This is a genomic window from Streptomyces sp. S063 (assembly GCF_002832675.1).
Taxonomy (GTDB): Bacteria; Actinomycetota; Actinomycetes; order Streptomycetales; family Streptomycetaceae; genus Streptomyces; species Streptomyces sindenensis.
Map to the genome: position 1 here is coordinate 455,684 of NZ_CP021707.1, position 115,343 is coordinate 571,026.

The 115,343-nt window shown below is 72.7% G+C and carries 67 protein-coding genes and 24 pseudogenes (1 of these 91 cut by a window edge); 40 read left to right on the forward strand and 51 right to left on the reverse strand.

What is annotated here, in order from left to right; translation table 11 throughout:
- The 6 genes and pseudogenes from CCZ36_RS02145 to CCZ36_RS02170 all read left to right on the forward strand — a co-directional run.
- On the forward strand, positions 1-486 hold the 3' portion of the coding sequence (locus tag CCZ36_RS02145; protein WP_069739617.1) for a hypothetical protein. 408 nt of this gene lie to the left of the window's left edge; the window shows 486 of its 894 coding nt (coding positions 409-894); its start codon lies off the left edge, out of view; its stop codon occupies positions 484-486.
- Positions 487-537: 51 nt separating this feature from the next.
- Positions 538-756 (forward strand): Trm112 family protein, encoded by a 219-nt coding sequence (locus CCZ36_RS02150; protein WP_069739618.1) that lies wholly within the window; start codon positions 538-540, stop codon positions 754-756.
- Positions 753-1,523 (forward strand): FkbM family methyltransferase, encoded by a 771-nt coding sequence (locus CCZ36_RS02155; RefSeq protein ID WP_128816927.1) that lies wholly within the window; start codon positions 753-755, stop codon positions 1,521-1,523. Before CCZ36_RS02150 ends, CCZ36_RS02155 begins: the two co-directional genes overlap by 4 nt.
- Positions 1,524-1,570: 47 nt before the next feature.
- A complete protein-coding gene (locus CCZ36_RS02160) occupies positions 1,571-2,335 on the forward strand; it encodes a GntR family transcriptional regulator (protein WP_069739620.1) in 765 nt (254 codons plus the stop codon).
- A gap of 172 nt (positions 2,336-2,507) precedes the next feature.
- Positions 2,508-3,803 (forward strand): amidohydrolase family protein, encoded by a 1,296-nt coding sequence (locus CCZ36_RS02165; RefSeq protein WP_069739621.1) that lies wholly within the window; start codon positions 2,508-2,510, stop codon positions 3,801-3,803.
- 229 nt (positions 3,804-4,032) lie between these two features.
- Positions 4,033-5,434, forward strand: a pseudogene (locus CCZ36_RS02170) (amidohydrolase family protein).
- Positions 5,435-5,563: 129 nt separating this feature from the next.
- Here CCZ36_RS02170 and CCZ36_RS36860 read toward each other — a convergent pair.
- Both CCZ36_RS36860 and CCZ36_RS02175 read right to left on the reverse strand, forming a co-directional pair.
- Positions 5,564-5,989: a hypothetical protein gene (locus CCZ36_RS36860; protein ID WP_443069784.1), complete on the reverse strand. Its 426-nt coding sequence runs from the start codon at positions 5,987-5,989 to the stop codon at positions 5,564-5,566.
- A complete protein-coding gene (locus tag CCZ36_RS02175) occupies positions 5,950-7,461 on the reverse strand; it encodes a protein kinase domain-containing protein (RefSeq protein ID WP_443069785.1) in 1,512 nt (503 codons plus the stop codon). The genes CCZ36_RS36860 and CCZ36_RS02175 overlap by 40 nt, the downstream gene beginning before the upstream one ends.
- A 157-nt stretch (positions 7,462-7,618) precedes the next feature.
- Here CCZ36_RS02175 and CCZ36_RS02180 point away from each other — a divergent pair, with 157 nt between their 5' ends.
- Positions 7,619-8,377: an IclR family transcriptional regulator gene (locus CCZ36_RS02180; protein WP_128816928.1), complete on the forward strand. Its 759-nt coding sequence runs from the start codon at positions 7,619-7,621 to the stop codon at positions 8,375-8,377.
- Between the two features lie 13 nt (positions 8,378-8,390).
- On the opposite strand, the gene CCZ36_RS02185 is transcribed toward CCZ36_RS02180, so the two are convergent.
- Positions 8,391-9,035 carry a DUF1345 domain-containing protein gene (locus tag CCZ36_RS02185; protein ID WP_069739655.1) on the reverse strand — a complete coding sequence of 215 codons (645 nt, stop codon included), beginning with the start codon at positions 9,033-9,035 and terminating at the stop codon, positions 8,391-8,393.
- Positions 9,036-9,352: 317 nt separating this feature from the next.
- Here CCZ36_RS02185 and CCZ36_RS02190 point away from each other — a divergent pair, with 317 nt between their 5' ends.
- A complete protein-coding gene (locus CCZ36_RS02190; protein ID WP_237302576.1) occupies positions 9,353-11,683 on the forward strand; it encodes an FdhF/YdeP family oxidoreductase in 2,331 nt (776 codons plus the stop codon).
- Between the two features lie 115 nt (positions 11,684-11,798).
- Here the strand turns inward: CCZ36_RS02190 and CCZ36_RS34675 are convergent, their stop codons facing one another.
- Together CCZ36_RS34675 and CCZ36_RS02195 are read right to left on the reverse strand one after the other, a co-directional pair.
- A complete protein-coding gene (locus CCZ36_RS34675) occupies positions 11,799-11,975 on the reverse strand; it encodes a hypothetical protein (protein WP_164873475.1) in 177 nt (58 codons plus the stop codon).
- Positions 11,976-11,978: 3 nt separating this feature from the next.
- A pseudogene (locus tag CCZ36_RS02195) lies at positions 11,979-14,505 on the reverse strand (ATP-dependent Clp protease ATP-binding subunit).
- A gap of 163 nt (positions 14,506-14,668) precedes the next feature.
- On the opposite strand from CCZ36_RS02195, the gene CCZ36_RS02200 reads away from it, so the two are divergent.
- Entirely contained in the window at positions 14,669-14,833 is a 165-nt protein-coding gene (locus CCZ36_RS02200) for a hypothetical protein (RefSeq protein ID WP_164873476.1), read from the forward strand.
- 74 nt (positions 14,834-14,907) lie between these two features.
- Here the strand turns inward: CCZ36_RS02200 and CCZ36_RS02205 are convergent, their stop codons facing one another.
- Positions 14,908-16,632 (reverse strand): acyl-CoA dehydrogenase family protein, encoded by a 1,725-nt coding sequence (locus CCZ36_RS02205; RefSeq protein WP_128816929.1) that lies wholly within the window; start codon positions 16,630-16,632, stop codon positions 14,908-14,910.
- Between the two features lie 65 nt (positions 16,633-16,697).
- Positions 16,698-17,264, reverse strand: coding sequence for a PadR family transcriptional regulator (locus CCZ36_RS02210; protein ID WP_069739627.1), 567 nt, complete (start codon positions 17,262-17,264; stop codon positions 16,698-16,700).
- A gap of 152 nt (positions 17,265-17,416) precedes the next feature.
- Here CCZ36_RS02210 and CCZ36_RS02215 point away from each other — a divergent pair, with 152 nt between their 5' ends.
- From CCZ36_RS02215 to CCZ36_RS02225, 3 genes are read left to right on the forward strand one after another with little or no spacing between them, the layout of a single operon-like run.
- Positions 17,417-18,304 carry an SDR family oxidoreductase gene (locus CCZ36_RS02215; protein WP_069739657.1) on the forward strand — a complete coding sequence of 296 codons (888 nt, stop codon included), beginning with the start codon at positions 17,417-17,419 and terminating at the stop codon, positions 18,302-18,304.
- A gap of 50 nt (positions 18,305-18,354) precedes the next feature.
- Positions 18,355-19,836, forward strand: a complete 1,482-nt coding sequence (locus CCZ36_RS02220) for an aminotransferase class I/II-fold pyridoxal phosphate-dependent enzyme (protein ID WP_069739628.1) — start codon at positions 18,355-18,357, stop codon at positions 19,834-19,836.
- 60 nt (positions 19,837-19,896) lie between these two features.
- Entirely contained in the window at positions 19,897-20,496 is a 600-nt protein-coding gene (locus CCZ36_RS02225) for a flavodoxin family protein (RefSeq protein ID WP_128816930.1), read from the forward strand.
- A 21-nt stretch (positions 20,497-20,517) separates the two neighbouring features.
- Here CCZ36_RS02225 and CCZ36_RS02230 read toward each other — a convergent pair whose 3' ends face one another.
- Positions 20,518-21,246 (reverse strand): GAF and ANTAR domain-containing protein, encoded by a 729-nt coding sequence (locus CCZ36_RS02230; protein WP_443069786.1) that lies wholly within the window; start codon positions 21,244-21,246, stop codon positions 20,518-20,520.
- A gap of 376 nt (positions 21,247-21,622) precedes the next feature.
- Positions 21,623-22,288 (reverse strand): STAS domain-containing protein, encoded by a 666-nt coding sequence (locus tag CCZ36_RS02235; protein ID WP_237302577.1) that lies wholly within the window; start codon positions 22,286-22,288, stop codon positions 21,623-21,625.
- Positions 22,289-22,507: 219 nt separating this feature from the next.
- On the opposite strand from CCZ36_RS02235, the gene CCZ36_RS02240 reads away from it, so the two are divergent.
- From CCZ36_RS02240 to CCZ36_RS02260, 5 genes and pseudogenes are all read left to right on the forward strand, one after another.
- Positions 22,508-23,245, forward strand: a complete 738-nt coding sequence (locus tag CCZ36_RS02240; protein WP_069739631.1) for a GAF and ANTAR domain-containing protein — start codon at positions 22,508-22,510, stop codon at positions 23,243-23,245.
- Positions 23,246-23,515: 270 nt separating this feature from the next.
- Positions 23,516-23,842, forward strand: a complete 327-nt coding sequence (locus tag CCZ36_RS02245) for a plasmid stabilization protein (RefSeq protein ID WP_069739632.1) — start codon at positions 23,516-23,518, stop codon at positions 23,840-23,842.
- Positions 23,843-23,896: 54 nt separating this feature from the next.
- Positions 23,897-24,373 carry a DUF5709 domain-containing protein gene (locus CCZ36_RS02250; RefSeq protein WP_069739633.1) on the forward strand — a complete coding sequence of 159 codons (477 nt, stop codon included), beginning with the start codon at positions 23,897-23,899 and terminating at the stop codon, positions 24,371-24,373.
- 41 nt (positions 24,374-24,414) lie between these two features.
- Positions 24,415-25,082 (forward strand): annotated as a pseudogene (locus CCZ36_RS02255) (HAD family hydrolase).
- Positions 25,083-25,268: 186 nt separating this feature from the next.
- A pseudogene (locus CCZ36_RS02260) lies at positions 25,269-26,061 on the forward strand (SigB/SigF/SigG family RNA polymerase sigma factor).
- Positions 26,062-26,107: 46 nt separating this feature from the next.
- Here CCZ36_RS02260 and CCZ36_RS02265 read toward each other — a convergent pair.
- Positions 26,108-27,292, reverse strand: a complete 1,185-nt coding sequence (locus tag CCZ36_RS02265; RefSeq protein ID WP_069739636.1) for a zinc-dependent alcohol dehydrogenase — start codon at positions 27,290-27,292, stop codon at positions 26,108-26,110.
- Between the two features lie 153 nt (positions 27,293-27,445).
- On the opposite strand from CCZ36_RS02265, the pseudogene CCZ36_RS02270 reads away from it, so the two are divergent.
- Positions 27,446-27,981 (forward strand): annotated as a pseudogene (locus CCZ36_RS02270) (cysteine hydrolase family protein).
- Positions 27,982-28,003: 22 nt separating this feature from the next.
- Here CCZ36_RS02270 and CCZ36_RS02275 read toward each other — a convergent pair.
- The 8 genes and pseudogenes from CCZ36_RS02275 to CCZ36_RS02315 form a co-directional block, all read right to left on the reverse strand.
- Positions 28,004-29,035 (reverse strand): iron-containing redox enzyme family protein, encoded by a 1,032-nt coding sequence (locus tag CCZ36_RS02275; RefSeq protein WP_128816932.1) that lies wholly within the window; start codon positions 29,033-29,035, stop codon positions 28,004-28,006.
- On the reverse strand, positions 29,032-29,289 hold the full coding sequence (locus tag CCZ36_RS02280; RefSeq protein WP_069739639.1) for a CDGSH iron-sulfur domain-containing protein: 258 nt from the start codon (positions 29,287-29,289) through the stop codon (positions 29,032-29,034). Before CCZ36_RS02280 ends, CCZ36_RS02275 begins: the two co-directional genes overlap by 4 nt.
- 13 nt (positions 29,290-29,302) lie before the next feature.
- Positions 29,303-30,070 carry a HemK2/MTQ2 family protein methyltransferase gene (locus CCZ36_RS02285; protein WP_443069787.1) on the reverse strand — a complete coding sequence of 256 codons (768 nt, stop codon included), beginning with the start codon at positions 30,068-30,070 and terminating at the stop codon, positions 29,303-29,305.
- The gene (locus CCZ36_RS02290) at positions 30,067-30,291 is read right to left on the reverse strand and encodes a hypothetical protein (protein WP_128816933.1); all 225 of its coding nucleotides are present in this window, start codon (positions 30,289-30,291) and stop codon (positions 30,067-30,069) included. The genes CCZ36_RS02285 and CCZ36_RS02290 overlap by 4 nt, the downstream gene beginning before the upstream one ends.
- Positions 30,292-30,776: 485 nt before the next feature.
- A complete protein-coding gene (locus CCZ36_RS02300; RefSeq protein WP_069739642.1) occupies positions 30,777-31,922 on the reverse strand; it encodes an XdhC family protein in 1,146 nt (381 codons plus the stop codon).
- Positions 31,915-34,067: pseudogene (locus CCZ36_RS02305) on the reverse strand (xanthine dehydrogenase family protein molybdopterin-binding subunit). The gene CCZ36_RS02300 and the pseudogene CCZ36_RS02305 overlap by 8 nt, the downstream one beginning before the upstream one ends.
- Positions 34,064-35,055 (reverse strand): annotated as a pseudogene (locus tag CCZ36_RS02310) (FAD binding domain-containing protein). Before CCZ36_RS02310 ends, CCZ36_RS02305 begins: the two co-directional pseudogenes overlap by 4 nt.
- Positions 35,052-35,642 (reverse strand): (2Fe-2S)-binding protein, encoded by a 591-nt coding sequence (locus CCZ36_RS02315; protein ID WP_069744019.1) that lies wholly within the window; start codon positions 35,640-35,642, stop codon positions 35,052-35,054. The pseudogene CCZ36_RS02310 and the gene CCZ36_RS02315 overlap by 4 nt, the downstream one beginning before the upstream one ends.
- 196 nt (positions 35,643-35,838) lie before the next feature.
- Between CCZ36_RS02315 and CCZ36_RS02320 the strand changes: the two genes are divergently transcribed.
- A complete protein-coding gene (locus tag CCZ36_RS02320) occupies positions 35,839-36,423 on the forward strand; it encodes a TetR/AcrR family transcriptional regulator (RefSeq protein ID WP_128816934.1) in 585 nt (194 codons plus the stop codon).
- 104 nt (positions 36,424-36,527) lie between these two features.
- Positions 36,528-37,628: a hypothetical protein gene (locus CCZ36_RS02325; RefSeq protein WP_128816935.1), complete on the forward strand. Its 1,101-nt coding sequence runs from the start codon at positions 36,528-36,530 to the stop codon at positions 37,626-37,628.
- A gap of 46 nt (positions 37,629-37,674) precedes the next feature.
- Here CCZ36_RS02325 and CCZ36_RS02330 read toward each other — a convergent pair whose 3' ends face one another.
- The 3 genes from CCZ36_RS02330 to CCZ36_RS02340 form a co-directional block, all read right to left on the reverse strand.
- Positions 37,675-38,661 (reverse strand): alpha/beta fold hydrolase, encoded by a 987-nt coding sequence (locus CCZ36_RS02330; protein WP_128816936.1) that lies wholly within the window; start codon positions 38,659-38,661, stop codon positions 37,675-37,677.
- Positions 38,662-38,871: 210 nt separating this feature from the next.
- Complete coding sequence (locus CCZ36_RS02335) at positions 38,872-39,795, reverse strand: AEC family transporter (protein ID WP_069739649.1); 924 nt, start codon at positions 39,793-39,795, stop codon at positions 38,872-38,874.
- A gap of 179 nt (positions 39,796-39,974) precedes the next feature.
- Entirely contained in the window at positions 39,975-40,673 is a 699-nt protein-coding gene (locus tag CCZ36_RS02340; protein ID WP_128816937.1) for a hypothetical protein, read from the reverse strand.
- Between the two features lie 293 nt (positions 40,674-40,966).
- Between CCZ36_RS02340 and CCZ36_RS02345 the strand changes: the two genes are divergently transcribed.
- The 3 genes from CCZ36_RS02345 to CCZ36_RS02355 are packed head-to-tail and all read left to right on the forward strand — an operon-like array spanning position 40,967 to position 43,940.
- A complete protein-coding gene (locus CCZ36_RS02345) occupies positions 40,967-41,812 on the forward strand; it encodes an MIP/aquaporin family protein (RefSeq protein WP_069739651.1) in 846 nt (281 codons plus the stop codon).
- 28 nt (positions 41,813-41,840) lie between these two features.
- A complete protein-coding gene (gene glpK, locus CCZ36_RS02350; protein WP_069739652.1) occupies positions 41,841-43,358 on the forward strand; it encodes a glycerol kinase GlpK in 1,518 nt (505 codons plus the stop codon).
- Positions 43,359-43,412: 54 nt separating this feature from the next.
- Entirely contained in the window at positions 43,413-43,940 is a 528-nt protein-coding gene (locus CCZ36_RS02355) for a GNAT family N-acetyltransferase (RefSeq protein WP_069739653.1), read from the forward strand.
- Between the two features lie 49 nt (positions 43,941-43,989).
- Here CCZ36_RS02355 and CCZ36_RS02360 read toward each other — a convergent pair.
- The 3 genes and pseudogenes from CCZ36_RS02360 to CCZ36_RS02370 all read right to left on the reverse strand — a co-directional run bounded on the left by CCZ36_RS02360 (position 43,990) and on the right by CCZ36_RS02370 (position 46,951).
- A pseudogene (locus tag CCZ36_RS02360) lies at positions 43,990-45,023 on the reverse strand (FecCD family ABC transporter permease).
- Positions 45,020-46,078, reverse strand: a complete 1,059-nt coding sequence (locus CCZ36_RS02365; RefSeq protein ID WP_128816938.1) for an iron chelate uptake ABC transporter family permease subunit — start codon at positions 46,076-46,078, stop codon at positions 45,020-45,022. Before CCZ36_RS02365 ends, CCZ36_RS02360 begins: the two are co-directional and overlap by 4 nt.
- A gap of 129 nt (positions 46,079-46,207) precedes the next feature.
- Positions 46,208-46,951 (reverse strand): helix-turn-helix domain-containing protein, encoded by a 744-nt coding sequence (locus CCZ36_RS02370; RefSeq protein ID WP_128816939.1) that lies wholly within the window; start codon positions 46,949-46,951, stop codon positions 46,208-46,210.
- Between the two features lie 137 nt (positions 46,952-47,088).
- Between CCZ36_RS02370 and CCZ36_RS02375 the strand changes: the two genes are divergently transcribed.
- Both CCZ36_RS02375 and CCZ36_RS02380 read left to right on the forward strand, forming a co-directional pair.
- Positions 47,089-48,075 (forward strand): ABC transporter substrate-binding protein, encoded by a 987-nt coding sequence (locus CCZ36_RS02375; protein ID WP_128816940.1) that lies wholly within the window; start codon positions 47,089-47,091, stop codon positions 48,073-48,075.
- A pseudogene (locus CCZ36_RS02380) lies at positions 48,075-49,843 on the forward strand (siderophore-interacting protein). Before CCZ36_RS02375 ends, CCZ36_RS02380 begins: the two are co-directional and overlap by 1 nt.
- 42 nt (positions 49,844-49,885) lie before the next feature.
- Here the strand turns inward: CCZ36_RS02380 and CCZ36_RS02385 are convergent.
- A pseudogene (locus CCZ36_RS02385) lies at positions 49,886-52,157 on the reverse strand (protein kinase domain-containing protein).
- A 156-nt stretch (positions 52,158-52,313) separates the two neighbouring features.
- Positions 52,314-53,301: pseudogene (locus CCZ36_RS02390) on the reverse strand (oxygenase MpaB family protein).
- A gap of 143 nt (positions 53,302-53,444) precedes the next feature.
- Between CCZ36_RS02390 and CCZ36_RS02395 the strand changes: the two are divergent.
- The 3 genes and pseudogenes from CCZ36_RS02395 to CCZ36_RS34680 all read left to right on the forward strand — a co-directional run bounded on the left by CCZ36_RS02395 (position 53,445) and on the right by CCZ36_RS34680 (position 55,627).
- Positions 53,445-54,110 carry a TetR/AcrR family transcriptional regulator gene (locus CCZ36_RS02395; protein WP_128816941.1) on the forward strand — a complete coding sequence of 222 codons (666 nt, stop codon included), beginning with the start codon at positions 53,445-53,447 and terminating at the stop codon, positions 54,108-54,110.
- 75 nt (positions 54,111-54,185) lie between these two features.
- Positions 54,186-55,506: pseudogene (locus CCZ36_RS02400) on the forward strand (OFA family MFS transporter).
- Positions 55,475-55,627, forward strand: a complete 153-nt coding sequence (locus CCZ36_RS34680; protein WP_164873477.1) for an MFS transporter small subunit — start codon at positions 55,475-55,477, stop codon at positions 55,625-55,627. The pseudogene CCZ36_RS02400 and the gene CCZ36_RS34680 overlap by 32 nt, the downstream one beginning before the upstream one ends.
- 100 nt (positions 55,628-55,727) lie before the next feature.
- Here the strand turns inward: CCZ36_RS34680 and CCZ36_RS02405 are convergent.
- A pseudogene (locus tag CCZ36_RS02405) lies at positions 55,728-57,694 on the reverse strand (acyl-CoA dehydrogenase family protein).
- Positions 57,695-57,970: 276 nt separating this feature from the next.
- Between CCZ36_RS02405 and CCZ36_RS02410 the strand changes: the two are divergent.
- The 7 genes and pseudogenes from CCZ36_RS02410 to CCZ36_RS02440 all read left to right on the forward strand — a co-directional run bounded on the left by CCZ36_RS02410 (position 57,971) and on the right by CCZ36_RS02440 (position 64,809).
- A pseudogene (locus CCZ36_RS02410) lies at positions 57,971-58,724 on the forward strand ((5-formylfuran-3-yl)methyl phosphate synthase).
- 8 nt (positions 58,725-58,732) lie between these two features.
- Positions 58,733-60,141: pseudogene (locus tag CCZ36_RS02415) on the forward strand (aldehyde dehydrogenase family protein).
- Positions 60,138-61,225 (forward strand): annotated as a pseudogene (locus CCZ36_RS02420) (NAD(P)-dependent alcohol dehydrogenase). Before CCZ36_RS02415 ends, CCZ36_RS02420 begins: the two co-directional pseudogenes overlap by 4 nt.
- Positions 61,226-61,294: 69 nt before the next feature.
- On the forward strand, positions 61,295-62,233 hold the full coding sequence (locus CCZ36_RS02425) for an SAM-dependent methyltransferase (protein WP_069738641.1): 939 nt from the start codon (positions 61,295-61,297) through the stop codon (positions 62,231-62,233).
- A 157-nt stretch (positions 62,234-62,390) separates the two neighbouring features.
- Positions 62,391-62,690, forward strand: coding sequence for a BatC protein (locus CCZ36_RS02430; protein WP_107403818.1), 300 nt, complete (start codon positions 62,391-62,393; stop codon positions 62,688-62,690).
- On the forward strand, positions 62,687-63,916 hold the full coding sequence (locus CCZ36_RS02435; RefSeq protein ID WP_128816942.1) for a cupin domain-containing protein: 1,230 nt from the start codon (positions 62,687-62,689) through the stop codon (positions 63,914-63,916). Before CCZ36_RS02430 ends, CCZ36_RS02435 begins: the two co-directional genes overlap by 4 nt.
- A complete protein-coding gene (locus tag CCZ36_RS02440; RefSeq protein ID WP_069738638.1) occupies positions 63,913-64,809 on the forward strand; it encodes a sucrase ferredoxin in 897 nt (298 codons plus the stop codon). The genes CCZ36_RS02435 and CCZ36_RS02440 overlap by 4 nt, the downstream gene beginning before the upstream one ends.
- 37 nt (positions 64,810-64,846) lie before the next feature.
- Here the strand turns inward: CCZ36_RS02440 and CCZ36_RS02445 are convergent, their stop codons facing one another.
- A complete protein-coding gene (locus tag CCZ36_RS02445) occupies positions 64,847-65,257 on the reverse strand; it encodes a Fur family transcriptional regulator (protein ID WP_069738637.1) in 411 nt (136 codons plus the stop codon).
- A 390-nt stretch (positions 65,258-65,647) separates the two neighbouring features.
- On the opposite strand from CCZ36_RS02445, the gene katG reads away from it, so the two are divergent.
- Positions 65,648-67,903 carry a catalase/peroxidase HPI gene (katG, locus tag CCZ36_RS02450; protein WP_128816943.1) on the forward strand — a complete coding sequence of 752 codons (2,256 nt, stop codon included), beginning with the start codon at positions 65,648-65,650 and terminating at the stop codon, positions 67,901-67,903.
- Positions 67,904-68,392: 489 nt separating this feature from the next.
- A pseudogene (locus tag CCZ36_RS02455) lies at positions 68,393-69,102 on the forward strand (oxygenase MpaB family protein).
- Positions 69,103-69,146: 44 nt separating this feature from the next.
- Here CCZ36_RS02455 and CCZ36_RS02460 read toward each other — a convergent pair.
- From CCZ36_RS02460 to CCZ36_RS35450, 6 genes and pseudogenes are all read right to left on the reverse strand, one after another.
- Positions 69,147-69,980 (reverse strand): PIG-L family deacetylase, encoded by an 834-nt coding sequence (locus CCZ36_RS02460; RefSeq protein WP_069738634.1) that lies wholly within the window; start codon positions 69,978-69,980, stop codon positions 69,147-69,149.
- Between the two features lie 359 nt (positions 69,981-70,339).
- Positions 70,340-71,314, reverse strand: coding sequence for an alpha/beta hydrolase (locus tag CCZ36_RS02470; protein ID WP_069738633.1), 975 nt, complete (start codon positions 71,312-71,314; stop codon positions 70,340-70,342).
- Positions 71,315-71,668: 354 nt separating this feature from the next.
- A pseudogene (locus CCZ36_RS02475) lies at positions 71,669-72,687 on the reverse strand (DUF3533 domain-containing protein); the annotation flags it as partial.
- Between the two features lie 186 nt (positions 72,688-72,873).
- Positions 72,874-73,263 carry an FKBP-type peptidyl-prolyl cis-trans isomerase gene (locus tag CCZ36_RS02480; protein ID WP_128816944.1) on the reverse strand — a complete coding sequence of 130 codons (390 nt, stop codon included), beginning with the start codon at positions 73,261-73,263 and terminating at the stop codon, positions 72,874-72,876.
- 74 nt (positions 73,264-73,337) lie between these two features.
- Positions 73,338-85,732, reverse strand: a pseudogene (locus CCZ36_RS02485) (hypothetical protein).
- 4,669 nt (positions 85,733-90,401) lie between these two features.
- Positions 90,402-90,728 carry a hypothetical protein gene (locus CCZ36_RS35450; RefSeq protein ID WP_237302578.1) on the reverse strand — a complete coding sequence of 109 codons (327 nt, stop codon included), beginning with the start codon at positions 90,726-90,728 and terminating at the stop codon, positions 90,402-90,404.
- A gap of 246 nt (positions 90,729-90,974) precedes the next feature.
- Here CCZ36_RS35450 and CCZ36_RS35455 point away from each other — a divergent pair, with 246 nt between their 5' ends.
- Positions 90,975-91,130 (forward strand): hypothetical protein, encoded by a 156-nt coding sequence (locus CCZ36_RS35455; protein ID WP_237302579.1) that lies wholly within the window; start codon positions 90,975-90,977, stop codon positions 91,128-91,130.
- Here the strand turns inward: CCZ36_RS35455 and CCZ36_RS35460 are convergent.
- The 12 genes and pseudogenes from CCZ36_RS35460 to CCZ36_RS36865 form a co-directional block, all read right to left on the reverse strand.
- Positions 91,120-91,707, reverse strand: coding sequence for a hypothetical protein (locus CCZ36_RS35460; protein WP_237302580.1), 588 nt, complete (start codon positions 91,705-91,707; stop codon positions 91,120-91,122). The genes CCZ36_RS35455 and CCZ36_RS35460 overlap by 11 nt on opposite strands.
- Positions 91,704-92,132 carry a WXG100-like domain-containing protein gene (locus CCZ36_RS35465; protein WP_237302581.1) on the reverse strand — a complete coding sequence of 143 codons (429 nt, stop codon included), beginning with the start codon at positions 92,130-92,132 and terminating at the stop codon, positions 91,704-91,706. Before CCZ36_RS35465 ends, CCZ36_RS35460 begins: the two co-directional genes overlap by 4 nt.
- A gap of 81 nt (positions 92,133-92,213) precedes the next feature.
- The gene (locus CCZ36_RS02500; protein WP_128816945.1) at positions 92,214-92,582 is read right to left on the reverse strand and encodes a hypothetical protein; all 369 of its coding nucleotides are present in this window, start codon (positions 92,580-92,582) and stop codon (positions 92,214-92,216) included.
- Between the two features lie 5 nt (positions 92,583-92,587).
- Entirely contained in the window at positions 92,588-93,043 is a 456-nt protein-coding gene (locus CCZ36_RS02505; protein ID WP_069738628.1) for a YbaB/EbfC family nucleoid-associated protein, read from the reverse strand.
- Between the two features lie 2,367 nt (positions 93,044-95,410).
- On the reverse strand, positions 95,411-95,950 hold the full coding sequence (locus CCZ36_RS35470; RefSeq protein WP_237302582.1) for a hypothetical protein: 540 nt from the start codon (positions 95,948-95,950) through the stop codon (positions 95,411-95,413).
- A gap of 163 nt (positions 95,951-96,113) precedes the next feature.
- A pseudogene (locus CCZ36_RS35475) lies at positions 96,114-96,299 on the reverse strand (AAWKG family protein); the annotation flags it as partial.
- 595 nt (positions 96,300-96,894) lie between these two features.
- Positions 96,895-97,367, reverse strand: a pseudogene (locus CCZ36_RS02515) (type VII secretion system-associated protein).
- Positions 97,368-97,473: 106 nt separating this feature from the next.
- Entirely contained in the window at positions 97,474-97,782 is a 309-nt protein-coding gene (locus CCZ36_RS02520) for a WXG100 family type VII secretion target (RefSeq protein ID WP_006122784.1), read from the reverse strand.
- A 93-nt stretch (positions 97,783-97,875) separates the two neighbouring features.
- A complete protein-coding gene (locus CCZ36_RS02525) occupies positions 97,876-98,211 on the reverse strand; it encodes a hypothetical protein (RefSeq protein WP_069738625.1) in 336 nt (111 codons plus the stop codon).
- 443 nt (positions 98,212-98,654) lie between these two features.
- Positions 98,655-100,198 (reverse strand): annotated as a pseudogene (gene eccB, locus CCZ36_RS02530) (type VII secretion protein EccB).
- 46 nt (positions 100,199-100,244) lie between these two features.
- Complete coding sequence (locus CCZ36_RS02535; protein WP_443069788.1) at positions 100,245-101,264, reverse strand: type VII secretion integral membrane protein EccD; 1,020 nt, start codon at positions 101,262-101,264, stop codon at positions 100,245-100,247.
- Positions 101,249-101,647 (reverse strand): EsaB/YukD family protein, encoded by a 399-nt coding sequence (locus CCZ36_RS36865; RefSeq protein ID WP_443069789.1) that lies wholly within the window; start codon positions 101,645-101,647, stop codon positions 101,249-101,251. Before CCZ36_RS36865 ends, CCZ36_RS02535 begins: the two co-directional genes overlap by 16 nt.
- Before the next feature lie 405 nt (positions 101,648-102,052).
- On the opposite strand from CCZ36_RS36865, the pseudogene eccCa reads away from it, so the two are divergent.
- A pseudogene (gene eccCa / locus CCZ36_RS02540) lies at positions 102,053-106,065 on the forward strand (type VII secretion protein EccCa).
- Positions 106,066-106,117: 52 nt separating this feature from the next.
- Here the strand turns inward: eccCa and CCZ36_RS02545 are convergent.
- The 4 genes and pseudogenes from CCZ36_RS02545 to CCZ36_RS02560 all read right to left on the reverse strand — a co-directional run bounded on the left by CCZ36_RS02545 (position 106,118) and on the right by CCZ36_RS02560 (position 112,613).
- Positions 106,118-107,407, reverse strand: coding sequence for a S8 family serine peptidase (locus CCZ36_RS02545; RefSeq protein WP_128816946.1), 1,290 nt, complete (start codon positions 107,405-107,407; stop codon positions 106,118-106,120).
- Positions 107,404-110,714, reverse strand: a pseudogene (locus CCZ36_RS02550) (right-handed parallel beta-helix repeat-containing protein). The gene CCZ36_RS02545 and the pseudogene CCZ36_RS02550 overlap by 4 nt, the downstream one beginning before the upstream one ends.
- 106 nt (positions 110,715-110,820) lie before the next feature.
- Positions 110,821-111,993 carry an RICIN domain-containing protein gene (locus CCZ36_RS02555; RefSeq protein ID WP_128816947.1) on the reverse strand — a complete coding sequence of 391 codons (1,173 nt, stop codon included), beginning with the start codon at positions 111,991-111,993 and terminating at the stop codon, positions 110,821-110,823.
- Entirely contained in the window at positions 111,990-112,613 is a 624-nt protein-coding gene (locus tag CCZ36_RS02560) for a type VII secretion system-associated protein (protein WP_069738618.1), read from the reverse strand. The genes CCZ36_RS02555 and CCZ36_RS02560 overlap by 4 nt, the downstream gene beginning before the upstream one ends.
- A gap of 351 nt (positions 112,614-112,964) precedes the next feature.
- Here CCZ36_RS02560 and CCZ36_RS02565 point away from each other — a divergent pair, with 351 nt between their 5' ends.
- A complete protein-coding gene (locus CCZ36_RS02565; protein ID WP_237302584.1) occupies positions 112,965-113,918 on the forward strand; it encodes a mannose-binding protein in 954 nt (317 codons plus the stop codon).
- A gap of 85 nt (positions 113,919-114,003) precedes the next feature.
- On the opposite strand, the gene CCZ36_RS02570 is transcribed toward CCZ36_RS02565, so the two are convergent.
- On the reverse strand, positions 114,004-115,263 hold the full coding sequence (locus CCZ36_RS02570) for a serine hydrolase domain-containing protein (RefSeq protein WP_128816949.1): 1,260 nt from the start codon (positions 115,261-115,263) through the stop codon (positions 114,004-114,006).
- Positions 115,264-115,343: the final 80 nt, after the last annotated feature.

A 115,343-nucleotide genomic window follows, 5' to 3' on the forward strand; every position in this document is an offset into this window, starting at 1 on the left:
GTGCTGCTGGTCTGCGTACCGGCGCTGGCGGCGGGCGTCTGGCTGTACGTACGTGTCGAGAGCCGGGCGGCCAAACGGCACCGGGTCCCCACGAGCGGCATCGGCTACGGCGTGGCGGTGGGCCTGCTCTACGGGGTCAGCTCACTGGCGATCAAGGGCACGTCCAGCCGCCTGACCAGCACCGACCTGGGCGAGGCCGCGCTGTCGCTGTTCGGGTCCCCGTATCCGTATCTGCTGCTGTTCACCGCGGTCGCCGGTCTCGTGATGTCGCAGGCGGCGCTCCAGCGCTGCCGGGCGTCCCTCATCGTGCCGGTCTGCACCACGGTGACCTGCCTGTTCACCGCCGTCCTCGGGACCCTCGCGTTCGGCGAGAGCCTGCCCGAGGATCCGCTGCTGCTGACCCTGCGGGTGGGCGGCACGGCGCTCGCCCTGTCCGTCCTGCTGGCCATGCCGCGGCACGATCCGCAGCCCGCCGCGGCGCCCTGACCCCCTGACGTACCTTCCGCTGTTGTGCCGATGACTCCCGAGGAGCCCCTGATGCGTCCTGACGACCCGCTGCTGACCATCCTCGCCTGCCCGCTCGACAAGGGCCCGCTGTCCCTGCTTCCCGAGGAGGAGGCGCTGTACAACCCGCGACTGCGCCTGAGTTACCCGATCGTGGACGGCATCCCGCAGCTGCTGCCCTCGTCCGGCCGGAAGGTCGAGGCGGGCGACCACGAGGACCTGCTCACCCGGCTCAAGGCCTCGGCCACGTGACCACGTTCGCCGCGGCGGTGGCGTCCCGGCTGCCCGACGGTCTCGTCGCCTCCGCCGCCGTCGCCCTGTACCCGCGCTTCGAACCCGAGCTGCGGCGGCTCGCCGACTTCTGCCCGGCGGACGGGGTCGCCCTCGACATCGGAGGGTGGTACGGGCCCTGGTCGCGGCGGCTGGCCGCCCGCTGCGCCGAGGTCGTCACCATCGAGCCCGTACCGCATCTGGCGGAGCATCTGCGCCGGACGCTGCCGTCGAACGCCCGGGTGGTCCAGGGCGCGGCGACCGACCGGGCGGGCACGGCCCGGCTGTGGTTCCCGGAGGGCGACCGGGGCGACCGGGGGGTGTCCTCGCTGGCCCGTCGTGACATCCACGCGCACTGCCTGGAGGTCCCGTCGATCACTGTCGACGGCCTCGGGCTGCGCGGGGTCCGCTTCGTGAAGATGGACGTCGACGGCGCCGAGCGGGCAGCACTGCTCGGCGCGGTGGAGCTGCTGCGCCGGGACCGCCCGGCGCTGCTCATCGAGCTGGAGAGCCGGCTCGGCCCGATCGCACCGGCCGTCGAGCTGCTGACCGGCCAGGGGTACGCGGGCTGGCTGCTGGCGGGAAGGCGCTGGATTCCGCTGGAGGGGTTCGACCTGATGGCCCATCAGGCACGGACCGAGCACCTGGTGCACCAGGGCCTGCTGCGCCGGGCCTTCGTCCCGCACCGGGACCGGTACATCAACTCGGTTCTGTTCCTGCCGGACGGGCGGACACCGGGCACGGCCTGACGGCCGCGGGCCCGCGTATCCTCGGCCGGAGGCATGCCGAGCGGAGGATGGCGTACGTGGCGGGCAGCAGCGCAGGGCGGAACGGAACGCGGCCGGGCGGTCCCGGGGGCGAGCGGGCGACGGCTCCGGGCCGCCCGGCGCCCGATGCGGACGCCCGGCCGGAGCGTACGTCGCTCAGCGTCAGGGCCCGGGACGCGGTCCGGCAGCGGATCGTCGACCGCCGCTATCCGCAGGGCGCCCGGCTCGTGGAGCGCGAGGTCGCCGAGGAGCTGCGGATGTCCCGCGTCCCGGTCCGCGAGGCGCTGCGCGCCCTGGTGGGCGAAGGGCTCCTGGAGCTGCTGCCGCACAGCGGAGTCCGGGTACGGCGGCTGGAGCGGGCCGATGTGGAGCATCTGTACGAGGTGTGGGAGCCGCTCGCGGTCCAGGCCTCCCGGCTCGCGGCGCGGCGGGTGGCGGGGGCGGCGCCGGCGGAGCTGCCGGGCGTCACCGCGCTGCGGGCCTCCCTCGACCGGGCGGAGGAGGCGGCGTCGGACGACGAGGGCACGCGGGAGGTCGCGGCTCACACCGCCTTCCACGAGGACATCGTGGCCCTGAGCGGCAACCCGATGCTGGCCCGCACCCTGGAGCAGCTGAGCGGACAGCTCCAGCTGCTGTTCGGGATGCGGGAGGAGCCGCAGCACATGCGGGCCCAGCACGCGGTCATGTTCCGGTGCATAGCGGCGGGCGACGAGGAGTCGGCCGCGGCCAGCACGCTGCTGCACGTGCGGGACAGCCGGGCCGTGGCCCTGCGGTCCCTGTTCGATGACGTCTGACTATTTGTATACCAATCACCCCCACCCCTCGGGGCCCTAACGACTCCAGAGCGCCTTTCCTGCACGTTCTCTGCATGCGCCGGGAGCGGAATCACTCCTTCCCGAGATCAGGACGGTTCTGGTATACAAAATGCTCCCGCCCGTTCGCTTCCGCGACCCAAGGAGCCCTCCCATGTGCGTCGAGAACATCCCGCCCCCTTCCGGCCGGCTGACCAGGCGGGGTGTGCTCGCCGGTGCCGCGGCCCTCGCCGGAACCTCGGCCGTGCCGGCCACGGCGGCCCCCGCCGCGTCCGCGTCGTCCGACGCCCGGCACGGGTCGCCGGGCCGGGGCGGCGATCTCGTCGTCGAGGGCGGCAGGCTGCTCGACCCGGCGACGGGCGAGGTCACGGAGGACGCGGTCGTGGTGATCGCCGGGGGCGTCGTCCGGGCGGCCGGGGCCAGGGGGCGGGTCGGCCGGGTCCCCGTCGGCGTACCGGTGCTGCGGGCCAACGGGCAGTGGATCCTGCCCGGCCTGGTGGACGCGCACATCCACCTCAACACGGCGGCCGAGGCGCGCGACGCGGTCCTCAAGGGCGCGACCAGCGCGCGCAGTGGTTCGACCAGCTTCTACCAGGACATCGCCGTACGGGAGTTGGCCCGGCAGGCGCCGGAGCAGGCACCCCGCCTCCGGGCCGCGGGCGTATTCGTCACCCCGGATCTCGGCGACACGATCCTCGCCGACCCGGACCTCGCGCCCCTCGCCCGGCTGCGGGACGGGGTGCGCTCGGCCGAGGCGCTGCGCCGGGTGGTCGAGGTCAACCTCGCGCGCGGGGCCGACACCGTCAAGACCCGGGTGAACGAACGGGCCGGGCTGCCCGAGCAGGACCCGCTGGTCCAGGTGTACGACCATGAGCAGCTGTCCACGATCGTGACGGCGGCCCGGCGACGGGGCAAGGGGGTCCTCTGCCACAGCTACAGCGAGAAGGGCTGCCACGACGCGGTCACGGCCGGCATCCGCTCCCTGGAGCACGGGGCGTTCGTCGGCGAGCGCACGCTGCGCGAAATGCGCCGCAGGGGTACGTACTTCACGCCGACGCTCACCGCGATCGCCGGGCTCGCCGAGTCCTCGGACCCGGTCCTGGCCGAGCGCGGCCGCACCTATCTCCCGGTCCTGAAGCGGGCGGTCCTGGCCGCGCACGAGTTGGGCGTCCCGCTCGCGGCGGGGACGGACTCCTCGGGCGGTACGGTCGATCCGATCGGCCGCGAGGTGGAACTGATGCACGCGGCCGGACTCTCCGCCCTCGACGCGATCCGCACGGCGACCACGGGCGCCGCGAAGCTCCTCGGCCTCGACTCCACGGCCGGCCGGCTGGCGCGCGGCTTCGCGGGCGACGTCCTCGTCGTGGACGGCGATCCGCTGGCGGACCTCGGCGTGCTGAGCCGCCCGGCGCGCGTGGTCCGGGCAGGGTTCGCGGTACCGGCCGCCTGACCAGGCGTTCCTTCGCCCACCCCTTCGCCCCGCCTTGTTCTTCGCTCCCCCTCTCCTTCCCCTCTCCCCCTGGCCTCCCAGCTCTCTCCGTTCCCCTGCTTCTCTCCGTTCCCCTGCTTCTCTCCGTTCCCCTGCTTCTCTCCGTTCCCCTGCTTCTCTCCGTTCCCCTGCTTCTCTCCGTTCCCCTGCTTCTCCCCCTGCGCCCTTCCCTCTCCTCGAAGGAGTCCCGATGCACGCCGATTCCACCGCATCCGCCACCGCCGGTCTCTCCCGCCGCTCGATGCTGGCCAAGGCCGCCGCCGTCGCGGGCACCGCGGCGACGCTGAGCGCGTCAGCGGCCTCAGGGGCCCAGGCCGCCGAGGCCGGACCCGGCGCGACGGCCGCGACGGCCACCGGGCCTTCCGCCGCCGACCGGATCACCGAGCAGCCCGATCGCACGGGCGGCCACGCCCGCGCCATCGTGTTCACGAACGTCCGGCCCTACGGCGCGCAGCACCCCGTCGACCTCACGGTCGTCGACGGCCTCGTCACCGCCGGCCCCGCCCCGCGGCGCGAAGGTCGTGGACTGCGGGGGCCGGATCGCGCTGCCGACCCTGGTCGACGCGCACATCCACCCCGACAAGACGGCGTGGGGCGAGCCCTGGGTGACCCGGAACCCGGCGAGCACCATCGCCGAGTACACCGCGGAGGACGTGAAGCTGTACCACGCGCTGCGCACCCCGCTGAAGAAGCGCGCGGAACGCCTGATGGGCCATGCCGTCGCCCAGGGCACCCGGGCCATGCGGGCCCATGTCGACGTCGCCCCCGCCTACGACCTGGTGGGCGTCGAGGGCGTCGGATCCGCCCGCCGGGCGCTGCGGCACGCGCTCGACGTGGAGATCGTCGCGTTCCCCCAGCACGGGGTGGTCCGGACGCCGGGGACGAAGGAGCTGCTGGAGGAGGCGGCACGCACCGGGGCGATCGACCGGGTCGGCGGCATCGACCCGATCGGGTTCGACGAGGCGCTCGACGAGCAGCTCGACATCGTCTTCGGTATCGCGGACCGGCACGGCGTGGGCGTGGACATCCATCTGCACGAGCGGGCCGCGACGGGGGTGGAGTCCCTGCGCGCGATCATCGCTCGCACCAAGGCGCTGTCGCTCCAGGGAAAGGTGACGGTCAGTCACGTGTTCTGCGTGCCCGGCCTGCCCGAGCGGGAACTGGACCGCCTTGCGGCCGAGCTGGCGGACGCCGGGATCTCGCTGACCACGGTCGCGCCCTCCTCGGACCTGGTGCTGCCGATCGACCGGCTGCGGGAGCACGGGGTCGAGGTGGGCCTCGGCTCCGACGGCGTACGGGACTCCTGGAGCCCCTTCGGCAACGCGGACATGCTGCACCGCTCGCACCTGCTGGCCTGGGTGCGGGACGCCCGCCTCGACGAGGAGCTGGAGGCGGCGTTCCGGGCGGGGGCCGATGGCGGGGCACGGCTGCTGGGGCTGCCGGAGGCGGACCTGAAGCCGGGTTCGCCGGCCGACTTCCTGCTGGTGCGCGGGGAGTGCCTGCCGCAGGTCGTGGTGGACCTGCCGCAGCGCGAGATGGTCGTGCGCGGCGGGCGGATCGTGGCCCGGGACGGGGAGCTGGCCGGCCACTGACTCGGCGTACGGCCGGGCCCTGACCCGCGTACCGTCGGCCACTGACCTGCGTAGTCGCCGTCACCCGGCCGGGTTGGGGTGACGGCGTGAGAGTGCTGCCGGTCGAGGACGAGGTGCACCGACTGCCCGTCAGTCCATCTGCGCTTCTTCGGCGTTGCGCCAGACCGTCAGATCGACGGTGATGTAGCGGCTCGGGTCGTCGGCGCCCGACTTGCCGCGGTAGGTCACCACGGCGATGTGCCCGGCCTTGCTGAGGACGCAGATCTGCGAGCCGGTCGTGAGCTGGTTGAGCTTCAGCTTCTCCGTGAACCGGGTCTCCTGGCGGCAGACCTCCAGCGAGCCCTTCTGCGAGTTCTTCAGCACGACCAGCTTGCCGTTGGCACTGCCGACCTGCTCGTCGCCGAAGAGGGAGTCCCGGTAGTAGTAGAAGTCCGCGTCGCCGTAGATGACGTTGCTGCCCTCGTTCTCCTTCGGGCGCGGCGGGTTGTCGGCGAGCATCAGCTCGTAGCTCGCCGTCACGTCGATGCCCTGGTAGGAGACGGGCTCGGGGTCCACCGGCTTGTCCCGGCCTTGTCGGCGGAACCGCCTCCGGAGCTTCCGCCCGCGCCGCCCGTCGAGCTGCCGCCGGCGGCCGAGGACCCGGCCCGGCCCTCCTTGCCGGACTTCTCGTCGTCCGGCAGCAGGGCCCCGATCACGCCGAGCACGACCAGCGCGCCGACGACGGACGCGGCGACGACCAGGCCCGTCCGCTTGGGGCGCGGCGCCTGGGGCTGGAAGCCGGACTGCTGGAAACCGGGCTGTTGAAAGCCTGGCTGCTGGAGGCCGGGCTGTTGGAACCCCGACTGCGGAAACCCGGGCTGCTGGAAGCCGGAGGGCTGGGGCGGCGGGGTGGGGTGCCCCTGCGGGTACGCGTGTCGCTGCCACGGACCGGGCGGCACGCTCCCCGGGGCTCCGGGAGCACCCGGCGTTCCGGGCCCGGTCTGCGTCGGCGCGGAGGCCACCGCGTAACCGGTCGGAGTGTGGTGGGGGCTTCCCGGCGGCGGGGTCGGCGGGTTCCCCGGGGCGAATTCGGTGGGCGTCGGCGCGGCGCTCGGCTGCGGGGGCGGCGTCGGCGCGGGGGCGGGCATCCGCAGCCGCTCGGTGATCGACCCGGCGACCGCCTGCGGGAGCCAGTCCTCGCCCTGGCGCAGGGGCTCGGGCGAGATCTCGTGGCACATGCGGATGACGTCGGCCAGGGCGGGGCGGTCGGCGGGGTCGCGGCTGAGGCAGCGGGTGACCAGGGGGCGCAGTTCGTCGGGCAGCCGGCTGAGGTCGGGGTCCTCGTGGACGATCCGGTAGAGCACCGCGTGCGAGGGGCCCTCTCCGAACGCGGGCGCGCCGATCGCGGCGTAGGCGGCGATCTGACCCAGGGCGAAGACGTCGGTGGCAGGGGTGACGGTGCCGGCCGCCGCCTGCTCCGGCGCCATGAACGCCGGGGTGCCGACGCTGACGCCCGTACCGGTCAGGGCGGTCGTGTCGGCGGCCCGGGCGATGCCGAAGTCGATGACCCGCGGGCCGTCGGAGGCGAGCAGGACGTTGGCGGGCTTCAGGTCGCGGTGCACGATTCCCGCGCCGTGGATGACCCCGAGCGCCTCGGCGACCCCGACGGTCAGCAGCAGCACACTGCGCAACGGCAGCCCGCCGTGCCGGGCCACCGCGTGCGCGAGCGACGGGCCCGGCACATAGGCCGTGGCCAGCCAGGGCTGCGCGCCCTCCGTGTCCGAGTCGATGACCGGCGCGGTGTACAGCCCCTGCACCCGCTGCGCGGACCGCACCTCCTGCTGGAAACGCCGCCGGAACTCCGGGTCCTCGCTGAACTCGGCCCGGATCACCTTGAGCGCCAGGGGCCGGCCGCCGGGCGTGTACGAGAGGTACACCTTGCCCATGCCGCCCGCGCCCAGCACGGCGGCCAGCCGGTATCCCCCGACCACCGCCGGGTCGTCGGCCTTGAGCGGCTGGAACGGATCGGTCGAAGACGCGCTGCTCATTGAAGAAACCATCCCCCTGGTCACGGCAGTCCGGAGCCCGCACGTGCCCCGAAGATCAGACGAGAGCGTAACCGAATGCCGGGCGGGCATCCGCCGTGCGTGCGTCGGCCGGAGGACCGGCCTTGCCGCACCCCGGCGCCGGGTCCATCCTGGTGCCATGGGTGACCAGGCCGGCCCCGAGCCGACGGTGTCCGTCCGGCAGGACCTCCGGTTGCTGGAGGCCGCCGGGGCGCACCCGGGCGGCGCCTCCGTACAGCAGTTGGCCCGGGCGGCCGGGATGCCGGAGCTCACCGCCCGGCGGCTCCTCCACGAACTCGCCCGGGACGGCTATCTGGACGAGTTCGACGACGGTGCGTTCGCCCTCCACGAGCGAGGCCCCGGGCTGCGGCCCGCCGGCGACGGCCTGGCGTCGCCGGAGCACATCCGCCCCCTGCTGTCCTCGTTGCGCGACAAGCTGTCCGCCGCCGTCTATCTGACGCTCTACGACGAGGGCGAGATCCGGGTCCTGGAGATCGTCGACAGCCCGCGGACCCCCCGGGTGAACGTCTGGGTGAGTTTTCAGGAGGCCGGGCACGCGACCGCGCTCGGCAAGAGCGTGCTGCGCGAGCTGGACCCGGAGGCGCGCGCCAACTACCTCGCCCGGCACTCCCTGGCCGACCTCACCCCTCGCACGATCACGCGCCGGGAGGAGCTGCTGCGGGAGCTCGACGCCCCCGCCGGCCCGCTCTCGATGGACCGGGGGGAGTACTCCCGGGGTACGACGTGCGTGGCGGTGCCGGTGTACAGCGCGGACCAGGTCGGTTCGATCGGCATATCGTTCCGGTCGGACCGGATGTACCGGACCACCGAGGTCAGGAAGCGGTTGCTGGAGTCGGCGGTACGCGTGACCCGGCGGCTGACGCTCCCGGAGTGCTGATCACCCCGGCCCCTCAGCCGGTGACGATGCCGGCGACCAGGTTGATCGTGGTGGCCAGGATGCTCGCGCCGAAGATGTAGGACAGCAGGCAGTGGCGGAGGGCGACCGCGCGGATCCTGGAGGTGGAGACGTTGTTGTCGGAGACCTGGTACGTCATGCCCAGGTTGTAGCTGAAGTAGAGGAAGTCGATGTAGCGCGGCGGTTCCTTCATGTTGAAGTCGATCCCGCCGCCGGGCGTCTGGTGGTAGATGTACGCGTAGCGGGCCGTGTACATCAGATGGAGCGCCGCCCAGGACATGAACACGCCGCCGAGCGCCAGGGCGGCCGCCGTGTGGCTCAGGTCCGAATCGCCGATCAGCAACAACAGCACGATGCCGACCAGACCGGACAGGGCGGCCGTGACGACGACGAGTTCCTCGGCGACGGGCCGGAACTCCTCGCGCCGGGCGTTGTCGTGCGTCGCGGCGGCGTCCATCGGCCACAGGACGAGCCACCCCGTGACGACGAAGACGGTCTGGGCGAGGGCTATGCCGACGAGGAAGCCCAGCGGCACGTTGGTGAGGAGGACTCCGACCAGTACGCCGACGGCGGCTCCGACCAGCGCGGAGCCCGCGAGCCGGGGGACGGCGGGGAGCAGCATCCGACGGTACGTGTTCATGTGATTCAGATGGTTCATGTGGGGCCTCACGTGGCTGCCCGGGGAGTCTGAGCCCTGTGCCGCGAGGCGTTCCCCGCCCTCGGGCCCGGACCATGCCAGCGTAGGCGCGGGTGATCCGCCCCGCAGCTCCGCAGCGGCGTCGGAGCAGTCCCGGAGGGGGTGCCGGAGCAGTCCCGGGCGGTGCCGGAGCCGACCGGCAACGGCCCCCGGAGCCGACTGGCAGCCGGGAAACCCCGGCATAGCCTGCCGGAAGGACCCGTTACGCCCCACCATGTCCATCGACCCGCCGTATTCGCAGGTGAAAGGGTGGAAGCGCCGTGAGCATCGACAAGGACGTGAGCGCCGGCCAGGAAGGGCAGGAGTCCCCGGAGCCCCGGGTCGGTCCCGTCCCGGAGGGCGATCCGCAGTTCCGGCCCTACCACCACCCCGCCGCCGGGTGGGGAGCGGCGAAGAGCGTGACCCGCTTCCTGGTGGAGGAACGCGCGCTGGTGGACGGCCCGCGCGCGATCATGCGGATGAACCACGAGAACGGCGGCTTCGACTGCCCCGGATGCGCGTGGCCGGACGACACCAAGGGCCTGCACCTGGACATCTGCGAGAACGGCATCAAGCACGTCACCTGGGAGATGACGCCCAAGCGCGTCGGGCGGGAGTTCTTCGCCGCGCACTCGGTGACCGAGCTGTACGGGTGGAGCGACTACGAGCTGGAGAACCAGGGCCGGCTGACCGAGCCGATGGTGTACGACGCCGAGTCCGACCACTACGTCCCCATCAGCTGGAGGGACGCGTTCGAGCTGGTCGGATCCGTTCTGCGCGGGCTCGACAGCCCGAACCGGGCGGCGTTCTACACCTCCGGCCGACTCGGCAACGAGGCCACCTTCCTCTACCAGCTGATGGCCCGCGAGCTGGGCACGAACAACCTGCCGGACTGCTCCAACATGTGCCACGAGGCCAGCGGGCGGGCCCTCCAGGCTTCCCTGGGCACCGGAAAGGGCACGGTCGACCTCAAGGACTGGGAGTCCGCGGACGCCCTGTTCATCCTGGGTGTCAACGCCGCGTCGAACGCGCCCCGCATGCTCACCGCCCTCGCCGAGGCCGACCGTCGCGGCGCGCAGATCGTGCACGTCAACCCGCTGGTCGAGGCGGCGGCCACCCGCACCATCGTGCCGCACGACTTCACGGACATGGCGCTGTACAGGACCACGAAGACCAGCACGCTCAACCTCCAGCCGCGCATCGGCGGTGACATGGCGCTGCTGCGTGGCATGGCCAAGGCGGTCCTGGAGAAGTCGGCGAGCGACCCCAAGGCCCTGGACCGTGCCTTCATCGACCGTCACACCACCGGATTCGAGGAGTACCGGGAGCTGTGCGAGGCCACGCCCTGGGAGGAGTTGGAGCGCCAGTCCGGGCTGGGCCGCGCCGAGATCCTGAAGGCGGCGCAGGTGTACGGGGAGGCCGACCGCTCCATCATCAGCTGGTGCCTGGGCCTCACCCAGCACGAACACGGCGTCGACACCGTCCGCGAGATCGTCAACCTCCTGCTGCTGCGCGGCAACCTCGGCAGGGAGGGCGCGGGCCCCTCCCCCGTACGCGGACACAGCAACGTCCAGGGCAATCGCACCTGCGGCATCGACCACCGCCCCACCGAGGCCTTCCTGGACCGGCTCGCCGAGGCCTGCGGGATCGACCCGCCCCGCGAACACGGCCTGGACACCGTGCGGACGATCCGGGCGATGCGGGACGGCGAGGTGAAGGTGTTCGTCGGGATGGGCGGCAACTTCGCGCTCGCCGCACCCGACACCGCGGCGACGTACGCGGCGCTGCGCTCCTGCGACCTCACCGTCCAGGTGAGCACCAAGCTCAACCGCAGCCATGTCGTCCACGGCCGCGCGGCCCTGATCCTGCCGTGCCTCGGGCGCACCGAGAAGGACCACCAGCGGGGCGGCGTCCAGAGCACCTCGGTCGAGGACTCGATGAGCATGGTCCACATGTCCGTCGGGATGAAGCGCCCCGCCTCCCCGCACCTGCTGTCCGAGCCGGCCATCATCGCGGGGATGGCGCGCGCCGCTCTGCCGGACAGCGAGACCCCCTGGGGCTGGTACATCGAGGACTACGACCGGATCCGGGACACGATGGCCGAGGTGCTGGACGGCTTCGAGGACTTCAACCGCCGGGTCCGGCTGCCTCTCGGCTTCCGGATCAAGCAGCCCGCCCGTGAGCTGGTCTTCCTGACCCCGTCGGGGCGCGCCGAGTTCTCCGCGGCCCCGCTGCCCGACGTGGTGCCCGAACCCGGCACCCTGGCGCTGGGCACGATGCGGTCGCACGACCAGTGGAACACCACCATCTACTCCGACAACGACCGTTACCGGGGCATCAAGAACCTGCGCACGCTGCTCTTCATGAACCGGGCCGACATGCGCGAGCGCGGGATCGCCGACATGGGGCCGGTCGACATCACGAGCACGGCGAAGGACGGCAGCCGGCGGTTCCTGAACGGCTACACGGCGATCCCGTACGACATCCCGCGCGGCTGTGCGGCCGGCTACATGCCGGAGATGAACGTGCTCTGCGCGCTGGGCGACTACAGCACCCAGAGCGACCAGCCGATCATGAAGCACGTCAAGATCACGGTGGTGCCGGGCGTCTGAGGATCGGAGATCGCGGCCGGACGGATGTGGCGGCCGCCCTGGAGCGGCCGCCGGAAGGCTGAGGGCCTTGTCGGCCCCGGCCCTTGAGGGCTTTCGCCGGGACAGGGCGACGGCCCTAGTCGGTCTTCTTCTTCCGGTTCCTCCCGTCCGGGGCGAGGCCCATTTCCTCGCGGTCCTCCTCCAGGCGCTCGTCGAGTCGCTTCTCGTCCGGGCGGCGGGGCATCCCGCGGCTGTGTCCGGTGTCGGGGTCGCCCTCGACCTCTTCGTTCGACTTGTGGTGGTGACGGGACATCGCTCACTCCTCGCCGTCGGGGGCGTCGGCGGCGGGGGGCTCCCCGGCGCCGTCGCCCTTGCGGATGGTGCAGTGCAGGGAGTCGTCGACCACGTCGGCGACGATCGTGTCCCCGGGGTCGGCTTCGCCGCCGAGCAGCAGAGAGGCGACGCGGTTGTCCAGTTCCGTCTGGATGGTGCGGCGCAGCGGGCGGGCGCCGAACTCCGGCTGGTAGCCGTGGGCGACCAGGAGCTTCTTCGCCGCCTCGGTGACCTCCAGGGTCATGCCCTGGGCGTGGACGCGGTGCTTGCTGCGGTCCAGAAGGTGGTCGACGATCTCCGAGAGGTCGTCCTCGGTGAGGCTGTGGAAGACGATGATGTCGTCGATGCGGTTGAGGAACTCGGGGAGGAACCGGCCGCGCAGGTCCTCCATCAGCTCGTCCTTGAGCTCGGCGGCGTCGCCCTCGTGGGCGAGGATGCGGTGGGCGCCGATGTTGGACGTCATGATGACGACGCAGTGGCGGAAGTCGACGGTACGGCCCTGTCCGTCGGTGAGGCGGCCGTCGTCGAGGATCTGGAGCAGCGTGTTGAAGACGTCGGGGTGCGCCTTCTCGACCTCGTCGAACAGGACGACGCTGTAGGGGTTGCGCCGCACCTTCTCGGTGAGCTGGCCCGCCTCGTCGTAACCGACGTATCCGGGAGGCGCTCCGACGAGCCGGGCGACCGTGTGCTTCTCCTGGAACTCGCTCATGTCGAAGCGGATCATGCGGTCGTCCTGGCCGAACAGCAGCTCGGCCAGGGTCTTGGCCAGCTCCGTCTTGCCGACGCCGGTGGGGCCGAGGAAGAGGAACGAGCCGACGGGCCGGTTCGGGTCGCCCATGCCGGCGCGGTTGCGGCGTACGGCTTCGGAGACCGCGGTGACGGCCTCGTCCTGGCCGACGATCCGGGCGTGCATCTCCTCCTCCAGCTTGAGGAGCTTCTCCTTCTCGCCGGCGGTGAGCTGGGAGACCGGGATGCCGGTGCGGCGGGAGACGATGTCGGCGATGTCGGACGAGGTGACCGAGACGACGCCCTCGCGGCGCTCCTCGATCCCGGCCAGCTCGCCCTCGACCTCGGAGATCTGCCGCTTCAGGTCGGATGCCTTCTCGAACTCCTCGCCCGCGACGGCTTCGTCCTTCTCGCGCCGCAGTTTGGCGAGGCGGTCCTCGCGGCTGACGACCTCGGTGGACCGGTTCGCGCTGCGCAGCCGTACGCGGGCTCCGGCCTGGTCCATCAGGTCGATGGCCTTGTCGGGCAGGAAGCGGTCGCTGATGTAGCGGTCGGACAGCTCGGCCGCCGCCGTGAGGGCCCCGTCGGCGAAGCGGACCTGGTGGTGGGCCTCGTAGGCGTCGCGCAGCCCTTCGAGGATCTGTACGGTCTCCTCGACGGTGGGCTCCGGCACCAGGACGGGCTGGAAGCGGCGCTCCAGGGCGGCGTCCTTCTCGATGTGCTTGCGGTACTCGTCGATCGTCGTCGCGCCGACGACGTGCAGTTCGCCGCGGGCCAGGGCGGGCTTGAGCATGTTGCCCGCGTCCATGGAGCCCTCGCCGGTGGCGCCCGCGCCGACGACCGTGTGGAGTTCGTCGATGAAGAGGATGATCTCCCCCTCGGCCTTCTGCACGTCCTCGATGACCTTCTTCAACCGCTCCTCGAACTGGCCCCGGTACTGGGCTCCGGCGACCATGCCGGACAGGTCCAGGGAGACGACGCGCTTGTCCTTGAGGGTGTCGGGGACCTCGCCCGCGACGATGCTCTGGGCCAGGCCCTCCACGATGGCGGTCTTGCCGACGCCGGGCTCGCCGATGAGGACGGGATTGTTCTTGGAGCGCCGCGAGAGGATCTCGATGGTCTGCTCGATCTCCTCGGCCCTCCCGACCACGGGGTCGAGTTTCCCCGCCTTCGCTTCCTCGGTGAGGTCCCGGCCGAACTCGTCCAGGGTCGTGGCCGGCTGCTTGGCCCCGCCGGAGGCCCCGTCCGACCCCGCGGCCCGGTCGGCCGCACCGCGCAGCTTGCCCACGTCGAGGTCGTCGGACCCCAGGAACCGCCCGGCGCCGGAGTCCGCGTCGTCGATGAGCGCGCCGAGGATGTGCTCGGGTCCGATGTAGGACACCCCGGCGGCCTGCGAGCGGGCGTAGGCGGCGGTGAGGGTCCGCTTCGCCGCCGGGGTGAGGCCCGGCTCGGCGGACGGCTCGGCGGACTCCCGGGCAGCACCTCGTCGAGCCGCGCGGCGAGCGCGTCGGGGTCGACCCCGGCCCGGGACAGCAGCCCGCGCGAGGGTTCGACCTGGGTCGCCGCCCACAGCAGATGCTCGGTGTCGAGGTCCGCGGTGCCGTCCTCGGCGGCCTTGCTCGTGGCCCGGCCCAGCAGCTCGTGGGAGGACTCCGTCAGCAGCCGCCCGATCGGGACGCGCTGCATCGCGGGGGCGAGGAGGCGGGCGACATACCGAAGAACCGGTTCAGCAGATCGCTGAACGGATCGGAGGGACCGAGGGGTGAACCGAACGCCATCGACATGTCAGCTCCAGCGGAGACGGGAGGGTCTCCCCCACTGAAACGCGATGCCCACCACCCCGCAAACGGAGCGGCCCCGCCCCTGCGGATCCGCGAGCTGGAAAGCACGATCGACCGGCTCCGGTCGACGCACCGCGCGACGGATCCGGTCTTGCTCGATGCGCGGATGCGACTCGCCGAGATCACCGGGGAGTCCGGCGACACGCGCGGGGCGATCACCCTGTACCGGACGCCGGCCGGAGAGTGCCGGGAGGATCTCGGCCCGTATGACACCCGCACCCTGGACGCGTTCGAGGCGATGGCCCGATGGATCTCCGGCTCCGGCCGGTAGCGCCCTGACGCCGGCATGGGTCCGGAGGAGCGCTCCTCCGGACCCATCACGCGCCTGCGGCGGCTCTAAGAGGGCTACTGCCCCATCTCGTAGGCCCCCGACAGCGCCTCGACCTGCTCCCAGATCCGCGCCGAACGGGCCGCGTCGACGACCGGCCGCCGGACCGCACCCAGCGCCCACTCCTGCTGGGCCTCGGTGGCGGAGTCCTTGCCGTGCAGTTCGACGGCGTGCGCGGAGAAATCGCGGACGAGCACGGCGAACAGCTCGTCCAGCAGGTCCTCGTCCAGGCCGGTCAGCCGGGCCTGCTCCAGGATCAGCTGGCCGTGGACGACGAGAGCGAAGAGCTGGCCGACGGCGAGGAGGAGGTCGAGATCTCGGCTCTGCTCCTCGTCGGGGGCGGCCGTCTCGACGAACGTGCACAGGGCGTCCGCCTGCTCGCGGAAGCGGGCGACGTTCGGCACCTCGGCGTACGCGTCGAACGCGGTGCGCCAGTCGTGGAAGCGTACGGAGCCGAGGCCGCGCGCCGGCCCCTGCCGGAAGAGGAACGCGTCGTCGGCGGCGTCGAGGCGGGTCGGGACGGCCGGGTAGTCGACCGGGTTGAGCAGGTGGTTGTGCATGAACTTCAGGATCAGCGCGAGGTTCACGTGGACCGTGCCCTCCAGCTTCGGCAGGCCCCGGATCTCGATGGCGGCCTGGGCGAAGTAGTTGTCCTTCTCGAAGCCCTTGGCGGCGATGACGTCCCACATGAGGTCGACGACCTTCTCGCCCTCCGTGGTCACCTTCATCTTCGTCATCGGGTTGAAGAGCAGGTAGCGGCGGTCGTCGGGCCCGGCGGAGCGGAAGTAGTCGACGGCGCGGTCGCTGAACAGCTTCATCCCGACGAGCCGGACGTAGGCGTCGGTCAGCTCGCGGCGCACGTGCGGGAAGGCGGTGACGGGGCGGCCGTAGAGGATGCGGTTGCTCGCGTGGGTGACGCCCTCGTACATCGCGTGCTCGCAGATGCCGATGGAGGCGGTGCAGAGGTTGAACTTGCCGACGTTGACGGTGTTGAGCGCGGCGTCGAAGGCGGCGCGGCCGGTGTGCAGGATGTCGGCGGAAGCGACCGGATAGTTCTCCAGGCGGAACTCGCTGACGTACTTGGAGGAGTCGACGACGTTCTTCACGAGCTGGTACGCCTCGTGGCGGCTGTCGGCGGCGAAGAAGACGTAACCGTCGGGGCCCTCGACGTCGGTGCGGCGGCCGAAGACGGAGACGAGACCGGCGGCGTTGCCGTTGCCGATGTAGTACTTGGAACCGGAGGCCCGGAAGCCGCCGTCGCCGTCCGGCGTCAGCAGCATGTCGGTGGAGTAGATGTCGGCACCGTGGGTCTTCTCGGAGAGACCGAAGGCGAACACCTCGCCCTGGGAAAGGAGTTCGGCCGCCCGAGCGCGGGCCTCGGCGTTGTCGCTCTGCCAGACCGGACCGAGCCCGAGGATGGTCACCTGCCAGGCGTACCAGTAGTCGAGGCCGTAGAAGCCGAAGATCTCGTTGAGGGCGGCGATCCGGGCCGTGTCCCAGCGCTGGTCGTCCTTCCCCGCGGCGGAGGCGGGGGTGAGGAAGGTGGCGAACAGGCCCTCCCGCGCGGCGAAGTCGAGGAAGTCGCCGAGCCAGGCGCGGGAGCGGTAGTCCTCGATCAGCCGGCGCTTGCCGCGCGCCTCGAACCAGTCGACGGTGGCACGGAGCAGCCTGCGGGTCTCCGGGTCGAAGTGCTCGGGGTCGTAGGTGCGCGGGTTGAACAGGAGCGACGCGGAGTCGGCCATGGCGGATGCCTTCCGGGAGGGTGAGGGTTTCGTCGGTGGTACGGCGGTGGCGGGCGGTGCGCCGTTCAGGCGCCGGGGCCCGCGGCGTCGAGCCGGTGGAGCGTGGCGAGTACGTCGTCGAGCCAGGCGATCGTCATGCGCTCGTACGCGATACCGCCCCGCAGCACGACATGCTGGAGTTCCTGGCCGGCGTCCTGCGGCGCGGGGGCTTCGGGCCCGGTGAAGTCGCGCACTTCCCCGGCGAGGTAGTGCGCGAGCCGGTCGCGGTGCACCTGGCGGTGGCGCTCGACCTCGTCGATCAGGGCCGCCGGGTCGTCGAAGGCCGCGCCCCGGATCTTCACGGCGAGGTCGTGCCGCAGGCTCTCCGGCTCGATCGGCTTGTGCAGCCACGCGGCGAGGGCGGTGCGGCCGGACCCGGTGACGGAGTACTCCTTCTTGTCCGGCCGGCCCTGCTGCTCCACCTCGCGGACCAGGAGGAGGCCGTCGGCCACCATGCGGCCCAGGACGCGGTAGATCTGCTGGTGGGTGGCGGTCCAGAAGTACCCGATGGACCGCTCGAACCGCCGGGCCAGCTCATAGCCGGAGCCGGGCCGCTCCAGCAGGGAGACGAGGATCGCGTGGTCGAGGGCCATACGGCGATCCTTCTATGCAACTCGTTGCATAGACAAGTCGTGGGGCCCGGGTGAGACACGGCTCACCCGGGGCCCCACCGCCGGAGGGTGTTTCGGCCGGACATGGAGGGGCACCCAGTGCCGTGGCCACCGTCGAGCAGAGAGGCAGCACCATGACGAGGGACGGACAGCCGCAGGACCCGAACCAGCTCCACCCCCGCCCGGACTTCCCTCAGCAGGACCAGGAGCATCCGGGCTGGACCGGCCCCATGGACCCTCCGCCCGACCACGGAGAGGACTCCTACCGGGGCAGTGACCTGCTCGTCGACCGCAAGGCCCTGATCACCGGCGGCGATTCGGGCATCGGCCGTGCGGTGGCCCTGGCCTTCGCGCGGGAGGGCGCGGACGTGGTGCTGACCTACCTTCCCGAGGAGGAGAAGGAGGCCGCCGAGACGGTCCGGCTGGTGGAGGAGGCCGGGCGGAAGGGCGTGGCGGTCGCCTGCGACATCCAGGACGAGAAGCAGTGCCGCTCGCTCGTGGAGCGGGCCGTGTCCGAGAGCGGCCGCATCGACATCCTGGTGAACAACGCGGCGTACCAGATGTCCCAGCCCGACGGGATCTCCGCGATCTCGACCGAACAGTTCGACCGGGTGATGCGCACGAACCTGTACGGGATGTTCTGGCTGTGCAAGGCCGCCCTTCCGCACATTCCGGCAGGTGGCTCGATCATCAACACCACCTCGGTGCAGGCGTACAAGCCGAGCCCGCATCTGCTCGACTACGCGATGACGAAGGGCGCGATCGTCACCTTCACCCAGGGCCTCGCCCAGATGCTCGCCGCCGACGGCGTCCGCGTGAACGCGGTGGCCCCCGGGCCCGTCTGGACACCGCTCATCCCGGCCACGCTGCCGGACACCGCGGAGTTCGGGAAGCAGAGCCCCCTGGGCCGCCCCGCGCAGCCCGCCGAGATGGCACCGGCCTATGTCTTCCTCGCCTCGGCGAACGCCTCGTTCATCACCGGCGAGATCATGAACGCCACCGGCGGCACGCCCCTTCCCTGAGCCGACGACGAGCGTGATTGGCCCGTAGTACATCAGGGAAGGCGTGACGAATGAGTCGGAACCACCATGAAGCACCCGTTCTCGACGCCCTGGCCGCCTATCACGAGGAAGGCGAGCTGGCCTTCTCCCCACCCGGCCACAAGCAGGCCCGGGGCGCCGATCCCGCCGTACGGGCGGTGCTGGGCGACGCCGTGTTCCTCGGGGACGTCCTCGCCACGGGCGGGCTCGACAGCCGGCGGGAGACCTCGGGCGTGCTGCGGCGCGCCGAGGACCTGATGGCCGACGCGGTCCACGCGGAGCACACCTTCTTCTCCACCTGCGGCAGCTCGCTGTCCGTCAAGGCGGCCATGCTCAGCGTCGCCGCGCCCCATCAGAAGCTGCTGGTCGGCCGTGACGCCCACAAGTCCGTCATCGCGGGTCTCATCCTGTCGGGCGTCGAGCCGGTGTGGCTGGAGCCCCAGTGGGACGCGGAGCGGCACCTCGCCCACCCGCCGTCGGCGGCGACCGTGGAGAAGGCCTTCGCGGAGCACCCGGACGCGCGCGGCGCCCTGGTCACCAGCCCCACTCCGTACGGGGCGGCGGCGGACCTGCGGGCGATCGCGGACGTGTGCCACCGGCGCTCCCGGCCGCTGATCGTGGACGAGGCGTGGGGCGCGCATCTGCCGTTCCATCCGGACCTGCCGTCCTGGGCGATGGACGCGGGCGCGGACGTCTGTGTGACCAGCATCCACAAGATGGGCAGCGGTCTGGAGCAGGGCTCGGTCTTCCATCTCCAGGGCGACCTGGTGGACCACGACACGCTGGCCTCGCGCGCCGACCTCCTCGGCACCACCAGCCCGTCCGTCCTGCTTTACGCGGGAATCGACGGCTGGCGGCGGCAGATGGCTCTGGGCGGCCGGACCCTGCTGGGCGATGCCCTCGAACTCGCCGCGAGGGTCCGTGGCCGCATCGAGGAGATCGACGGGATGCACGTCAACGGGGAGAAGGACTTCTGCGGGCCCGGCGCGGCCGCGGAGTTCGACCCGCTGCCCGTGATCATCGACATCGAGGGGCTCGGCACCACCGGTTACCGGGCCGCCGACTGGCTGCGCAGCCACCACCGCGTCGACATGCATCTGGTCGACCACCGCCGGATCAGCGCGCAGATCACCCACGCCGACGACGCGTCCACCACCGGGCAGCTCCTGGCGGCGCTGGAGGACCTGTCCCGCAACGCCCACACCCTCCGCCCCGCCCCCGAGGTGCTGGTGCCCACCCCGGTCGAGCTCCGCCCCCACCAGGTCCGCCTCCCGCGCGACGCCTTCTTCGCCGAGACCGAGGACGTACCCGCGGCGGAGGCAGTGGGGCGCATCGCCGCCGAGATGATGACCCCCTACCCGCCCGGCATCCCGGCCGTGCTCCCCGGCGAGCGGATCACCGCCCCCCTGCTGCGCTATCTGCGCTCCGGCGTGGCGGCGGGCATGAACGTGCCCGATACCGCCGATCCCGGCCTGGAGACCGTCCGGGTGTGCGCCGGTCGGGAAGACCTCTGACGGCAGCTCCCCTCGTCCTCCCCCGCCCCCTGCCCGTAAGCCCGAAGGAGACATTCCGCCATGCGTGCTCTCGCTCTCGTCTGCACCCTGAACGCCTCGCCCGCCCCGTCCAGCAGTCAGCGCCTCGCCGAGCAGGTCATGGCGCAGTTCGCCCGGCACGACGTGCGGGGCGAGATCGTCCGGGTCGCCGACCACGACGTCCGCCCGGGGATCGGGGTGGACATGGGCGAGGGCGACGCCTGGCCCGCCCTGCGGGAGAAGGTCCTGGCCGCCGACATCCTGCTGATCGCCACGCCCATCTGGCTCGGCCACCCCTCCAGCGTCTGCCAGCGGGTCCTGGAGCGGCTGAACGCCGAGTCCTCCGAGACCGACGACCAGGGCCGCCCGCACACCTACGGGAAGGTCGCCGCCGTGGCCGTCGTCGGCAACGAGGACGGGGCGCACAAGGTGAGCGCCGATGTGTTCCAGGGGCTGAACGACGTCGGCTTCTCGCTGGCGCCCGGCGCCGTCACGTACTGGGTCGGCGAAGCCATGCAGGGCACCGACTACCAGGATCTGGACGAGACGCCCGAGGCCGTGGCCTCGACCACCGAGGCACTCGCGGCGAACGCCGTCCACCTGGCCCGGCTGCTCTCCGACCGCCCTTACTCGGCGTCCTGACGGCCCGACGGCCCCCGGGGTTCAGCCCCGGGGCTGGATGCGGCCCTCGGGAGGGACCTCTCCGGTGATGCTCGCGATCAACTCGGCGCAGAGTTCGCGCAGCTTGATGTTGCGGTGCTGCGACGCCGTGCGCAGGACGTCGAATGCCTTCTCCGGGGTGCAGCGTTGCTGGCCGACCACCACGCCGATCGCCTGGTCGATGACGGTGCGCGAACGCAGGGCGGCTTCCAGGTCGGCGGCGAACTCCTCGGTGTCCGAGATGCGTTGAGCCAGTGCGATGGCCCCGGTGGCCTGTGCGGTGAGCAGTCTCAGCGCTGTCAGGTCGGCCGTGTCGAAGGCGTGCGGGACGGGCGCGTACAGGTTCAGCGCTCCTGCCGTGTGGCTGTGCGGGGCGATCGGCAACGACAGCGAGGAGCGGGCGCCGCAGACCGCGGCGTAGGCGGGGTAGTCGGCCCAGCGGCTCTCCCGGAGGGTGTCGGGCACGCTGACCTCCCGGCCCGTGCGCATCGCCTGGAGGCACGGGCCGTCGTCCTGGCCGTACTGGGCCTCGTCCAGCTTCGTCGCGGCGGCCCCCACGCTGGAGACGGTCACGGGACGCCCCAGCCTCTCCAGCGTGATGCCGCAGCCGTCGGCCTCCTCCACCAGAGCGAGGGCGCTCCGGGCGAGGGCGCGCAGGAAGTCGTCCAGCGACGTGGTCTCCAGCAGCAGCGCGGTCGTGTCCGGCACCTCGGCCACGGGCCTGTCAGTCATGATCATCTCGTTCTGGGCGGTGACCCGCCGCTGAGCAGGGCGGGGCAGAGCTGGGCGGCGCGGTCCGGGCCGCCGGGACGGGGCAGCCGCCACCGACGCACCGGCGCCGAGCGGGCTCCGGGCGTGGGGCGGTGAGGGGGTCAGTCGTCGAGGCCGGGCGGCCGCAGCGGGGTGGACGCGGACCGGAGGGCCGCCGTCGGGCCGCCTGCGGGGTGGTGGGTTCCCGTCGCGGGGGGCCTGCCGCGGGGCTCCTGCAGAGGCGGGCGCGCGACGTCGGCAGCGTCGGCGGCCGGCGGAGGCGGTACCGAGGCCACGACGGCGGCGCGGCGACGAGGAGAGAGGTTCACGGGAAACTCCACGGAGGCAGGGAAAATTCTTACGGGCCGTTTCCTGACCTCCAGCGCTTCATTATGCCCTCTCCCTTCCGGCGCGGTCGGCCCGGCGTCGCCGAGCCGGCCCGCTCCGGCCCGAAAACGCCGCAGCACGACGGGAATCGGCTCCGCGGGGGTGTGCACCAGGGAGCCGATCCCCCGTCAGGGCCCGGCCACCGGCATCCGCCCCGGCCGTCAGCGCTCTCCCGGGAAGCGAGGCCGGGAGGTGTCGGCGTACGGGCCGAGCGGCCGCGGCGGGGCCCGGCGGACGGCGGCGCACCGCGGCGGCCGCCCGGCTTCGCGTTCCGCGACGCCTCCGGCTCCGGCCGGCACCCCCGGCTGCGCAGCTCCGCGCCCGGGAGGGTGCCGGCGACCCGCAGCACACGGTGGAGCCCCGCGGCGCCCAGGACCTCGCGGGCGTTGTCGTACCCGGCCACCACCGCCATCGAGACGCCGCGCTCTTCTGCCTGGCCCCGTACCCGCAGGAGGAGCCCCAGGGCCCGGGGGGTGAGCAGGGGGGTGCGGATGTCCACGATGATCGCCCGGGGGCCGCAGCACGGCAGCAGCCGGACGATCTCGCGCTCGATCGCCGCCTCGTTGTCGAGGTCGACCACTTCGCCGAGCTCGACGACGAGGTGCGCGGCGTCGAGGTGATAGCTGAGCAGGAACATGGGCACTCCAGGGAAGCAGGGCTGAGTGCGCGGCCGCTTCCTGACCTGCGTACCGCGCGTATGCCCACTCGTCGGCGCTCGACACCAGTCCGGCGGTGGTGGGGCCGGGCGGTGTGGCCCCCGCCGGAGGGGGCACCCGGGGCACCCGGAGGGAGCGGCGCGGCGCGGTCCGTGCAGTGCCATGCTGGTCCCAGGGTCCAGGCCCGGAAGGAAGCGATCATGACCGATGACGGAGTGCTCACACCGGGGCCGCCCGACCTCGTCTCTCTCCTGCTGGACACGGACACGCTGGACGGCTTTCTCCATGCGCTGGCTCAGAGCGCCCTGCTCATGTCGCCCACGGCCGACGGTTGCGGGGTGACCCTGGAGCGTGAGAACCGCCCGCTGACCGTGGCCAGCGCGGGCATCAGCGCGCCACCGCTGGACGAGGCCCAGTACGGGCAGGACGACGGCCCCTGTCTGGAAGCGCTGCGCGAGGGGCACGAGGTCAGCGTGGGCGATATGCGCGAGGAGGACCGGTGGAACGGCTACCCCGCCTTCGCGGTCGCCTCCGGGACCCGCTCGTCGCTGTCCCTGCCGATCGCGGCGCACTCCCACACGGCGGGCGCCCTGAATCTCTACTCGCCGAAGGAGAACGGCTTCGCGGACGTCGATCTGAGCGGGCTGCGCGCCCTCGCCGCCCAGGCGACGGGGGCCGTCGCGCTGGCCCAGCGGCTCTCGGACACCCGGACCTTCACGGCCGACCTGGAAGCCGCACTCCAGTCACGCGCCGTGATCGACCAGGCGGCCGGGATCGTCATGAACCAGCGCCGCTGCGGCGCGGAGGAGGCGCTCCGGACGCTGCGCACCGCGTCGCAGCATCGCAACGTGAAGCTCCGTGATCTCTGTGCGCAACTGGTGGGCAGCGTCTCCGGCGCCCCGCCCGCCGGCGGCCCCGGGCTGCGCCCCCGTCGGTGACCTGACGACGGCCCCGTACGGCCGAACACCGGCCGGGCATGTTTGGCATCCGTCGCGGGGGTACTCCTGCAGCAGGTATCCGGCGTACGCGGAGCTCAGGCGCCGACCGGTTGGGAAAGCAGCCGTCGGCGCCGTCCGCCGGCCTCCGGATGTCGCCTCCTGTCCACGTCTCCGGGGGCGTTGTTCCGGTGCGGGCTGTTTAGTGGGATCCGTACGGGAAACGCGGGGGTCGTCCCCCGAGACGGAGCGAGACGGAGTGAGGAGCACGTCATGCCGGCCGGATCGAACAAGAAGCGTGAGCGGCAGTACGAGCACATCAAGGAGAGCCAGGAGGAACAGGGCGCGTCGAAGAGCCGCGCGAAGGAGATCGCGGCCCGGACCGTCAACAAGCAGCGCGCCCGGTCCGGCGAGTCGAAGACGGCGAGCAGGACGTCGACGCAGGACAAGAAGTCCGCCTACGAGCGGGGCGGCGAGCGCTCCCACAAGGGTGCGCAGGGTCCCACGAAGGACCAGCTCTACGCCGAGGCGAAGAAGAAGAACATCGACGGGCGTTCCTCCATGAACAAGGAAGAGCTGCGCAAGGCCCTCGGACGCTGACGGTAGGCACCAACGGGCCGCACGGCCGCCCGCACGACGGAGGAGGAGGAGGACATGCCCGCAGACGCACGCGGCGACGATGTGTACCAGCCGCAGGACGACGACGGCTCGATTCCCCCGAACGATGAGCTGGACCTGGAGAACACGCTCGACGAACGGGACCTGGACGACCAGATGGAAGAGGGCTACAGCCCTCCCGAACGCCCTCTGGGTGTGACCAAGTTCGGTACGACGGGGGCGGAGGAGCGCCGGGGCGAATCGCTGGACCAGCGGCTCGCCCAGGAGGTCGGCGATGTGGAGCCGCCCGCCGGCGACGGCATCGGCGACCTCGTCGAGGGCGAGGGGGAACCCCGGGAAGGGTCCACCGTCGAGCCGCGGGCGGGCCGGCTCAGCGGCGCGGACGACGCGACCGGGCGGGCAAACGACGTCTTCGCCGAGGACGTGGGCATCGACGGCGGCGCCGCGTCGGCCGAGGAAGCGGCCGTCCACGTCAGGGACGAGGCGGACGCCCCGCAGGGCCGCGACAGCTGACGGCGGGGGAAGACGGGCGAGGGCGAGAGGAACGGCTGAGCATGGCAGGCGCGGCGATCTTCGATGTGGACGGCACGCTCACCGACACCAACCACCTGCACGTGGTGGCGTGGTGGGAGGCGTTCCGGCAGGCCGGGCACACGGTGCCGATGGCGGACATCCACCGGGCGGTCGGGCTCGGCTCCGGCGACCTGATCGAGCGGCTGCTCGGGCCGACCGGGACCCCGGGCAGGACGAGGCCATCAGTTCCGCGCACACGGTGCTCTACGGAACGTACTTCGACCGGCTCCCGGCCTTCCGGCGTGCGGGCGATCTGCTGCGGACGCTGGCCGGACGTGACTGGCGGGTCGTCCTCGCCACATCGGCGAGCGGGGCGGAGCTGGGGGCACTGCGGCGGGCGGTGGACGCGGACGAGGCCGTCCGGGACACAGCGAGTTCGGACGACGTCGACCGGGGCAAGCCCGCCGCGGAGCCCGTGGAGCTGGCCTGCCGTCTGGCCGGCGTCACTCCGGAACAGGCGGTGTTCGTGGGCGACACGGTGTGGGACATGGAGGCCGCGGCCCGGGCCGGGGTACGGGCGGTGGCTGTCCTGTCGGGTGGTATCCCGCGCGCCGACCTGGAGCGGGCGGGGGCGGACGCGGTCTACCGCGACGTCGCCGACCTGCTCGACCACCTCGACGACAGCCCGTTCGGGCCGGGCCCCGGCTGACGCGCACGGAACCGACTCGCGCGGACCGGAGCCTCGGGGTATTCCTGTTTAGTACCGACTTCACCGGGTATGGGGTGTTTTGTGCTTCGGACAAGAGGCGCGCCCGTGGGATTCCGGGCCGCGTCTGTCCGACCCGGCGACCTTCCCGCGGCGGCCCAGACGCATCGTCGACGAGGAGTGACCGCCATGCAGGCAGCAGCCGGACCCGAACCCGACCGTCCTACGGACGCCACCTCGCCCGACCAGGCGTTCCAGCGGCTGCGGGCACTTCCGCCGGGGCCGGAACGGGACGCGCTGCGTGAGGAGACGATCTGCTCGTGGCTGCCGATGGCCCACCGGATCGCCACCCGGTTCCGTAACCGGGGCGAGGCGATGGACGATCTGCGGCAGGTGGCCGCGATGGGGCTCGTCAAGGCGGTCGACCGGTTCGACCCGGAGCGGGGCAAGGCGTTCGAGACCTACGCCGTCCCCACCGTCACCGGGGAACTGAAGCGGCATTTCCGCGACCACACCTGGGACGTCCATGTGCCGCGCCGCGTGCAGGACCTCCGCAACCGGGTGCGGGTGGCCCGCCGCGAACTGGCGCAGACCAGCGGGGGCGGATCCCCGACCTGCGCCGAGATCGCCTCCGCGACCGGGCTCGGCGAGGAGGACGTACTGCTGGGTCTGGAGGCGCTGGAGAGCTACAGCGCCCTCTCGCTGGACGCCGAACCCGCGGGGTGGAGGGCGGCTCGCCCCTGGCCGACCGGCTGGGGTCCTGCGACACGGCGCTGGACACCGCCGTCGACCGTGAGGCCGTCAAGCCGGGCTACGGGAGCTTCCTGAGCGGGAGCGGACCATCCTGTACCTCCGGTACTTCCAGGACATGACCCAGGTGCGGATCGCCGAACGGCTCGGCATCTCGCAGATGCACGTGTCGCGCCTGCTCAGCCGGTCCTGCGAGCGCGTGCGCACGGGCGTGCTCCAGGGAACGTCCTGAAGACCGGGCCCCGCCCGAAGGCAGGGCCGGGGCGGGCGTGAGGAGGTCAGGGGATGAGCAGGGTCTTGATCATGCCGTCCCCCTTCTTCCGGAACGTCTCGTACGCCTGAGGTCCTTCTTCGAGCGGCAGATGGTGAGTGGCGAAGGAGTCCACGCCGAGCGGGTCACCGTCGATGAGCAGAGGCAGAAGGTCGTCGACCCAGCGTTTGACGTTGGCCTGGCCCATGCGGAGCTGGATCTGCTTGTCGAACAGGGTGAGCATCGGCATCGGGTCGGCGGAGCCGCCGTACACGCCGGAGACGGAGATCGTGCCGCCCCTGCGCACCACGTCGATCGCCGTGTGCAGCGCGGCGAGGCGGTCGACGCCCGCCGTCTCCATCATGCGCTGGGCGAGTGCGTCCGGCAGCAGCCCGACCGCCGTGTGCGCCGCTTTGGCCACCGGCGAGCCATGGGCCTCCATCCCCACGGCGTCGATCACCGCGTCCGTGCCGCGCCCGTCCGTGAGGTCGCGGACGGCGTCCCCGAGGTTCTTGCCGTAACGGCGCAGATCGAGGCAGGTGGCGCCGTACCCGCTGACCCGGTCGAGGCGTTCGGGGACCAGATCGACGCCGATGACGAGGCCGGCGCCCCGGTGCAGGGCGATCCGGGCGGCCATCGCCCCGATCGGGCCGAGGCCGAGGACGGTGACGCTGCCGCCGGGCGGGATGTCCGCGTACTCCACGGCCTGCCAGGCGGTGGGCAGGACATCGGAGAGGAAGACGAACCGGTCGTCCGGCGGACCGTCCGGGACCTTGATGGGCAGGGCGTTGCCGAACGGGACCCGCAGGTACTCCGCCTGCCCTCCGGGCACCTGCCCGTAGAGCTTGGTGAAACCGAACAGGGACGCTCCCATCCCCCGCTCGCGCACCTGGGTCGTCTCGCACTGGGAGTGCAGCCCCTGCCCGCACATGTGGCAGTGACCGCAGGAGACGTTGAAGGGGATCACCACACGGTCCCCCGGGGCGACGGCGGTGACCTCGGGCCCGACCTCCTCCACCACGCCCATGGGCTCGTGCCCGAGGATGTCGCCGGGGTCGAGGTAGGGTCCGAGCACCTCGCACAGGTGCAGGTCGGAGCCGCAGATGCCGGTGGACGTGATCCTGACGATGACGTCCGTCGGGTCCTGGATCCGTGGGTCCGGGACGGTCTCCACCCGGACGTCCCGCTTTCCTTGATAGGTCAATGCGCGCACAGTCGCACTCCTTTCCGTACAATCCAGCACCTTCGCGGCTTTTCCCGCAAGGGCCGAACGCCGGGTTCCCTGCGCTTCCCCAACCAAACGGACGGCGCCCCGTCGGCGGAACACCGGTCCGGGTTTTCGGGAGGATTCTGAGAGGATGGGGCCATGGGAAACAGCGCTCTCATCGTCATCGACATGATCAACACGTACGATCACCCGGACGCCGAGCTGCTCGTCCCTCCGTCCGCACGGCGCTTCCGCACCTCAGGCGCCTGATCGACCGTGCTCGCACGGAGGGGGTGCCCGTCATCTACGCGAACGACAATTTCGGCCAATGGCGCTCCCACCACGGCGAGATCATCGAGACGACCCTTGCGGGAAAGAACGCGGAACTGGTCCGGCCTCTGCTGCCGGATGACGATTCCCTTTTCGTCGTCAAGGCCCGGCACTCCATTTTCTACGAGACGCCGCTCAGCTATCTGCTCTCCGAACTGGCGGCGGACCATGTGGTCCTCTGCGGTCAGGTGACGGAGCAGTGTGTGCTGTATTCGGCGCTCGACGCGCATATCCGGCATCTGCGGGTGACGGTGCCGAGGGACGCCGTGGCGCACATTCACGGCGATCTCGCCGAGGCCGCGCTGCGCATGATGGAGCGCAACATGGGGGCCACGGTTCTCGACGCGGACGACGTCTCGTTCTGAGCCCCGGCCGCCCGGTCGCCGCTCACGTCGTCAGCGGCGTCCGCAGTGCCGAGCGGCCGCCGCGCCACGCCGCGAGCAGGTGGTCGCCGAGGAGGTCCTCCAGGTGGCCGGTCGCCTCGATGCCCAGGACGACATCGGCCGCCAGGCCGGGTTCGTCCTCCAGCAGGCCGCCGATCACCTCGTGGCGCACCACCTGTTCGTGGACCGCGTCGGCCTCCACGTGCTCGTCGTAGAACCGCTGGGCGGCGGGGCCCGCACCCGCGCGGCGCAGTGCTTCGGCCAGCCGTCTCGATCCGGGGGACGAGGTGATCTCCACGGTGGCGAAGTGCCCGACGAGGGCGCCGCGCAGCCGCCGGTGCAGGCCGAAGAGGGACATCATGTTGACGGTGGCCAGGGCCTGGGCGGGCGCGGCGTCGAGGTAGCGGCCGTACCGGGCGTCGAGGCCCAGGTCGGTCATCAGGTCGGCGAAGAGCTGGGCGTGGACGTTCTCCGCCCGTCCCGCCCCGAATTCGTCGAACTCGACGGCGACCATGCCCGCCTTCGCACGGCCCCGGAGCCTGGGCACCACCCACAGATGCGGATCGGCCTCCTTGAGGTGGTAGAGCGAGCGCACGGCGGCGTACTCGCGCAGTTGCCACAGCTCGCCCTCCCGCCGGAGGTGGTGGCTGACGCTGTGGCCGTCGTCCCCCACGGGTTCCAGCAGGAGCGCGTCCACCGCCCCGGCCACGTCCTGCCCGCCCGAGCCACCGTCGCGGCGCAGCGCGTCCAGGAAGACGTCCTCGGCCGCCGCGCGCACGCCGAGCAGGGCGGGGTCCCACTCCAGGCGCTCGTCCACCCCGGCGAACCCCCGGTAGTGGAGCTCGTAGAGGACGTACAGGAGGAGCTGGAGGTCGTCCCCGTACGGGTCCGCGCGGCGGATCGCGTCGGCGGCGGGCAGGCGGGTGCCGCTGCCCGCCAGCACGGTGAGGACGCCCTCGCTGAGGGGTCCGCGTGCCGGAGGGAGCGCGGGCGACGCCGCGGGGCTGTCTCGGTGGGTGGTGGTCCGGGTCGTCACGGTCGGGGCTCCTCCTCGCCGTCCTCGGGCTGTTTGCCGTCCGCGCCATCAGGCTGTGAGCCGTCCGGGCGGTTCTCCGTGCGCCCGGCGGGCTTGCGGCGGCGGTGGCTGGTGTCGCACCAGGGATAGGCGCGGCTGCGGCGGCAGGTACAGATCGCGACGACGAAGCGGTCGGCCCGGGTTGTCGTACCGTCGTCGCCGACGACCTCGACCGGCCCTTCCACCAGGATCGGGCCTTCCCGGTTCACCACCACACGGCGTGGCGTCTCACTTCTTCCGGCCACGGATCACCACCAGCTCCTCCCGATCCAGCCGGTCCCGCAGCAGGCCCCGGTCGCGCAGCCAGGCTGCCCGGCGGCGGGTGACCGGCCCGAAGGGGATCGTCACCCGGTCGGTCACGGAGACGTCGAGACCGGCCGCGGACAGACGCCCCACCGTCTCCTCCGGTCGGCTCAGCCCCGACTGGACCAGCAGGAGCAGACCGCCGGGGCGCAGGACGGCGAAGGCGTCGTCGCAGATGCGGTCCAGGATCACGCGGCCGTCGGGCCCCGCGTCCCAGGAGCGGCCGGGGCCGTGGCGCGGCACGGACAGGCCGGGGGCCGGAACGTACGGGGGGTTGCTGACGACGGTGTCGAACGTACGGCCCGGCAGGGCCCGGAGCAGGTCTCCCCTGCGTACGGTGACGGGCAGGCGGGCGAGCGCGGTGTTCAGCCGTGCGGAGGCCACGGCCCGGCGGCTGATGTCCACCGCGGTGACGCGGGCGCCGAGCCGGGCGGCGTGCAGGGCCAGCGCGCCGCTCCCGGTGCACAGGTCCAGCAGATCCGTGCCCGGGCCGATCCCCTCCCGTCGCATGGCGTGGGCCAGCAGAAGCGTGTCGGTCTGCGGGCGGTACACCCCGGGAAGCCGCACGATCCGGCCCGGACGCGGGGCCGCCCCGCCCGCCGGTGGGGCTGTGACGGGAGCATCCGGCGGGGCCGCCGCCGTCACCGGGTCGTCCTCGCCCTCGGAGAGCCCTACCGCTCGGCCGGCGCTCAACGGCCGGACGTCCCGTCGGAGCGGTCCCGACGGGCCAGACGGTCCGCGTCCGCCTGGCGACGGCGTCCCTCGTCCCTGCGGCCCTCGTCGTCGAGCGCCTTGCCGTCGGACTCCTTGGCCAGCCCACGGGCCTTCAGGATCTTGGCCCGCAGGATCCTGCTCACGTCACGCATCGTGTCCTCCTGTGCGGTCAGCAGTAGTTCCACGGTCGAGCGGTTCATGTCTCCTCGCCAGCGGGGCGGAGCCCGGGGTCCGTCACCGGGCGGTCCGGTGCTCGGTGGCTCGCGCCGCTCTACCGGAGTGACCGCGTTCGGCTCCGCCAAACGCGCGATCCGCCATTCGGGGAGTCGTCGTACGCTGAACTCTCCGTTCCGATCGACGGCAGGGGGAGAGCGGGACGGCCGGCAGCGCGCCGGAGAACGCGGGACTGCCGAGCATCCGCATTTCCGGCGTCGGCGCGGGCACCCTGAGCTGGACGGCCAGGAAGGCGGTCAGCGCCGCGCAAGCGGTGAGCGGCACGGCGGTGCCCCGCCCGGGCCAGGGAGTGTCCCGGAGCGGAGCATCAGTAGCGTCGCCGTGCCGAGACCGAGCAGGAGCAGGAGCAGCACGCTGCCGAGCCAGTCCGTCCGCCCGGCGGCCCGGGAGGCCCCCGGCGAACAGTTCGACGAGTTCGTCCCGGCCGTCGCCGACCGGATCCGCTGCGGCCTCAGAGCCGGCTGGCGACCCGTTGTTCCGGGGCGGGCTCCCGGTGAATGGGCTCCGCTCCCCCGGTCAGCGGCAGCCCCGTGCCGCCGCGCCGGGCCGCGACGATCTCCGCCGCGATGGACAGCGCCGTCTCCTCCGGCGTGCGGGCACCGAGGTCCAGGCCGATGGGCGACCGCAGGCGCTCCAGCTCGCTGTCGCCGAGGCCGGCCTCGCGCAGCCGCCGGGTCCGGTCCTCGTGGGTGCGGCGCGACCCCATCGCGCCGACGAACGCGGCGGGCATCCGCAGCGCCTCCGTCAGGAGCGGCACGTCGAACCGGGCCTCGTGCGTGAGGACGCACAGCACGGTACGGGCGTCGGTGCGGGTGCGCCGCAGATAGCGGTGCGGCCAGTCGACGACGACCTCGTCGGCCTCGGGGAACCGGGCGGGCGTGGCGAAGACGGGCCGGGCGTCGCACACCGTCACATGGTGGCCCAGGAACTTGCCGGCCCGGACCAGTGCGGCGGCGAAGTCGACCGCCCCGAACACGATCATGCGGGGCGGCGGGACGCTGGTTTCGACGAGCAGGGTGAGCCCGCCGGGGCAGTGCGAGCCGTCCTCGGAGAGGGCGACGGTTCCGGTGCGGCCGGCGTCCAGCAGGGCCGAGGCCTCGGCCACCGCCGTACGGTCCAGCTCCGGGTGGCCGCCGAGCCCGCCCTCGTGGGAGCCGTCGGCGCGGACGAGCAGGGGCCGCCCGAGGAACCCGTCCGGGCCGTCCACCACCCGCGCGAGGGCCGCCGCCCCGCCGGACACCGCGGCGGACAGCGCGGCCCGCAGCACCTCGCGCTCCGGTGCGCCGGACCGTACGGGCGTGACCAGGATGTCCAGGACGCCCCCGCAGGTCAGTCCGACGGCGAAGGCGTCCTCGTCGCTGTAGCCGAAGCTCGTCCGGACGCTGTCGCCGGATGCGATGGCCTCGGCGCACAGTTCGTAGACCGCGCCCTCCACACAGCCGCCGGAGACCGAACCGACCGCGGTGCCTTCGCTGTCGACGGCGAGGGCGGCCCCCGGCCCGCGCGGCGCGCTGCCGCCGACGGAGACGACGGTGGCGACCGCGAACTCCCGGCCCTCCGCCATCCATCGGTGCAGCTCACCGGCGATGTCAAGCATCCATCGCTCCCCCGGCGGGCTCCGGCCCGGTCGCGGCGAGGACCCGGTCGGGGCGGATCGGCAGATTCCGGTGGCGTACGCCGGTGGCGTGCCAGACCGCGTTGGCGACGGCCGCCGCCGCGCCCACGATGCCGATCTCCCCGACGCCCTTGATGCCGACGGGGTCGTCCGGGTCGTGGTCGTCCACCCAGTCCACCTCGATGGCGGGGTGTCGGCGTGGGTGGCCACGTGGTAGCCCGCGAGGTCGGGGGCGTAGTGGCCGCCGGTGTTGCGGTCGCGGACCGCCTCCTCGTGCAGGGCCATGGAGATGCCCCAGGTCATCCCGCCGACGAGTTGGTTCCGGGCGGTGAGCGGGTTGACGATCCGGCCCGCCGCGAAGATGCCCAGCAGGCGGCGCACCCGGATCTCGCCGGTGACGGTGTCGACCGCGACCTCGGCGAACTGCGCGCCGAACGAGTGGCGTTCCTTCGGTGTGAGTGTGCCGAGGGCCTCGGTGGTGTCGGACCGTACGGTGATCCCCTCCGGCGGGATGGACGTGGTCACCGCGAGCCGCTCCCGCAGTTCGGCGGCGGCCGCGGTGACCGCCCAGGCCCAGGAGCGGGTGCCCATGGAACCGCCGGCGATCATCGCGGGGCCGAAGTCGCTGTCGCCGATGCGGACCCGGACCTTCTCGGGTGCGGTCTCCAGCGCGTCGGCGGCGATCAGGGTGAGCGCGGTGCGGGCTCCGGTGCCGATGTCGGCGGCGGTGATCCGCACGGTGAACGAGCCGTCCGCCTCGGCCGTGACCAGGGCCGTCGAGGGTGCGGCCCCGGCGCCGAAGGAGGCCGCCGCGGTGCCGGTGCCCAGCAGCCAGCGCCCCTCGCGCCGGATGCCGGGGCGCGGGTCGCGGTCCGCCCAGCCGAACCGGCGTGCTCCTTCCCGGAAGCAGGCCGCGAGGTTGTTGCTGCTGAAGGGGAGCCCCGAGACGGGGCCGACCTCCGGCTCGTTGCGCAGGCGCAGTTCGATCGGGTCGATGCCGCCGCGTTCGGCGAGCTCGTCGAGGGCCGCCTCGATCGCGAAGGACCCCGGGGCCTCCCCCGGTGCGCGCATCCAGGTCGGGGACGGCACGTCGAGCCGGACGACGTGATTGACGGTCCGGTGGGCGTCGGCGTCGTACAGCACCCGGGCGACGCCCGCGCTGGGCTCGACGAACTCGTACACCGTGGACGTCTGGTTCAGCGAGCGGTGTTCCAGCGCCAGCAGTCGGCCGTCGGGGGCCGCGCCGAGCCTGACCCGCTGAGTGGTGGGGCTGCGGTAGCCGCCCAGCGAGAACGTCTGACGCCGGGTCAGCACCACGCGTACCGGGCGTTGCAGGGCGGTGGCGGCCATCACGGCGGACACCTGGTGGGCCCGGAGCCCCTTGCTGCCGAAGCCGCCGCCGATGTGTTCGGAGCGGACCCGCACCGAGGACGCGTCGAGCGAGAACATCGCGGCCAGCTCGCTCTGGACCCAGCCGGCGCCCTGGTTGGAGTCGACGACCTCCAGCCGGCCGCCCTCCCACCGGGCGGTCGCCGCGTGCGGTTCCATCATGCTGTGCTGCTCTTCGGGGGTGGTGTACTCGGCGTCCACCACGAAGGCGGAGGCGGCCAGTTGTGCCTCCAGGTCGCCCTTCTCCGTCTCGGCGGGCATATGGCCCTCGGCGGGGTAGGCGCCGGGGTGGTCCGGGCGGAGCGCGGTGTCGTGCGGTTCGCGGTCGTACGTCACCACGAGCGCTTCGGCCGCCTCCCTGGCCTCCTCCGGGGTCTCGGCGACGACCAGGGCGACCGGCCAGCCGGCGAAGGGCACCCGGTCGTCCTGGAAGACGGCGCAGGTCGGGTCGGGCGGGGTGCCGAGCATGCCGACGTAATCGGTGTTGAGGCGGGGGGCGTTGCCGTGGTGGAGCACGGCGAGCACGCCCGGCATGGCGAGGACCGGGGCGGTCTCCACGTCCAGGATGCGGCCACGGGTGACGGTGGAGAGCACGAGCCAGCCGTGGGCCAGGTCCGCGAAGGGGATCTCGCCCGCGTAGCGCGCCGCGCCGGTGACCTTGTCGCGGCCCTCGACGCGGGTACGGGCGGTGCCGACGGCGCCGCGGAACACCGAGGGGCCCGGGGTGGTGGTCGTCATCGGGCGTCCTCCCCGGCGAGTTCGGTCAGGACGGAGACCACGAGGTTGCGCATGAGGGTCACCTTGTATCCGTTGTGGGGCAGCGGCCGGGCGGCGGCCAGCTCGGCGTCCGCGGCGGCGGCGAAGGTCGCGCCGTCGGCCGGAGCGCCGGTCAGGACGGCTTCGGCGGCGCGGGCGCGCCAGGGGCGGGAGGCGACGGCCCCGAGGGCGAGGCGCGCTTCCCGGACGCGGCCGTCCTCGATGGTGAGCGCGGCGGCGACGGAGCCGATGGCGAAGGCGTACGAGGCGCGCTCGCGCACCTTGCGATAGCGGGAACGGGCGGCGGCGGGTGCGGCGGGCAGGGTCACCTGAGTGATCAGCGCGCCGGGCGGCAGGGCGGTCTCGTGGTGCGGGGTGTCGCCGACGGGGAGGTAGAAGTCGGTGATCGGGACTTCGCCGGGGCCGTCGGCGCTCTCGTAGGAGACGACGGCGTCGAGCGCGGTGAGGGCCACCCCCATGTCGGAGGGGTGCACGGCCACGCAGTGGTCGGAGGCGCCGAGGACGGCGTGGTTGTGGTGCTCGCCCGCGACGGCGGGGCAACCCGTGCCGGGGAGCGCTTGTTGCAGGGCTGGGAGAGGTCGGTGAAGTAGCCGCAGCGGGTGCGCTGGAGGAGGTTGCCGCCGACGGTGGCCATGTTGCGCAGCTGTCCGGAGGCTCCGGCGAGCAGGGCCTGGGTCAACGCCGGGTAGTGGCGGCGGACTTCGGGGTGGACGGCGAGGTCGCTGTTGGTGACGGTCGCTCCGATGCGCAGACCGCCGTCCGCCGTGGGTTCGATGCGGTCCAGGGGGAGTTCGCGGACGTCGACGAGGAGGGCGGGGCGTTCCACGCCGGTCTTCATCAGGTCGACGAGGTTGGTGCCGCCGCCGAGGTAGCGCGCGTCGGGGTCGGCGGCGAGGAGGGCGACCGCGCCGGTGACGTCGTGGGCACGCTGATAGCCGAACTCCCTCATGCGGCGGCCTCCTCGGCGGCAGGTATCCCGGCGGTGCCTTCCGCCGCGGCGTGTGCCTCTGCCGCGCGGGCGACGGCCTGGACGATCGAGACGTACGCGCCGCAGCGGCACAGGTTGCCGCTCATCCGCTCGCGGATCTCCTCGGGCGTCAGCGGTGGCGGCCCCGCCCCGGGGGCCGGGTCGTCGGTGACGGCGCTCGGCCAGCCGGCCGCGTGCTCCTCGATGACGGCGATGGCCGAGCAGATCTGGCCGGGCGTGCAGTAGCCGCACTGGTAGCCGTCGAGGTCGAGGAAGGCCTGTTGGACGGGGTGGAGTTCGTCTCCCTCGGCCACGCCTTCGATGGTGGTGATCTCGCGTCCCTCGGCCGCGACCGCGAGGCTGAGGCAGGAGACGACGCGCCGCTGGTCGACCAGGACGGTACAGGCGCCGCACTGGCCCTGGTCGCAGCCCTTCTTGGTGCCGGTGAGGTCGAGCCGCTCGCGCAGGGCGTCGAGGAGGGTGGTGCGGTGGTCGATGGGCAGGTGGTGCTTCTCGCCGTTGATGTTCAAGGTGATCGCACTGGACGTCGACGAGGGCGCTGGGGCCATGTTCAGCCTTCTCTGGTGTCGGGTGACGAGGAGAGCCAGGGCTTCGGCCGGCGACCGCGGGCCCCGGCCGGGAGTAAGGTAGCCCTAACCGGACCACTGTCCGCTTACCCGGAGAACGTAACGGACAGTTGTCCGGTTAACAAGGACGGGTTTCGGCCACGCATCCCGAGTCCGGCCACACCCCCGAGGAGGATCCGTGTCCCAGCAGCCGAAGAAGGACACCGCCCTGCGTTCGGACGCTCAGCGCAACCGCGAGCGCATCCTGCGGGTGGCCACGGTCGAACTGACGCTGCGCGCGGACGCCCCGCTGAGCGCGATCGCCAAGAAGGCGGGGGTCGGGCAGGGCACCTTCTACCGCAACTTCCCCCACCGGGAGGCGCTGGTCCTTGAGGTCTACCGCTACGAGATGCAGCAGGTCGCCGACGCGGCCTGCGAGTTGCTGCGGACCCGGCCGCCGGAGAGGGCCCTGCGCGAGTGGATGGACCGTCTCGCCCGCTTCGCGATGACGAAGGCGGGTCTGGCGGACGCGATCCGGCTGGTGACCAGCGCGCCGGGCGGACCCGCCAGGCCCGGCCCCACCCCGGTCATGGAGGCGGCCGGAACCCTGCTCCGCGCCTGCGAGGACGCCGGCGCCATCCGCCCGGGGGTGACGCCGGACGATTTCTTCCTCGCCATCGCCGGTCTCTGGCAGATCGATCCGCAGGAGGACTGGGAGCCGAGAGCTGGCCGGCTCCTGGATCTCGTCATGGACGGGCTGCGCACGGGGGCGCCCGGCGGGTGACCGGACCGCCCGCCGTCGCTGTCGCAGGGCCATGTGATGATGCCCCGTGAGCTGCGCGGGCCTGGGGAGGGGCCGGGCGCGGAAACAGCGACGGGAGCGGTGAGTTGAGCGAGGGTGGGGCGTCCGTACCGGACGAGGAGTGGGAGCGGTTCCTGAGGGAGTCCGAGGCCGGCAGCCCGGGCGCGCCCCAGGAACCGTCTGCGCGGGCCCGGATGGTGGCCCGGCGACTCCAGGAGGAGCCCGAGCCGCCGCAGGGGTGGCGGACGCACCAGCCGCCCCGGCCCCGGCGCGGCAAGGGCTGGTACGCGGTCGGCCTCGCGGTCGTCGTGGCCCTGCTGGTCGCCGCGGCCCTCGCCCCCGGCCGGATCGTCGGCTGGTTCGACGGCGGGGACGCGGTGGACACCCTGCCCCTCGCCGCGGAGTCGGAGCGCCCGGACGGGCCGCCCGCCCAGGAGGCGGACGGGCCGCTTCCCACGCGGGACGAGCCGTTCGCCGGATCCCCGGCGGCCCGGTGGGCCGACGGCGCGGCGGGCATCCATCTGCCCGCGCCGCGGGCGACCGGCTGGATGAGCGAGGCGGAGGTCGGCACGGCACTGGACCGCACCCGGGACTTCCTGGCAGCCTCCAGCCTCGACCCCGCCGTACTGCGCGGCGAGCGGCCCACGGAGGCCATGACGCTCATCAACCCTCACCAGGCGGACGTGCAGGGCTACTTGGAGAAGGCGTTCCGCGCGCCGGACCGCGAGAGCGACCCCCTCCTGCTGTTCAGCCGCTTCCGGCCCGCCGATGTGCGGCCGGTCGGGGACGTGGTCAAGACGCGCGGCCGGGTCACCTTCCGGGAGGGCGAGAAGGGCGCGGTGGTGGTCTCCACCGACGTCACCTACGTCTATCCGGTCATGCGCGCCTCGGGGGACGACGAGGTCGCGCGCACCATCGTGCGCCGCGAGGTGGTGATGAGCTGGGACGACCCGGCGAAGATCGTGATCGAGCCGGGGACGTTCTCCCTCGTCTCCTACAAGGTGGACACCACCAACGGCGGTTGCGACACCTACACCGGCTATCTGGTCCCCGCGTTCCTCGCCGACCGCACCACTTCCGCCGGCGGCGACGGCCCGGCGGTCGACCCGTACGACCGCAGCACGCCGATCGAGGAGCGGATGCGGAAGGGCGACGACGGGGGCTGCGACACCGCCACCCGTTCCTGAGCCCGGCCCGTCCGGCCCGCCGGGCCGGGCGGGCGGCCTGCGGGGTTCAGCCCTGGAGGGTGGCGAGCCAGCCGGTCAGCAGGTCGTTCACCTCGTGGGGGCGTTCCTGCTGGATCCAGTGTCCGCAGCCTTCGAGGAGGTGGGAGCCGGACAGGGCGGGCAAGGTGGTGGGGTAGGCGTCGATGGCGTCGGCCATCCAGGTGGTGGACGCGTCTTCGGTGCCGCCGATGAACAAGGCGGGCTGGGTGATCGGGGCGCCGCGGTGGGGAGCGAGGTCTTCCCAGTCGCGGTCCATGGCGCGGTAGCGGTTGAGGGCGCCGGTGAGTCCGGTGCGCTCGAACTCCCCGGCGTAGACGTCGAGGTCCCCCTCGGTGAGCCAGGAAGGAAGCGGACCGGTGGGGAACCGGTCGCGCAGCCGCCCGCCGCGGGCGACGAAGTGCGGGTCGGGCTCGCCCCGGGCCGGCATGGTGTCGGCGGAGAGAGCGGCGTAGAAGCCTGCGAGCCAGCCCCGTACATCGGGCTCGATCTCCGCCTCGGCGCGGCCGGGCTCCTGGAAGTAGGAGACGTAGAACTCCTGCTCGGGGCCTCCGATCCGACCGAAGACGTCGGTGGGACGGGGGCCGCCGGGCGGCGCGTACGGAACGCTCAGCAGGCCGACCGCGCGGAAGACCTCCGGGTGGCGGAGCGCGGAAGTGGCGGCGATGGTGGAGCCCCAGTCGTGGCCGACCACCACCGCGCTCTCCTCGCCGAGGGCGCGCACGACGGCCACGTTGTCCTCCACCAGGTCGAGCATGCGGTAGTCGTCGACCGCGGCGGGCTTCGAGGACCTGCCGTACCCGCGCACGTCGATCGCCACGGCCCGGTGACCGGCCGCGGCCAGGGCCGGAAGCTGGTGGCGCCAGGAGTACCAGGACTCGGGAAAACCGTGCACGAGCAGGACCAGGGGGCCGCTGCCCTGTTCGACCAGGTGCAGGCGCCCGGCCGGGGTCTCGACGGTGCGGTGGCGGAGGACGGTGGTCGGCTCGGATCCCATGGCGCTTCTCCTCGGTTCGGGCGGCCTGCGGATACCGACCGATCATGCGGCGCGGCGGTCGCCCGGCGCCATCGGCGTTGCCATTCCGGCAAACTTGCCGGACAGGTGCGTCCTCGGTGATCAGGACCTCGTTCCGGTTGCCGGGATGTCGCCGGGTCAGGCACCCGCGTGCCTCGTCGGCGACTACGGCGCCGCTCGGGTGGCGGGCCGTCAGCCCAGCAGCGTCGCGACGGTGATGAGCGCCGGCACCGACAGCAGTGTGGACAGCAGGATGGAGTCCCGCGCGAACCGTTCGGCGACCCGGTAGTGCGAGGCGTACGTGAACAGGTTCTGGGCTGCCGGGAGTGCCGCGATCACGACGACGTCCAGCAGCGCCTCGCCCCGCAGGTGGAAGAGGCCCGCGCCCACGGCCCAGGCGACGAGCGGCTGGGCGACGGTCTTGAGCAGCGCGGACAGATACAGCGCACCCCGGTCCTGCCCACGGCCGGGCCTTTCGGCGCCGCGCAGGGATATCCCGAAGGCGAGAAGGACCGCGGGGACCGACATGTTGCCGATGAGGACGAGCGGTTCGAGCAGCGGGCCGGGCAGGGTCAGGCCGGACGCCGCCACCGCCACCCCGGACAGCGATCCGATCGCCATCGGGTTGCGCAGGGGGGTGGTCAGCCGCCGCAGGACCGACACGGGCTCACCGGGGCGGCTGAGGTCGAGGACGGTCAGGGCCAGCGGGGTCACCACGATCTGCTGGAGCAGCAGGACCGGCGCGACGAGTGAGGCGTCGCCGAGTACGTAGACGGCGATCGGGATGCCCAGGTTCCCGGCGTTGACATAGCTGGAGCACAGGGCGCCGATCGTGACCCGTCCGGCGTCCCAGCGCAGGAACGGCCCGGCCACCGCGACGAACACGGCGGCCGCGGCACCGGTGGCGATGGCCGTGACCAGCAGTCGCCGCGACAGGACGACGGACAGGTCGGCTCCCGCGAGCATCGTGAAGAGCAGGGCCGGAGTCGCGACGTTGAAGGCGAGCCGGGTCAGCACGGTGCGGCCGTCCTGCCCGAGGTAACCGCGACGCCCTATGACGTACCCGACGGCGATGACGGTGGCGATCACCGTGAACCCGGTGAGAACTCCCTGCATGTCTTCCTTGCGGGTGGACCAGACGCGGTGGGCCACCACCGGCTGGAACGCCTGGTCGAGTGCCTGCCGGGACAGCGTCTCAGACCGGTGGCCGCGCCCCTGAGGCGGGGGAGCGGCCACCGGTCGGGTGGATGGTCCGACCCGGCGGCTCCGGGGCGATGCCGGAGCTGCCTGGACGCTCACTCCGTCAAGTGGTGGACCCGGTCCACGACATGCGGGCCGTAGCCGAACCGCTCACCGACACGTTCCAGCCGGCCGTACAGCTCCCGGGGCACAGAGGACCCGAACGCCTCGAATCCGTGCAGCAGGAAGCGGAACGCCATCTCGGCACACACCTCCTCCGCGCAGCGCGTCAGCGCGTCGCGCGCTTGCGGCAGGGTGACTCCGACCGCGTCCCGGCACGGGTCGAGCCGGTCGATCAGCTGCTTGACGTCGTCGGTCAGCAGCCGATGCGCGTACGTCGGCGAGGAGACACCCTCGTCGGTCTCCGGGCCGCCGGTTCCCCGTGCGCAGGGCGCCGCACCGGCGCCCCCGCGGTGCGGCGCCGCCGTCCCTCCCGCGAGCGCGGAGGCCCGTCGCGGCCAATCGCGCTCCCGGCCGCCGATCTCCGGGCTCCCGTCGAGGGCGTTGCTGTCGGTCAGCCGCCACAAGGCGTTCAGCTCGGCACCGGTGAGCGGGGACTCCACCAGCCGCCGGACATCGTCGGCCAGGAGGAGACGGCGGCCGACGCCCTGCGCGTCGGGCGGCCCGCACCACTGGGTGATGTGGTCCCACTGGTCAGCCGCGAACAGCACCCAGTCGCCGTGGAACGAGCCGCCCAGGCCGGTGAGCCCGAAGTCGAAGGACAGGTCGTCGCTGTTGATGGTCGGGTCGTGCACGCATACTCCTGCACGGGCTCAGACCGGGTGGGTCGTGGAGACGTAGGAGAAGCCATCAGATTACCGATCGGTAGCTTGGATGACGAGGAACGCCCCGCTCCGTCCACCCGCGGGGCCGTCGGTATCAGCACCCCCTCCTCGCCCGACCGGCCGAGCGCCGCCTTCACCGACGGCAGCACGACCGACGCGACGCGTTCGTATCACCCGAAATGCCCCTTTCGCCGAATCGTCTTAGCCTGCTGACACTGCTCGGATAGTCGACAGCCGGCGCCGTCGGCGGAGGGCGAGCTTCCATGGCTGAGCTACGTAAGAAGTCCGGACTGGTCGGCGAGTTGTCGGCGGAGTTCGCGGGAACGATGATCCTCCTCCTCTTCGGTTGTGGTGTCGTGGCCCAGGTGGTGGCGGGCGGAGCCCTGACGGATCCGGCCGGCGGGCTCGGGGACCACGACAGCATCGCCTGGGCGTGGGGGCTGGGCGTCACGCTCGGCGTCTATGTGGCGGCGCGGCTGAGCGGGGCCCATCTCAACCCCGCGGTGACCCTGGCGCTGGCCGCGTTCAAGGGGTTCCCGTGGAAGAAGGTCGCCCCCTACGCGGTGGCGCAGACCGCCGGGGCGTTCGTGGCCGCGCTGATCGTCCGCTGGAACTACAGCGAGGCGCTGGCGAAGGCCGACCCCGGACACACCATCAAGACGCAAGGGGTGTTCTCCACCCTGCCCGCCAACGGCAACCCGGCGCTGCCCGTGCACGAGTGGGGCGCGTTCCGGGACCAGATCATCGGCACCGCCATCCTGCTGCTGCTGATCCTGGCCATCACCGACATGCTGAACACCCCGCCCGGCTCGAACATGGGCCCGTTCATCATCGGTCTGGTCGTGGTCGGGATCGGTATGGCCTGGGGAACGAACGCCGGGTACGCGATCAACCCGGCCCGTGACTTCGGCCCCCGGCTGGCGAGCTTCCTCACCGGTTACGGCGGGGCGTGGCGGGACCAGTACGGGAATCTCTACTTCTGGGTCCCCATCATCGGCCCGCTGCTCGGCGGCCTGTTGGGCGCGGGGCTCTACAAGTTCCTCGTCGGACGCTTCCTGCCGTCCGCCGAACCCGAACCGCCGGGCCGGGTCCCGGCGTCCCAGGACTGAACCCCAGCGCCCGGAGAGGCAGCACATCATGGCGGACTTCATCGGCGCGGTGGACCAGGGGACCACCAGCACTCGATTCATGATCTTCGATCACGGCGGCAACGAGGTCGCCAAGCACCAGCTGGAGCACGAGCAGATCCTGCCCCGCTCCGGCTGGGTGGAGCACGATCCCGTGGAGATCTGGGAGCGCACCAACTCGGTGATCCAGAACGCCCTGCGGCACGGCGGCCTGTCACCGACCGACCTGGTGTCCATCGGGATCACCAACCAGCGGGAGACCACGGTGGTCTGGGACCCGCGCAACGGGCGGCCCTACTACAACGCCATCGTGTGGCAGGACACCCGTACGGACGTCATCGCCGCGAACCTGGAGCGTTCGGGGAAGGGCGAGGTCATCCGCCGCAAGGCCGGGCTGCCACCGGCGACGTACTTCTCCGGCGGCAAGATCCAGTGGATCCTGGAGAACGTCGACGGCGTGCGGGAGGCGGCCGAGGCCGGTCACGCGATCTTCGGCAACACGGACGCCTGGGTCCTGTGGAACCTGACCGGCGGCCCGAACGGCGGCATCCACGCCACCGACGTGACCAACGCCAGCCGCACGATGCTGATGAACCTGGAGACACTCGACTGGGACGAGGAACTCCTGGACTTCTTCGGCATCCCCCGGGCGATGCTCCCGAAGATCAACCCCTCGTCGCACCCCGACGCCTACGGCTCCACGCGCACCTCCCGGCCGCTGAGCGCCGCCATCCCCATCGGCGGTGTCCTCGGCGACCAGCAGGCGGCCACCGTCGGCCAGGTCTGCTTCTCCCCCGGCGAGGCCAAGAACACCTACGGAACCGGCAACTTCCTGGTGCTCAACACCGGAGCCGAGCTGGTCCGTTCGCAGAACGGCCTGCTCACCACGGTGGCGTACCAGTTCGGCGACGAACCGGTGGTCTACGCCCTGGAGGGGTCCATCGCCGTCACCGGATCCGCGGTGCAGTGGCTGCGCGACCAGATGAAGATCATCAAGTCGGCGCCGGAGAGCGAGGAGCTGGCCCGCAGCGTCCAGGACAACGGCGGGATGTACTTCGTGCCCGCGTTCTCCGGCCTGTTCGCGCCGTACTGGCGCTCCGACGCCCGCGGCGCGATCGTCGGCCTGGCCCGGTACAACGACAACGCCCACCTGGCGCGGGCCACGCTGGAGGCCATCTGCTACCAGAGCCGCGATGTGGTCGAGGCGATGGAGCAGGACTCCGGGGTCCATCTCGACGTGCTCAAGGTCGACGGCGGCGTCACCGCCAACGACCTCTGCATGCAGATCCAGTCGGACGTCCTCGGCGTCGAGGTCAGCCGTCCCGTCGTCGCCGAGACGACCGCTCTCGGCGCCGCCTACGCGGCGGGGCTCGCCGCCGGCTTCTGGCAGAACACCGACGAGCTGCGCGCCCAGTGGCACGAGTCGAAGCGCTGGTCGCCCCAGTGGTCCGAGAAGCAGCGCGCGGAGGGCTACGCGGGCTGGAAACGTGCGGTGGAACGCACTCTCGACTGGGTGAAGGTGCCCTGACGCGCTCGCATAGGTTGGGCCGGTCCCTTCCGCCATCCCGACGAGGACCGGCCCATGCCCAGCACCACCAGCATCCGCCTGATAGAGCCCGCCGACGCCGCCCCGATCGCCGCCCACCGGGTACGGGACGCCGAGGCGTTCCGCCCGTGGGAACCGGCCCAGCCGGACGACTTCTTCACCCCTCAGGGCCAGGCGGAGCGGATCGAGGGCCTGTTGGCGGGGCACCGGGCCGGTACGGTCTGGCCGGGTGCGGTGCTCGCCGGTGACGAGGTGATCGGGCAGATCACCATCGGGGGCATCCTGCCGCAGCCGCACCTGCGCCGCGGCTCCCTCGGCTACTGGATCGCCTCCGTCGCCCAGAACCGGGGCCACGCCGGAAACGCCGTCGGGCTCGCCCTCCGCGTCATGCGCGAAGAGCTGAACCTGCATCGCGCCGAGGCGTCCACCAACCTGGAGAACCTGCCCTCCCAACGCGTGCTGCGCCGCAACGGGTTCACCCCGTACGGTGTCGCGCACGCCGCGATCTTCCTCGACGGGGGCTGGCGGGACGGGCTGTTGTGGGAGCGGATCCTGGGCGACTGACCCGGGCGCGAGCAGGCGGCCGGTCCGGCCTCGGGCCGGCACGGACCACCTAGACCCCCCGGCGCGACTCCCGTACCAGCAGCACCAGCAGATACGCCCCGCCGACGCAGACCGTGACCGCGCCGGTCGGCAGCACCACGCCGGGGATCGCGTGCTGCGCAGCGATGTCCGCGCCGAGCAGCAGGAGCGCGCCGACGAGCGCCGAACCGGCGAGGTCGACGGTGGATCCGCGCCCGGTGAGCCGCCGGGCGATCTGCGGGGCCGCCAGGGCCACGAAGACGATGGGCCCGCCGCCGCGGTCACCGCGGCGGTCGCGGCCACGCCGAGGACCACCAGCAGCAGCTTCGTACGCTCGACGGGTACGCCCAGCATCGCCGCCGTGTCGTCGCCCAGTTCGAGCCAGCGCATCCGGCGTTGGGGCACCGGGGCAACCAGGGCGACCGCCGCCACCAGGGCCGACGACATCAGCACGGCGGGCCAGCCGATGGCGCTCAGCGAACCGGCGCCCCAGACGGCGGCCCGCAGCGCGGTGTCCACATCGGCCTTCACCGAGAACCAGGTGTTGGCCGAGGAGAGCAGCGCCCCGACCGCGATGCCCACGACGATGAGCCGGAAGCCCCGCACACCGCGCCGGAACGCCAGCAGATACACGGCGAACGCGGTGATGAGCCCGCCGGCGAGCGCGCCCGTCGCGAGGGCCGAGTAGCTGGTCGCGCCCGCGAGCAGCATGAGGACGACGCCGGTGTAGGAGCCGGTGGTGAAGCCGATGACGTCGGGGCTGCCGAGCGGGTTGCGGGTCAAGGACTGGAAGACCGATCCGCCCACCGCCAGGGCGGCCCCGAACACCATGGCGGCGACGATGCGCGGGGCCCGCCATTCCAGGACGACGGTGCGGACGCTGTCGCGGGCGGTACCGGTCATGACGGACATCAGGTCGCCGAGGCTCAGCGTGTAGCTGCCGAGGGTGAACGCCCACAGCGCCAGGGCGATCAGCGCGGCCGCCAGCAGTCCGCAGACCACCGCCGAGCGGCGTGACGCGCGCAGGCTCAGAGAACCCGCTCTGATGACGAACGCGCCGCTCACAGCTCCTTCACCCGGCTTCCGCGCACCAGCAGGATCAGTACGGGAGCGCCGATGAGCGGCATCATGACACCGACCTGCAGTTCGGAGGGGATCACGATCAGCCGGCCCAGGACGTCGGCGATCAGCACGATCACCGGGGCGAGGACGGCGGAGAAGAGGAGGATCCACCGCCAGTCGGGGCCGGTGAGCCACCGCACCGCGTGCGGCACCATGAGGCCGACGAACATCAGCGGGCCCGCCGCGGCCGTCGCCGCACCGCACAGCAGGGCCACCGCGACCACCACACCGCATCGCACCGCGCCGACCCGCAGCCCGACGGCCCGTCCCGCGTCGTCGCCGAGGGCGATCGCGTTGAGCGGGCGGGCGCAGAGCACGGCGACCAGCAGACCGGCCAGAACGAAGGGGAGGATGTCACCGGCCGTGCCCGCCGGGCGGTCGGTGATGGTGCCCGCCCCCCAGAACCTCATCCGGTCGAAGGTCTCCGTGTCGATCAGGGCGAGGGTCTGGGAGATGCCGACGAGGACCGCCGTGAAGGCGACCCCGACGAGCGTGAGGCGCACCGGGGTCGGCCCGCCCCGTCCGCCGCTCGCGGCGAGGTAGACGAACGCCGATCCGACGACGGCGCCGACGAGGGCGAGCGGCAGGTACTGCTCGATGCGGGTGACGCCGAGGACGGCGACCCCCAGGGTGACGGCGAAGCCCGCCCCGGCGTTGACGCCGAGGACGCCCGGGTCGGCGAGCGGATTGCGGGTGAGGGCCTGCATCAGCGCTCCCGCCACGCCCAGGGACACGCCGACGACGATGCCCAGCAGCGTACGGTCCACGCGGGCGCCGCCGACCGTGGCGTGCGAGGCGGAGCCGTCGGGAGCGGTCAGCGCCTGCCACACCACGTCGAGCGGGAGCAGCGCCGAACCGATCGCGACGCTGAGCAGCACCGCCACGACGAGGGCGCCGACGGCGACGCCCAGCCCGATGAGCCGGCGCGTCCTTCGACGGGACGACCTCGACGGAGCGGCGGGGTGTGGCGCGGCCGTATGCGCGAGCGCCTGTGCCATGTGTCTGTTCTCCCTGAGCAACCCGCCCCCCGGACAGGCCGGAGTGCCGTGCGTGATCGACGTACAGGTACCGCTGGACGGCTGGACCGCGTGAACTGCCGGGCTGCCCACGGCCCGGCGCCCCCGGCTTCAGCCGCCGAGCGCCCCCACCGCGTCCGTGGTGAGCTCGCTCACCGGCACTCCCGACTCGCGGCTCAGCCCCCGCAGGAGCCCGGCCCGGGTGGCGTAACCGGCCGCCCTGGCCGCCGCCGTCAGCTCACCCCCACCGCGGAGGTGTTCGACGGCGGCGTTCATCCTGGCCCGGTTCCGCCACCGTGTGAAGGGCAGTCCGGTCTCGTCGAGGAAGACGCGCTGCACCTGACGGGCGCTCATCCGGTGCCGTTCGGCGAGGCTCTCCAGGGTCGCCGAGGGGGTGCGCAGGGCCTCGCGGGCAAGGGCGCGGACGGCGGGATGGACGGGCAGGACGACCGGGAAGTACTGCCGGGAGATGCCCCTGAGCACCCGCCCGAGCGCTTGCCGGAACGGCTCGACCTGCTCCGGTGTGGTCGGCGCGGCCCCGAGTGCTGTGGTCATGACCTCGGTGAGCGCGGACACCGCCCCGAGCGGCTGAACCCGGCATCGTGGCTGGTCGGCGGGGTCGAGGAAGGGTCCGAGCGCCATGCCGCCCAGTTCGATGCGCAGTGCGTGCGGCACGCGTGGGGCCAGCCAGAGCGCCTCGTGGCGACCGAGCCGCCACTCCTCGCCCTCGGCGGTCAGACAGGCGTTGCCCGTCACCACGTAGACGAGATGGGGCTCGTCGTGCTGGTGCGTGTCGTGCCCCAGAAAGCGGATGGCGTTCTCGGCGACCACGGTGCCGAGGGATGTCGTCGGCAAACCTGCCTCCCGTTGTGCGATGCGTCGTGTCCGTCACCGACGATGTCGTACGCGGATCGGCGCAGCGGAACGAGCGAGGTTAGCCTCACCTTACCAACAGCTCGAACGGTCGAGCCTGCCCAGTCTCATGAGGTCCCATGTTTGCTCCTGCCCGTCTTCTCGCCGTCGCGGTCGTCGCCGCGCTGGCCCTCACCGGCTGCTCGGCCTCCGACCCGTCGGGCGACGGGGACAAGGCGTCCGTCGCGAAGACCCGAACCGTCACGACCGACTACGGCAAGGTGAAGGTGCCGGCCGAGCCGAAGCGGGTGGTCGTGCTGAACCACGCGCTGGCCGGGTACCTCTACGACCTCGACGTGCCGGTCACGGCGACGATCCCCGAGGACGCGGACGGCAAGGGCGAGTTCTCCCCGAACTGGGCGAAGGAGGCGAAGGAGGACGGCACGACGTTCCTGCCGTGGAGCGTCGACGGCTTCGATCTGGAGGCGATCCTCGCCCTCGACCCCGACCTCATCGTCGGCGGCGGCATCGGCTTCCCGCTGTTCCAGGCGGAGAAGGTCTACGACGACCTCTCCGACATCGCCCCCACCGTCCTCGTCGGCAAGAAGCTCGGCGACTGGCGGGCCCAGTTCTCCTTCCTCGCTGACGACGTCTTCGGCAAGCCCGACGTCTACAAGCAGCACGTGGCCGCCTACGACCAGCGGATCGACGAGGTGAAGCAGGCGATCACACCGCCGGCCGGACCGGTCTCCTTCCTCACCTTCACCGGCGACGGCACCGCCTTCGGCCTGGTGGAGAGCGTGGGTCTGCCCACCGAGCTGAAGAAGGTGGGCATCGAGCCGGCCCCGGTCTTCGCCGACGGCGGTTTCACGGTGTACGGGCAGGGCGGCGACATGTTCGAGCTGTCGACCGAGAAGGTGGGCCAGACGATCACCCAGCCGTCCGTGTTCGTGATGGGCTTCAACGCCGACACGACCGACGTGGCCACCCTGCAGAAGAACCCCGTCTACCAGGCGCTGCCCGCCTTCAGGGCGAACCGCGCCTACGACCTGCCGCACTGGGTGCTGCGCGGCGACTACGACGAGTCGATGGCCCTGCTCGACCTCGTCGAGAAGCAGTTCTCCTGATGGCCCCCCAGCGCGCGTACACGACACACCCCTCGTCCTGCGCCGGGTGACCGTGCTCCGCGTCGAGGAGGTGACCCCCCGGATGCGGCGCGTCGTCCTCGGCGGCGCGGACCTCGCGCCGTTCACCCGTGACGGGATCGACCACCCCGCCTTCGCCGCGCCCGGGTTCGACGACCACATCAAGCTGATCATGGCCGCCGACGGGGACGTCCGGGCGGCGCTCCCGGCCCAGTTGCCGCACGGCATCGAGTGGACCCCGGCCGAACACCGGCTGACCCGCGACTACACGCCCCGCCGGGTGGACCTCGACGCGGGAGAGCTCCATCTCGACTTCGTGGTGCACGGCGACGGGCCCGCGGAGTCCTGGTCCGCCGCGGCCCGGGAGGGCGACGAACTGTGGTTCGTCGGCCCGAAGTCCTCGCTCCGGCTGCCGGAACGGCTGGACTGGATCCAGCTCGTCGGCGACGAGACGGCTCTCCCCGCGATCGGCCGCTTCCTCGACGAACGCCCCCTCGACGCCCCGGCGCACGTCCTGGTGACCGTCTCGGACGACGCGGCACGCCAGGGCCTGGCCCTGCGCGGAGACGACACGGTCACCTGGGTCCTCGCTGAACCGGGTGACGCGGCGGCGCTGGAGTCGGCCGTCCGCGCACTGCCGGCGCCGCCGGGCGAGGGGTACGTCTGGGCGGCGGCGGAGAGCCGGGCGCTGCTGCCGGTACGCCGGTATCTCCAACGGGAGCGGAAGCTCCCCAAGGACCGGGTGAACATCACGGGTTACTGGCACCGCGAGGAGCCCGCCGCGCCGGAGGCGGAGGCCGCGGCGGACGCGGGCGCTGCCCCGGCCCCCGCCGGTCTCCCGTCGCCGCTGGCGTGGCTGGCCGCCCGGGCCGCGTTGCAGCTCGGTGTCGTCGACACGGTGGCCGATGCGCCGGGGCTGTCCGCCGACGCCCTCGCGGCCCGGCTGGGAGTGCCCGGTCCGGGGATCGCCGTCCTGCTGCCGCTGCTCGCCGCGTACGGCGTGGTCGTCGACGCCGACGCCGGCGGGCTGCGTCTCGGTGCGGCGGGCGAGGAACTCCTCGACGACCACGGGCGCGAGGAGTACACCGGCCACGAGGCCGACCTGCTGCTCGCCCTCGCGCACCTCGCCCCGGCACTCCGGGACGGTACGTCGCCGTGGCGGCGCGCATCGGGCGCCACCCTGCACGACACGGTGGCCCACGACGCGGAACGCTACGGCGAACTGGTCGAGGAGTGTGAGCAGTTGGTTTTCCTGCTGGCCGGTCTGACGGCCGATCCCCTCTGGGAGGGCGTCGGGACCTGCCTCCTGACCGGTCCGGGGAGCGCCTCGATGGCCGCCGCTCTCGACGACGCCGGACGGCGCCCGCGGCTGCGGATCGCGGAGGAGGGCGCACCGGCCGAGGTGCTGCGCGGACACGTTCCGGCACCGGACCGGATCGACTGGACGGCGGGCCCCGCGGATGTCGCGGTCGCCGCGAAGGCGCTGGCGTACCGCACCGACGAGGAGGCCGTACGGCTCCTGGCGCGGCTGGCCGGGTGGACCGGCACGGCGGTGCTGGTGGAGGCCTCGCGCCCGGACGGGCTGAGCCCGCACGCGGCCGAGGCGGCGCTGCGGGCGTTCACCGCGACCGGCAGCCCGCTGCGCGACTCCGCCGCGATCGCCGTACTCGCGGAGCGGTCGGGCTGGCGGGTCGAACGGACCCTCGCACTCGGCTGGGGCGCGGAGGCCACGGTCCTGCGCCGGGACTGAAAGCCGCTCGTACGGGGGTGGGGCGGGCGGGGAGCCGCCGGATCAGTTCGACCTCGGCGGCTTCCGCGCGTCGAAGGCGAAGAGGGTGTTCTTCGCCGCGGCCACGAACAGCGCACGTCCCGCGACGGTCACGCGCGGGCTCGCGTTCTCCTCCCCCGCCAGCCCGTCGGCCCGCGGGTCCGTCGACCACAGCGTCTTTCCGTCGTTCGGCGACAGCGCGACGACCCGGCCGCTGGCCGAGCTGAAGTACACCGCGCCGTCGCCTTCGGCGGGCCCCGACGCGCCTTCCACGCCCGTCTGCCGCTCCCACTTCTTCCGGCCCGTCGCGGAGTCGAACGCCGTGACGAGACCCGTCTGCCCGCTCAGGTGGACCGTGCCGTCCGCCATACCGGGCGTGCCGTCGTACACCTTGTCGAACCGGGAGTACGTCACCTTTCCCGAGGCGGGGTCGACGCGGGCCAACCCGTCGTACCCGACGCGCGCGGCGCCCTCGTAGGACGGGGAGAGAAGCACGAGGGAACCGTCGGTGTCGCCGACCGGCACGGCGGGCCCTTCGACCGTGATGGGCCTGCCCAGCTCCCCGGAGTCGAGGGCGAGCGTACGCAGGGTGGGGCCGCGCGGATCGAGGGCGTCGACCTCCGCGTCGGTCGCGCACATCGCGAGAAGCCTCGGGCCCTCCGGTACGGGCGCGCACTGGGTGCCGGCGGGGAACGGCGCCGTCCAGGCGACCTCGCCGCTGTGCGCGTCCCGGGCCTCGAAGCGGGAGTTGGAGGCGTCGACCGTCACCACGGCGGAGCCGGCCACGACGGCGTCCCGGGTCCGGCCGGTGACAGCCGTCGACTGGGAGCCCGACGGCGTGGACCACAGCTCCTCGCCGCTGTCCGCGTCGAGGGCCACGACTTCGGTGGGCGGGCCCTGCGGGGCATCCTGGTCGGCGATGCGGTAGCCGATCACGGTGTCGTCGGTGGCGCCCACCATGTGCATCCCCTGGACGGGGACGCCCGGGCTCTTCGCGGTCCACACCCGCGATCCGTCCGCGGGTTCACCCGGGTCGCGACGACACCGCCGCCCCCGCAGAACAGCGCGTCGTCGCGGGCGACGCAGCGCAGCTCGTCGGGGATGTCCTCGCGGCCGCCCGGCACGGTCGTACGCCACGGCTCGAAGCCGTCCGGGAGGGTGCCGCCCGGCGCGGCAGCACTCCGGCCGGCCTCCGCGCCCCGGCTGTCCGTGCCGTCGCCGTTCCCGTCGCCACCGCTCGTCGTCAGCGCGGCGACTCCCCCGCCGATCGCCGCCACCGCGACCGCCGCCGCGAGGACGGGCCGCCACCGGCGCCGCAGCCGGCCGCCGGTCGCGGTGCCGGTGCCGCCTGCGTCGGGAGCGGCAGGCGTGGTCGGAGCTGCCGGTGCGGGGGCGGTCGGGGGCGGGGTCTTTGGTGTCATGAGGTGGTGCTGGGTGAGCATGTCGCGGGTGCGGCCCGCCCCCGGCCCGCCGGTGGCGCTCCCGCCCAGGTCGGCCGGCAGATCACGCAGCAGCACAAGGAGTTCGTCCGCCGAGGGACGCCCCTCGGGCTCCTTGTCCAGGCACGGTTCGACGACCGCTCGCAGGGCATCCGGCACGGCGCCCAACGACGGCTCGTCGTGCACCACTTGATAGGCCGTTATATAGGGGCTGTCCGCGTCGAAGGGCCCGTGGCCCGTCGCCGCGTACACCAGGAGCGTCCCCAGCGAGAAGACGTCGGAGCGCGGACCCACGCCGCGCGGCGCCTGCAACTGCTCGGGCGACATGAAGGGCGGCGTACCGATGACCCGCCCGGTCATCGTCAGCGTCTCCTGGTCCACGGCGCGCGAGATGCCGAAGTCGATGACGCGGGGGCCTTCGGCCGACAGGACGACGTTCGAGGGCTTCAGGTCGCGGTGGACGACGCCCACCCGGTGGATGTCGCGCAGCGCCTCCGCGAGACCGATGGCGAGGCTCCGCAGCTCCGGCCCGCTCAGGGGCCCCGGTCGGTGATGCGCTGGGCGAGCGTGGGCCCCTCGATGTACGTCGTCGCCATCCACGGCTGGTCGGCCTCGGGGGCGGCGTCGACCACGGCGGCGGTGAACGCTCCGCTCACCCGCCGTGCGGCGGCCACCTCCTGGCGGAACCGGATGCGGAACTCGTCGTCCCCGGCGAAATGCTGGTGGATCAGCTTGATCGCGACGCGCCGGCCGGAGCTCGTACGGGCCAGGAAGACCGTGCCCATGCCCCCCGAACCGAGCCGCTCCTCCAGCGGATAACCGCCGATCTCGGCTGGATCACCTCCGCGCAGCGACACCTTCCCCGACCTCCCGTCCCCCATGCGTCCGTCTCCACCACCACGGGCCTGCTCATCCGTGCTGCACACAAACTAGCCGCAGGGTGGTACGGCGGAGCCAAGCGGGTGACGTACAAGGAGCGGGACGCCCGGGGCGGGGCTCGCCCCACGGCCGTGTCAGTCGCGAAGGCCGGCCCTCGGTACGTAGTGCTGCGGGAGCCCTCGCCGGTCCTCGGGCGGCAGGTTGCGGGCCGGTGTCTCCACGGGGCCGGCGCGGACCGGCCCCGTTCGCGGTCCCAGCCCGCCCGGGCGCGGGGGTGGAAGCGGTGCCGCTCGGGACGTAACGCCAGGCGTGGTGCACCGACCGGCCCAGCAGCCACAGCAGGCGTTCGTCGTGGGGCGTCCAGCGCAGCCCCAGGCGGTCCCGGACAGTCTGCGGATACAGGCCGACCGTGATCCACAGGGTTGCCCGGACGAGCGGGACGCGGACGAGGGCCCACAGGGGCGCCGGCAGCCACCGCAGGAGGGGCGGCCGGGCGATACGTCGCATGTTCAGGACGTCCCGGGTCGGCCGGTTGTCCTCCAGGACGTCGGCGCACATGTGGTCCCAGTACCGCTGGAACTTCTCCCAGCTGCCGGGGACCGGTTTCATCGAGAGGCCGTACAGCGCGTACCAGCGGACGTGTTCGTCGAAGAGCGTGCGCCGTTGCGCCTCGCTGAGACCGCCGCCGAAGCGCTCGGCGACGTGCACGGTGAGCATGAAGAACGTGGCGTGCGCCCAGTAGAACGTGCCCGGGTCGAGCGCGTGGTACGGGCGGCCGTGCGCGTCGGTCCCGCTGATCGCGGCGTGGTAGCCGCGCACCTCACGGGCCGTGCGGGCGGCGAGCGGACCGTCGTAGACCACTCCCCCGATCGGGTACAGCGAGCGGAAGAGGCGCTCCCAGCGCTCCTCGAAGAAGCGTGAGTGCTCGGCGACGCCCGCCCCGAGCTCGGGGTGCATGTTCTGCATCGATCCGGCCCAGGGGGCGAGGAGGAGGCCCCTCCAGTCGCCGAACCAACGCCAGGTGAGGGAATCGGGGCCGAGCGGTTCGGGGCTTCTCGGGCCGGTCGGGTGCGGTCCGTGCGGTCCGTGCGGTCCGTGCGGTCCGTGCGGTGACGCTGTCACGTGTACCTCCGCTGGGGTTCTCCGTTGCGAGGCCGTAGAGAGCAATCTGATGACACCTGTCGTCAAGCTAGAATGTGCGGACACCTGTCGTCAAGTGCTTGAGCAGTGATCGATTACGTGAACAGAACCTGGGGAGACCGGAGTTGACGGACCGGAGCTGGGGCGGCACCAAGCTCGCCGATCGTCGCGCCGCCCGTCGGCAAACGCTGCTGGACGTCGCCGAGCGCCTGGCCGGCGAGGAGGGGTGCGCGGCCGTCACGGTCCGGTCCGTCTGCCGTGAGGCACGCCTGACGGACCGCTATTTCTACGAGAGCTTCACGGGCCGCGACGACCTGCTCCTCGCCGCCTTCGAGAGGGTCGCCGACGAGGCGCGGAGCGCGCTGGAGGGGGCGGTGGCGATCGGTGATCCAGAGCACGAGGTCCGGGCCCGGGCCGCCGTCTCCGCCTTCGTCGCCCTGGTCCTGGACGCGCCGCACAAGGGCCGCCTCCTGCTCCTGGAGCCCTTCGCCGACCCGGTGCTCGGGGCCCGAAGTCACCTGCTCATGCCGGCCTTCACCGACCTGGTCGGCGGCCAGCTCGCCGGTACGGGGGACGACATCGACCGCCGCCTGGCCGCGCACGCCCTGGTAGGCGGTCTGGCGAACCTCTTCGCAGGGTGGCTGCACGGCACGCTCGACGTACCGCGCGAGCGGCTGGAGGCGCACTGCGTGGACCTGGTGCTCGCGGCGACCTCGTCCGGATCCGGGCGGCAGGCATCCCTCTCACGCGTCGCCGAGACGCACGGCCGTCACTCGAACCAAACAAGGTGAAAGTTTAACCAACAGGCTTCTCAACCGGATTCGCCCTCACTACGGTGAGGGACCCATGAGTCCCCCATCGCCCCCGTGGGCTGGAGTCGCTGGCTGGTGCCGCCCGCCGCCCTCTCGATCCACCTCTCCATCGGCCAGGCCTACGCCTGGTCCGTGTTCAAGCCACCGCTGGAGGACGCGCTCGGCCTCAGCGGCACGCAGAGCGCCCTGCCCTTCCAGCTGGGCATCGTCATGCTCGGCCTCTCCGCCGCCTTCGGCGGCACGCTCGTCGAGCGGCGCGGGCCCCGATGGGCCATGACCGTCGCCCTCGTCTGCTTCTCCTCCGGCTTCCTCCTCTCCGCACTCGGCGCGGCGACCCAGCAGTTCTGGCTGATCGTCCTGGGGTACGGCTTCGTCGGCGGCGTCGGTCTCGGCATCGGCTACATCTCCCCGTGTCCACCCTCATCAAGTGGTTCCCCGACCGCCCGGGCATGGCCACGGGCATCGCCATCATGGGGTTCGGCGGTGGTGCGCTGATCGCCTCGCCGTGGTCGGCGCAGATGCTGGAGTCGTTCGGCAGCGACAGCGGGGCATCGCCCTGGCCTTCCTGGTGCACGGACTGTCCTACGCCGTCTTCATGCTGCTGGGCGTCCTGCTGGTACGGGTGCCGCGTCCGCGTACGGAGGAACAGCGGGCGGACGGCGCCACCGCCGCGGGCCCGCAGGTGTCGGCGCGTCAGGCGCTGCGCACCCCGCAGTTCTGGCTGCTGTGGGTCGTGCTCTGCATGAACGTGACGGCCGGCATCGGCATCCTGGAGAAGGCCGCGCCGATGATCACGGACTTCTTCGCGGACACCTCGACACCCGTGTCGGTGACCGCGGCCGCCGGATTCGTCGCCCTGCTGTCCGCGGCCAACATGGCCGGCCGGATCGGCTGGTCCTCGACCTCCGACCTGATCGGACGCAAGAACATCTATCGCGTCTATCTCGGTGCGGGCACGCTCATGTACGCGCTCATCGCCCTGGTGGGCGACTCGTCCAAGCCGCTGTTCGTGCTGTGCGCGCTGGTCATTCTCTCCTTCTACGGCGGTGGCTTCGCGACGATCCCCGCCTATCTGAAGGACCTGTTCGGCACGTACCAGGTGGGCGCGATCCACGGCCGCCTGCTCACCGCCTGGTCCACCGCCGGGGTCCTGGGGCCGCTCATCGTGAACTGGATCGCCGACCGGCAGGAGGAGGCCGGGAAGGACGGCGCGGATCTCTACGGGACGTCGCTCCTCATCATGATGGCCCTGCTCCTCGTCGGCTTCGTGGCCAACGAACTGGTCCGCCCGGTCCACCCGTCCCACCACCTCGCCGCCGTCACCTCGCAGAAGGGAGCGCCCGATGTCCGACAGCAGCAGTCAGAGTCCGCCTGACGTCTCCGCGGGGAGGGACCGGCGGCCGCTGATCGCCTTCTCCTGGCTGTGGGTGGGCGCCCCGCTCGCCTACGGGCTGTACGAACTGATCCGCAAGGCCACCCAGTTGTTCACCGGCTGACGGTACAGCCGCGACGGTTCTCCGGCCGGCCCCGGGCTCGTGGCCCCGGGGTCATGGCAGGCGTCGGGCTCGTGGGCCCGGGGTCGTGGGAGGCGTCGGTTCAGGCCCCGCCCACCAGATCCGGGGCGCGCAGCATGGCGTCCGGAATCCCCCAGGCGTCGACGAGTCCGCCGGCCAGGGGCCGGATCTTGCGGCAGAGGTCGTTCACCTCACGGGTGATCGCCTTGGAGCGCTGGACGGTCAGCCGTCCGTGCTCCATGAACCACGCCCGGTCCGCCTCGATCGTGGACAGGGCGTAGAGGTCGCACAACAGGCCCAGCGCGACCTTGTTGCCGCCGTCGGGCAGCGTCCGCGTCTTCTCGACGAAGGCCTCCAGCACCAGCCGCTCCATATGGGCGCGGGCGACGGCGATGACGTGGTCCTGCACCTCGGAGAAGACGGCGCCCGGATCACGCTTGCGATCGATGCCGGCCTTGAGCCTGCGGGCCACCCCGGCGAGCATGTGCTCCTCGCGGTAGCGGACCATGGCGAGCTGGTACTCCGAGTCGAGCAGACCGGCCTCCTGGTCCCATTCGTCGCCGCCCGGCAGCAGATCGCGGACCCGTTCGAGCAGCTTGTGGGCCGACGTCTTCTCGATGACCGTCTCGACGGCGAGGTTGGTGACGTAGCGGACCATGCCCAGCTGGTCCAGGTCCTCGAACTCGCTCGCGTAGTCGGTGAGCAGGCCCTTGGCGACGAGCTGGAGCAGGACGTGGTTGTCGCCCTCGAAGGTGGTGAAGATGTCGCTGTCGGCCTTGAGCGCGGCGAACCGGTTGACGGCGAGATAGCCGGCGCCGCCGCACGCCTCGCGGCACTCCTGGATCACCCGGGTGGCGTGCCAGGTGGCGAGCGCCTTGGTTCCGGCGGCCCGGGCCTCCAGCAGACGGCGCGCCTGCGGGTCGTCCTCCAGGTCGGAGAAGACGTCGTGGAGCTGGGTGCGGACGACGTCCTGGGCGAAGTGCAGTGCGTACGTGCGGGCGATGAGCGGCAGCAGACGCCGCTGGTGCAGTCCGTAGTCGAGGAGCAGCTGCTCCTCCCCCCGGGGGCCGGCCGCGAACTGCCTGCGCCGCAGGGCGTACTTCGTGGCGATCGCGAGGGCGACCTTGGCCGCGCCGACCCCGGCGCCGCCGACGCTGACCCGGCCCTGGACCAGGGTGCCGAGCATGGTGAAGAAGCGGCGGTTCGGGTTGTCGATCGTGCTCTCGTAGACGCCTTCGGGGGTCACGTCGGCGAAGCGGTTGAGCAGCGCCTCGCGCGGCACCCGCACGTCGTCGAACCGGATGCGCCCGTTGTCCACACCGTTGAGGCCCATCTTGCGGCCGTCGTCCTCGATGTGGACCCCGGGCGCCGGCTCGCCGTCGGCCCGGATCGGCACGACGAAGGCGTGCACCCCTTCGGACTTCCCGACCACCTCCAACTGGGCGAAGACGACCGCGAGTTCGCCGTGGCGGGCGGCGTTGCCGATGTAGTCCTTGCGCGCCTGGTCGCCCTCGGTTGTGATGACGAACTCCTGGGCGTCGGCGTCGTAGCGCGCGACGGTGCCGAGCGCCTGGACGTTGGAGCCGTGCCCGTCTCCGTCATCGCGAAGCAGCCCATCAGCTCGCCGGTGATCAGGCCGGGGAGATGGACGTCGTGGTGGCGTTCGGTGCCCAGATGGAGGATCGCGCCACCGAAGAGCCCGAACTGCACCCCGACCTTCACCAGCACCGACAGATCGCCGAAGGCGAGCGTCTCGAACGCGGCGATCGAGGCCCCGACATCGCCGCCTCCGCCGTACCGCTTCGGGAAGCCCATGCCGGTCTGGCCGGTCGCCGCCATCTCGACCACGAGTTCGCGCACCCGCTCGCGGTACGCGTCGATGTCGAGCTCGTCGGCCTCGTCCAGCACCGAGGCGTACGTCACCAGATTGTCCCGGACCAGGTCACGGACCTCGGCGTACTCACCGTCGAGCAACTCGGCCAGGGCCCGGACGTCGATCTCCGGCTGTACGTACCCGCCGGTCGCGGGCGATGTTCTGTCAGTGGTCATACCGATTCGCTACCCCGCCGGGGACGATCAAGCAGTCCGCCGGCCCGGTCAGCCCTGCCCGGCGGGCAGATGACCCCATGTGCAGGAATTTCGGGCGTACGTGGTCCGACGGAGACTGAGGTGGACGGCGCGTTGCAGGGGGCGTGAGGGCGTCGGAGCAGTGCTCCGTTCGCCATCCCTCGCGCCCTGCCGGGGGTCGGGTGGCGCGGCGAGGATGAGCCGGACCTGATCGGCAAGGGCACCCTCAGGGGGTGTCAGCGGTGTAAGGAGTCCACGTTGCTGCTGCTCATCTCCCCGGACGGCGTCGAGGAGGCCCTCGCGTGCGCGAAGGCGGCGGACCATCTCGACATCGTCGATGTGAAGAAGCCCGACGAGGGCTCGCTCGGCGCGAACTTCCCCTGGGTCATCCGGGAGATCCGCGGGGCGGTCCCGGCGGACAAGCCGGTGTCGGCGACGGTCGGGGACGTCCCGTACAAGCCCGGTACGGTGGCGCAGGCGGCGCTCGGCGCGGCGGTCTCCGGAGCCACGTACATCAAGGTCGGCCTCTACGGGTGCACGACGCCCGACCAGGCCATCGAGGTGATGCGCGGAGTGGTCCGGGCCGTCAAGGACTTCCGGCCGGACGCGTTCGTGGTCGCCTCGGGCTATGCCGACGCCCACCGGATCGGCTGTGTGAGCCCGCTCGCGCTGCCCGACATCGCCCGCCGCTCCGGCTCCGACGCGGCGATGCTCGACACCGCGATCAAGGACGGGACCCGGCTCTTCGACCATGTGCCGCCGGAAGCCTGCGGGGAGTTTCGTCCGGCTGGCCCACGACGCCGGGCTGCTCGCCGCGCTCGCGGGCAGCGTGAAGCGGGAGGATCTCGCCCTGCTGACCCGGATCGGGACGGACATCGTCGGCGTACGCGGCGCGGTCTGCGAAGGCGGCGACCGCAATGCGGGGCGGATCCAGCCGCGGCTGGTGGCCGAGTTCCGGGCGGAGATGGACCGGCACGCCCGGGAACACGCGGCGACCCCGGCCGCGAGCTGACCGCCGGCGTGGCGCCGTATCAGCTCGCCCCGGACCCGGCGTCCTCCGGCGAGCGCCTCACCGTGCTCGACCCGGCGTCGGGCGAGGCCTTCGACGAGGCTCCCGACCAGCGGGCCCAGGAGCTGGACCTGGTGGTCCGCCGGGCTCACGAGGCCTGGCGGAGCTGGCGGACCGACCCCGCCGCCCGGGCCGCCGCACTGCTCGCCTCCGCCGACGCCGTGGAGGCGGCCGCGGACCGGCTCGCTCCCCTGCTCACCCGCGAGCAGGGCAAGCCCCTGGCCGAGTCGTACGCGGAGATCGCCCGCACGGCGGCCCGCCTGCGGTGGTTCGCCGCGTCGGTCCCCGAGACCCGGACCATCGCGGACGGCCGGGCCGTGCACAGCGAGATCCGCTGGCGGTCGCTCGGTCCCGTCGCCGCCATCGTCCCGTGGAACTTCCCGCTCCAGCTCGCCTCGGCGAAGTTCGCTCCCGCGCTCGCCGCGGGCAACACGGTGGTGCTCAAGCCCTCCCCCTTCACGCCGCTGGCCACCCGGCTGCTGGGGTCCGTCCTCTCCGCCGCCCTGCCCGAGGGCGTGCTGACGGTGATCACCGGCCGCGAGCCCCTCGGGGCGCTCCTCGCCTCCCACCCGGGGATCCGCCATGTGACGTTCACGGGTTCGGCCCCACCGGGCGGTCCGTCCTGGCGGGCGCGGCGTCCGGACTGGCCCGGGTCACCCTGGAGCTGGGGGGCAATGACGCCGCGATCCTGCTGGACGACGTGGACGTGGAGCGGATCGCGGACCGGCTGTTCTGGGCGGCGTTCCGCAACTGCGGCCAGGTCTGCATGGCGGTCAAACGCGTCTACGCCCCCGCCCGGCTCCACGACCGGGTGGTGGAGGCCCTTGCGGCACGGGCGAAGGCGGTGGTCGTCGGGGCCGGCCTCGACCCGGGTACGGAGCTGGGGCCGCTCAACAACGCCGCCCAGCTGGCCCGGGTGGAGCGGTACACGGCGAGGGCTCTCGCGGACGGGGCCCGAGCCGCGGCCGGGGGCCACCGGCTGGACAGGCCGGGCTACTTCCACGCCCCGACCGTCCTGACGGATGTCCCGCCCGGCAGCCCGGTGGTGACGGAGGAGCAGTTCGGCCCGGTCCTGCCGGTGCTGCCGTACGGGTGCGTCGACGAGGCCGTCGACGCGGCCAACGCCACCCGCTTCGGGCTCGGCGGCTCGGTGTGGGGAACGGATCTGGACCGGGCCGAGGCGGTGGCCGGCCGGCTGGAGTGCGGGACGGCGTGGGTCAACCACCACGCCGAACTCTCCCTCGCCCAGCCCTTCGCCGGGGTCAAGGAGAGCGGCGTCGGCGTCGCGGGCGGGCCGTGGGGGCTGTACGGCAATCTCAGCCCCTTTGTCGTGCACCGCCCCCGGGAGGACCGGCCATGAGGTTCGACGCCGCGGTGCTGCGTTCCTACGAGGACCCGTTCGCCGTCGAGGAGGTGATGCTGAACGCGGGTCCGGGGGACGGCGAGGTGCTGATCCGTATCGCGGGGTGCGGCATGTGCCGGACCGATCTCGCCGTCCGGCGCTCGGCGGGCCGCTCCCCGCTGCCCGCGGTGCTCGGCCACGAGGGGGCCGGTGTGGTGGTCGAGGCGGGCGGCCCGGCCACCGGGCTGAGCCCCGGCGACCACGTCGTGCTCAGCTTCGACTCCTGCGGACACTGCCGCAGTTGTCTCGGCGCGGCCCCCGCCTACTGCGACGATTTCGCCGCGCTCAACCTCTTCGGGGGACGCTCCGAGCACGCCGCCCGGTTCACCGATGCGGCGGGGGCGCGCTGGCTCCCCGGTGGTTCGGCCAGTCCTCGTTCGCCGCGTACGCGATGGTCCCGGCCCGCAACGCCGTACGGGTCGCCCCCTCGCTCCCCCTCGAACTGCTCGGGCCGCTCGGCTGCGGCTTCCTCACGGGCGCCGGGGCGGTCCTCAACTCCTTCGGCGCGGGCCCGGGCGACACCGTCGCGGTCTTCGGCGCCGGGGCGGTGGGCCTGGCGGCGGTCATGGCGGCCACCGCCGCCGGGGCCGTCGCCGTGGCGATCGACCGGCACCCGGAGCGGCTGGCCCTCGCAGAGAAGCTGAACGCGACCGCGCTGCACGCCGCATCGGGCGATCTGCCGGACCGTGTCCGGCGGCTGACCGACGGCGGCGCGCGGTACGCCCTCGACACCACGGGCTCCGCCCCGCTGATCAACGACGCGCTCCGGTCGCTGCGCCCGAGGGGCCACCTCGGCCTGGTGGCCCGGCTGCGTGCGGATCTCCCGCTGGCGCCGGGGAGCCTGGACCGGGGCCGGAGAATCTCCCACATCTGCGAGGGGGACGCGGTCCCGGCCCTGATGATCCCCCGGCTGACCGGGCTGTGGCAGGCCGGGCGGTTCCCCTTCGACCAGCTGATCCGCACGTACCCGCTCACCGACATCAACGAGGCCGAGGCCGACTGCGAGACGGGGCGCGTGGTCAAGCCGGTGCTGATTCCGTAACCCCGCGGATGTCCGCGTACCACGCGTACCTCGCGTTGCCCGCTTTCGATGCGTATCAAAGGAGTACACATGGTCGACACAGCTCATCGGAGCACCGATGGCACCGGTGTGGAGGGCGTGGCAGGAGGGGTCGGTGTGACCGCTCTCCTGGTCGCGGCGGCGCGGGCGCTCGAGACCCACCGCCCCGACAGCCTGGCCCGGGACGTCTACGCCGAGCACTTCGTACGGGCGGCCCCCGCGTCCGCCGACTGGCCGGTCCACCCGCGTCAGGTCCCGGACGGGGACGCGAACCCGCTGTGGGGCCGATTCGCCCGGTACTTCGGGCTGCGGACCCGCGTCCTCGACGACTTCCTCCTCCGGTCGGTACGGGTCGGGGGCGCCCGCCAAGTGGTCCTGGTCGGGGCGGGGCTGGACACGCGGGCGTTCCGGCTCGACTGGCCTCCCGGCTGCGTGGTCTTCGAGATCGACCGGAAGGAGGTGCTGGCCTTCAAGCACCGGGTCCTCGGCGGCCTTTCGGCCACCCCGAGGGCGGCCCGCGTACCGGTTGCCATGGATCTCCGCGCCGACTGGGCCGACGCCCTGCCCCGCGTCGGCTTCGACCCGGCCGCACCGAGCGTCTGGTTGGTCGAGGGGCTGTTGTTCTACCTGCCGCCGGCCGCCGAGACCTACCTCATCGACACGGTGGCGGGGCTGAGCACCGGGGGAAGCGCGCTCGCCTTCGAGGTCAAGCTGGAGAAGGATCTGCTGGAGTACCGCGACAGCCCGCTGTACACGGCTACCAGGGACCAGATCGGCATCGACCTGCTGGATCTGTTCGACCTGGCTCCCCGCCCCGACTCGGCGGGCCGTCTGGCCGACCGGGGCTGGTCCACCGCGGTCCACACCCCCTTCGATTTCACCCGTCTGCACGGACGTGGCCCCCTGCCCGAGCCGAACGACGCGCTGGCGGGCAACCGGTGGGTCTTCGCGGACAAGCCGCACCCCGCGGATGGCGGAAGCGGGGCCTGATTTCCGGCATTCGGACGACGTCACCCGCGCTCGAATCGATGTTTTCCAGCCATAGGGATACGGTGATTACTGGCCATTTCGGCGCAGATCAACGTCCCGGCGACCGGGTTTCCGGACAGCGGAAAACCATCGTCCCCATGGTGTGATCCCAGGAGGAATGATGACCGAGCACGACGCGAGCGGAGCCGAGGGACCTGCGGACGGCGGAGCGGCGGGTACGCCCGGCGTCCACGACGGCGGAGCGGACGGCGGAGCGGAAGGCCCTGCGGACGGCGGAGCGGCCGGTACCCCCGGCGTCCACGACGGCGGCGCCGATGGCGGAGCGGACGGGGGCGCGGACGGGGGCGCCGACAGCGGGGCGGAAGGGCCGGCGGACGGCGGAGCGGCCGGTACGCCGGGCGTCCACGACGGCGGGGCCGACGGGGGCGCGGACGGCGGGGCCGGCAGCGGCTCTTGAGCGTGTCCCGCACCGAGCTCCAGGATCCCGGCGCGCGGGAAGGCGCCGGGATTCTGGAATCCCGTCTGACCGGGCTCAGCCGGGAGGAATTCGCCCGTGACGTCTGGGCACGGACAGCGTCGCTGACGCGGGAGGCGAGCGACTTCTCCGACGTCTTCTCCCCGTCCGCCGTGGACGAGCTGATCTCCCGCCGCGGGCTGCGTACGCCGTTCCTCCGGGTCGCCAAGGACGGTGCCACCCAGCCCTCCTCGTCCTTCACCGCGCCCGCAGGGGTCGGGGCGACCGTAGCCGACCAGCTCGACGACACGGCCCTGTGGCGTGCGTTCGCCGACGGCGCCACGCTCGTCCTTCAGGCGCTGCACCGCACCTGGGAGCCGGTGGCGGACCTGGTTTCGGAACTGAGTACGGAGCTGGGTCACCCCGTACAGGCGAACGCCTACGTCACCCCGCCACAGAACCGCGGGTTCGACGCGCACTACGACGTCCACGACGTGTTCGTCCTCCAGATCGAGGGCGCGAAGCGGTGGGTGGTCCACGAGCCCGTGCTGCCGGATCCCTTGCGCGATCAGCCGTGGACCGACCACCGTGCGGCCGTCGCCGACCGGGTCACGCACGGCACGCCCCACCTCGACACGATGCTCCGCCCCGGCGATGTGCTGTACCTGCCGCGTGGCTGGCTGCACGCGGCGCAGGCCCAAGGGCGGGTCTCGATCCATCTGACGCTGGGGGTCCACGCCTGGACCCGCTACGCCCTGGCCGAGCAGCTGACCCGGGCCGCCCTCGCGGCACTGGGGGACGATCCGTCCATGCGCCGGTCGCTGCCGCTGGCGGAGCCGAACGAACCGAGTGGTGCACACGCCACGGACGGCGTCCTGGACGTGATCCGTGAGCGCCTGCTGGCCGCCGTGGCCGAGGCCGACCCGGCTCCGCTCTTCCACCGCGCCCGCCGGTCGCAGGCCCGCCCGGCACCTCTGGGGCCGGTGTCCCAGCTCGCGGCGCTGAGCGGCCTCGCGACGACCTCACCCGTACGGCTGCGCAAGGCGCTGGAGCCCAGGCTGGAGGGAACACGCCTGCACACCCGCGTCGGGCACCTCGACTTCCCGGCACCCGATCTCGTACCCGTGGCCCGGCTGCTCGAAGGCCGGGTGCGCACCGCCGGCGACCTCGGCCTCGCGCTCGCCGGGCGGCTGCTGCGGGCGGGCGTGCTGGTGCCCGCGGACCGGTGACCCCGCCGGACCGGTTCTTCTGCGCCGACGCGGCCAGGGCCCGTGACGACGCCATCGCCGGCACGGCCCCCTTCGGCTCCGTCTGGGTCCTCATCGAGTACCGGCGCGCCTGGCCCGCCAACGGTTTCGACGGCCTCGACCTCGATCCGGAGACCAAGACCCTCGTGTTCGCCGCGGCCCGGGCGAGCCGGGCCCGGATTCTCCTCGTCAGGCGGCACGGACGCCGCCGCCCGGAGGGGAGCGGCCGGTGGGCGGTGCTGCACCACGACGGCTTCGGCGCGCTGCGTCAACGGTGGGGCAGCTGGCACCGCGACCGGGACCTGGCGCAGATCGTGACCGCCCTCGACTCACCGGGGGAGCCGGGCCTCGCCCCCGTGGTCCTCGTCTGCGCGCACGGCCTGCACGACACCTGTTGCGCGGTGCGCGGCCGGCCCGTGGGCCGGGCCCTCAGCACGCGCTGGCCCGACCTGGTGTGGGAGTGCTCGCACGTGGGCGGTGACCGCTTCGCCGCCAACGTCGTCGTCGTACCCGACGGCGTCTACTACGGCAATCTGAACCCTCACTCGGCGGTCACCGTGGTGGAGGACCACCTCGCCGACCGCATCCGCGCCGACCACCTGCGGGGCTACACCACCCTCCGCCCGCCGCAGCAGGCGGCGGTGGCCGCGGTGCTCCGGCGCTTCGGACCGGCGGGCAGGCACGACTACGCGGTCACCGCGACGGACCCCGCCGACGACGGCTGGCGCGTCCGCGTCAGCGGCCGGGGACCGCACGCGAGGCTGCTCGACGTCGAGGTTCGGTCCCGGCACACACCGGCCCGCCAACTGACCTGCCGCGGACCGGCGAACAGCTCAGCGGTCGTCCATGACGTGACGTCGATCCGCGGCCTCTGACGGACTCCCCGCCCGGCGGGGGTGGGGCCCGCCGCTGTCAGGCGCACCCCGGGCACAACCCGCGGTAGGTGATCTCCACCGAGCCGACCGCGAACCCGAACCGCTCCTCCTCGGGCAGATCGCCGAGGGCGTTGCCGCCCGGGTGGACGTCGCGGACCGTGCCGCAGCCGGAGCAGACCAGGTGCTGGTGGGGGTTGCGCGCGTTGGGGTCGTAGCGCTTGGCACGGCCCACGGTGGAGACCTCCACCACCTCGCCGAGCGCGACCAGCTCGCCCAGCGTGTTGTAGACGGTCGCGCGGGAGATCTCGGGCAGGCGCGCGGCGGCCCGGAGATGCACCTCGTCGGCCGTCAGGTGTACGTGGTCGCCGTCGAGGACCTCCGCGACGACACGCCGCTGGGAGGTCATGCGCCAGCCACGGCCCCGCAGCCGTCGAAGGAGGTCGCTCATCTCGTTTCACCTGCTCCGCTCGTGAGAGGGGCGGGCGGCGCGCGCGAAGAACGCGCCCGACACCACGCCCGCATCATTATGGTTTTAGCCAACTTCTTGACTTGGACGAAGTCCATCGTAGGATCGATCCCGGCGACATCCAAGAGACAGGAAGACTCCGGTACGGCAGCAGAGACACGCGACGGGACACCACCGGTCGACCGCGCAGTGCCGCCCGTCGGCCCAGCGCCGTCGTCTTCGCACCGCCCGGCATCACCGGGTGCGGTGGTCCGCGAGGCGCTCGGGCGACTCGCGGCGGGACCCGACCTCAACGTGCCCCTTCTGCACGGCCCGAATCCTCCTCCCCCCGTTCAGCGCCTCTACGACCCTCCGGGGCCGGAAGGATCACCCATGACCGAGAACAACGAGTCGCACGTCTACGACCCCGTCGTCCCGGATTCGCCCGAGACGGCCGTCCCCGAGAAGCCCGAGGCGCAGGCGGGCGGATGCCCCGTGGCCCACGGCCGCGCGCCGCACCCCACGCAGGGCGGCGGGAACCGCCAGTGGTGGCCGGACCGCCTCAACCTGAAGATCCTCGCCAAGAACCCCGCCGTGGCGAACCCGCTGGGCGAGGAGTTCGACTACGCGGCCGCGTTCGAGGCGCTGGACCTGCCCGCGGTGAAGCGGGACATCGCCGAGGTGCTCACCACCTCGCAGGACTGGTGGCCGGCCGACTTCGGCAACTACGGGCCCCTGATGGTCCGGATGGCCTGGCACAGCGCCGGCACGTACCGCATCAGCGACGGGCGCGGTGGCGCGGGCGCCGGGCAGCAGCGGTTCGCCCCGCTGAACAGCTGGCCCGACAACGGCAACCTGGACAAGGCCCGCCGACTGCTGTGGCCGGTGAAGAAGAAGTACGGCCAGGCCCTGTCCTGGGCCGACCTGCTGATCCTCACGGGCAACGTCGCCCTGGAGACCATGGGCCTGAAGACCTTCGGCTTCGCCGGTGGCCGCGAGGACGTCTGGGAGTCGGAGGAGGACGTCTACTGGGGCCCGGAGACCACCTGGCTCGACGACGAGCGCTACACCGGCGACCGTGAGCTGGAGAACCCGCTCGGCGCGGTCCAGATGGGTCTGATCTACGTCAACCCCGAGGGTCCCAACGGCAACCCGGACCCGATCGCCGCCGCCCGTGACATCCGCGAGACCTTCCGCCGGATGGCGATGAACGACGAGGAGACCGTCGCCCTCATCGCCGGTGGCCACACCTTCGGCAAGACGCACGGCGCGGGCCCGGCCGAGAACGTCGGCGCGGACCCCGAGGGCGCCCCGCTGGAGGAGCAGGGCCTCGGCTGGCGCAGCTCGTACAAGTCGGGCAAGGGCGGGGACGCCATCACCAGCGGTCTGGAGGTGACCTGGACCAGCACCCCGACGAAGTGGGGCAACGAGTTCTTCCACAACCTCTTCGCCTACGAGTACGAGCTGACCGAGTCCCCGGCCGGTGCGAAGCAGTGGGTCGCCAAGGACGCGGAGGCGACCATCCCGCACGCGCACGACGCGTCGAAGAAGCAGAAGCCGCAGATGCTCACCACCGACCTGTCGCTGCGCTTCGACCCGGCGTACGAGCAGATCTCGCGCCGCTTCCACGAGAACCCCGAGGAGTTCGCGGACGCCTTCGCCCGCGCCTGGTACAAGCTGACGCACCGCGACATGGGCCCGATCCAGCGCTACCTGGGTCCCGAGGTGCCCTCCGAGGTGCTGCTGTGGCAGGACCCGCTGCCCGCGCGCACCGGTGAGGTGCTGGACGCCGCGGACATCGCCGCGCTCAAGGAGCAGGTGCTGGGCACGGACCTCACCGTGTCGCAGCTGGTCTCGGCCGCCTGGGCCTCGGCCGCGTCCTTCCGCGGCAGCGACAAGCGGGGCGGCGCCAACGGAGCCCGGGTCCGTCTGGAGCCGCAGCGCGGCTGGGAGGCGAACGACCCGGACGAGCTGGCGCAGGTGCTGCGCGCGCTGGAGGGGATCCAGGAGTCCTTCAACGCCAAGGGCGGCAAGCAGGTCTCGCTGGCCGACCTGATCGTCCTCGCGGGCAGCGCGGCGGTCGAGCAGGCGGCCAAGGACGCCGGTGTCGAGGTGGAGGTCCCGTTCACCCCGGGCCGGGTCGACGCCACGCAGGAGCAGACGGACGTCGAGTCCTTCGCCGCGCTGGAGCCCGCGTACGACGGCTTCCGCAACTACGTCGGCAAGGCGGCCCGGCTGCCCGCCGAGTACCTGCTCCTGGACCGGGCGAACCTGCTGACGCTGAGCGCCCCGGAGACGACCGTTCTGGTCGGCGGTCTGCGGGTGCTGGGCGCCAACACCGGCGGCTCGAAGCACGGCGTTCTCACCGACCGCCCGGGCACGCTGACCAACGACTTCTTCGTGAACCTGCTCGACCTGGGCATCACCTGGAAGTCGACGTCGTCGACGCAGGACGAGTTCGAGGCGCGCGACGCGTCGGGCAAGGTCAGGTGGACCGGCACCCGCGCCGACCTGGTCTTCGGCTCCAACTCCGAGCTGCGTGCCCTCGCCGAGGTCTACGCGAGCGACGACGCGCGGCGGAAGTTCGTGAAGGACTTCGTCGCCGCCTGGGCCAAGGTCATGGACCTGGACCGCTACGACCTGGTCTGACAGCCCCCGCCGCCTCTGCTTCAGGCGCGGCCGGGATGCTCCCGGGTGGGGCCGGTGCGTGTACGCGCACCGGCCCCACCGTCGGTTCCGGCGGGTGGCGGCGGGAACGCGTGTTCTTCCCCGTGACGGCGTGGAGACATCGTGGGACAAGGGCGGCGTCGGGGCCCGGATCCGGACGTTCGGCGGCGGAGTCGGTCGCCGTGACACCAAGACAGCCGGGCCCGTGGCTGCAGCGGCTCGATACCCTCGGTCGAAGCACACGGGAGCGGAAGCCGAGGGCCAGGGGCCGGGAGCCGGGAGGCGCTGGTGGGACTGCGGGACCGGATCGCGGCGGAACTCACCGCTGCCCTGCACGGCGGGAACCTCGAACTGGAGCGGTACGCGGCTCCACCCGGCGATCCGGGGCTGTTCGGGATCACCCCGGCGGACCCGCTGTGGCGGGTGCACGGGCAGGCCACCGGGATGCTGACCGGCGGGTTCGCCGCCCTCATGCTCCAGTCGCTGCATCCGCTGGCCATGGCCGGGTCGACCAGCACTCGGACTTCCGCGCCGATCCGGTCGGGCGGCTGAACGGGACCGTACGGTTCATCACCACGACCACCTTCGGCTCCTCGCCCGCCGCCCGCGAGGTGATCGGTCTCGTCCGGCGCATCCACACCCGGGTGCGGGGTACGGCCCCCGACGGGAGGCCGTACCGCGCGGACGATCCCGACCTGCTCACCTGGGTGCACACCGCCGAGGTACGCAGCTTCCTCGCCGGTCACCAGGCCTACGCTCCCCGGCCGCAGCGGCTCACCCGCGCCGAGTGCGACACCTACTACCGCCAGGCCGCCCCGGTGGCCGAGGAGTTGGGCGCGCGGAAGGTGCCGCGTACCGCGTCCGAGGTGGAGAGCTACCTGACCCGTATGCGCCCCCGACTCCGTGCCACCCCGGCCGCGCTGGACTCGGTGCGGTTCCTCCGCGCCTTCGGGCGCACGCCGCGGGAGCGGCTGGTCGTCCGCCTGCTCACCAACGCCTCGACCGGGCTCCTTCCCGACTGGGCCCGCACCGAACTCTCCATCCGCCGCCCGGCCCCGGTCCGCGTCTGCTGGGACAGGCCGCTGGCGACGGCCGTCGGACGCACCCTGGAGTGGGGACTCGGCCCCTCCCAGATCCAGGCGGCGGCCCGGGGGCGGCTGGCAGGGGCTCGGCAGGGCTGACGGGGCCGCACGCCCGTCGCCGTACGGGCCCGGCGGACGGCGGGTCAGCGGAGTCCGGCGAAGAGGTCCTTCTCGGGCAAGGCCGCGCCGGTGGCGTCCTTGACCCGCACGAAGGTCTCCATGCCCATCAGTTCGCCGAACCTCTCCTTGCCCATCCTCAGGAAGAAGATGTTCTCGCCCTGACTGGCGTGCGCGGCCAGCGCGTCGAACTTCTGGCCGCTGAACGCGGTGGTGTCCACCCAGGTGGTGATCTCGTCGTCGGGGAGGCCGATCTCGGCCATCGCGGCTTCCTCGGCCGGGTCCGGCTCCGGCATGTCCTCCTGGAACTCACGCATGATCTCCCCGAACCGGCGCATCGCCGAGCGGGGCATCGTCGTCCAGTAGACCTTCGGTGTCAGCTCGGTCATCTCCAGCGCCGCCATCGTGATGCGGTGTGCCTGGATGTGGTCGGGGTGCCCGTAGAAGCCGTTCTCGTCGTAGGTGACGACCACATCGGGCCGGTAACGCCGCATGAGCTCCGCGAGCCGGGCGGCGCCCTCCTCCACGGGGGTCTGCCAGAAGGATCCGGGCGCGTCGTTGCTCGGCCAGCCGATCATCCCGGAGTCCGCGTAGTCCAGCGTCTCCAGATCGCTCACCCCAAGAACCTCACAGCTCGCCTTGAGTTCCTGGCCGCGCATCGCGGCGACGGCCACCGGATCGTGCCCGGGGTCGCCGGGCTTGACGCCTCCCGGCCCGTCTCCGCAACCGCCGTCGGTACAGGTCACGAGAACCGTGCGGATGCCTTCCGCCGCATACCGGGCGAGCACTCCTCCGGTTCCCGTGGCCTCGTCGTCGGGGTGGGCGTGCACGGCCATGAGGGTCAAGGGCCGATCGGTCATGAAGAGGTCCTTCCACGGAGTCGGGTCGGGGTGCTCCGAGCTCGCGCGGCGAGCATGCCGCACTTCTGAGGCTCGGCCCCTCGGTCCGTGCAACCGTGCCCGCCGGGCCCGCTGTTCCCGAGCTCGGCCCCGACTTCGGTTCCCTCCTGGCCACGGGGGCATTTCGTGCGGCGATCAGCGTGCTCGGCGGCGTCGGCCCGGCCGTGCCCGCAGCCGTCCACGGCGTACTCGCCTGCCCCGTCGCAACGCTCGCAGGGCTGCTGACGACCGGGCCGGCACCCGGCTCTCTGCGGATCCACGCGGGCGGCTCGACCCGCGGGGCTCAGCGAGGGGTGGCCGGGTCCGACGACAGGACGCCCTCAGTCGTCGTGCAGGGCCTTCCTGAGGGCGTCGACGGCGAGCTTTCGGGCGACGTTGGCCGCGCGGGTGTCGCGCAGGCTGTCCAGGAGGAGGAAGTCGTGGACCATGCCCGCCACGCGGACGGAGGTCACGTCCACGCCGGCCTCGCGCAGCCGGTTGGCGTACTTCTCGCCCTCGTCGCGCAGGACGTCGGCCTCGTCGGTGATGACCAGCGTGGTCGGCAGGCCCCGAAGCTGGTCCAGGGTGGCCTTCAGGGGCGCGGCGTACACCTCGGCGCGGTGGGCGGGGTTGCCGATGTAGGCGTCCCAGAACCACTTCATGCCGTCGCGGGTGAGGTAGTAGCCTTCGGCGAACTGGAGGTAGGAGGGGGTGTTGAAGTCGGCGTCGGTGACCGGGTACAGCAGGACCTGGGCCTTGAGGTCGATGCCCCCGCGCTCCTTGTTCATCAGCGCGAACACCGCCGACATGCAGCCACCTACCGACTCGCCGGTGACCGCGATCCGCGAGGTGTCCAGTCCGTGCTCCGCGCCGTGTTCCAGGACCCACTGGCCCACGGCGTAGTTCTGCTCGACCTGGGTGGGGTACTTGGCCTCGGGCGCCCGGTCGTAGACGGGGAAGACCCCGGCCGCCCCGGCGCCGACGGCGAGTTCACGGAACAGGCGGTCGTGGGTCCGGTCGTCGCCGAAGACCCAGCCGGCGCCGTGGATGTAGAACACCACCGGCAGCGGCCCGGTGGCCCCCTTGGGCCGGATGATCCGGGTGCGGACGGTGCCCCACTGGCCCGCGTCCACGTCGACCCACTCCTCGTCGACGTCCGGGCGGGGCACGCCGGCGTCGCTCTGCAGGCCGAGCAGGATGTCGCGGCCCTCCTCCGGGGGGACCTCGTAGATCCGCGGGTGCGGGTCCGTGGCCTCGCACAGCTCCTTCGCCGCCGGTTCCAGGTAGGGGGTGATCGGAGGGGGTAGCTCGGTCATGTCGACTCCCTGTCATGGGCACGCGGCGTGCCCGGTGCGCGCGGCCCCGTCGGCCGCCCGCTGAAGTGCCGGCCGTCGAAGCGGTGCACACCCCGGACGGCAATGAGCGGTTCCATCCTTTGCGCCCCATTCATCCCCCAACCGGCACGGAACCCGGTCAGGCGCGCTCATCCCCCGGTGACTCCCGTGAGGCACGGCCCACCCCTCGTCACTCGGTCTCCTCGTTGACCAGGAGGATCTTGCCGACATGGCCGCCGGCCTCCATGAGGTGGTGGCCTTCGGCCCTCCCCGTCCCGCAGCGTCCAGCGATCGGCCGCCGACACGACGAACAGCACCTTCGTCATGCAGCCTCCCGGGCGAGCTCGGCTCAGTGGCGCGCCGCTGCCGCAGTACGGCGGCGAGCATGGTGACGGCGACTCCGGCGACCGCCCAGGCCGACAGCACCAGCAGCGACGAGGTCATGCTGTTGCCGTCGAAGTAGGAGATCGAGCGGGCCGCCCAGGTGCCTGCCCCCGGCGGCAGGGCCGGGCCGATCGCCTCCCAGAACGGTGGCAGCATCGGCGCGGGAAAGGCCCCGCCGGCGCTCGGGTTCCCCATGATCACGATGAGCAGGATCGCCAGGCCGATGCCGATGACGCCGAAGAGCCCCTGGAGGGCGAGCGTCGCGGCGCCGACGGCGAAGACGAGCAGCGCGCCGAGCCCCCACAGGGCCCACACGCCGCCCGGCAGGGCACCGAGGATCGGTCCGACGACGATCGCGCCACCGAGTCCGCCGACCAGGGCGACCAGCACCATCGTGCCGAGACGGGTGGCCGCGCGGGTCGGGTTGGCCGGACGGGCCCCGGCGCTGATGGCGAGGATCGACGCACACAGATAGGCGCCGACGCACAGGCCGACGACCAGGTAGAACGAGGACAGCCCGTTGAAGTCGTGCGGGGAAGCGGGAGCCACGTCGACCGTGCGTGCGGTACGCCCCTCGGCCTCCAGCACGTTGTCGGTGAGCGAGCCCAGCGCGATGGCCAGGGCTTTGCCGCTTCCCGAGGCGACGAGCAGGGTGTCGGTGGTGCCGTCGGGATTCACCACGAGCGCACCGTCGATGTCCCGGTTCTCGATCTGCTTCCGCGCCGCCGCCTCGTCGGGCAGGGCCCGCGGGTCCAGCGGTGAGCCGGGCAACCCCTCCAGGCGCTGCACCGTCCGCTCGGCCGCGGCCGGTGGGGCCACCACTCCGAAGGCGACGTCTCTGAGCTTGGGCTCGTGCAGCGCGCCCACATAGGAGACGACGAACAGCAGTTGGAGGGCGACGACCCCGATCACCAGGAGCGTGGCCCGGGGGTGACGGCACTCTTCACCTCGGACAAGGTGCTCTGTTTCATGGTCTCCACAGTCCGGGACGACCGGCGGCCCCGCAGGCGGGAAGCACCCGAACGGCTGGCGGCCGGACCGCCACGCCCGGCTGCCGACCGGTGCGACGCACGCCTCCGCCGTCCATGCGCTGTTTCACGCCGCCGCGGCGATGTCCGGCACGGTGGCGACCGCTCAGCCGGGGGCCTGAGCGCGCCTCAGCCGCCGGGAGCCACCACCGTGAGCAGGTCCACGACGAAGATCAGCGTCGAGCCCGCCGGGATCAGCGCCGAGGGCGACTGCTTGCCGTAGCCGAGGCGCGGGGGGACGATGATCTCGCGCCGGCCACCGGCCCTCATCCCCCTGACACCCCGGTCCCAGCCCTTGATGACCCGGCCGCCGCCCACGGCGAACTTGAACGGCCGGTCCTCCTCCCAGGAGGAGTCGAATTCCCGCCCGGACGCGAACGTCACCCCGACGTAGTGCACCCGGACGACCCGGCCCGGCGAAGCCTCAGGGCCGTCCCCGACCAGGAGGTCCCGGATCGTCAGCTCGGTGGGCGGGTCCCCCTCCGGAACCTCGACAGCCGGCTTCGTCGGTTCGCTCATCGCGGTCTCCTCGCTCGCCTCCGGAACCCGCGGGACGGGTCGACCGGACACATGGACCTCCCATGCGGCAGAGATCACGTTACGTCGAGCAGGGCCCGGGCGTGCTCGTCGGGGAAGAGGCCGTCCCGGGCGACGCGCTCGCGCAGCTCCCGCTCGGTGAGCGGATGGATGTTCCAGTACCGGCCCCAGTTGTCCTGGTAGTCCAGTGCCGGGTCATGCCCGGGAGGGAGTCCAGCGCCAACTGGGCGCCGCGCATGACCTCGTGGAACGAGTGGTGGCCCGCCGACAGCGACATCGCGATCATCCCGGCCCGGATCAGCCCGAGATCCAGGTCGATCCCCCACTGGTCCCGCATCCGGGCGGCGTGCACCAGGAAGCGGTAGGTCGATCCCGCGGTGCCGGTCAGGACCAGGCCCCCCGTGTCCTCGGACGCCCCCTGGAGGCCGGTGCTCATGGCCAGGTCGTAGACGGAGGACGCGGGGATCCAGGTGAGCCCGTGGTCGTTCACGGCGAAGGGGCGCTCCGCCCGGCTCAGTGGCGGGCGTACGTCGTCGGGGTCCGTCCGGACCGTGTGGCGTTGGGTGGCACGGGCGAGTGCCGCCTGCTTCTCCGCCGCGGAGAGGGTGTCGTCGAGGTTCAACTGTGCTGCCAGCCGCTCCAGTTCGGTGCGCGCCTCCGCCTGGCGGCGGCCGGGCCGCTCCTGCTCGATCTCCGGGTTCGGGTCCTCCCTGCCGCCCAGCATCTCGGGCACCAGGTCGCTGGAGATGCCCTGGAACAGGAAGGTCGCCAGCTCCCTCAGGTTGCCGGTCCGCAGCACCTGCTGGAGGGCGGGTCTGCTGGTTCCGACCGTGCCGGGCATGCTCGGGTTCTCGCTGCCGAAGGTGGCGAGGGCGCGCGGATACTGCTGTCGCGCTCGGTCCCACGCGGCGCGCGCCATCGTGCGGAACTCCTCCGTCACCGCCTCGTTCTCGGCGAGGGCCTCGGCCAGTCGCCGCTCGAAGACGGCGGACTCCTCGGCGTACCGGATTCGGGCCTGCACCCAGGCAGGGACCGGTACGCCCCGGTCGGGGCCGGGCGTCGCGGACCGGCGGCCGGGGCGGGACGGGTCGCGGTGGGAGGGGGCGGCGGACGCACGGGCGGCGGACTCCGTGGTGGCGGGGCTCGTGAACGGAGTTCCGGCGGCCGGTTCCGCAGCGGTGGGCCGTGAGGTGCCGGAGGTTGCGGGATCGGCGGTCGGGCGGGGCAGCGCGGGCGGTCCGGTGCGGGGCGGCTCTCCGGCGGGGGCAGGGCGGCCGGAGGCAGAGCCGCCGGGGGCGGAGGGCGAGGTCTGCCGGTGGTCGTCGATGTCCACGGTCACCACCCGCCCCCGGTCCGGGTCGGTGGCGCGACGGACCCGCTGCGCCTCCAGGGTGAGCGTGAAGTCGGAGAGCCGGACGTGCGGGCCGGGCGCCCCGTCCTGGAAGGTCCTCAGCAGCCGGGCCAGCCGGTCCCCCAGCGCCTTGCCGACCGCCTCGGCCCGCTTCTGGCCGCTGGCCCGGGAGCGGTTGCCGTGCCCGGTGACGGTGACCGTGGGCAGGGGCAGGCCGTTGGCGTGGTTCCACAGGCCGGTGCGGGCCAGGGACAGGGCCAGGGCGTCCAGGTTCTCGTCCGCGTCCGCCGACGGGGTGTGCTGCTGCTCGGCGAAGCGGACGGTACGCCGGTCGGGGCGGAGTGCGTGGCCGTGCAGGGCGACCGTGGTGAGCGGATTGGAGACGGCCGGTGACCGCTCCGACAGCAGCGCCGCGTTGACCGCGTGGGCGGACTCGCCGGGGCGCTTGCTGTAGGCCCGGAAGAACCACTGGTCCTTGTCGTCCAGGACCGGTGCCGCAGCTCGTACGGCGTCCCGGGCGCGGGTGCGGGCCAGGTCCACCTCCCGCTGGGCCAGGGCGTGTTCGGGCCGGTCCTCGGTGAAGTACCAGCGCACGTGCTCGGCCTCGTGGACGGCGGCCAGGGCCCGGGCCGCACGGGCGAGGGCTTCCAGCCGGGCGATCCCCGCCGGGGCCGCCCCGTCGCGCCGGGCGGCGGCGGCGCGGTCTTCCGTCTCCCGCGCCAGTGCTTTCAGTCGGTCCTCGTCGTAGCGGTCGAGATTCTCGTCGACGACGGCGTCGAGCTGGTCCACCGGGATCGGTGTACGGGAGTGGGTCTCGTTCTCCAGGGTGATCTGGTGGCTGCCGTCCTCGCTGGCCAGCACCACCTGCGCGAAGTGGTAGGGGGCATGCGGGCCGACCGGGTCGCCGGGCTTGGCGTGGTTGTGGGTGAAGAGCTGGGCGCCGCTGTCGTTGGTCGTGCTGACCGACTGGATCAGATACCCCTCTCCGACCTCCGCCCAGGCGTACTCGTTGACCCCGGCCCGGGCGGCGGCCCGGTCCAGCGGCCCGCGCAGCGTGTTGTCCTGGGTGTGGCGGAGGGCGCGGCCGTACGCCTCGCCCGGGGTGGGCGCGCCCACCACTCCGCCGGTGAAGCGCGGGTCCCGGCCCGCCTGCCGGGCCGCCCAGTCCGGGGTGACGTCGGTGGCGGTACGAGTGCCGTCGGCGATCTCCGTCAGTGCCTGGGCCACGTGGTGGGTGCCGGTGACCTCCCGGCCGTGCAGCCCGTTGACCGGAGCCGTGGCGACCGTACCGTCGGGGGTGCGGAAGGCGAGGTGGGAGAGCGGCGCGGCATCCGTTCCGGCGACCATCCGGGCGAAGTCCCGGGTGAAGGCGTGCTCGGACGCCCCGGATGCGTTGAGGAACCGGGGCTCCACCCGGAACAGCGGTTCGCCGGGCGCGCCGTCCTCCCGGGTGGGCACCACCCGCACCGCCGGATCGGACACCAGCCGCACTCCGGCTCCGGCAGCGGCCAGGCGGGCCGAGGAGCGCTCGATCGCCGCCCTGGTGGCGTACAGCTGCCGGCCGCGTCCGGTGGTGTCGTCCCCGGCCGAGAGCAGTGCGACCGTCCGGTCCTCGGAGATGTGCAGGGGCGGCCGGTCGACGGCGCGGACGGTCCCCGGAGTCTGGTGGGGCAGGACGAGTGCGGGCCCTTCCGCCTCCTCCTCCGTACGGACTTCGCCGACCGTCCGGGGCCCGGGCTCGGTGAACAGCACCCCGGTGCCGCTCTCGTCGACGACCTCGTAGTCGCGGGTGACCAGGGGACGGGTGCGCAAGGCGTCGGTACGGCGCTCCCACTGCAACCGGTCGGCCAGCCGGTCGAACTCCGCGTCACCGTCGCTGGTGGAGCCGCTGTCGCTGTCGCTGTCATGGCCGTCATCGCTGTCGCTGTCGCCGCTGACGTCGCGGGCGCCGGGCAGGCCGGGCTCCTGCGGTGGCGGGGGCGTGGTCCAGTCAGGCCCGGTCTCCCCGGCCCCGCGGCGCACCACGAGGTGGGCGGCCCCGGTGGTGGGGTGGGTGGCCACCCGGGCCGGCCCCAGCGGGTACCAGACCGGGCGGGCCGTCGTACCGGCGACCAGGTTGGCGACCCGCGCCGCGAACGCCGGAGGCAGGGCGAGGACGATGTCCGCACCGCGCGGCCGACGCGAGTCGTACGAGATGAGCCGGGCCATCTCCTCGGCCTCGCGGACCACGAAGGTACGCCATGGTGTGACGATCTCGACGCCGCCGCCGTCCGCCGCCCCGGCCACGAACAGGTACGGGTTCCGCCACGGCGCGCTCTGCCCGGCCATCCGGCCGGAACGCTCGGCGAGGTAGGAGTCGGGAGCCGGCAGACCCCGGTCCGCCCCGGTGAAGTCCCGTCCCGGCACACCCCGTTCCGCCGTGCGGAGAAGGGTCTCCTCGGCGAGGGCGTCCCGCCGGGTCTCTATCTGCCGGTCCACGAAGTACCCGGCGAGGTCGTCGGCGGTCGTCAGGTCGTCCGACGACGCCTCCAGCGCCAGCGCTCCCAGGTCCAGGACGTCCTGGTTGGTCACCCGGGCCCGGTCGGGCAGGTGCAGGACGTGCCGGATGAGATCGGCCAGCCCGGCGCGGGCCGGACGGCCGCCCGCCGCCTCCTCGACGAGCGCGTAGAGGGCCTGGGAGGTCTCCTGGAGCCGGGCGCGCGGGGCCCTGTTCCACTGCGGGCCGAACACCGCCGTCAGCCACTCGGGGCCGGCCCAGAGGGGGGTGTCCTCCTCGCCGTCGGAGTCGGAGCGACCGTCGCTGTCGGACGCGGTGTCGTTGCCGGTGGTGTCGTGGGGCTGCGGCTGGGGTCCCGCGCCGGACAGCGTGCTGAGTTCGTACGCCTCTTCCTCCCCGGGCAGCCCTGGGACGTCGCCGTCCGTGGGCGGCTTCGGCTTCGGCTTCGGTGCCGGAGCCGGGGCCGGGGCCGGAGTCCGGAGCAGCAGCGGTACGAAGTCCCCGCCCCGGCGGCGGAGTCGGAGGACCGGCGCGTCGGCGGAGGGGCCCGCGTAGGTGTGGGCGGTGCCGTTCTCCTCGATCAGGGTGACTGTGGCGGCGGTCGCCTTCGCCGCCCACTCGGCCACCGCGCGGTCGGCGTCCGGGCCCCATGGGGCGGTGGCCAGATGGCGGCGCAGCCGGCCGTCGAGGGCGTCCTGGCTCGGCGCGGGAACGCCCTTCTGGTTCGCGGGCGGCGGCGGGGGTGAGAACAGCGCTTCGCGCTCCGCCCGTTCGCCGGGGAGTCCGTTCAGGCGCATCATCTGGAGGGGCGACGCCCCGGCGCGGGTCCGGAGCCGGGCCGCCGCCCGTGGATCGAGGCCGGGTTGCCCGGCGGCGTGGCGCAGGGCCGTGGAGAGCGCGGCGAAGAAGCCGTTGCCCCGGCCCGCCGGAGCGCCCTGGGTGTAGGTGGCGCCGTCGGGCGCGGTGAGGACGCCCTCGCGGTCCAGCCGGTAGCGCGGGCCCCCGGCGTCGGCGGACGGCAACCAGGGCGGGGTGGCGTGGCTGCGGTGGACGGGCGGCTTGGGCGTCGTCTCCGTACTGCCCGTAGGTGTACTGGTGGTCGGCGGGGGCGGCAGCGCGGTGGTGATCGGCGGCGGCGCGCCGGGCGTCAGCGCGGCGGAGAAGAAACCGTCGGCGGCGAAGAGGACCGGGCCCGAGGCCGCGTCGGACGTCGCCGGGTCGGCGCCGTACGGCAGGAACGTCTGCTGCCGCCCCTCTCCCGTCACCACCGTCACCGGGGTGCCCAGGACCCGGGCCGCGAGGGCGGGCAGCACGTCGGCGCCGCCGTGGTCGCCCGCCCGGCGCTCGGGCGAGGCCGGGTCTCCGCTGTCCGGGCCCGCCCGCGTGGGCTCGGCCGTGAACGGGCGTGACAAGGCCGCCACGGCCAGCGCCACCCGCTGCTCCGGGCTCGGCCAGACGGTCTGCGGGAGCCGGCCGAACGCGTCGAACTCCGCCTGCTGGGGGCCGGTCAGGTCAATCTCCGCGTAGTCCAGTTCGGCCTGGGTGAAGGTGTCCGCCGCATCCAGGGCCAGGCCGTCCAGCAGGTCCTCGTTGCTGTCGTCGCCCAGCGCCCACGCGAGCCGGTTCCGCGCGACGTCGACGGCCTCGGCGGTGACGGCCGGATCACCGGGCGTCGCCGTGAAGCGGTCGGCGAGGCCGGGGCCCAGCAGGAGGGGCAGCCTGCCCCGGTCCTGGGCCGTCGCGAGCAACGCGTGGAAGAACGAGGCTCCGTCGTGCGGCACTTCGTGCACCTGGTGGACCGTGCGCCCATCGGGCGAGGTGAGGGTACGCGGCGTGGAGTCGGTGGCGTCGGTGACCGTGTACGGCTCCGGCGCCTCGGAGCGCCAGTCCGGCGCGGCGTACTCCTGCGGCGCGTCCTTCACCGGCACCGAGCCCGAACCCTGGTGGTGGGCGGTGAGGCGGGCGGCGGCGAGGTGGAGGCGGTGGTGGTCCTTCGCGGCGGCGTCCAGGCGCTGCTGCCGGCGGAGTACCTCGTCGCGGGCGGACTGCCAGGCGGTGACGGCCGGGGACGCCGCGACCTCCGGGAACGCGGCGGCCTCCGGGGGCGGTGTCGTGGCCCCGGCGTCGTTACCGAGCGCGGACCGCTCCTCGGGGCTCAGGCCGAGCCAGGTCTCCCGGGTCTTCGCGCGGGCGTCGTAGTAGTTCTTCTCGGCGGCGGCGAGGTCGGCCGCCGCCTTGGCCTGGTCGTCCCAGGCTGTGCGGGCCTCGTCGGGGAAGGTGGTGTCGTCCAGGAGGCCGTAGTCGCGGGCGATGTCCTCGCGGAGCCAGACCAGGGCGGTGGTCTCGGCCTCGACGCCACGGGGGCCGCGCTCGGGCTTGCCGAGGGCCTGCATCGGGCGGCTGTCGGTGACCCGGTGGTCCACCTCGGCCACGGCGAGCCAGCTGACGGGGACCGCGAAGAGCATGCTGCGGTCGGTGACGACCTTGACGTGGGTGCCGAGGGTGGTGTCGGTGGCGCCCCTGAGCGCGGTCGAGTCGTTGGCACCGCCGATGGGGACCGTGGCGCCGGGGTTGGTCACGCCCGCGTTGCTGGTGCCCGCCAGCGGCGACGTACTGACCGCGCCCTCCACGTTGTCGGTGATGCCCGCGTCCAGCGCGTCGCCGGTCTTGCGCCGCTGCATGGCCTCCATGCGCGGCTTGTTCTCCACGGCGAGCAGCCGGGCGCCGCTGCGGTGCATCTTGGCGTAGAGGCGGGAGTCGGCGGTGTGGGACTGGCCGAGGAGGCGGGCGGAGGACTGGGTGGGCAGCGGGGAGCCGTCGGCCCCGAGCGCCTCACGGAACCCCGCGGTCAGGCCGACCTGGGAGGTGGCCTCCTGCTGGGCCTGGGCCGGGGCCGTGCCGAGGCGGGTGAGCGGGGTGTGGCGGGCCATCCGTACACGTTCGGCGAGCGTGGCGCCCCTGTGCCGCCTTCCGAGGTCCGTGTCTCCGGGGAAGCCGTCGGCGCGGGCGGTGGCGAGGGTCAGGGCGTCCTGCACCTGGGACGAGCCGAGGATGTCCACGGCGAGGATGCCGGAGCCGATCACATCGTCGAAGGGCAGGACGTCCGGGTCGCTCTCGCCGGTCTCGCCGTCCGTGGTCCGCCACCGGGCGATGGACTCCGGCAGCGCCTGATCGGCCGTCAGCATCCGGACCGCACGAGGAGGTTCGGGCACGTCCTGCTCGGTGAGCGCTCCGTCCGCGCCGTCGCCGACCGGGGTGAGCAGGCTCGCCGGGAGGATCTCGTTGAGGCTGCCGACGGGGGCGGTGGCGGTGGGGCCGAGCGGCTTCCCGGACGCGTCGACCAGGGTGGCGGTCACGGTGTACGTGGTCACGATCTCGGCGTGCGCCTGGGTGGTGGCGATGTTGGGCATCGCGGTACTGCCGACCGCCTCGGTCACATTGCTCGACCGCTGCTTGGCCGCCGTGCCCTGGAGCGCCGGGTTGGCGACCAGCGCCCCGCCGCCCGCCGCGCGTTCGCTCGCACTGAGCGTCCCGTCGGCTCCGCGGTCCTGGGAACGGCCGTCGACGTCGTCGCGGGCGGTGGTGCGGTAGTCCTCCAACTCGTACCCCGTGCGCAGCCGTTCCACGGTGGTGGTGACCGGCGTCAGGGTCAGTTTCAGCTGCCCGGGGCTACCGCCGACCGGCAGGTGGTGCGGGCTGGACCAGGTGCGGTAGCGGACCGGCAGTGCCATCCCGTCGGTGGTCAGCTCGTGCACATGGGAGCGGAGGAAGTCCGGCGAGAGGCGCTGGAGCACCTGCTCCCGGTCGTGCGAGGGCACGCCCATCCGCTCCAGCTGTCCCATCAGCTGCTGCGCGACACCGCTCGCGTCGAGCCGGCCGCTGGGGTGGGAGGGGAAGTGGCGGCGGCGCAGGAACGGGGGGAGCCGGTAGCCGCCGCCGAGGTTGTCCGGTGTGGTGGTCCCGAGGCCGTCCGGGGCGAGCCCGGCCTCGATCGCGTCCTGCATCGGCAGGTGGAACATCACGGCGTCGCGGACGCGTTGGAGTGCGGCGGCGGCGCGGCGCGGGTCGAGGCCGCGCCCGAGCCGTTCGGAGATCCGGCCGGCGGCGGAGCTGATCCGGCCCCCGGCGCGGGTGCCGACCGCGCCCGCCGCGGCCGTCCAGCGGTCGCGTACGGCCACGGTCTCGGTGGCGTCGGCGACCACCAGATACATCCGGCCGGCGTAGCTGAGGGTGGTGTTGCGGCCCCGGGTGAGGGTCCGGGAGACGCTGCGGCCCTTGCCCCAGGCGTACTGGAGCGCGGACGAGTACGCCCCCACCAGTGCCGGTTGGCCGGGGGCCCGCTGCACCGGCGTCACCGCGCCCTGTATTCCCAGGGTGGTCCTGGAGCCCGTGCCGGAGGTACCGGCGACGCGGTGCTCGTTGCCCATCGTGGCTTCCAGGCTGCCGGGCTTCGGGGCGCTCTTGACGCGTACGTTCTCCAGCTCGCCCCGCACCGCCGCCTTGAGGTAGTGCGTCGAGAAGGGGCCCGCCCCGGTGAGCCCGGTGATGCGGGTGCCGAACGGGCCCAGGTACTGGCCGAGTTGACCGGCGACGCCGAGGTTGGCCACGGCCCGGCGCAGGGCGGTGCGGATCGGGGTGCCGGGGGCGCTGACGTGCCAGGAGGCGCCGGTGGCTCGGTCGGCGGTGTCCTGGACGAGCCGCTGGCGCTGCTCGCCGCCTGCCGTGCTGAGGACCACGTGCGGGGAGCTGAGCAGCTTGTGCACGAGCCGCCGGTCGGACGCGGACGTATGCGGCAAGGGCCGTGTGCCGTCGAGGAGTTGGTCCGCTTCGGTGGAGGAGAGAGGACGCGGTACGGGGGTGGGAGCGGGCGCCGGGGCGGGGCCGGTGGCGGGAGGGTCGGCGGGGGCGTGGTGGTCGGAGCCGTGGGCGGCGGGGACGGCCAGCTCCACCCGGCCCACCGTCTCGGTCCCCCGGGCGAACAGCGGGTGCTCCCCGATCTTGCTGACGAAGACGCCCGCGCCCAGCAGCCCCACCGAGACGAGGCGGGTCCAGCCGCGCGGGCGGCGGTGGCCCTCGAATGTGGCGCCCAACTCCACCTGGTAGCTGTAGAGATCGGCGCCGTCCTGGAAGGCCAGCTGGTCGTGGACGGCCGCGACCGTGTTCCTGGTGGCGCGGGCGCGCGTCTGCGCGTAGCGGGCGCCGAGGGAGACGTTGCCCGCCCGGCGGGGCAGTCCGGTACCGGGATCCTTGTCGTGGTCGCGGGGCGAGATGCCCAGCTCGACCCCGGCGGAAAGGGTGGTGGACTCCTGCTGCCCCTGACCGGAGATCTCGGTGCCGATGACGGCGTTGCGCAGCGAGCGTTCGCTCAGGGTGGTCTCGAACCGCCGGTCGGTGAGGCGGGCGCGCAGGATGAGCGTGTGGTGGCCCCGGCGCACCTTGCCGTCCTCGGTGAGGGTGACCGGCACCCCGGTGGTCGTGAGGTCGTCGAGGCTCTGCGCGAGGCTCGGCCGGTTCAGCGCCTCGCGCACCTGGCGCTCGTTGTGCAGCGCGGTCCGCATGCGCCCGTCCCCGTACCAGAGCTTCGCCAGGTGGCGGTGGCGCAGCATCAGCGGCGGGACGAAGAGCGAGGGGTACGCGCGGTGGAGCGTGTCCAGGACCGTGTCGGTGAAGGCCTTCAGGGGGTCGGGAGGGGCGGGGGCGGGAGTCGTCGTGGCCGGGGCCGTCGTGGCCGTGGGGGCCGGGGCGGAGGTGGTCCCCACCGGGGCGGGAGCCGTCACCGGGGCGGGGGTCGTCGTCGCGGCCGTGGTCGCCGGGGCCGGGGGGCGCCGGTCCGGCACGAAGCCCTCGGCGCGGACCTGACCGCCCAGGTGCACCGGGTCCTGGCGGGTGAGGTACCACGGCACCGGCGGCTCGGCGTCCGGGTTCGGCCCGGCGGCTCCGGGGGTACGGCTGTCCCAGCCCGCGAGGCGGCGCGCGTCCTGGGTGGAGTACCAGTCGAGGCTGACCACCCGGACCGGCCGGGCGGCGGAGGCCGGCTGTCCGGCCTTGCGCACCATCAGCGTGCGCTCCACCCGGTACAGCGCCATGGGGTGGTTGCGGACGCGGCCGGTCACCTTGCGGGCGGCGTCGGCGCCGAGGTAGTGGCCCCGGCCCGCGCTCAGATCGGTGCGGACGAGCGGGCCGCCCTGGAGGCGTACATCGGTCTCCGGTCCGATGAAGGCGTGGTGCGGCCCGGCGGTGACCTGGACGCCGAAGCGGGTGTCGCGGACGTGGGCGCGCTGGTTCTGGTACGTGGTCTGGGTGAGGTCGCGGACCTCCGCCTTGACCGACTCCGTGACCAGGGTGGCCCGGTGCGGGATCGACCGCTCGACGATCAGATGGCCCAGCGGGTGCTGTCCGCCGCCCCGGGTCAGTTCGGGCCCGCTGACGGGTCCGGAGAGCCTCCCGAAGAGGCCGAGCAGCCGCCCGGGCCGTACGTACGAGATCAGCGTGCGGTGGGCCGAACTGCCGGGACGTGCGCCGGAGATGGAGAGCGCGACATCCTCCGGCGGGTCCGTGAGGTGGAGGGCGGTCGTGTCGGTGATCCGCGGTTCGGCTCCGTCCGGGAACGTGAGCGTCTCCGGGGCGCGCTTCGGCCCCTTGAAGGGCACGGTGAGGTCGTCGGGCAGCCGCCAGCTCAGCCCGTCTCGCATGGCGAAGGAGGCCGCGTGCACCTGGCTGCGCTGCCAAGGGGGTGTGGCGGCAGGCGCGGTGCCGGGCCCGGGGGTCGTCGTGGCCGGGGTCTCCGGGGCCTCGGTGACCCGCTCGACGCGCACCCGGTAGTGGACGTCGTCCAGATGCAGGTGGGACCCCTCCACGGCCCGGTACTCACTCTGGTGGTACGCCTGGGTGCCCTGGGTGTAGTCGGTCCTACGGGTCCAGCCCAGCGAGACGCCGATCTTCACCATCCAGTTGAGGGGCGGCCCCATGCCCAGTGCGGCGGCGACCCGGCGGCCGACGCCGACGCTGCGCCCGCCGCCCGTACCCGCCTGGCCGCGCCGCATGGTGTCCAGCCGCACGGTCGCGCCGCCGACCTCGCCGAAACGCTCCCAGCGGTGGTACGGGACGGCCTCGACGATCATCTCGTGGCCGACCCCCGACTTCTCCCGGCCCACGAAGCGGGCGCCGCGCGGGGCGGTGAACGCGCCGGGCTGGTCCTTCAGCAGGCGCAGCAGCTCCGCCTCGTCGAACTGGCCGCGGAGCTTCTGGGGGAGCTGGTCGAAGACCTCCTTCGCGACCTGCTCGGGTGAGCGCAGGGTGAGGACGCCCGGCCCGTTGAGGAGCCCCGTCCTCGGCGGCCCGGCGGCGGTCCCCGTGCCCGGTCCGGTGGAGCCGTCGTCCGGATCGGCGTCCGGGCTGATCAGGACGGCGGGCAGACGGCTGCCGTCGTCGAAGGTGACCGTGCGCGGGGCCGGTCCCGGCGGCCGGGCGTCCTCGCCGGTCAGCAGCCGGGCCGGGCGGTGCCGCTCCAGCTGGGTCTCCAGCGGTACGGGATCGCCCCGGTCCGGGCTCTCCTCGGCGGGGGCGTCCAGGTCCGTGACGCCGCCCATGCTCCGCAGCCACTCCCCGAAGACGTCGGTGCCCGCCGGGCTCCCGGTGACCGGGGAGGGGGTGGGAGCGGGGGCGGGCAGGGCGGTGGCCGGGACCAGGGCGTCGTAGTGGTCGGCGCCGTTGTAGGCCACATGCAGGACGCCGCCACGGCCGCCCGGGTGGAGCGGGGTGACGGACGTGCCCGTCGGTGCCGACGCGTCGGGGCGGACGAGCCGCAGCTCGATGTCGAGGGTGTGCGCCAACGCGAGCGGGAGCGCGTCGGCGAAGGGCGAGGACCACAGCGCCGGTAGTTCGGCCGCCGCGAGGATCAGCCCGTCGGTGCCGAGCCGCCGTGCGTCGGCGGGGGTGGGTGCCACGTCGGCGAGGTGGGGGTAGCCACTGTCCTTCAGGATCTGCCGCCACCGGCGTCCGTCGCCGTTCTTGACGACCGCCTGCTCGATCCGGTCCCAGCGCTGCCCGATCCGCTCCCGCGCCTCCGGGTCCCGTACCCCCGCCAGAGCGGTCATCCGGAGGTCGTCGACGACGGCGAGCACCGGGTCGGGGGCGGCCTCGACGTCCGGGGCGAGGAGTTCGGAACCGGGGAGCCGGTCGCGGAGCAGGCTGCGGAGTCCGGCGACGTTCCGGGCGGCCCACGGGGGCGGGACCGCGCGGCTGCGCGCGGTGTCGAGGAGCGACCGGAAGAGGCAGTCCCCGTCGCCGCGGGCGGGCACTCTGCGGAACGTCCGGCCGTCCGCGTGGACGGTGTCCGCGAGGCCGGGCGTCCCGGTGTCCTTGCCGGACAGCTGGATGTCCTCGGCGATGCTCTCCGGCCGGGCGGGCGGCGGCGTGGCCGGGCGGGGCTCGGGGTGGACGAGGACCGCGTGGTCGTTGCCGGGGCTGAAGCGGAGCAGCGGCTCGCCGGCCGCTCCTTCGTGAGAGCTGACGATCTTGTCGAAGACCGACTTGTCGAAGGCCGTCGGCGGATTCCAGAACATGTGCGCGCCGTGCACGACGGCCATGTCCTTGGCCCGCATCTCCTCGATCAGCGCGTCATGGTCCACGGGCGGGATCCGGGATCCGTCCGGCGATGAGACGTCGAACAGGTCGTGGTCGCCGGTGATCGGACGGCGGCCGCCCGCGTCGTCGAGACCGAACACGATCCCCTGGTGCACGGTGAACGTGCCGTCGGCCTCGTACCGGGCCATCTTCCCGGCCAGTTCGTGGAATTCCGTGGAACGTTGGTTGAAGCGTGAGACCACCCGGTCCCAGGCACCGTGCGGCACAGAGCCCTCGGCAGGCAGCACCGGCCGGAAGAAGCCGACCAGACCGATCGTCCCGGCATCGGCCCCGAGGAGCACGTCGATCTCGTTGACCGTCTTCGCCTTGATGTCCTGCGGCTTCGGCATCGCCCCCGCGTCCAGCCACTTCGGCGCCGACGGATTCGTCGGCCGCACGTCCACGACCACGTTCCGGTCCCGCGCCACATCACGGAACTTGGTGAAGTTCTTCTCCGGAATGCCGTACGTGTGCCGGGCCGTGTAGGAGTCGACCTGTCCGGGCTTGAGCTTCTGCGTCCAGGTGAGGAGGGCGTGGTCGCTGTTGGGGGTGAAACGGAGCAGTGGCTCGCCGGAGGGGCCCTGATGGGAGCCGACGATCTTGTCGAAGACCGACTTGTCGAAGGCCGTCGGCGGATTCCAGAACATGTGCGCGCCGTGCACGACGGCCATGTCCTTGGCCCGCATCTCGTCGATCAGCGCATCGTGGTCGGGATGCGAGAGCCGCGAGCCGTCCGGGGACGACACGTCGAACACATCGTGGTCCCCCGTGATCGGACGCCGGTCACCGGCTTCGTCGACGCCGTGGACGACTCCGTCCTGGACGACGAAGCGGCCTTCGGCCTCGTACTGGGCCATCTTCCCGGCCAGTTCGCGAAACTCGGTGGAACGTTGGTTGAACCGTGAGACCACCCGGTCCCAGGCACCGTGCGGCACAGAGCCCTCGGCAGGCAGCACCGGCCGGAAGAAGCCGACCAGACCGATCGTCCCGGCATCGGCCCCGAGGAGCACGTCGATCTCGTTGACCGTCTTCGCCTTGATGTCCTGCGGCTTCGGCATCGCCCCCGCGTCCAGCCACTTCGGCGCCGACGGATTCGTCGGCCGCACGTCCACGACCACGTTCCGGTCCCGCGCGAGGCCACGGAACTTGGTGAAGTTCTTCTCCGGAATGCCGTACGTGTGCCGGGCGGTGTAGGCGTTGACCGTGAGGGAGTTCACCGGGGGCACGGGCCGGGGCGGGCTTCCTTCGGGCCCCGGCGTGTCCTGCGGGTCGGCCGGGGCGGGCGCGGCCGTGAGCTCCGGGTGGTACAGGCGGCGGGCGAGCTCGGCGGTGTCGGCGGGGTCGAGGCCCAGTTCGGACAGCGGCAGCGGAGCGTTCGACAGGGACCAGGTGATCTGCGCGGAGCGTGCGTAGGAGAGGCCGAGCACGTCCGGCTGCGAGACCAGGGTGTCCGGGGGCAGTTGGGGCGGCGGGGGTGGCAGCAGGGTGTCGAGCGTGGTCTCGGGGGTCGCCCCGGCCCGCAGCCCGGCCGCGGCTTCCAGGAACGCGGTGTACTGCTCCGGGGTGGGGCCGGCGGCCGGGTCGACGGGGGTGCCGTTGGTGGCGGTGTGCCAGTCGGTGACCATCCGGTCGAGCAGGTCCGGGGTCATCCGCCCGTCGCCGTACCGGGCCGCGGTACCCGGGTCACGCCAGCGCAGGCCGTCCACGTAGGCGAGGTCCGCCAGCAGCTCCCGCTTGCCGGGCTGTTGTTCGGCGTCCGGTCCGAGGACTTCGCGCAGGGTGCGGATCTGCTGGAGGGTACGGGCGCGGGCGAAGGCGTCGGCAGGGTCGGGGCCCGCGTGCAGTCCGGCGTCGCGCGCCAGGTCGTCCAGCGCGGTCCCGGTGGGCTCCGGGGTGAACAGCCGCCAGCGGCCCGGCCCGTCGGGGCCTTCGCCGAGGACCGCGCGGACGTTGCCGTCCCGGTCCTTCGCGGTGCCCGCTTCGGTGGTCGGCGCGTACACACGGCGTCCGGTCCGGTTGGCAGCGTGCTGGGCGACCGGCAGTCCCGCGATCTTCGGCTGCTGTCCGGTCCTGCAGGAGAACAGCACCAGCGGCCGGTCCTGATCCTCGTCCTGTGCCCAGTACTTGAGGACCTCGCCGAGCTGTACGCCACTCACCTCGACGGTGGGGTAAGCGGCGTTGTCCGTGCCGAGGGTGACGGTACGGGGCGTGCCGTGGCCGACGAAGTAGTCGGCGCCCCGCGCGGTGCCGGAGCCGGGGAGCGCGGCCGGCGGGCCGGTGAAGACGGTCCGGGGCGCGAGCGACGCCTCGGAAGTCCCGGACGGCGGGGGCTCGGCCGATGCGGTGCGCACCCCGCGGAAGCTGTCCTGGCCGAGCAGCGCCGCACGCCCCGCACTCCGCCCCGTGCCGTCCTCGGCCCGGCTCTGCGAGATGGTCACCGTCTGCACAGCCACCCCGGGTTGCGGAGCGGTCGCCGTCTGCGGGACGAAGCGCCGGAGCTCGCCCAGAGGCACCGTCCTCCGGTCGAGCGTGGTGATCGAGGGTCCGGCCGCGGGGGGCGGCGGCGTGCCGCTTACACCGTCCGAGCTGCTGCTCGTGGCGATGGGAGCGACCGGGGCGCCCCCCGTGTCCCCGGTGCCGTCCCCGCGCGACTCCAGGTTCACGTCGACGGCGGTCCCGCCCAGCGGCGGGCGGGGCCTTCCGGTGTCCAGAGCGCCGTTGCGGACCAGCGAGTCGACCATCTGCGCCACGGAGCGGCCGCCCTGGAACAGGCTGTACATGTTGTCGGGCACGACGGGGCGCAGGCCCTGTTCCAGCAGGAGTTTCGGCAGCAGGATCTGCACGTTGGACCGGAGGTTGCCGTCCTGGAACGGGTGGACGACGTGCAGCGCCCGGATGGTCCGGACGATGGAGGCGAGTTTGACCGCATCGTCGGCGTCGGGGTCGGACACCCGGGCGTAGTGCTGCTGGAACAACGTGTCGACGAGACCGGGGGCCGCGTTCTTGCCGTAATTGGTCGCCAGCGACGGGTTGTTGTGCATGAACCGGGTCAGGATGGTGACCGGCCGAGGCTTGGGCAGAGGCGTCGACCAGTCGCGGCTGGTCGTGTCGTAGACCAGCAGCTGGTCGCCGATGCGCTCGTCGAAGATGTCGTCGGCAAGCGTCTCGCCCCGCAGCGGGAACTGCGTGGCGCCGCCGCCGGACCAGCCGATCGTCCGGCCGAGGTGGCCGGTGGCCAGCCCGTGCATGGTCCGGTACGAGGTCGAGTCCATCGGCGTGGCGACGGTACCGGGATCGCCGAGGAACCGCGTGTACGCGGACACCATGCCCTGCTGGAAGCCCGGTGAGCGGTCGTGGTCGTAATAGGAGCCGGGGTCGTCCGGGAAGGCTTCGAGCGCGGCCTGGTGGTTCTTGGGATCGATGTAGAAGGTCCACCACCGGTCCTCGGGCAGGAAGTCCCGGAGCGTTTGCGGGGGTTGACCCTGGGGCGGGTCCGCCGGGCGCACGGTGATCTGTGCGGGCGGGGGCGGCGCGGCCGAAGGTGTGGCGGTGGGGTCCACGTCGCCTCGGCCCGACTCCAGGTGCAGGTCGGTGGCCGCCTCGGTCCAGGGCCGGGCGTCGGCGGCGAGCTTGGAGGCGGTCGGTGTCCCGGGGGGGTGGGGCCGGCGGTGGACGGCGGGGCGGTCGCGCCGACGGTCGGCCTGATTTCCGGGGCGGCCTCGGGCGGGGTGCTGTCGAGCGGAGCCCTGACGTCGGGGCCGGGCGTGGAGCTGGTGGTGGTGATCACCGTCGGCTTGACGTCCGGGCCCGGCAGGTCGCCGGTGGCGGGAGTCGGTCCGCCCGAGACGGGCTTCACGGAGGACGGGTCGATGGCGTGCTGCTCGGACTCGGTGCGGGGAGCCACGGCAGTGGGGTCGGTCCCTCTATTGGCCTCCGCAGGACCGGACTCGGTGGCGGTGGCGGTGGACGTCTCCGGCGTCTCCCGTGTCGGCGTCTCCTGCGCCTGCTCGCTCGGAGAGCCCTCGGCCGCCGTGCCGGTGTCGCCGGACGGGCCTCCTTGCGCGGGGGCACGCGGCGGTGAGGCCGTCGACGCGGAGGCCGGGTTGGCCGATGCGGCGGGCGGGACGGTCGAGCCGATGGGCGGGGCGGTCGAGCCGGCGGGCGGGACCGTCGAGTCGGCGGGCGGTGGAGCGGCCGCCGTGACGGGCGGCACGCCCAGGGCGTCGGCGAGCGGCAGCAGCACGTTCGCGCCCGGGAACGCCGTGTTCGGGCCGCTGTCGGGCGTTCCCACGAACTCGGGTCCGGTGAGCGGGCGGACCTCCACCGGCGCACCGGGGCCCTCCCGGGTCAGCTCCACCGCCTCGCGCGCCGGCTGCCGCCGTCGCGTCGGGTCCGGTCGGCGGACCGAGCACGACGGCCCGGTCCACGCCTGCGCGGTCCAGCAGCTCGGCCGACTCCGGCGATCCGGCGAGCGGCGGCGGGCCCTCGGCCACGATGACGGTCAGTGGAGGCGCACCGGTGCCGAGGCCGGGCGACACCACCGGGCGCTCCGCCTCGCCGGGCGTACCGGTACCGGTGGCACCCCTCTCGGGCGAGCCTCCCGGGTTCTCGCCCCCCGGCCCTCCCCCACGATCGGCGCGTCCACCGTCACGACGTACCGAGGCTCTCCAGGGCCCGGCGCACCTCGTCGGTGTCCACCTGGCCGGCCGCGCTGTTCCCGCCGGGCACCACCCGTACCTCGGGCAACTGCGACAGCCGCTCGTGCACCCCGTCGCGTACGCCGATCTCGGCGGGGCCCGGCGGCTGGGAACCCCGGAGGGCGGCGAGGTCCCGCAGCGACTGCTCCCGGACCTCGGCGGGGCCCTGGTGGATCTGCTGCCACAGCGTGTTCTCGGCAGCCGTCACCGGCAGGGGGCCCGGCATGTACGGCGGCGGGCCGACCGGGACGTAGGGCGGCGGCGCGTCCTGCGACACGTACGGCGGCGGCGACTGGCTACCGGTGAATCCACCTTCGCTCGTCGTCTGTTGAACGGCGGGCGGCGGCGCGGAGAGACCGGGGCCGGCGCCCTCGCCACCGGTGGTGTCCGTACGGGAGGGCCCTCGGCGCGGTCGGAGCCGGCCGTTTCCGGGCCGTTGCCGCCGGACCCGGTCGGTGGCGGCTGGTTGCGCAACTTGTCCATGGCGTGGCGGAGTTCGGCGCCACTGTTCAGTGCGGCACCCATGAGCGAGGACTCGACCCGGCTGCTGATGCCCGCGCCGAAGAAGGTGGTCCAGCTGGAGGACCAGTCGCCCTCGAATGCACCCTTGATCAGGATCTCCGCCACCACCTCGCCCGCCCCGGCGGCGATGAAGTCCGCCGTCCCCTTCAGGCCGTAGTGGGCGGCCAGCGCGCCCGGCCGGTCGAGGTTGAGGCGCAGGATCTGGCTGTTGCGCCACAGTTCGGGGTTGTTGCGGAAGGAGAACGGGCCGTCCCGGAAGGTGACGGGGACCGGGCGGGCGTGGGGGTGGGGCCGTTGCCGTACGGGTTCGGGTCGGGCCGGTCCTTCGGAGGGTCGGGAAGTTCAGAGCCCGGCCCGGGGTTGGGGGTCGGGCCGTTGTTCTTGATGTCGACGTTCGGTGTGTCCCGCCAGTTGGGGTTCTTGAAGTCGAGGTCAGGGCCTCCCTTGAGGAAGTTGCCGTCGAAGCTGCGGACGATGTCCTTGGCGAACTTCTCGAAGACGCTGGTGAAGAACCCCGCCGCCGCGCCGAACGCGGCGGCCTTGCCGATGTCGCCCCAGTCGATGGAGTCGGGGCGGCGGCCGTCCGGGGCGAAGTTCATCATCGCGAGCCGGACCGCGAAGGTGGTGAACGCCTCGGCGAACGCCTCGGTCAGGGAAGGCGCCAGGTGCAGCCTCTGGAGGAGATGGCTGAGGGTGGTGAGGATGAAGAAGCGGCTGCGCAGCTTGGCCATCATGATCTGGCTGGCCGAGGCGCCCCGGTGAAGAAGGACATCGCCAGATAGATGGCGATCTCGATGAGCAGCCGGATGACCTCGGCGATGACCTGCCACTTGGACTCCATGATGTCCATGGAGGTCTTGCGGCGGCCCTCGGCGATCTTGTCGAGCTGCTCGGAGAATTCGCGCAGGTAGTTCTTGCCGCCGTCGTCGATGAGCAGGCCCATCGCCTTGGCGTACGACGAGGCGAGGTCGTCCGGCATGGACTCGCCGATGTCATGGATCGACTTGTCGATCAGCGAGGACAGCCGGTCGAGTTTGCGTCCGAGGCCGGAGTAGGGCCGACGGCTCTCGAAGGCGAGGTCCTCGTCGGCGTCCATGAGCTTCTCCCCGGTGAGGATGAAGATCATGGCGTTGACCTCGGGCGATACCTGGATGCTCACCGACGGCCGCCCCGGGGGCCGTGCGGGCAGGACGGAGTGGCCGCTCCCGGTCGTGTGCGGAAGCGGCCTGCGGCGCGGGGGTCAGCGCCGGCCATGCCCGCCCGTGCCGTCGAATCCGTCGGTTTCGAGGCGGCTGTTGCCGTGCTCGATCTCGTCGATGTTGCGGTCGCGGGTGTCCTTCATCATCCGGACGTTGCCGATGGTGGCGTCGGTGATGCCCACCAGGGCGTCCCGGATGGAGAGCATGGTGTCCTTGGTGGTCTGCCGCTCCTTCTGCTCCTGCGGCTTGGCCTTCTCCGAGAACTCGCTGTTGGTGCCGGGCCAGCCGACCGTGGGCGCCAGCTCGTCGAGGAACTCCTCGGTCATGGACCGGGTGAGCGTCCCGATCTCCTCCAACTGCCGCGCCAGGGCCTCGATGCGCTCCGGGTCGACGTAGTACCGCTGCCCCATCCCGCTCAGTCCTCTCCCTCGTCGCCGAGCGCGTCCCGCCAGGCGGGGGCCGCGGGGCCGCCGCGTGAGGCGGTCTCGCCGTCCTCCCGCAGCACCTCGGGGCCGAAGACGCGCTCCCAGTCCAGTTCGAAGCCCTTCAGCTCCGGCACGTTGCTGCTGGGTTCGGTGAAGGGGGCCATCGCCTTCATCACATGCCGGTTCATCTTCAGCCGGGCCGCGCTCGCCGCTTCCAGGACGCTGGCGGCCAGCTCCTGCGGGGACATGTCGCGGTACTTGTTCTCCAGGAACTCGATCCCCGACAGCTCGCCCTGCGGGCCCGCGGTGGCCCGTACCGCCCGGTCGGAGGAGAGCACGGAGAAGGACGCCGACCGCAGTTCGCGTTCGGTGCGCGCCACCGCCTCCTGGGCGGCCTGTAGTTCGGCCATGGCCTTCTCCAGGCGCTTCTCCAGTGGTTCCATCACGCCCGCGCTCCTCGTTCCGTCCTGCTGATCGTTCCGCCGCCCGTACGCATGACCGTACGTTCACCGTGCCGGGCCCTGACGTCCGGCCCCGACGCACTCTTCTGACGTTGCATCACCTGCCGATCACGGCCGGGGTGCCGCCCTCCTCGGTGCCCCATACGTCCGCGTCCTCCTCCAGGTAGTCGGCGGACGTCGTGGGCCTGCGCCCCTGCTCCTGCTCCCCCTCCGGGGTGTCGCCGCCGGTGGTGGGCCACCCGGGAGGCCGGGGTGAGGAAGGTGTCGCTGTCCTCCTGACGGTTCCACGGGCTGCGCCTGCGGCGGTTGCGGCGTTCGCTCTCCTCCGCCGCGTCGACCAGGACCGCGCGCACGCGCTCGCCGTTGCCCTTCTCGCCGCCCGCGCCCATCCCGCCCATGCCGCGCCCATCGGCATGCCGGGGGTGCCGGGCGTACCCGGGGCGCCGGGGGGCTCCCTGGCCGCCGCCGGTGCCGGGGTCGTCGCGCTGTTCGTGGCGCTGTCCGAGAGCGGGGCGACCTGGCCGAGAGTCTCCGACGACGGGAGGTCCGCACCGGGAGGCCGCCGCCGGAACCGCCGCCTCCTACCTGGGCGCTCAGCCCCAGCTCCGCGAGGGGAACGTCCCGGGTGGTGACCCCGGCACCTCCCCCACCCTCGCCGCCGCCGCTTCCGCTTGCACTTCCGCCGCCGCTGCCGCTGCTACTGAGTTCCCTCAAGTCATCCAGGAAGTCAGGCCTGTTGCTGTCGCCTCGCGTGTTCAACTCGTCGAGGGTGACCGTCTCGGCCCTGCCCTGGGGGTCGGTGACAGTGGCGATGCCGGTGTCCGGGTCGATGGAGTGGCTGGAGCCGTCCGGGAAGGAGTTGAGGAACCGGCCGTTGTCCAGCGAGGAGACGGAACCGTCCGGGTTGGTCACCTCGGCCCCGTGGGTGAGGTTCCGTGGTGACCTCGGAGCCGTCCGGGGCGATGCTGGTGAGCTGCCCCGTGTCCGGGTCGAAAACGCTCTTGCCGCCGTCCGGGAACGTGGTGGCGAAGTCGCCGTTCTCCAGCCGGTGAGACTGCCGGTCGAGGACTTCAGCCCGCGTCGCCCGTGTTGAGGTTCCCGAGGTCGCCCAGGTCGTCGATGGTCTCCCGGTCGCCCAGGTCACCCAGGTCGCCGGTTGGACTCCCGGTCGCCCAGGCCCCGGGGTGACTCGGTCGGCAGGTCGGCGTTGAATGTTGCCCAGGTCGCCGATGGTCTGCCGGTCACCCAAGGTCGCCGATGCCTCTCCCGGCCGCCCAGGCACACCGGGTGACTCGGTCGGCAGATCGGCGTTGATGTTTGCCCAGGTCCCGCAGGCCGCCAGGTCACCCGGGCCCCCGTTGACGTTCCGGCCGTTCAGATCTCCGAGGTTGCCGAGGTTCTCCGTGGTGACGGTGCCGTCAGGGGCCGTGGAGGTGGCCTGACCGGTCTTCGGGTCCACCACCTGCGTCGTTCCGTCCGGAAACGTCGTCGTCAGCGTGCCGTCGTCGCCGAGGGAGGTCACCGAACCGTCCGGGTTGGTCAGCCGGGTGCCGTCTCCCAGATCCCGCGTGGTGACGCTGCCGTCCGGGTGGGTGGTGGTGAGCAGTCCGCTGTCCGGGTCGAAGGAGGTGCTGCTGCCGTCCGGGAAGCCGGTGGTGAGCTGGTTGCCGTCGAGCTGGGTCCGGCCGCCGGTCGGGGTGCCGAGGGAGCCGTCCGTACCGTTGTTGATGTCGCCGAGGCTGCCGAGGTTCTCGGTGATCGCCGGTTGGCCGCGTCGTCGGTGTTCCGCGTGGAGCCGGGACCGCCGTTGATGCCGCCGAGGTTCCCGAGGTTCTGGCCCACCGGGACCGGGCCGCCTGCGGGTTGTTCACGTCGCCGAGGCTGCCGAGGTTCTCGGAGACCGCGCTGTTCGCGTCGTCGAGGCTGCCGACGCGCTCGGAGACCGCGTTGTTCACGTCGCCGAGGCTACCGAGGTTCTCGGAGACCGCGCTGTTCACGTCGTCGAGGCTGGGAGTGTTCGAACCGCCGGGACTGTTCGCGTCGCCGGGGTTGTTGATACCGCCGAGGTCGCCCAGGCTCTCCGTCACCGGGACGTCCTGCTTGAGGTTGAGCAGCTCGTCGAGGCTGCCGAGGCTCTCGCCCCCGCCACCGCCCGGCCCGTTGATGTCGCCGAGGCTCTCCTCCATCTGCTTGGCCTGTTCCTCGGCCTCCCGCTTGGCCTCCTCCTGCTCCCGCCGCTGTTCCTCGCGCAGTTCCTCCTGGTACCTCTTGTCCTCTTCGCGCTGCTCGTTCTGCTCCTTGCGCAGTTCGTCCTGGAGCTTCTTGTCCTCCTCCCGTTGGAGGCGCTGCTCCTCACAGTTCGTCCTGGTACCTCTTGTCCTCCTCGCGCTGCTCCTCCTGCTCCTTGCGCAACTCGTCCTGGAGCTTCTTGTCCTCCTCCCGCTGCTTGCGCTGCTCCTCGCGCAGCTCGTCCTGGTAGCGGCGGTTCTCCTCGTTCTCCTCGTTGATCTTCTCCTTCTCCTCCTCCAGCTTCCTCTTCTCGTACTCCTCGCTCGCCGTACCGGTCGACCTGGGCTCGGGCACGTTCTCGGAGAAGTCCTTGGAGAGCGTCAGGAACTGGTTGTTGAGCCTCGACTGCACCTCGCGCGCGGGCTCCACGAGCATGTCGTCCACCGCCCGGCTCCAGATGTCCACCGCCTTGTCGCCGACCTTCGCCCAGTTGGCGATGTCGTCGGTGAGGTCTCCGTAGTCGGGGTGTACCTGGGAGAAGCCCTCCTTCGGGCTGTGGCTGACCGTCGTGGAGTAGCGGGTGGTGTACGACTTGATCTCGGTCTTGTCCACGTTCTCCCGGTCCACCCACTGGGCGAGGTCGTCGAGGACGTAGCGCAGCACCCGGTGAGGGTCGTAGTAGTCGGACTGGGCCCAGGTCAGCCAGTGGCCCAGCAGGTCCCGGCCGCCTGCTCGAGGTGGGAGCGGCCCAGGGAGAGCGGCGGGAGTAGACGGTGTTGCCGGTGCCGGAGGCATCCCCGCTGCCCGCCGTCTCGTTGAAGGTCTCCACGTAACTGTCGTAGTTCTCGCGGATCTTCTTGATGAGGCTGCGGAAGACCTCCGCGGCCTCGCCCTTCCAACTCGCGTCGTCCCGGCCGAAGCGGTCCTCCCAGTCTTTCAGCAGCGGTGCGTGGTCCTTGAAGAACTTCGCCGCGTAGTCGAAGGAGTATCCGGCCCTGGTGAAGGATTCCAGGTCGACGACGTCGGACTCCTTGGCGCGAGACCGCTGAAACGACCGTCGCCGCTGTTCCCTTCAACAGGGCGAGCAGCGCCGCCCGTGGTCCGTTCATGTACCGGGCCAGCGGGACGGTGCTGAACTTGTCCTTGTTGTAGTCCGTGAACTCGTTGCCCTCGCGGACGGACACCTCGTTGACGTCGGTGGAGTCGGTGCCGGCGAAGATGATCTCGTCACCGGACTTCACACGGCCCTCGAAGACGATCCGGGCCTGCATGATGGAGCGCTTCTTTCCGCTGTCGAAGAACCAGATGTCGTAGTCCTGGCCCTTGTCCCGCAGGAAGCCGGAGTCCTTGACGAGGAGGCCGAGGCTGCGCTCCCTGATGTCCATCCGGAAAGAGCTTGCCGCCGTGGTCGGAGCGGAGCGAGTCGAAGATCTCGCCGCGCTTGGGCACGGGATAGCCGGTGATGTGCGTGACGAGGTGCCCAGTTGTCGGTGGAGCGCGGTCCCGTTCCTCGTACTTGTCGACGTTCTCCACGGATGATGCGTCGTACCGGTCCGCCACCGCGCGCCCTTTCTCGTCTCCAGCCGTTCACCCGTGCGCGGGGGCGGCTACTTCTCTTCCGTGCCCGAGGATCCGCTGGTGAGCGTGTCGACCTCTTCGAAGGTCTGGAGCAGCGTCTGTGCGTCGATCGCGTCCAGTTCTTGTTCTTGGTCTTGTTGGCCTCTTCGATGGTGTCGGTGAGGGCCTCCTTGAGCTCCTTGAAGAGCTCCATCTGGTCACCGAGCAGCTTGTCGAGGGAGGTCGCGACACTCTTCACGCTCTCGACCAGCGTCGGACCGGAGATCAGCTTCTCCCGGTTGATCAGTCCGAGGCGCAGGAGCTGCGATTCCTGGTCGAGGTTGTCGGCCGTGGTGTAGCCGCCGATGAGCTCGCTGAGCGGGCGGATGCGGCCGTCGCCCTCACCTCGCCGTCCTCCTTGTGGCTTCTTGGCCTTGGTGAAGACCGGGTGCACCTCGTTGTCGCGGAAGTTCTCCATCTGCTTGAGGTCGAAATGCTTGACGTCGGCCTGCTCACCGGCCATGGGACGTCCTCCTGCGGTCGGACGGGGTCACGGAAACGGAGGTGGGGAGGCCGGGGCCGCCTCCGCCGCGTACGGCGGGGGAGGGGCGGCCCCGGCCGCACCACGGCTAACGGGCCCGCACGTTGCCCCAGTTGTCGGCGCTGCGGCGCTCGTCGCGGGAGTGGTTGTCGTGGATGCTCTGGACCAGCTCACCGCTGTCGCCGAGGAGCAGGGCCATGTTCTTGGTCGCCTGGTCCCACTCGGCCTGGACGCCGCGGTACATCGCCTGGTCGTCACCCTCCCACGAGGTCACGAGCGGCTTGAGCTCGTCCTCCAGGTTGTTGAGGGTGGTGATGATCTGCTGGGTCTGCTGCTTCAGCTCCTCGATCGCGTTGCGGACCGTGGAGTACTGCACATCGATGATGCCGTCGGCCATGACATCTCCTCTCGGGTGGCCGGGCCCCGGGGCCCGGGGGTGCTCACGGGTTCTCCGGACTCCGCGCCGGTGGCCGGCGCCGCCGGGGACGGGTCAGCGCAGCGCCTCGAAGACGCCTTGGCTGGTCTTGCTGTTGAGCACCTCGGTGAGGTCCTGGTTCTCCTTCGCCAGCCGGTCTGCCGACGTGACGTTCTCCTGGAGCGCGTCGATCATCTTGCTGATCTGCACGACGACCTTCTGCGCTTCGCCGTTCCAGCTGCGGAACAGCTTCAGCAGGGCCTGGCCCTCGTCGCCTCCGACGCCCGAACGCGCGGCGATCTCGGCGACGTTGTTCTGGATCTTCTCGACCGCGGCCCGGGCCGACTCCAGCGAGGAGACACCTCCCAGGCCCTTGGCATAGTCCGCCCGCCTCTGGCCACTGTCCGCCATGTCGCGCTCCCTTCGTTGAGTGACTTCTCGTCGCACCGTTGCCCGCCGAGGCTAAAGAGAAATCGCCGTCCGCCGCAACGCATGCAGGGAAGATTTGAGCATAGTTCTGCGCGTCAGATTCTTTGCGTGCCAACGGAGTTGTCCGAAGGTTTCCACGAAATGAACGCGGACCACGTGCCGGCCGTCCGTACCGGTCGATGCGGACGGGAAACGGGCAGCCGAAGAATCCGAACGGTCATCGGGGCCGCCCGTTTTCGGGGTTCCGTGCCTCTCGCTCGGGATTCCGTGGAGAGGCGGGCGGCGAATTTCTGAGCTTTTTCTGAGGTTTGCCGTCGCGCGTGGTCCACACCCAATAGGGCCTGCTCGCCGCCGGGTCATGGGCGAAGTTCCGCTTCCCCACCCATTTCCCTTTCTTCGGCACCGTATGGGGGATTTCGTCTGGATCATGGCCGGGAGTCGTCCGTCCCGGCCGCGGCGGGAGCCCCGCACTTCGGGGCGGTGACGCGGGGCTCCGCGGCGCCGGAGGCGGGCGGCCGGATCGAGGTCCGCACCGGTCGGCAGTGCGGCGAGCAGCGGCGCCGGGACCGAGCCGATGTCCCCCTCCCCGTACCCGAGCGCCGCCAGGGAGTCCTTGGCCGGGAAGCGGTACTTCACACCGTTGTCGGCGACCAGATAGGTGGTCCCGGCGTGTGCGGCACCGCTCGCGTGCAGGGCCCGGACCAGGGCGCCGCGCCCGGGGCGTACGACGGTGGCGTCGGTCCGGACGCAGGCGGCGGCCAGCGGCTGGGCGGTTCCCTGCGACACCGCGACCGGGGCGAGTGCGGTCAGCGGGGCCAGCACCGACCGGATCCGGGCGCCTCCGTCACCCCGTCCACCTGGGCGCAGAGCGCGGTGCCGCGCGGCGCGGAATGCGGGGCGGGCGGTGTACGGGGCAGTTCCGCGCCCGCGGAGCCGGCACCGGCCGTGTCCTTCGCCCGGTGCATACGGAGCGCGTCGGCGCCGACCGCGCGGGCCTCGGGCGAACGCCCCTGGTAGGCGTCCTTCTGGGTGGCCGGGTCGCCCAGCACGAGGGCGGCCTCCAGGCCGGAGAGCGGCACGAGGCCGTCCTTGCGCAGCAGGTGGTACGTGCTGCCGCCGCCGGGCACGCTCACCTCGAAGAGCTGGCCGACCGTGCTCGGTCGACCGCCGATGACCGGGCCCTTCTCCCCACGTCCCGGAACCTCCGGCGGCTTCAGGGCGGGGCCGGGGGCGAGTGCGTCGAGGAAGGCCGCCGAGACCGGCATGGCCCGTTCGGAGCCGTAGCCGAGGGCGTTCCGGGCGTCGGACTCGCGGTCCAGCGCGAGCCGGCTGCCCCGCCACACCAGGTACTCGGTGCGGTCCGGGCCGCGGACGAGCACCCCGCGGTCGGCGCCGACGTCCTGGGAGTCCAGCGGTGCCCCGGCGACGAGGGTGGTGGCTCCCGGCCGGTCCACCCCGGCGTCCTCGGCCCCGCCGGAGGTGCTGGGCAGGGCGCCGTCCGGCCCGGTGACGCACATGTGCCAGGCCCCGGCGTCGAGCCGGCCCGGGTCGGGCAGGGTGTCCGGGGCGCCGGGGATGCCCGCCGGGGACCCCACGGGGACGTCGCGCAGTGAGGCGGTGGAGACGTCCACGGCCTTGAGGTCGGCCCCGCCGATCAGCCGGGCCGAGGCGTAGTTGCGCACGGGGTGCAGGACGCCGTCGGTGCCGGTCCACAGATAGCGGGCGCCGGTGTCGCGGTTGACCACCAGGTGCTCGCCCTTGCGCCAGGTGTCGTTGCCGCCGGGGCGCAGCAGCCCGTAGACGGTGGCGCCCGCGCCGATCAGGACGGTCACCAGCAGGCCGAAGACGACGCCCGGGTGGTGCGGCCCAGCGGGCTCTCGGGGGCATCCGGGTCGGCCATCAGCAGGCCGGAGCTGAGCCTGCCCATCATGAATCCGTGGGCCTGGACCTGGTCGCGCTTGGACTGCACAGCCTCTCCTCAACTCGTCTCTGGTTCAACCGGCCTACGCGGGTGCTCAGCCGAACAGGCCGCGCAGCAGGCCGAAGAGGCCGGCCACCCAGAGGGCGAACGGCAGCAGCGCGACCGCGAAGGCGGTGTGGGCCAGCTCCGCCGCCCGGCCCCAGTACGGGAGCACCCGGCGGCCGGGCACGATCCAGGACGCGGTCACCAGGGCGGCAGCGGCGGCGAACAGCACCGCGAAGACGACCACGCGGCCGTCGGCGTCGCTGTCCACCGCCCAGGCGCGGGCGAGGAGCAGCAGTCCGCAGATCCCGGGCACGGCCAGGGAGAGCCGCTGGCCGATGTGGACCAGGCCCCGGGAGTGCAGGAGCAGCAGCAGGGCCAGGGCGAGCGCGGTGAGCGTCTCGGGGAGGTCCGGGGTGTGGGCGAGGACGGCCAGAGCGGCGGTGGTGATGGTGCCGGTGGCGGCGAAGAGCGCGGTGACCCAGCGCCCGGCGAGTTCGGTGCGCTCGGCGACCTCGTCGCCCGCGTACGGGTCGATGCCTTCCTGGAGCTGCCCGGCGGAGGAGGGCAGGGCGGGCATGCGCATTCCGGCCAACTTGAAGGCGAAGGGCGCCACGGCCCCGGCGGCGAGTACGACGACCGTCGCCACCAGCGCGACCGAGGCCGCCGCGTCCAGACTCGTGTAGCCCATCAGGGCCCCGGAGATCGCGGGTGGCCGCGGCGACCACGGCGGTGGCCAGCAGGGCGGGGGCGCCGACGGCGGTCGCGGCGAGCGCGAGGACGGCGCCGCCCGCCGCCGCCGCACCGGCCGCCAGCAGCCGGGCGCCCACGACCTGCGCCGCGTCGGGGCCGGCCGGATCGCCGCCGGCAGCACCCAGCCGACCAGGGCGAAGCACGGGGCGACCAGCAGACCGAGCGCGGTCGCGGAGAGGCGGTCGCCGACCGCGCGGCTGGCGGAGCCGGCGCCCGCGAGGAGCAGCACTCCGGCGACGGCCGCGCAGGCGGCCCGGGTGGTGGAGTCGGCCACGCCGGGCCGGAACACCATCACCAGAGCGGTCACCACGGTCGCCACGGCGGTGCCCACCAGCAGGCCGCGGGCCGCCCGGCGTGCCAGGTGTGCAGTCGGCGGGCCACCGTCTCGGCCATCCCGTCGACCAGGTCGTCGAGCCGGGCCTCGGGCAGCGCCTCGGTGTGCGGGCGCAGGTGGAGCACCTCGCCGTCGGCGAGTCCGGCCCGGGCCAGGGTGGTCTCCTCGTCGAGCGGGGCGTCGCCGAGCCGCTGGAGCACCCAGCCGGCGTGGTCGAGCCCGGCCTCCTCGGCCTCCTCGCCGACGTACCGCAGGAGGGTGGGCAGCAGATCGGCGACCGGTACGTCGGCGGGCACGGCCAGATCGATGGTGACGCTCGGCGCACGTACGGTCAGGCGGCACGTTTCGGCCACCGCACTGTCGGTCATCAGCAGAACTCTCGTCTTCCGTGCAGGCTTTGACAGAGGACTTCCCCGGGAGAGGGAATGTGCGAACAGTACGGACAAGTCCGCGCGGCCGTGAAGCAGGTGGCCCGGCAAGGAAATTGTGCCCGCAGACCGGTGAGGGGCCCTCCCGCGTGGACAGGGCGCGTTCCGTGAATGCAGAACTACTGCCTGCGGCCACGGCCGTGCCGCGCGGGCCGGGCTTCGAATCCGGTATGCGGGTTGGCCTTCACGGAAGTTGGCCGCTCCGCGCTATCCGCGCGAGACATTCACCCGGCGTTCATCGGAGCATGCGCCGCCCCGAATGAATCAGCCTGGTGTGGTCTTTCCCCTGCCCGACGTACCCGTATTCGACGGGCCGGAAAGTCGGCGAACCGGAGGTTCTGTTCCTTGAGTGTCGTGCTGTTTCGCCGCCCGGCCCGCAGGCGCGGCCGGAGATGCCCGAGGGCGGTTGACCCTCCAGGAGCCGCCCGTCCTCGCCGAGACGGTGCCCGACACCTCGGCGGTGTGGACGTACCTGCCGATGGCGCTGATGTCGGTGTCGATGATGCTGATGTTCCTGCGCCCGGCGGCGGGAACGGCGTCTTCATGTATCTGGCGATGGGCGTCATGGCGCTCTCCGCCGGCGCCATGCTGCTCGGGCAGCTGATGCGCCGCTCCAGCGAGCGCAAGCAGCGGCTGAAGGGCGAACGGCGCGACTATCTGCGCTACTTGGCCCAGACCCGCAAGCGGGTGCGGACCACTGTCGCGGAGCAGCAGCGGGCGCTGGCCTGGCGTCACCCGGAGCCCGCCTCGCTGCGCTCGCTGGCCCGCACCTCACGGCTGTGGGAACGCCGTCCGGCCGACGAGGATTTCGGCGAGGTCCGACTCGCGGTGGGCGAACAGCAGCTCGCGCTCACCCTCGACCCGGTCTCCCCCGTCCGGTCGAGGATCTCGAACCACTCTGCGCGCACGCGCTGCGCCGGTTCATCCGGGCCTACTCCACCATCCCGGAGCAGCCGCTGGGGCTCTATCTGCGTTCCTCGGCCCGGATCCTGCTGCGCCCGGAGGAGGATCCGGAGGAATCGCCGGACGGGGCTTCGCCCGGCGCCCAGGCCCCGGAGCGGGACGCCGTACGGGCCCTGGTGCGGGCGATGCTCGGGCAGCTCGCGGTGTTCCACGCTCCCGAGGAGCTGTGGATCGCGTTCTGTGTCAACGACGAGCGGCGCGCCGACTGGGAGTGGGTCAAGTGGCTGCCGCACGTGCTGGATCCGCACGAGGAGGACGGGCGGGGCAGGCGCGCCGGATCACCGCCGACCTCACCGAGCTGGACGATCTGCTCGGCGCCGAGTTCGCCGAGCGCCCCGGGTTCGACCCGGACGCCCGGCCCGGCCGCGACGAGCCGTACACGGTCGTCGTGCTGGACGGTGTCAGCGTCCCGGAGGGCCACCGCTGGGAGGGCCACGGCTACCGCAACGCCCTGGTCCTGGATGTGTCCGGGGCCCTGCGCTGGCGGCCCGGCCGCAACACGCTGCGCCTCACCGTGGGGCCCGACCAGGTGAACCTGGTGCGCACCGACCGCAGTCGCAAGGAGCGTACGGTGCCGCTCGGCCGACCCGACCGGCTCGGTCCGCTCGGCGCGGAGTCGCTGGCCCGGCTGCTCACCCCGCGCCGGATGAGCCTCGGCACCGATATCGCGCAGCCGCTGGACACCGACGTCGAGCTGACGACGCTGCTCGGCATTCCCGATCTGCACCGGCACGACCCGCAGACCCTGTTCGCCCGGCACTCCGGCTCCGGTCGGCTGCGGGTGCCGATCGCGGTCGGTGTGGACGGCCGCCCGGTGGAGCTGGACATCAAGGAGTCCGCGCAGGGCGGCATGGGCCGCACGGCATGCTCATCGGCGCCACCGGCTCCGGAAAGAGCGAACTGCTGCGCACCCTCGTCCTCGGGCTCGCCCTGACCAACTCCTCCGAGACGCTGAACTTCGTCCTGGTCGACTTCAAGGGCGGCGCCACCTTCCTCGGCCTGGAGGAACTCCCGCACACCTCCGCTGTGATCACCAACCTGGCCGACGAAGTCGCCCTGGTGGAACGCATGCAGGATGCCCTGCACGGCGAACTCATCCGCCGCCAGGAGCTGCTGCGCGCCGCGGGCAACTACACCTCGGCGCTGGAGTACGAGCGGGCCCGCGCCGCCGGAGCCGACCTCGCGCCGCTGCCCAGCCTCTTCGTGGTGGTCGACGAGTTCAGCGAACTGCTCTCCACCCACCGGGAGTTCATGGAGCTGTTCGTGATGATCGGCCGCCTCGGCCGCTCGCTCGGCGTACATCTGCTGCTCGCCTCGCAGCGCCTGGACGAGGGGCGTATGCACCAGCTGGAGAGCCACCTCTCGTACCGCATCGGGCTGCGGACCTTCTCCGCGATGGAGAGCCGCGGCGTGCTCGGCGTACCGGACGCCTACGAGCTCCCCGCCGCGCCCGGCAGCGGCTATCTGAAGTCCGGGGTGGAGGCCCTGACCCGGTTCCGTGCCGCGTACTCCTCGGGACGTACCGACGGCGGACCGGCGCGGTGGTGCAGGCCCGGGTGGCGAGCCAGGTGGTGCCCTGGACCAGCGGGTGGGTGGTGCCGCGCACCCTGGAGACCCCGCCCGACCCGGAGCCGGAGACGGAGGAGGCCGAGGACGAGGAGGCGCTGCTCGATGTGGCGCTGGACCGGCTGCGCGGCTCCGGGCCCGACGCCCACCAGGTGTGGCTGCCGCCGCTGGACGAGCCGTCACCGCTGGACGCGCTGCTGCCCGGGATCACGCCGGACGAGGAGCGGGGGCTGACGGCGGCAGGCTGGCCGGGCACCGGGAAGCTGCGGGTTCCGGTCGGCCTGGTGGACAAGCCGTTCGAGCAGCGGCGCGACCCGCTGATCGTGGACCTGTCCGGGGCGGGAGGCCATGTCGCCGTCGCGGGCGGTTCGCAGAGCGGCAAGTCCACGCTCGCCCGGACCCTCATCGCCGCCCTGGCGCTCACCCACACCCCGGCCGAGGTGCAGTTCTACTGCCTGGACTTCGGCGGCGGCGGCCTCTCCCAGCTCGCCGCACTGCCGCACGTCGGCGGGGTCGCGGCGCGGCTCAACCCGGAGCGGGTGCACCGGACGGTGGCCGAAGTCATGGCGCTGCTGGCCCGTCGCGAGCAGTTCTTCGTGGACCACACGCTGGACTCCATGCAGTCCTACCGGCGCCGCCGTGCCGCCGGGGAGTTCCCCGATGAGCCGTTCGGCGATGTGTTCATGGTGGTCGACGGCTGGTCGACGGTCCGCCAGGACTACGACGACCTGATCCCGAAGTTCAACGAACTCGCCGCCCGGGGCCTCAACTACGGCATCCACCTGCTCATCACCACCACCCGCTGGGTGGAGCTGTCCGCGCAGGTCCGCGACCAGGCCGCCACCCGTCTTGAGCTGCGGATGGGTGATCCGATGGACTCCGAGATCGACACCCGCAAGGCGCGTTCGGTGCCGCGCACGGGCGGCCGGGGCATCACCGCCGAAAGCAAGATGCACTTCCTCGCGGGTCTGCCCCGGCTGGACGGCCTGGGGTCCCTGGAGGACCTCGGCGAGGGCGTGGCCCACCTCGTGGGGGAGATCTCCCGGCACTGGTCCGGTCCTGCCGCCCCACAGGTGCGGATGCTCCCGCACCGGCTGCCGGTCTCCGAACTCCCCTCCCCCGAGGCCACGGAGGGCGGCGGCATGCGCCTCGCGCTCGGTCTCGACCAGGACGCGCTGGAACCGGTCTGGCACGACTTCAGCCGGACCCCGCACTTGATCGCGGTCGGCGACACCGAGAGCGGCAAGACCAACCTGCTGCGCCTGATCACGCAGGGCATCACCGCCCGGTACGCCCCCGAGGAGGCGAAGATCATCGCGGTGGACTACCGCCGCACCCTGGTCGACGCCATCCCCGAGGAGTACCGCATCGGGCATGTCATCTCCCTCGACAACCTCAACGAGACCATCGAGGGGGCGGCCCGGGCGATGAAGACCCGGGTGCCCGGGGCCGACATCTCGCCCGCTCGGATGCGCCGGTGCGACTGGTGGACGGGCCCCCGCCTGTTCGTCCTGGTCGACGACTACGACATGGTGTCCGGCAACTCCTTCCAGAGCCCCTTCGAGCCGCTCTTCGAGCATCTGACCCTGGGCTACGAGATGGGGCTGCACCTGGTCGTCGCCCGCAGCGCGATGGGCGCGGGGCGTGGTCTGAGCGACGGGCTGATCCGCCGGCTGGACGAGGCCAACAACCCGGCGGTCCTGCTGTCCTGTCCGCCCACGGAGGGCCGTCTCTTCGGCAACGCGAAGCCGCTGAACCTGCCGCCGGGCCGGGCGCTGCACATCCAGCGCCGCAAGCCGAGGCTGGTGCAGACGGCCCTGGTCGAGTAGGGCCGAGCGAACGTGGAAGGGTCCCCTCCGGCCGGAGGAGACCCTTCCACGTTCAGCCCCGGTCGGGGGTGCCCGCCCCCGCCGGACGCCAGCCCCGGGCGCGGGCCCGGGTGAGGGCGAAACCGGCCCAGAGGAGGGAGAGGACGCCGGCCGACCCGAGGAGGACGAAGAGGACCGCCCGGCCGGTGGCGCGGTCGGCGTCGGAGGTGTCGCGTACGGCCACGGCGTCCGTGGCCCGCTCCGCACCTGCGGGAGCCGCGGCCGCGCCGCCGAGGACCGTGGTGACGGCGGCGTAGGCGTCCAGCTGGGGGATGTCGGCCGGGTACGCGGTGGCGGTCAGCCGACGGGTCACCGCGTCGGCCGGCTCCTGGGGGTGGGCGGCGCGGACGGCCGCGGCTGCCCCGGCCGCGTACGCGGTGGCCACCGCGACGCCGCCGCCGAGGTAGTGCCCCTTCCCGCGCGGCCCACCGGAGACCACCCCGGCGCCCGGGGCGGCCAGATCGATGCCCTCGGTGCGCAGCGCGCTGTCCGGCCGGGCTCCCGCGGGCAGCATGTCGGCGACCGCGAGGACGCCGGGCTCGCCGGCGGGCCAGTAGGTACGGGAGGGGATCTCGTCGGCCGAGCCGCGCGACGGCGGCTCCGGGGTGGCCGCCGCGACCACCACCGCCCCGGCCTTGCGGGCCTCGGCGACGGCCCGGGTGAGCGCGGTGTCCTTACGCGGGAGGGCAACGGCGACCGCGATGACGTCGGCCTCGGCGGTGGTCGCGGTCCGGACGGCCGCCGTGACGAGCGCGGGGTCCGGCTGCCCGCGCCGGTCGGTGCCGCGCAGGGCGAGGACCTTCGCGGCCGGGGCGACCCCGGCGAGGCGCGGGGTCGGGCCGCCGGAGCCGGCGATCAGCCCGGCCAGGAACGTCCCCTGGCCCACGCAGTCGTCGGCGGCCTCGCCCCGGGCGGTGACGCGGCCGTCGAGTCCTTCGGCCCCGGGGGCGACACCGGTGGAGATCAGCGCGACGGTCACGCCGGCTCCGGTGGTGTGCCGGTGCAGCCGGTCCAGGTCGAGGCGCTGACGCGACCAGTCCTGCTTCTTCGCCCGCTCCTTGGAGGCGGGGGTGCAGACGACGGCCTCGGCCCGCGCGTCGAGCGCGAAGGGCATCCCGGGCAGCTCCTGGCCCTTGGCCCCGTCGGCGGCGGGGGATGCCGCGGGGGTACGGGAGAGGGGCCCGGCGTGGGCGGGTACGGCCACGGGCGCCACCAGGGCGGCGGCGAGAGTGGCCCCGTACAGCAGGCGGGTCGTCCTGGCCGTCCGGGGCCTCCCGGTCGTCCGTCGCTCGGGCTGCCTCACTGCGGCACCGCCTTCGGGCCCACGGCGGCGACATCCGACGGGAGGAGGATGCGCAGGTCGTCCAGGGTGGGCGCGGCCAGCGAACTGATCCTGCCCGCCTGGCGGGTGACCATCGCCTCGACGACCTGGCGGGCCAGGCGGGCGTTGCCGAAGGACCGGTCGCGGGGTACCGCGTCGAAGTGCTCCTTGAGCAGCGGTCCGGTGCCGGGGCCGCACTCGTACCCCATGGCGGCGGCCTGGGCGCGCACGATGGTGACCAGTTCCTCGGAGGAGTAGTCGGCGAAGGCGATCCGGCGCGGGAAGCGGGACGAGAGGCCGGGGTTGGAGGCGAGGAAGCGTTCCATCTCGTCGGTGTACCCGGCGACGATGACGACGACCTCGTCGCGGTGGTCCTCCATCAGCTTCAGCAGGGTGTCCACCGCCTCCTGCCCGAAGTCGGCGCCGCCGCCGCGCGGGGTGAGGGTGTAGGCCTCGTCGATGAACAGCACACCGCCACGGGCCTTTTCGAAGACCTCGCGGGTCAACTGGGCGGTGTGGCCTATGTAGCGGCCGACGAGGTCGGCGCGGGCGGCCTCGATGAGCTGGCCGCGCTCCAGCACACCGAGCTGGGTGAGCACCTCGCCGTAGAGCCGGGCGACGGTGGTCTTGCCGGTGCCGGGCGGGCCGGTGAAGACCAGGTGGTTGCTGAGGCTGGGGACGGGCAGCCCGGCGGCGGCGCGGTGGCGGGCCGTGGTGATGAGGTTGACCAGATCGGCGACCTCGCGCTTCACCTCGGCCAGTCCGATCATGTCGCCGAGGCGGGTCAGCGGGTCGTCGGCGGGTACGGCGGTCTCGGCGGCCGACGCGGCGGCGGTGGCGGAGACGTCCTCGGGCAACAGCAGCCGCAGATCCTGCTCGCTGACCTGCGTCTGGGCGGAGAGCCGGATCGCCTGCCGGTCCACCATCTCCTCGAACACCCCGCGTGCGGCGCGGCCGTTGCCGAACCCGGCGTCCCGGTCCATGGCCCCGAAGTGGGCGGCGAGTGCCTGGGCCGTGCCCTCCCCCAGCTCGTACTGGTGCTGGGTGCACATGCTCTCCATGATCGCGACCAGGTCGTCCACGGAGTAGTTCTCGAACTCGACGGTCCGCGAGAAGCGGGACGCGAGGCCCGGGTTGGAGCTGAGGAAGGACTCCATCTCGCGGGAGTATCCGGCGGCGACCACGACGACGTCGTCGCGGTGGTCCTCCATGAGCTTCAGCAGGGTGTCGACGGCTTCGCGGCCGAAGTCGGCTCCGCCGTTGCCGCTGTCGGCGGTGAGGGTGTACGCCTCGTCGATGAACAGGACGCCGCCCAGCGCCCGTTGGAAGGTCTCGGAGGTCTTGATGGCGGTGCCGCCGACGACTTGGGCGACCAGGTCGGCGCGGGAGACCTCGACCAGGTGTCCGCTGCGCAGCGAGCCCAGCTCGGCGAGGATCGCCCCGTAGAGGCGGGCGACGGTGGTCTTGCCGGTGCCGGGCGGGCCCGCGAAGATCAGGTGCCTGCTCATCGGAGGTGCGGGCATGCCGAGTTGTTCGCGGCGCTGGGCGAGCTGGGTGAGGTTGACCAGGGTGCGTACCTGCTGCTTGACGTTCTCCAGGCCGATCAGCGCGTTGAGGGCGCCGAGCGGGCCGTCCGCGCGGTCCGGCGGGGGCGCGTCGGCGGCGCCGGAGCCGGCCGGGTCGGTGTTCTCGGCGCTGCCGCTGCCCCAGGCGTCGCGCTTGCCGTTGCCGATGCTGTTCAGCCCGTCCACGGCGAGCCGTTCGCCGGGCGCGGTCTGCACCAGGCCGCCGCCCTCGTTCTCCCGGGCGGTGCAGTTGACGAGCGAGACGGGCGCGGTGGACTCCACCCGGAAGCCGTCCTGGGCACCGCCGTTGGCCTCGCATCCGCTGAGCGAGGCGAGGGCGCCCTCACTGAGGAGGAAGCCGTGGCCCTTGGGGGCGTGGACGGTGGTGCGGTTGGCGGTGAGTTCACCGCCGGAGGCGACGACCACGCCCTCCTCGCCCGATATCTCGACGCGGAAGTCGCGGACGGTGACGTTGCCACCGTCCTCCACGACCAGTCCGCTGGTGGCGGTGTCAAAGACCCCGCCGCCGGCCAGATAGAGGGTGGAGCCGGAGGCCACCCGTACGCCGGCGCCCTTCGGACGGACGATCTCGCAGTCCTCGACGCGGCCCCGGGCGTCCTTGGCGGCGGCGATGCCGTCACCGCCGGGCTCGACCAGCCGGGCCCGGCGCAGCAGCGGGTTGGCGCCACCCTGGAGGGAGACGGCGGGCGAGCAGCCGATGACCTCAAGGCGGTCCAGCTCGGGCGCCGCGTCCTCCTCCAGGAACAGTCCGGCCCCTTCGCAGTCACGGACGGTCAGTCCGGTCAGCGCCGGGGAGGAGGCCCCGGCCACCCGCAGTGCGGCGCCCTGCGCCCCGTCCACCCAGCAGTCCTCGAAGGTGCCGCGCGCCCGGTCGGTGACGAACAGGCCGTGCCCCCGTGCGCGCGAGACACGGCAGCGGCGCAGTACGGGATCGGTGCCCACGGCGAGGACGATCCCGTTGCCGGAGGCGCTGGTGACACGGACGTCCTCCAGGGTGGTGCGGCCCGCGCTGCTCAGATGCACGCCGGTGCTGGTGTCGTGCACCACGGTCCGGACGACGGAGACGGCACACTCCCCTTCGAGGGCGATGGAGGGCTTGTCGGTGGAGGAGATGTCACAGTCCTCGACGGTGCCCCGCGTCTCGCCGTTGGCCAGCAGCCCGTTGCCCCGCGCGCCCCGCACCGTGCAGTCGCGGACGCGCGCCTCACCCTGTTCGGCGAGGACGATGCCACTGGTGCCGAGGTGTTCGAGCGTGCAGGACTCGACGGTGGTGGGGGTGGTGGAGGTGACCACGATGCCCGCGCCCTGCGGGTTGCTCACCCGGCAGTCCCGCAGCGCGAGGGAGCCGGTGCCGCCGGCCAGCATCGCGGTCCAGGCGGCGCCGACGATCTCGCACCCGTCGAACGCGGCCTGTCCGCGCCGCACATCGACGGCGGGCAGCTCGGAGTCCCCGCCGCGCAGGGTGAGTTCGGAGAGCATGACGGCGTCGGCGCGCAACGCGACGACACTGCCCGAACGCGGCCGGATCTCCACCGTGCCCCGGCCCTCGGCGGCGGTGAGGGTCACCCGGGTGTGGATCACCAGGTTCTCCGCGTACGTCCCGGGCCGGACGCTGATGAGCGCACCGGTACGGGCGGCGGCGAGCGCCTCACCGATCGTGGAAAAGCGGTCCGCGGGCCGACCGTCAGTACCTGGCGCGACACGCACCAACCTCCTTGCTACGGCGGCGTCCTGTCCGGACGCCCCTCTTCGCCGGGGACGCGGTTCGGCGGTCCGGCGATGCCATCATGTCTCGCTCCGCGCGCCCGGTCAGGTGCTCCACTTCTGGTTATCGAGCCCGGTGCACTCCCACAGGACCAGATAGGTCTCCGGGCCGCGCCCCTTGCTGTGGTTCGGGATGTCGACGCACTTGCCGACGACGGTGTTCACCAGGTCGTGGGCGCCGTTCAGGGTGAACTTCTGGGCGGCGGAGCCGTTGCACCAGGCGAGTTGGATGCGGGAGCCGTTGGCGAAGTTCGCGTTGGCCACGTCCAGGCACTTGTCCCTGGCCCGGATCGTGCCGTCCGAGCCGAAGCGCCACTTCTGTGCGTCGGCGCCGTTGCAGTCCCACATGAACAGGGGCTGGCCGTCGTTGAAGTTGTGGCCGGGAACGTCGAGGCAGCGGCCGGAGAGGTGGCTGCGGAAGGATACGGGCCCGCTGAACGTGACGGCGGGCTGGGCCTTGGCGGGCTGGTTCCTGCCACCGCCGCTCTCGGCCTCGGGCTTCTCCTTGGACGAATCCGCCTTCTTCGGCGGGTCCTTGGGGCCTTCGTCCTTTTCCGCCTCCGTCTTGCCGCCGTCCGCCGGGGGGATGGCCGGAACGGGGTTGCCGGCCTTCTCCGGCTTCGCCTCGTCCTTCTCCGCCTCCCTCTTCTTGCCGTCCTCGGCGGGCGCGCCGGCCTCGGGCGCGGTGACGGCGAACTCGCCCGGCGCCTCCGGTCCGCTCCCGTCGAGGACGGTCCCGGCTCCGGCGGCCTTCGTCCGCTCGGGCCCGTCGTCGTTGTTCCCGGCGAGCACGAGGAAGGGCACCGACACGAGCAGCGCGCCCACGACCGCCGCCCCCGCCAGCGCGGCCTTCCCCGGCCGCCCCACGGGCCCCGCCTCCTGCTGCGGCTTCCCGATGGCGGTGGCGGTCATGGTCCGTACGAGGGCGGGAAGCCGGCTCTGGGCGGCGGCGGAGGCGTCGGGGTCGGTCTCGGAGTCGGAGGCACCGGAGGAGGAGGAGGCCTCGGGCGTTGCGGCCGGGGCGTCGGGGGCGGGCGCCCGGGCCTCGGGGCGCCCGCCCTGCCCGGTCTTCTCGCCCTCCGGGGCCTTCTCGGCCTCAGATATCCTCTCGGCTTCCGCGGCCCCGGCTTCCATGGCCTCGGCTTCTGCGGCTTCGGTCTTCGCCTGTACGGGAGCGGGGGCGGAGGCGGGGGTCTGCGGGGACGACGAACGCGTCACGGGGTCCTCCCTGTGGTGTGGGGCCGGGGTTCGGTCGTGTCGGGTCCGACGGTCGGGGCCACCGGACCGGAACTGACGGCACCGGGAAGGCTGTCGGCAGGAACGAGCAGTGGAGCAGCGGCACCGGAGTTGACCATCAACAGAGCGCCGCTGCCAGCCAGCGACCCGGCCAGCTCCCGGGCGGGCACGGTGTCATGGTGAAGTGCTGCGGACATGAACGCGTGGGTGGCCGAGGTGAACAGGAGCACCACCGGCTCCCCGTTCCGCCCGGCGGCCATGAGCGGCCCGCCGTCCGGCCCGCGTACGACGGTCACGTCCGCTTCCGCGAGTGCGGCCAGCGCCTCGTCCACCGTGCCGTACCCCGTGGCGGCCCGCTGGGCGGCGGCGTCCACCGGGTCGGTGGGCTCGGGCCAGCCGAGGGCCCGGGCCGAGGGACGGTAGGCGGGGTTGGCGCGGTACTCGCCGACGCTCCCACTGTCGTCCGACTGCCACTCCCCCAGCACGGCCCACTCCGGCGGCGTCCGGGCCTGCGTCCACTCCGGATCGACGATTCCGACCCAGTGGCCGGGTGCATGGCGTGCGGCGTCCTTCACGGCTTCCGGCACGAGGGAGGCATCCACCTGAACTCTTGGCTCCGTACGAATCTTTGAGTGCCGAACGGCCTCAACAGGATCTCATACGAGCCCCGTTCACGGGGTCCGACAGCGGGCCCGTATAGGCTGTCTGCCTGCCCGTTTGCTGCCCGAGTGAGGAACTTTCCGGGACAGGAAAGGCGTGGGATGACAAAGCGAAAAGGCCTGTCGCGGCGAGAGGCCTCACCCGCCGCCTCGACGGGCTACGTTGGGCTCGCCCCCGAGGAGGAGTCAGCGCATGCCCCCCGAGCCCCCGCCCCCGGCACCGAGTCCGCGGCGGCAGCCACGGAGAAGTCCGGCACCACGCCCCCGCCGCCCGCCGCGGAGGAGGCCGGCCCCGTGTCCCGGCCGACCGCCGCCGCGGCCGAGGCGCGGGAGCCCCGGAGCGCGGCCGCCGCGACGACCGCTCCCGACACTCCCCAGGCCCCGGCCACAGCCACGCCCGAGGAATCCCCGACGGCCGCAACCGCCCCGTCCGCCCCCTCCTCCACCTCCACGGCCCGGACCGCGGGAGCCCCCGAGGCACGCACGGAGGCCATCGCCCTGGCAGCAGCCGTCGCGGCGAAGCCGGGCACCAAGACCCTCACCGCTGCCGACAGGGGCCGCCCCCGCGCACCGGTCCTGGCGGGGGCGGCGTTCGTCGGCGCCGCCCTGGTCGCGATACCCGTGCTGCTGATGGGCAGCGCGAACGACGAGGAGCCTCGTAACAGCGGTACGACACCGGTGGCCGGGAGCGCCGACACGGTCCTCAACCCCGAGTCGGCCCCGGCGGCTTTGGACGACTACGTGGCGGTGAAGCCCACGCCGTCCCCGACGGCACAGAAGCCGTCCCCGACGGAACAGAGGAGGACCACCGCTCCGAAGGCTGCTCCCGCACCCGTGGCGCCGTCACCGGCTCCCCGTACGACCGCCCCGGCCGAGAAGCCGAAGGCCTCGCCGAAGCCGAAGCCCAAGGCGGCCCCGAAGCCGGACTGGGGCACCCAGACGGTCTCCGCGACCAGCTCCATCGGGGTCGGCCAGTCCTGGGCCACCAACCGCATCCGCATGACGATGCAGCAGGACGGCAACCTCGTCGTCTACAACGAGCGGAACAAGCCGATCTGGGCCGCCATGACCTTCGGCGAGAACCACCGGGCGATCTTCCAGCCCGACGGCAACCTGGTCATCCACAACGGCGACGACCGAGCCATCTGGGCCTCCAAGACGCACGACTTCGGTGGCGCCCAGATGGTCCTGAGGCCCGACGCCAAGGTGGTCATCGTGCACCGCGGCAAGGTGGTCTGGTCGACGTGAGCGCTGCGTGAGCGCACGCCAGTCGGCGATCACGCAGCACCGGGGTTCCGCCCTGGTCGATGACCCGGTGGTCGTCGTGCCGGACTCAGTGACGCTCGGGCAGGTCACGCTCGGCACGCAGCGGTAGGTGGACAGCGGTGCCGGAGGGCTCCGCCGAGCGCGCGTTCGGGGCTGATGCCGGCCTCTTGCCGCAGAAGGCGGCCTCCAGGGTGTTGCCCAGCGCGGTGTTCGCGGCGCCGCGGTTGGAGGTGTTGGCCAGCGCCGAAAGGCTGCGTCGGCCGTCGCGGGTGGAGAAGGCGTAGGTGTAGTAGCCCTGGACGGTGCCGGTGTGCCCGTACACCCGGGTGCCGCAGGACAGGTCGTAGCGGCGCAGACCGAGGCCGTAGAACCGGGTGTCGGTGCCGTCCGTCGGCGTGACCGTCGTCATCGCCTCCAGCGTCGCCGGGGACAGCAGCCGACCGCGCATCAGGGCACTGGTGAAGGTGTTGAGGTCGGCGGGGCTGGAGATGACGGCGCCTGCGGACTGCGCCCAGGACGCGGTCTGCTCGGTGGAGTCGACGAGCGGCGCACCGGTCTCGTCGGGGTGCAGATAGCCACGCACGTGTGTGCCCTTGATGCGCGTGTCGGGATGGACGTAGGCAGTTTCGCGCAACCCCAGCGGCTTGATGATGCGCCGCTGGTAGGCGTCGGCCACCGGCCGGCCCGTCAGCTTCTCGATGAGCATGCCGACGACGGCGAAGTTGGCGTTCGAGTACGCGTACGCGGCGCCGGGCTCGGTGGTCCGGGGTTCGGCGAGCGAGAGGTCGACCAGCTCCTGGTAGCCGAACACCCGGTTGCGGACCGCCTCGAAGCCCGGCACGGTCTCTTCGAACATGGCGTTGGTGTAGTCGGCCAGGCCACTGCGGTGGGTGAGGAGGTGACGGACCGTGATCCGGTCGTCGGGCAGGAGCTCTTCGAGATACGTGTTGACGGACGCGTCCAGCGTCAGCCTCCCCTCTTCGACCAGTTGGAGCAACACGACGCTGGAGAAGGTCTTGCTGACGCTGCCGATCCGGAACCGCGCCCGGGTGTCCATGGCCGCGCCCGACTCCCGGTCGCGGACGCCAACCGCTCTCCCCTCAACCCCCTCCGGACCGGAGTAGCGGGCCATCGCCCCCGGCGCCCCGTTGGCCATCGCGGACTCGAGGGCGGCCACGATGCCGGCCATGTCGGGTGCGGGCGCCTGGGTCCGGATGGCGGTGGGGGCTGCGGAAGCACTGGTGGCGGGAGCCAGAAGGCCGGCGAGAGCGGCGGTCAAGGCTGCGCTCGCGGTCAGACGTCGGTGTGACAACAGGGACACGGTCATCCTCGGTTCTTCCGAAAGTGAAGGGGCACGGCGGCGTGACACACCCCCGTACGGGGACAGACAGGCACACCAGTCGTTCG

Coding starts and splice junctions, on each gene's coding strand:
- CCZ36_RS02520 (WP_006122784.1), bottom strand. CDS start 97,782: ATGGCCGACGGCATCATCGATGTGCAGTACTCCACGGTCCGCAACGCG.
- CCZ36_RS34680 (WP_164873477.1), top strand. CDS start 55,475: ATGTCCGACAGCAGCAGTCAGAGTCCGCCTGACGTCTCCGCGGGGAGG.
- CCZ36_RS02365 (WP_128816938.1), bottom strand. CDS start 46,078: ATGGCACAGGCGCTCGCGCATACGGCCGCGCCACACCCCGCCGCTCCG.
- CCZ36_RS02230 (WP_443069786.1), bottom strand. CDS start 21,246: ATGACTGACAGGCCCGTGGCCGAGGTGCCGGACACGACCGCGCTGCTG.
- CCZ36_RS02225 (WP_128816930.1), top strand. CDS start 19,897: ATGCGTGCTCTCGCTCTCGTCTGCACCCTGAACGCCTCGCCCGCCCCG.
- CCZ36_RS02245 (WP_069739632.1), top strand. CDS start 23,516: ATGCCGGCCGGATCGAACAAGAAGCGTGAGCGGCAGTACGAGCACATC.
- CCZ36_RS35455 (WP_237302579.1), top strand. CDS start 90,975: ATGAGCGAGGACTCGACCCGGCTGCTGATGCCCGCGCCGAAGAAGGTG.
- CCZ36_RS02500 (WP_128816945.1), bottom strand. CDS start 92,582: ATGGGGCAGCGGTACTACGTCGACCCGGAGCGCATCGAGGCCCTGGCG.
- CCZ36_RS02220 (WP_069739628.1), top strand. CDS start 18,355: ATGAGTCGGAACCACCATGAAGCACCCGTTCTCGACGCCCTGGCCGCC.
- CCZ36_RS02460 (WP_069738634.1), bottom strand. CDS start 69,980: ATGACCGATCGGCCCTTGACCCTCATGGCCGTGCACGCCCACCCCGAC.
- CCZ36_RS02215 (WP_069739657.1), top strand. CDS start 17,417: ATGACGAGGGACGGACAGCCGCAGGACCCGAACCAGCTCCACCCCCGC.
- CCZ36_RS02205 (WP_128816929.1), bottom strand. CDS start 16,632: ATGGCCGACTCCGCGTCGCTCCTGTTCAACCCGCGCACCTACGACCCC.
- CCZ36_RS02480 (WP_128816944.1), bottom strand. CDS start 73,263: ATGAGCGAACCGACGAAGCCGGCTGTCGAGGTTCCGGAGGGGGACCCG.
- CCZ36_RS02425 (WP_069738641.1), top strand. CDS start 61,295: ATGGTCGACACAGCTCATCGGAGCACCGATGGCACCGGTGTGGAGGGC.
- CCZ36_RS02525 (WP_069738625.1), bottom strand. CDS start 98,211: ATGGCGGACAGTGGCCAGAGGCGGGCGGACTATGCCAAGGGCCTGGGA.
- CCZ36_RS02290 (WP_128816933.1), bottom strand. CDS start 30,291: ATGAACCGCTCGACCGTGGAACTACTGCTGACCGCACAGGAGGACACG.
- CCZ36_RS02210 (WP_069739627.1), bottom strand. CDS start 17,264: ATGGCCCTCGACCACGCGATCCTCGTCTCCCTGCTGGAGCGGCCCGGC.
- CCZ36_RS02375 (WP_128816940.1), top strand. CDS start 47,089: ATGTTTGCTCCTGCCCGTCTTCTCGCCGTCGCGGTCGTCGCCGCGCTG.
- CCZ36_RS02160 (WP_069739620.1), top strand. CDS start 1,571: ATGGCGTACGTGGCGGGCAGCAGCGCAGGGCGGAACGGAACGCGGCCG.
- CCZ36_RS02315 (WP_069744019.1), bottom strand. CDS start 35,642: ATGGCCCCAGCGCCCTCGTCGACGTCCAGTGCGATCACCTTGAACATC.
- CCZ36_RS02345 (WP_069739651.1), top strand. CDS start 40,967: ATGGCTGAGCTACGTAAGAAGTCCGGACTGGTCGGCGAGTTGTCGGCG.
- CCZ36_RS34675 (WP_164873475.1), bottom strand. CDS start 11,975: ATGTCCCGTCACCACCACAAGTCGAACGAAGAGGTCGAGGGCGACCCC.
- CCZ36_RS02445 (WP_069738637.1), bottom strand. CDS start 65,257: ATGAGCGACCTCCTTCGACGGCTGCGGGGCCGTGGCTGGCGCATGACC.
- CCZ36_RS02335 (WP_069739649.1), bottom strand. CDS start 39,795: ATGCAGGGAGTTCTCACCGGGTTCACGGTGATCGCCACCGTCATCGCC.
- glpK (WP_069739652.1), top strand. CDS start 41,841: ATGGCGGACTTCATCGGCGCGGTGGACCAGGGGACCACCAGCACTCGA.
- katG (WP_128816943.1), top strand. CDS start 65,648: ATGACCGAGAACAACGAGTCGCACGTCTACGACCCCGTCGTCCCGGAT.
- CCZ36_RS02185 (WP_069739655.1), bottom strand. CDS start 9,035: ATGAACACGTACCGTCGGATGCTGCTCCCCGCCGTCCCCCGGCTCGCG.
- CCZ36_RS02240 (WP_069739631.1), top strand. CDS start 22,508: ATGACCGATGACGGAGTGCTCACACCGGGGCCGCCCGACCTCGTCTCT.
- CCZ36_RS02250 (WP_069739633.1), top strand. CDS start 23,897: ATGCCCGCAGACGCACGCGGCGACGATGTGTACCAGCCGCAGGACGAC.
- CCZ36_RS36865 (WP_443069789.1), bottom strand. CDS start 101,647: ATGACCGACAGTGCGGTGGCCGAAACGTGCCGCCTGACCGTACGTGCG.
- CCZ36_RS02300 (WP_069739642.1), bottom strand. CDS start 31,922: ATGCTTGACATCGCCGGTGAGCTGCACCGATGGATGGCGGAGGGCCGG.
- CCZ36_RS02470 (WP_069738633.1), bottom strand. CDS start 71,314: ATGACCGAGCTACCCCCTCCGATCACCCCCTACCTGGAACCGGCGGCG.
- CCZ36_RS02200 (WP_164873476.1), top strand. CDS start 14,669: ATGCGACTCGCCGAGATCACCGGGGAGTCCGGCGACACGCGCGGGGCG.
- CCZ36_RS02175 (WP_443069785.1), bottom strand. CDS start 7,461: ATGAGCAGCGCGTCTTCGACCGATCCGTTCCAGCCGCTCAAGGCCGAC.
- CCZ36_RS02330 (WP_128816936.1), bottom strand. CDS start 38,661: ATGGGATCCGAGCCGACCACCGTCCTCCGCCACCGCACCGTCGAGACC.
- CCZ36_RS02150 (WP_069739618.1), top strand. CDS start 538: ATGCGTCCTGACGACCCGCTGCTGACCATCCTCGCCTGCCCGCTCGAC.
- CCZ36_RS02235 (WP_237302577.1), bottom strand. CDS start 22,288: ATGTTCCTGCTCAGCTATCACCTCGACGCCGCGCACCTCGTCGTCGAG.
- CCZ36_RS02355 (WP_069739653.1), top strand. CDS start 43,413: ATGCCCAGCACCACCAGCATCCGCCTGATAGAGCCCGCCGACGCCGCC.
- CCZ36_RS02165 (WP_069739621.1), top strand. CDS start 2,508: ATGTGCGTCGAGAACATCCCGCCCCCTTCCGGCCGGCTGACCAGGCGG.
- CCZ36_RS35460 (WP_237302580.1), bottom strand. CDS start 91,707: ATGATGGCCAAGCTGCGCAGCCGCTTCTTCATCCTCACCACCCTCAGC.
- CCZ36_RS02180 (WP_128816928.1), top strand. CDS start 7,619: ATGGGTGACCAGGCCGGCCCCGAGCCGACGGTGTCCGTCCGGCAGGAC.
- CCZ36_RS02570 (WP_128816949.1), bottom strand. CDS start 115,263: ATGACCGTGTCCCTGTTGTCACACCGACGTCTGACCGCGAGCGCAGCC.
- CCZ36_RS02430 (WP_107403818.1), top strand. CDS start 62,391: ATGATGACCGAGCACGACGCGAGCGGAGCCGAGGGACCTGCGGACGGC.